This window comes from Segatella baroniae DSM 16972 = JCM 13447, from assembly GCF_000426585.1.
GTDB lineage: Bacteria > Bacteroidota > Bacteroidia > Bacteroidales > Bacteroidaceae > Prevotella > Prevotella baroniae.
Map to the genome: position 1 here is coordinate 57326 of NZ_AUFQ01000008.1, position 80861 is coordinate 138186.

The 80861-nt window shown below is 52.4% G+C and carries 63 protein-coding genes, 1 other RNA gene and 1 pseudogene (1 of these 65 cut by a window edge); 22 read left to right on the forward strand and 43 right to left on the reverse strand.

Annotated elements, in window-relative coordinates; genetic code table 11:
* Positions 1-1113: the 3' portion of a C1 family peptidase gene (locus K334_RS0107370; RefSeq protein ID WP_025880033.1), read on the forward strand. Its footprint begins 288 nt before the window's first position; the window shows 1113 of its 1401 coding nt (coding positions 289-1401); the start codon falls outside the window, past its left edge; its stop codon occupies positions 1111-1113.
* Here the strand turns inward: K334_RS0107370 and K334_RS0107375 are convergent.
* The gene (locus K334_RS0107375) at positions 1076-2656 is read right to left on the reverse strand and encodes a ComEC/Rec2 family competence protein (RefSeq protein WP_051218692.1); all 1581 of its coding nucleotides are present in this window, start codon (positions 2654-2656) and stop codon (positions 1076-1078) included. The genes K334_RS0107370 and K334_RS0107375 overlap by 38 nt on opposite strands.
* A 162-nt stretch (positions 2657-2818) precedes the next feature.
* On the opposite strand from K334_RS0107375, the gene K334_RS0107380 reads away from it, so the two are divergent.
* Positions 2819-3214, forward strand: a complete 396-nt coding sequence (locus tag K334_RS0107380) for an FMN-binding protein (protein WP_021590127.1) — start codon at positions 2819-2821, stop codon at positions 3212-3214.
* A 123-nt stretch (positions 3215-3337) separates the two neighbouring features.
* On the opposite strand, the gene nadB is transcribed toward K334_RS0107380, so the two are convergent.
* Positions 3338-4927: an L-aspartate oxidase gene (gene nadB / locus K334_RS0107385; RefSeq protein ID WP_027444755.1), complete on the reverse strand. Its 1590-nt coding sequence runs from the start codon at positions 4925-4927 to the stop codon at positions 3338-3340.
* 93 nt (positions 4928-5020) lie between these two features.
* Here nadB and K334_RS0107390 point away from each other — a divergent pair, with 93 nt between their 5' ends.
* Both K334_RS0107390 and dacB read left to right on the forward strand, forming a co-directional pair.
* Positions 5021-5431 carry a hypothetical protein gene (locus K334_RS0107390; protein ID WP_025880035.1) on the forward strand — a complete coding sequence of 137 codons (411 nt, stop codon included), beginning with the start codon at positions 5021-5023 and terminating at the stop codon, positions 5429-5431.
* Complete coding sequence (gene dacB, locus K334_RS0107395; protein ID WP_373277766.1) at positions 5412-6698, forward strand: D-alanyl-D-alanine carboxypeptidase/D-alanyl-D-alanine endopeptidase; 1287 nt, start codon at positions 5412-5414, stop codon at positions 6696-6698. The genes K334_RS0107390 and dacB overlap by 20 nt, the downstream gene beginning before the upstream one ends.
* 192 nt (positions 6699-6890) lie before the next feature.
* Here the strand turns inward: dacB and sov are convergent, their stop codons facing one another.
* Together sov and ruvA are read right to left on the reverse strand one after the other, a co-directional pair.
* Positions 6891-14360 carry a T9SS outer membrane translocon Sov/SprA gene (gene sov / locus K334_RS0107405; protein WP_036890120.1) on the reverse strand — a complete coding sequence of 2490 codons (7470 nt, stop codon included), beginning with the start codon at positions 14358-14360 and terminating at the stop codon, positions 6891-6893.
* Positions 14361-14366: 6 nt separating this feature from the next.
* A complete protein-coding gene (ruvA, locus tag K334_RS0107410) occupies positions 14367-14987 on the reverse strand; it encodes a Holliday junction branch migration protein RuvA (RefSeq protein WP_027444758.1) in 621 nt (206 codons plus the stop codon).
* A gap of 234 nt (positions 14988-15221) precedes the next feature.
* On the opposite strand from ruvA, the gene K334_RS0107415 reads away from it, so the two are divergent.
* Both K334_RS0107415 and K334_RS0107420 read left to right on the forward strand, forming a co-directional pair.
* Positions 15222-16475 carry an ATP-binding protein gene (locus tag K334_RS0107415; protein ID WP_025880037.1) on the forward strand — a complete coding sequence of 418 codons (1254 nt, stop codon included), beginning with the start codon at positions 15222-15224 and terminating at the stop codon, positions 16473-16475.
* A 213-nt stretch (positions 16476-16688) separates the two neighbouring features.
* Positions 16689-17588, forward strand: a complete 900-nt coding sequence (locus K334_RS0107420) for a diaminopimelate dehydrogenase (RefSeq protein WP_027444759.1) — start codon at positions 16689-16691, stop codon at positions 17586-17588.
* 96 nt (positions 17589-17684) lie between these two features.
* On the opposite strand, the gene K334_RS0107425 is transcribed toward K334_RS0107420, so the two are convergent.
* Positions 17685-18857, reverse strand: coding sequence for an MraY family glycosyltransferase (locus tag K334_RS0107425; protein ID WP_021589991.1), 1173 nt, complete (start codon positions 18855-18857; stop codon positions 17685-17687).
* A 122-nt stretch (positions 18858-18979) separates the two neighbouring features.
* Here K334_RS0107425 and K334_RS0107430 point away from each other — a divergent pair, with 122 nt between their 5' ends.
* From K334_RS0107430 to K334_RS0107450, 5 genes are all read left to right on the forward strand, one after another.
* Complete coding sequence (locus tag K334_RS0107430; RefSeq protein WP_154655572.1) at positions 18980-20479, forward strand: hypothetical protein; 1500 nt, start codon at positions 18980-18982, stop codon at positions 20477-20479.
* A 28-nt stretch (positions 20480-20507) separates the two neighbouring features.
* Complete coding sequence (locus K334_RS0107435) at positions 20508-21179, forward strand: outer membrane beta-barrel protein (protein ID WP_154655573.1); 672 nt, start codon at positions 20508-20510, stop codon at positions 21177-21179.
* 95 nt (positions 21180-21274) lie between these two features.
* A complete protein-coding gene (locus tag K334_RS0107440; protein ID WP_025880046.1) occupies positions 21275-22843 on the forward strand; it encodes a capsule assembly Wzi family protein in 1569 nt (522 codons plus the stop codon).
* Between the two features lie 5 nt (positions 22844-22848).
* The gene (locus tag K334_RS13680) at positions 22849-23283 is read left to right on the forward strand and encodes a lipocalin-like domain-containing protein (protein ID WP_025880047.1); all 435 of its coding nucleotides are present in this window, start codon (positions 22849-22851) and stop codon (positions 23281-23283) included.
* Between the two features lies 1 nt (position 23284).
* On the forward strand, positions 23285-24040 hold the full coding sequence (locus K334_RS0107450; RefSeq protein ID WP_025880049.1) for a glycosyltransferase family 2 protein: 756 nt from the start codon (positions 23285-23287) through the stop codon (positions 24038-24040).
* Between the two features lie 26 nt (positions 24041-24066).
* On the opposite strand, the gene K334_RS0107455 is transcribed toward K334_RS0107450, so the two are convergent.
* The 9 genes from K334_RS0107455 to K334_RS0107495 all read right to left on the reverse strand — a co-directional run bounded on the left by K334_RS0107455 (position 24067) and on the right by K334_RS0107495 (position 35289).
* Positions 24067-25296 (reverse strand): glycosyltransferase, encoded by a 1230-nt coding sequence (locus K334_RS0107455; RefSeq protein ID WP_025880051.1) that lies wholly within the window; start codon positions 25294-25296, stop codon positions 24067-24069.
* Positions 25297-26088 (reverse strand): polysaccharide deacetylase family protein, encoded by a 792-nt coding sequence (locus tag K334_RS0107460; RefSeq protein ID WP_081658057.1) that lies wholly within the window; start codon positions 26086-26088, stop codon positions 25297-25299.
* Positions 26081-27217: a glycosyltransferase gene (locus K334_RS0107465; RefSeq protein ID WP_027444764.1), complete on the reverse strand. Its 1137-nt coding sequence runs from the start codon at positions 27215-27217 to the stop codon at positions 26081-26083. The genes K334_RS0107460 and K334_RS0107465 overlap by 8 nt, the downstream gene beginning before the upstream one ends.
* A gap of 76 nt (positions 27218-27293) precedes the next feature.
* Entirely contained in the window at positions 27294-28460 is a 1167-nt protein-coding gene (locus tag K334_RS0107470; protein ID WP_036890123.1) for an O-antigen ligase family protein, read from the reverse strand.
* Complete coding sequence (locus tag K334_RS0107475) at positions 28457-29752, reverse strand: oligosaccharide flippase family protein (RefSeq protein WP_027444765.1); 1296 nt, start codon at positions 29750-29752, stop codon at positions 28457-28459. The genes K334_RS0107470 and K334_RS0107475 overlap by 4 nt, the downstream gene beginning before the upstream one ends.
* Positions 29752-30807: a chain-length determining protein gene (locus K334_RS0107480; RefSeq protein WP_027444766.1), complete on the reverse strand. Its 1056-nt coding sequence runs from the start codon at positions 30805-30807 to the stop codon at positions 29752-29754. Before K334_RS0107480 ends, K334_RS0107475 begins: the two co-directional genes overlap by 1 nt.
* 66 nt (positions 30808-30873) lie before the next feature.
* A complete protein-coding gene (locus K334_RS0107485) occupies positions 30874-31998 on the reverse strand; it encodes an AAA family ATPase (protein WP_025880058.1) in 1125 nt (374 codons plus the stop codon).
* Between the two features lie 120 nt (positions 31999-32118).
* Positions 32119-34638 carry an SLBB domain-containing protein gene (locus K334_RS0107490; protein ID WP_027444767.1) on the reverse strand — a complete coding sequence of 840 codons (2520 nt, stop codon included), beginning with the start codon at positions 34636-34638 and terminating at the stop codon, positions 32119-32121.
* Positions 34639-34659: 21 nt separating this feature from the next.
* On the reverse strand, positions 34660-35289 hold the full coding sequence (locus K334_RS0107495) for a sugar transferase (protein WP_025880060.1): 630 nt from the start codon (positions 35287-35289) through the stop codon (positions 34660-34662).
* A gap of 251 nt (positions 35290-35540) precedes the next feature.
* Here K334_RS0107495 and K334_RS0107500 point away from each other — a divergent pair, with 251 nt between their 5' ends.
* The gene (locus tag K334_RS0107500) at positions 35541-35972 is read left to right on the forward strand and encodes an Hsp20/alpha crystallin family protein (RefSeq protein WP_238318908.1); all 432 of its coding nucleotides are present in this window, start codon (positions 35541-35543) and stop codon (positions 35970-35972) included.
* Between the two features lie 1073 nt (positions 35973-37045).
* Here the strand turns inward: K334_RS0107500 and K334_RS0107510 are convergent.
* From K334_RS0107510 to K334_RS0107525, 4 genes are read right to left on the reverse strand one after another with little or no spacing between them, the layout of a single operon-like run.
* The gene (locus K334_RS0107510) at positions 37046-37732 is read right to left on the reverse strand and encodes a peptidylprolyl isomerase (RefSeq protein WP_021590704.1); all 687 of its coding nucleotides are present in this window, start codon (positions 37730-37732) and stop codon (positions 37046-37048) included.
* 9 nt (positions 37733-37741) lie between these two features.
* Entirely contained in the window at positions 37742-38884 is a 1143-nt protein-coding gene (locus K334_RS0107515; protein ID WP_027444768.1) for a cytochrome d ubiquinol oxidase subunit II, read from the reverse strand.
* The gene (locus tag K334_RS0107520; protein ID WP_025880070.1) at positions 38881-40431 is read right to left on the reverse strand and encodes a cytochrome ubiquinol oxidase subunit I; all 1551 of its coding nucleotides are present in this window, start codon (positions 40429-40431) and stop codon (positions 38881-38883) included. Before K334_RS0107520 ends, K334_RS0107515 begins: the two co-directional genes overlap by 4 nt.
* 15 nt (positions 40432-40446) lie before the next feature.
* Positions 40447-40671, reverse strand: a complete 225-nt coding sequence (locus K334_RS0107525) for a DUF4492 domain-containing protein (protein WP_021590733.1) — start codon at positions 40669-40671, stop codon at positions 40447-40449.
* 190 nt (positions 40672-40861) lie between these two features.
* On the opposite strand from K334_RS0107525, the gene K334_RS0107530 reads away from it, so the two are divergent.
* The 7 genes from K334_RS0107530 (at position 40862) to K334_RS0107560 (ending at position 49969) form a co-directional block, all read left to right on the forward strand.
* A complete protein-coding gene (locus K334_RS0107530; RefSeq protein WP_025880074.1) occupies positions 40862-41734 on the forward strand; it encodes a DUF8429 coiled-coil domain-containing protein in 873 nt (290 codons plus the stop codon).
* Between the two features lie 126 nt (positions 41735-41860).
* A complete protein-coding gene (locus K334_RS0107535; protein ID WP_027444769.1) occupies positions 41861-43345 on the forward strand; it encodes a TolC family protein in 1485 nt (494 codons plus the stop codon).
* A gap of 8 nt (positions 43346-43353) precedes the next feature.
* Positions 43354-44343, forward strand: coding sequence for an HlyD family secretion protein (locus K334_RS0107540; protein WP_021590715.1), 990 nt, complete (start codon positions 43354-43356; stop codon positions 44341-44343).
* Between the two features lie 34 nt (positions 44344-44377).
* Positions 44378-45541, forward strand: coding sequence for an ABC transporter permease (locus K334_RS0107545; protein ID WP_027444770.1), 1164 nt, complete (start codon positions 44378-44380; stop codon positions 45539-45541).
* A gap of 46 nt (positions 45542-45587) precedes the next feature.
* Complete coding sequence (locus K334_RS0107550; protein ID WP_027444771.1) at positions 45588-46865, forward strand: ABC transporter permease; 1278 nt, start codon at positions 45588-45590, stop codon at positions 46863-46865.
* 89 nt (positions 46866-46954) lie between these two features.
* Positions 46955-48625 carry a M6 family metalloprotease domain-containing protein gene (locus K334_RS0107555; RefSeq protein ID WP_025880076.1) on the forward strand — a complete coding sequence of 557 codons (1671 nt, stop codon included), beginning with the start codon at positions 46955-46957 and terminating at the stop codon, positions 48623-48625.
* 639 nt (positions 48626-49264) lie between these two features.
* Positions 49265-49969: a peroxiredoxin gene (locus K334_RS0107560; protein WP_027444772.1), complete on the forward strand. Its 705-nt coding sequence runs from the start codon at positions 49265-49267 to the stop codon at positions 49967-49969.
* 76 nt (positions 49970-50045) lie between these two features.
* On the opposite strand, the pseudogene K334_RS15490 reads toward K334_RS0107560, so the two are convergent.
* The 9 genes and pseudogenes from K334_RS15490 to K334_RS13685 form a co-directional block, all read right to left on the reverse strand.
* Positions 50046-50196, reverse strand: a pseudogene (locus K334_RS15490) (IS1380 family transposase); the annotation flags it as partial.
* Positions 50197-50299: 103 nt separating this feature from the next.
* Complete coding sequence (locus K334_RS0107565) at positions 50300-51406, reverse strand: Mrp/NBP35 family ATP-binding protein (protein WP_025880078.1); 1107 nt, start codon at positions 51404-51406, stop codon at positions 50300-50302.
* Between the two features lie 76 nt (positions 51407-51482).
* Complete coding sequence (trmB, locus tag K334_RS0107570; RefSeq protein WP_025880079.1) at positions 51483-52253, reverse strand: tRNA (guanosine(46)-N7)-methyltransferase TrmB; 771 nt, start codon at positions 52251-52253, stop codon at positions 51483-51485.
* Positions 52254-52360: 107 nt separating this feature from the next.
* On the reverse strand, positions 52361-53377 hold the full coding sequence (locus tag K334_RS0107575) for a branched-chain amino acid aminotransferase (RefSeq protein WP_021590730.1): 1017 nt from the start codon (positions 53375-53377) through the stop codon (positions 52361-52363).
* A 119-nt stretch (positions 53378-53496) separates the two neighbouring features.
* Positions 53497-53697, reverse strand: a complete 201-nt coding sequence (gene xseB / locus K334_RS0107580; protein ID WP_021590707.1) for an exodeoxyribonuclease VII small subunit — start codon at positions 53695-53697, stop codon at positions 53497-53499.
* Between the two features lie 5 nt (positions 53698-53702).
* Positions 53703-54998, reverse strand: coding sequence for an exodeoxyribonuclease VII large subunit (gene xseA / locus K334_RS0107585; protein ID WP_027444773.1), 1296 nt, complete (start codon positions 54996-54998; stop codon positions 53703-53705).
* Between the two features lies 1 nt (position 54999).
* On the reverse strand, positions 55000-56406 hold the full coding sequence (locus K334_RS0107590; protein ID WP_027444774.1) for a S8 family serine peptidase: 1407 nt from the start codon (positions 56404-56406) through the stop codon (positions 55000-55002).
* Positions 56407-56463: 57 nt separating this feature from the next.
* A complete protein-coding gene (locus K334_RS0107595) occupies positions 56464-56958 on the reverse strand; it encodes a DUF6169 family protein (RefSeq protein WP_025880080.1) in 495 nt (164 codons plus the stop codon).
* Positions 56955-57101 (reverse strand): hypothetical protein, encoded by a 147-nt coding sequence (locus tag K334_RS13685; RefSeq protein WP_021590703.1) that lies wholly within the window; start codon positions 57099-57101, stop codon positions 56955-56957. The genes K334_RS0107595 and K334_RS13685 overlap by 4 nt, the downstream gene beginning before the upstream one ends.
* Positions 57102-57477: 376 nt before the next feature.
* Between K334_RS13685 and ssrA the strand changes: the two genes are divergently transcribed.
* Positions 57478-57877: a transfer-messenger RNA gene (ssrA, locus tag K334_RS14450) on the forward strand.
* 160 nt (positions 57878-58037) lie between these two features.
* Here ssrA and K334_RS13690 read toward each other — a convergent pair.
* The 15 genes from K334_RS13690 to K334_RS0107675 all read right to left on the reverse strand — a co-directional run bounded on the left by K334_RS13690 (position 58038) and on the right by K334_RS0107675 (position 77956).
* The gene (locus K334_RS13690; RefSeq protein ID WP_025880081.1) at positions 58038-59192 is read right to left on the reverse strand and encodes a TlpA family protein disulfide reductase; all 1155 of its coding nucleotides are present in this window, start codon (positions 59190-59192) and stop codon (positions 58038-58040) included.
* Positions 59193-59225: 33 nt separating this feature from the next.
* Positions 59226-60794: a RagB/SusD family nutrient uptake outer membrane protein gene (locus K334_RS0107610; protein ID WP_027444775.1), complete on the reverse strand. Its 1569-nt coding sequence runs from the start codon at positions 60792-60794 to the stop codon at positions 59226-59228.
* Positions 60795-60806: 12 nt separating this feature from the next.
* Positions 60807-64259 (reverse strand): SusC/RagA family TonB-linked outer membrane protein, encoded by a 3453-nt coding sequence (locus K334_RS0107615; protein ID WP_025880083.1) that lies wholly within the window; start codon positions 64257-64259, stop codon positions 60807-60809.
* 130 nt (positions 64260-64389) lie between these two features.
* Positions 64390-65421 (reverse strand): FecR family protein, encoded by a 1032-nt coding sequence (locus tag K334_RS14205; protein WP_051218695.1) that lies wholly within the window; start codon positions 65419-65421, stop codon positions 64390-64392.
* Positions 65422-65465: 44 nt separating this feature from the next.
* Positions 65466-65981 (reverse strand): RNA polymerase sigma factor, encoded by a 516-nt coding sequence (locus tag K334_RS0107625; protein ID WP_025880087.1) that lies wholly within the window; start codon positions 65979-65981, stop codon positions 65466-65468.
* A 145-nt stretch (positions 65982-66126) separates the two neighbouring features.
* The gene (locus tag K334_RS0107630; protein WP_025880090.1) at positions 66127-67224 is read right to left on the reverse strand and encodes a DegT/DnrJ/EryC1/StrS family aminotransferase; all 1098 of its coding nucleotides are present in this window, start codon (positions 67222-67224) and stop codon (positions 66127-66129) included.
* Positions 67221-68159: a GNAT family N-acetyltransferase gene (locus tag K334_RS0107635; RefSeq protein ID WP_025880092.1), complete on the reverse strand. Its 939-nt coding sequence runs from the start codon at positions 68157-68159 to the stop codon at positions 67221-67223. The genes K334_RS0107630 and K334_RS0107635 overlap by 4 nt, the downstream gene beginning before the upstream one ends.
* Positions 68147-68560: a sugar 3,4-ketoisomerase gene (locus K334_RS0107640; RefSeq protein WP_021590736.1), complete on the reverse strand. Its 414-nt coding sequence runs from the start codon at positions 68558-68560 to the stop codon at positions 68147-68149. Before K334_RS0107640 ends, K334_RS0107635 begins: the two co-directional genes overlap by 13 nt.
* 21 nt (positions 68561-68581) lie before the next feature.
* Complete coding sequence (gene purT / locus K334_RS0107645) at positions 68582-69745, reverse strand: formate-dependent phosphoribosylglycinamide formyltransferase (RefSeq protein ID WP_025880093.1); 1164 nt, start codon at positions 69743-69745, stop codon at positions 68582-68584.
* A gap of 28 nt (positions 69746-69773) precedes the next feature.
* Positions 69774-70922, reverse strand: coding sequence for a dTDP-glucose 4,6-dehydratase (rfbB, locus tag K334_RS0107650; RefSeq protein ID WP_025880095.1), 1149 nt, complete (start codon positions 70920-70922; stop codon positions 69774-69776).
* Between the two features lie 45 nt (positions 70923-70967).
* Positions 70968-71468 carry a metallophosphoesterase family protein gene (locus K334_RS0107655; protein WP_025880096.1) on the reverse strand — a complete coding sequence of 167 codons (501 nt, stop codon included), beginning with the start codon at positions 71466-71468 and terminating at the stop codon, positions 70968-70970.
* Positions 71465-72100: a cytidylate kinase-like family protein gene (locus tag K334_RS0107660; protein ID WP_025880097.1), complete on the reverse strand. Its 636-nt coding sequence runs from the start codon at positions 72098-72100 to the stop codon at positions 71465-71467. Before K334_RS0107660 ends, K334_RS0107655 begins: the two co-directional genes overlap by 4 nt.
* Positions 72097-73464: an MATE family efflux transporter gene (locus K334_RS0107665; protein WP_025880098.1), complete on the reverse strand. Its 1368-nt coding sequence runs from the start codon at positions 73462-73464 to the stop codon at positions 72097-72099. The genes K334_RS0107660 and K334_RS0107665 overlap by 4 nt, the downstream gene beginning before the upstream one ends.
* A gap of 554 nt (positions 73465-74018) precedes the next feature.
* Complete coding sequence (locus K334_RS0107670; protein ID WP_154655574.1) at positions 74019-76067, reverse strand: TonB-dependent receptor; 2049 nt, start codon at positions 76065-76067, stop codon at positions 74019-74021.
* 206 nt (positions 76068-76273) lie between these two features.
* The gene (locus tag K334_RS0107675) at positions 76274-77956 is read right to left on the reverse strand and encodes a LuxR C-terminal-related transcriptional regulator (protein WP_027444777.1); all 1683 of its coding nucleotides are present in this window, start codon (positions 77954-77956) and stop codon (positions 76274-76276) included.
* 193 nt (positions 77957-78149) lie between these two features.
* On the opposite strand from K334_RS0107675, the gene K334_RS0107680 reads away from it, so the two are divergent.
* Both K334_RS0107680 and K334_RS0107685 read left to right on the forward strand, forming a co-directional pair.
* The gene (locus K334_RS0107680) at positions 78150-79175 is read left to right on the forward strand and encodes an NAD-dependent epimerase/dehydratase family protein (protein ID WP_025880100.1); all 1026 of its coding nucleotides are present in this window, start codon (positions 78150-78152) and stop codon (positions 79173-79175) included.
* 91 nt (positions 79176-79266) lie between these two features.
* Positions 79267-80358 carry a metallophosphoesterase gene (locus tag K334_RS0107685; protein WP_027444778.1) on the forward strand — a complete coding sequence of 364 codons (1092 nt, stop codon included), beginning with the start codon at positions 79267-79269 and terminating at the stop codon, positions 80356-80358.
* A 134-nt stretch (positions 80359-80492) separates the two neighbouring features.
* On the opposite strand, the gene K334_RS15165 is transcribed toward K334_RS0107685, so the two are convergent.
* On the reverse strand, positions 80493-80861 hold a 369-nt coding region (locus K334_RS15165; protein WP_211225441.1), incomplete at its 5' end, for a hypothetical protein.

Below are 80861 nucleotides of genomic sequence, written 5' to 3' on the forward strand. Positions count from 1 at the left end.
AACGTGCTGCGCAGCAACTTCGCGCTGGCCCACAAGGATGGGCGGAAGGTGGAGTTCTCGCATGCCTATCTCTTCTTCTGGGACCAGCTGGAGAAGTCCAATCTCATGCTCCAGGGCGTCATCGACTGCGCCGACAAGCCGCTGGACGACCCACGGGTGCAGTTCTTCTTCCGCCATCCTGTGTCCGACGGGGGCACCTTCTGCGGTGTCGCCGACCTGGCAGACAAGTATGGATTGGTGCCGATGAGCGTCATGCCCGAAAGCTATTCGGCCAACAACACGTCGCGCATGGGCCGTCTCATCTCGTCGAAGCTGCGCGAGTATGGGCTGGAGCTGCGCAAGATGGTGGCCGACAAGAAGAAGCCCGCGGCCATCAACCGGCGCAAGACCGAAATGCTGGGCGTCATCTATCGCATGTTGAGCCTGACACTGGGCGAGCCTGTGAAGGAATTTACCTATACGTTCCGCGACGCCAAGGGCAATCCTGTGGGCGAAACACGCCGTTTCACACCGAAGGAGTTCTACGACGTCACGGTCGGCCATGCCCTCAACGGCAGTTTCATCATGGTGATGAACGACCCGCGGCGGCCTTATTACAAGACTTACGAAGTGGATTTCGACCGCCATGTCTATGACGGTCACAACTGGAAGTACCTCAATCTGCCGATGGAAGAGGTCGCCAAGCTGGCCATCGCCGCGCTCAAGGACGGGCGGAAGCTCTACAGCAGCTACGACGCGGGCAAGCAGTTCGACCGCAAGAGCGGCTATTCCACGCTCGACAACTACGACTACGCCACGCTCTTCGGTACGTCTTTCGGCATGACGAAGGCCGAGCGCATCGCCACGTTCGACAGCGGGTCGACGCACGCAATGACGCTTTCGGCAGTCGATTTGGACAGCGCCGGCAAGCCTGTCAAGTGGATGGTGGAGAACAGTTGGGGTGCCGACAGCGGCCATAAGGGCTGCGTCATCATGACCAACGACTGGTTCAATGAATACATGTTCCGCCTGGTGGTCGACAAGAAGTACGTCGGCGAGAAGCTGTTGCGCGACTATGACCAAAAGCCGGTGATGGTCATGCCCGAAGATCCGCTGTTCGGAGTCGACGATTGAGCCATCGTTGACGCCATTGCCATGCGCCTGCCGTTAGCAGGGCAATCAACAAGTAGCATAGCCACACGCCGCGGCTGCCGAGATGGACATGGTCTATCGACGCGCCGGGGAGTGTGGCTGTTTTCTGTACGCCCAGCACCAGGAGCGTGGCCAGGCCGCCGACAAGTCGCAGCAGTAGGCTGTGGAGGAACGGAAAGGGCGTGGTGGCAAACACGGCGACGGCTCCATAGAGGATGAGCGTGGTCAATGGAATGACGAAGAGGTTGGCCGGCAGGAAGTAAACGGACAGCCGTCCGAAGTAGTGGAGCACGAGGGGAGCGGTCATGAGCTGCGCGGCCAGCGACGTGGCCATGAGGTCTGTGAGCCATCTCAAGGGCCGATGGCGCGTTTGAAGCGTGCGGCTGATGGGGCCGAAGTAGATAAAAATGCCCGCCACGGCCATGAACGACAGCTGGAATCCCACGTCCCACAGGCTCAAGGGGTGGACGACGAGCATGATGATGGCCGTCAGCGACAGCGTGTTCATGCTCATCTTGGCGCGGTGGAGTGGCGCGATGAGCCCGTAGACGGTGATCATGGTGGCCGAACGCACCACCGACGGCGGCAGGCCGACCATCATGGCATAGGCCCAGATGGCCGTGAGACAGAACAGGTTGCCCACGAGATTGCCCCGGAAGAGGGCCAGCAACATGAAATAGATGATGGAAAGGTGCAGTCCGGAGAGTGCCAGGACGTGAGAAACGCCCGTCTTTGAAAAGTCGTCGCGGGTCTGCCGGCTGAGCATGGACTTGTCGCCGAGCGTCATGGCCAGCAGGAGCGACCGCTCTTCGTCGCCCATCTGCGACCGGCGGAAGTCCTTGGCCAGCCGTTCCCGCAAGCCGAGCGCCCACAGTCGGGCCTTTTCGAGGCGGCCGATGTGCAGCGGAAAGACGGCCGTGTGGTATTTCCAATAGGGTATGAACGTCTCGCCTTCGTAACCATGCACCTGCATCCAGCGTCGATAGTCGAAGTGTGGGGTGTCGGCCGTCGTGTCGGGAAGTTTGATTTCGGCTTCCGCCACGAGTCCGTTGCCGATGGTCAGCAGGCTGTCGTGCCTGTCGTCGTGGCGCAGGATGGCCGCCCTGACCTTCATGGGACTCCGCAGCGGCGCGCCTTCCAAGGCCGTGACGAGCAGGTCGCAGCGCATGGTCTTGCCGTGAACTTGCGGTTGGCTGGCGATGACCGCTTGATAGTGGACGCTGCCCGTGGGCAACGGGCGGGCGGTTCGGGCGTGGTGGAAGGTGATGAGCAGTGCGCCCGACAGCGCGGTTGCCGTCAGGATGGCCGTGCTCTGCCACTTGCCACGACAGAAGAATGCAGCCAGGAGGTTGCCGCCGCAGAGCAGAAGAAGCGTGGAGAGGGGGAGTTGGAGGTGTTCGCCGGCCGCAATCCCGCCTGCCAGCACGACGGCGATGCGCAGCAGCGGGTTCAGTTGCAGATGGTTTTGGATGTTCAACGAAGGGTTCATGCTTTTCCGGTCGATGGCCAATGGTTTTTTCAACATACAAAAATAATGCTTTTTCTCTAAAAGTAGTGAAAAACCAAAACGCGATTGGGTCGAATGTAGAGAAAAACGGTAATTTTGCACCTATATTTAATAAGGTGTTTCTCTGGAATGGCCTTCTTCCATGAGAGGGAAATCAATCATTTAAACAACAACAAACTTATGAACAAGAGAACGATAGGTATGGTTTCGGGCGCGGCTTTGGCTGTGACGCTGTTCGCAAGCGCTGCCGTCAACAGCGAACCGATTACGAGAAGCAGCGATACGACGGTCGTCAATACGACTGAAATCAGCAAGACCGTGCGCGGTTTCAAAGGCGCCACGCCGGTGGAGATTTACATCAAGAAGAATAAAATCGTGAAAGTGGAGGCTCTTCCCAACCGGGAGACGCCGCAATACTTTGCCAAGGCCAAGGTGCTTTTGAAGCAATTCGAGGGCAAGACGGTCAAGAAAGCTGCTCAGATGGAGGTCGACGGCGTGAGTGGAGCCACCTATTCGTCCCGGGCTTTGATCAAGAATGTGCAGCAAGGGCTGAACTATTACAAGAGCAAGAAGTGACCGACGGCCCTTGGGGCACGGTCGTGGGGCGCAAAGGCTGCCCGATATGACGCGTAGGCGGGAACTCTCATGGAGTTCCCGCCTACGCATTATGGGATGACGGTCGGTGAAGGCCGCTGTCGTTCAGGCCTTGTCGTAGGCGTGGACGGGGTAGTCGGTCGTGTAGTGCAGCCCCCGGCACTCCTTACGCTCGATGGCCTGGCGCGTGATGAGATAGCCCACGTTGATCATGTTGCGCAGTTCGCAGATGTCCTTGCCGGCCTTCACGCGCTTGAACAGGGCCTCGGTCTCCTCGTAAAGCAGGTCGAGCCGGTCCCAGGCACGCTTCAGGCGCAGGTCGCTGCGCACGATTCCCACGTAGTTGCTCATGATTTCGCCCACCTCTTTGACGCTCTGCGTGATGAGAACGTGCTCCTCGTTGGTGAGCGTCCCTTCGTCGTTCCAGGCCGGAACGGCGTCGTTGAAGTCGTAGTTGTCCACCTTGGCGAGCGAATGCGCGGCCGCCGTGTCGGCATAGACCACCGCTTCGATGAGCGAGTTGCTGGCCAATCGGTTGCCGCCGTGCAGTCCCGTGCAGGCACATTCGCCCAAGGCATAGAGCCGACGAATGCTGCTTTGGCCGTTGAGGTCTACCTGAATGCCGCCGCACATGTAGTGGGCCGCGGGCCTGACGGGTATGTATTCGCGGGTGATGTCAATGCCGATGGAAAGGCATTTGTGGTAGATGTTGGGAAAATGGCGGCGCGTCTCCTCCGCATCCTTGTGCGTGACGTCGAGATATACGTGGTCGATGCCGTGTATTTTCATTTCGTTGTCGATGGCGCGGGCCACGATGTCGCGCGGCGCCAGCGACAGACGCTCGTCGTATTTCTCCATGAAGCTCTCGCCGGAGGGCAGCCGCAGAATGCCGCCGTAGCCCCGCATGGCCTCGGTGATGAGGAAGGCGGGGTGCGTTTCGCCCGCGTGGAAGAGGGCGGTGGGGTGGAACTGTACGAACTCCATGTCCTTCACGGTGCCTTTCGCCCGATAGACCATGGCCTCTCCGTCGCCCGTGGCGATGACGGGGTTGGTCGTCGTCTGGTAGACGGCGCCGCAACCGCCCGTACACATCACCGTGACCTTCGACAGATAGGTGTCCACCTTCTGTGTCTCGGGGTTGAGAACGTAGGCCCCGTAGCACGCGATGTCGGGCGTGCGGCGCGTCACTTCCGCGCCAAGGTGGTGCTGGGTGATGATTTCGACGGCGAAATGATTCTCCCGTATCTCGATGGCGGGGGTGCTTCTGACGGCTTCCATCAGTCCGCGCTGTATCTCCGCGCCTGTGTCGTCGGCGTGATGGAGAATGCGGAAGGCCGAGTGGCCGCCCTCACGGTGCAGGTCGAACGCGCCGTCTTGCCCACGGTCGAAGTTCACTCCCCAGCCGGTGAGCTCGCCAATCTGGGCCGGCGCCCGCCTCACCACTTGCTCCACGGCCTGCGGGTCGCTGATGAAGTCGCCCGCAATCATGGTGTCTTGAATGTGTTTGGCGAAGTCGTCCAGCTCCAGATTGGTGACGGAGGCTATGCCGCCCTGGGCAAACGACGTGTTCGCCTCTTCGAGCGAAGTCTTGCAAAGTATGCAGATGCGCCCTTTGTGCGCCCTCGCTATCTTCAGCGCGTAGCTCATTCCGGCCACGCCTGCGCCGATAATGAGGAAATCATACTTGAAAGTCATGTTTCAATTGTTTATTCGTGCTGCAAAAATAGCAATTTATTGTTAAAGCAGTTCGTAAGCTGTTTCTTTTTTGTAATTTTGCGCTTGAAAATTATGAATAGAACTTTTCATCGGCATTTGTCCATCGCCGGAGTCTGCGGAATCATCGTTTTCTCGATACTCGCTTTCTTTTTGTTCTGGTCGAAGTCCCCTGTTGTGGGGCTTGTGTTGGTCTTGGTCGTCGTATTGATGACCGAGCGCATGCTTCATACCTCCTATATCTTCACGCAAGAGCACGGCGAGCAGTTGCTCGTCATCGACAGGGGAAGGCTGGCCAGACGGCAGGTCGTCCGTCTGTCGGAGGTCGTGAAGGTGACGCCCATGAAGCGTTTGGGAGGCCTGAGCCGATTCGTGATGGTCGTGTATGGCTCCGACCGCATGGTGGCGGTCGAGCCCGAGAACGAGGACGCGTTCTGCAAGGAGTTGATGAAGAGGCTGAAAGCGTATGATGAAACGAACGAATAGCTGGCCCGTGGCGGCCAAATATCTTTTTCCCTTGTTGTTCCTACTCCTGACGGCACCTGTTTTCGCGCAGGTGAAGGAAGCGGTGGCCGACGGCGACGACGACGGCGAGGCCGACTCCACGCTGCTCGTGGGGCTGGCCGGCGACACGATTGCGCGCCCCTGGCCGCAGAGTGTGCAGCACAGGCTCGGCCGCCTGCTCACCAGCGACATGTTTCAGACGTCGCAGGTGGGGCTGATGGTCTACGACCTGGACGCCGATTCCGTCATCTTCCGCCACAACGAGCGGCAGCTGATGCGGCCGGCCAGCACGATGAAGGTCGTCACGGCCATCACGGCCATCGACCGCTTGGGGGGCGACTATCAGTTCAAGACCGAACTGTGCTATACCGGCAAGGTGGAAGGACGCACGCTCCGGGGCGACCTCTACTGCGTGGGCGGCTTCGATCCGCGCTTCAACAACGACGACATGAACGCCTTTGTGGAGGCCATCAAGAAGATGGGTGTGGACACGATTCACGGCCGCATCGTGGCCGACAAGAGCATGAAGGACGACAAACGCTATGGGGAAGGTTGGTGTTGGGACGACGACAACTGGACGCTTTCACCCCTTTTGGTGGGCAAGAAGGACCAGTTTGTCAGCCGTTTCCTGCAAGCTTTGGTCAGAGCCGACGTCGTGATGGAGGTGACGACCACCGACGGGCGCAAGCCTTCGGACGCCTATTGCATCGTGACCCGCTTCCATACGATGGACCAGGTCTTGATGCGCATGCTCAAGGAGAGCGACAATCTCTACGCCGAATCCATGTTCTATCAGCTGGCGGCCAGCACGGGCAACCGTCCGGCCTCGGCGACGAGCGCGCGGACGGTCATCAAGCGGCTGATCGCCAAGGTCGGGTTGGACGCTTCGCGCTACAAGATAGCCGACGGTTCGGGCCTTTCCTTATATAATTATGTGTCTCCCGAACTCGAAGTGAAGCTGCTGCGCTACGCCTATCGCAACGACAACGTCTACCATCACCTGCTCCAGGCCCTGCCCATAGCGGGCCAGGACGGGACGCTGCGGAAGCGGATGAAGGGCGTGTTCACCAACGGCAACGTGAAGGCGAAGACCGGAACGGTGACCGGTGTCAGCAGTCTGGCCGGCTATTGCACGGCCTCCAACGGCCACAGGCTCTGCTTCGCCATCATCAACCAGGGCCTCATGCACGTCGGCAACGGCCGTGCGTTCCAAGACAAGGTGTGCACGGTGTTGTGCGAACCCAACTGACGTTTTCCAAAAGCTTTGTTACTGTTTTGCAAAAGGACAGCTTTCGCCCGGCGAAAGCTGTCCTTTTGGCGTGTGAAAGCTTAGCTTTTGCGACGCGAAAGGGCAGCGGTCGGAACGTGAAAGGGCAGCGGCTGGAAAATGCGGCTGCGCCGTTGGGGGATGGAAGGGTGGTTGTGGCGCGGAACGCGGCTTTCATTTCGTGAGCGAGAACTTCAGGCTGAGGCCGAAGTCGTGCGTGGTTGTGGGATAGCTGTTGGCCGACAGGAGCGGCGTGTTGGTCTGCCGGTCGTAATAGAAGTTGAGCGTGAGCATGCGGCTCAGCGTGTAGTCGGCCGAGAGGCTCATCTTCAGGGCCGTGTTGCCGCCGCCGGCTGCCGTCACGGTCGAGGCGATGTCGCGCGTCAGGGCGGCCTGTCGGCGAAAACTCAGGTCGAGTCTGACGTTCAGGTCGTGGTTCACGCCCCGGGTGGCGGTGCCTGCGCCCGTCTTGCGCCCTCCGTTGCGCTCCGCCGGCGCGTTGTTCACGCGGCTTCTGCGGGGCTTTCCGACGGTTCTCCCGAAGAGTTTGAAGTCGTTTATCTTGTAGGCCATGCCCAAAACCCAGTCCTTGCTCAACGCCTCGTTGAGCTGAACGCTCGTCATGTTCAGGCTCAATACGCGCGTGGTGCGGTACTCCAACTTGGCCGTCAGGTTGTTCTGGAACGTCATGTCGACCCCCAGCAGCGGGCTGAAGGCCTCGTTGATGCTCACCATCGCTATGTTGTACATGCTGTGGGGCGTCAGCGTGTTGTCGGTGTTGGTGACGAATCCCAGCCCGTTCATGTACTCCTGGAAGGTGGAATAGCTGCTGTAGGCTCCCACGGCATAGATACTCTTGTAGGAATGGTTGATGTTGAAGCTCTTGAAGACGTCGCGGAACCACGGCAGCGTGCCCAGTCCGCCGTAGCGAATCGACCAGTTGGGCAGCAGGCGGGTGAGTTTTGGAAACACGTCGAGCGAGTTTCCGCCCGTGTAGGCGGCCAGGAAAGCCGGTATGAGCACGTCGGAGCTGTACTTGTCGACGGGAGTTGCGGCTGCGTCATACCTGCCGCCACCCGGCATGGGGGCGTCTTTGTAGCGGGCTTCGACACGTTGGCGGAACCCTTCCAGCGAGTTGCAGAACCGCTCGAAGCTCGCGCTGTGGTAGCCGCCGGTGGCGTCGCCCATGCCTTCGAGCGCGCTGCGCAGCGACAGGGTGGTCATGGTGAACGTGCCGTTCTCGGTCTTCGGCATGCCGTCGTACATGTATTGTATGCCCTTGCCGCGGGTGGTGGCGCGCGTCGCGTGCAAGTCGATCCTGAAGTTGTCGAAGGGCTCGAGCGTGGCCCTTATCTGCAAGTCCTCCGAAGCGTTGGTCGTGGCCGGCGTCGCCACCGAGTCGTTGCGCAACAGCCATCCCCGCTCGCTGGCACGGTCGACATACGAGTCGCCCGTCAGCCCGAAGGCGAAGTCCAGTCCGGGCGCGAAGGCCCCCGTGCCACGCGTCTGTCCGAAGGCGTCGCCGACCTTCGGCATGAATCCCGGCAGCGACATGGAGTACTGGTTGCGGTAGGATACGGTCACGTTGCGCAGCATCATGAGGAAGCGGGCGGTCCCCTGGGCCAGCTTGTACCACTTCCGGTTCTCCAACGGCTCCTTGGCCGCCACGCTGACCTTCACCTTCAAGGCCGAGTCCACCTTGCTTTTCAATACGATTGTGTTGTTGTCGGACGTCTTGAAGCGCAGCCGCAGCGTCTTGCCGTCCTGTGTCTTGCCCGTCACAATCAGCCTTTTCGAGTTCTTGCCGTGGGTCAGCTTGATGGTGGAATCGGGCATGAGCGTCACTTCCTGTTCAAAGTTTTTTTTCCTCTTGTCGAGCAACCTCTTCTGTTGTTCGGCCTTTCGCTGCTCCGCGGTCTGCGGTCTGGTGTTGCCCCTGCGGCCTCCCGGGGCGGCACCGGCCCTGCCGTCGTTCCGTGACGGACGCTTGGCGTTGGCCGCCTTGAGGAACGGGATGTGGTTGTAGAGGGTCGTCATGTTGAACGTTCCGTTGACGGACATCGTGCGGTTGTTCACGATTGTGTTGCCCAGCGAGGTGCCGTCTTCCAGTTCGCTGCCCCTCAGCCAGTTGTAGGTGGCCGTGTAGTTGCCGGTGGCCGTCACCCAGTCGAAGACCGGCAGCAGGTTGATGGGCGCGTTGTAGGACAGCGAGAACGACTGGTTGTAGTCGAGTGGCGTCCCCAAGTGGCGTATCGACTGCCACACGGAGTCCTTCCAGGCCGAGTAACGGTCGGGATAGAGGTCCTTGTTGACGGGCGTGTAGGGTTCTTCTATCTGCGCGTGGGTGACGCTCTGGAAGTTCATGTGCAGGTTGTTGGTCAAGTCCCAGCGCAGCGTGAAGTCGCGGTTCCACAGAAACTGCTGACTGAAGCTCAACGGCAGTCGGCCTCCTTCGGCGGCTTCCATGTCCCGTTCCTGCAGTTCGTAGTAGTTTCGAATCATCTCCGTGTTGAAACCCACCGACTGCGGCAGCCAGTTGAAGCCGAACTTCTTCAGCAATTCGAGCCATTTCGACTTGCTTTTCATCTGGCTGAACGGCTGCCAAGCCTTGTAGACGGGGCTCCAGTTGTAGTTCATCGCGCCGCGCCAGTTGGTTTCATTCTCGTAGATGGTGGTCTGACCGGTGGTGTGTGAGCGGGCATGGCTGTAGCTGAAGGCGAAGTTGTTGGGGTCGTAGGGCATGGGATGACGCTTCGTCTGAATGCCGACGCGGGCATTCGAGATGGAGAAGTTCGACGTAGTGGCGCGCGTGACGGCAATGCTCTCGATCGAGTCGCGCTCCTTTCGCGAGGCCGCGGCGTCGAGGGCGTCCTTCAACCGCATGTCCGTGTCGAGCGGATTGTACTTCGGTCGCATCGTGTCCTTGTTGTAACTGTAGTACAGCGGGATGGTCACGTGCGCCTTGTCGGGGAAGAACTTGCCGAGTTCCACGCTCGTCGTCACGCTGTATTGGTTGCGGTCGTCGGTCGAACGCTCCATGACACCCTGCTCCAAGCCGCCGAATCCCTGCGACACATGCCTGCCCTGAACGTTGACGGTGCCCAGGTCGGAGAGCTGCACGTGCAGGTTTCCCTGGGCCGCCCAGCCTCCGTTGTTGTCATATTCCTTGAGTCTCAGCTCGTTCACCCACACCTCTCCGCTCTTGTTTTCGGCCGACTTGTTCCTCACTCCGATGACCATGGTCTTCACTTCGCCCAAGGTGGGGTTGCCCTTGATGGCCATTCGGTTGGCCGGATGGTCGGGGTCGTACTGATGAAACTCCCTGGTGTAGGCCCCTTCGCCCGTGGCGCGCGCCTTGTTGCGCTCCTTTTTCAGGGTGGTCAACAAGCGGAGAGGCAGGTCGATGCGGTTCTCCATCGGCCAGACGATGGCCCGTTGCGTCGTCGAACGGCGGTCGTAGCGGCCCGGCGGGGTCAGTTGCAGCGGCACTTCGTACTCGTAATAGTTGTTCTTGTAGTCGCTTCCGAGACGTATGAAGACCGCCAGCTGGCCGTTTTGCAGGTCTGTCACGTTCTGCTGGAGGGCGTTGGCATGGACGAACATCTCCAGACGGCGGTATTGGCGCATGTCCATCGTCGCGTTCTTGTACACCGCCTTCGACTCGCCGCTCGACAGATTGACGGCTACGAGGTCAAGCGCCTGTTCGTTGCTCACCACCTGCGGCTGCGAAGGGTCCTGGACGCGGTCTATGCCGGGCGGAACGACATAGTTGACGGGCTGCTTCTCGCCGTTCTCCTCTATGTTGACGGCGCTGACGGTCAGCGTTCCCGTGTTGGCGGAGTTGTCCAGCTGCTGCTCGTAGAGCCGCCAGTCGCTGCGCACGAGGTCGAGACTGCCGAAGCGGAGCACGATGGGGTGCTTGAAACCGGTGAGGTACATGCGCATGAAGCGTATCGACGTGAAGTCGGAAATGGTCCCGAAGCGTCGCTCGAACTCCTTCACGGGAATGCGGAACTGGTACCAGTTCACGGTCTCCTTGTTGCCGTTGCGCAGCGGCGCGGTGTATTCGCGCTTGTCGACGATGAAGTTTCGTCCCACCTCCAGGTCGTTCGGGCGGATGGAAACATGGTATTCGAAGTATTTCTCATACTCGTTGAGCGTGTAGTCCTGGTTGATGTCCTCCACGTCGGGTGTGGTCTTGTAGGACGTGTCGTAGCGTTCGTTGCGCTGTCCGCTGTCCGGCGAGTTGCCCTGGGGGTTGTTGATGTATTTGTATCGGCGCAGGATGTCGGCCTGCATCTCGTCGTAATCCGTTCCACGGAAGTAGTGGTAGTTGTCGTTCGCGGGGTCGTTGGAGATGGAGTCCAGCACGGCGGGGCTCACTCTGCCCCTTATGGCGTTGAGGAAAGGCTGGTAGGAGGCGAAGGAACGCTCCTGTTCGTCGGTCAGACCATTGAAACCGACGTCCTGAAGCTGGCGTGCGCCCGACGTGGTGGCGAAGGCATAGGTCGTGGTCGCTTGGTTCGGAATGCGTCCCCACTGCGTTGTCGTGAAGGCGGAGCTGCCGTCTACCGGCATGCCGCTCTCATAGAACTTCTTCCCGTCGGGCAGAATGTCCTCGCTCACCTCACCCAAGTCGATGTAGAAGTCGCCCCCATGCTCGGCCGCGTTGGGCTGACGGCGCGAATAAAGGAACGGGTCGAGCAGCCAAAACTCGATGTATTCCACGTTGGCCGTCTCGAAATCGCTCATGTCGAGCTTGCGCATCATGCCGCCCCAGTGGCGTTCGGGGCGGTTGAGCGTGCCGTCTTGGTTCAGGTCGGGATTGAAGTTGTAGGGCCCACGCTCGGCGGGATAGTAGGCAAGGTTGAGGATGTTGAGCGTGTTGGCGGTGCTTCCGCCGTTGTAGGCGTTGTAGTCGCGGTTGGGATAAAGCTCCCGCATGTAGACCTCGCGCACATAGTGGTTGCTCAACTGGTCGAGGTCGCTGCGGATGTGGCCCGGCGTGAGCGAACTGCCGCGGCGCGTGAAGAGCGGATCGATGTAGTACCAGGCCAGCAGACTGCGGTTGTAGCCGCCCGAAAGCGTCGTCTTGTCGCTGTGTTCGGTGAACCGTGACGGCACGCTCGATATGAACCACGACGACGGCATGGACACGTCTACCGCCGTCTTGGAGCCTTCGAAGTCGTCCAGATAGGAGGCGTTGTCCTGCGTTCCACGGCTTTGGCCGGCGATGAGTTGGGCAAATTCGCCCGTGAAAGATATGCGGGAAGGCTGCGTCAGATGCAGGAACGGCAGCTTGTCGAGCATGTTTGTGAGCCACTGACTCTCCGCTTTCCAGTTGACATTGACGCCCCACAGCGTGTTGTTGAGGGGCTCTGCGCCCATGGCGACCTTGTTGATGATGGCCTGTTCCTGCAAGTGTTGGAGCGTGCCGCTGAGCTGGAAGTTCTTGGAAAAGTCGTATTGCCAGTTCATTCCCAGCATGGTCTTGCGCATCTGGCTGTAGTTCGTGTTGCTCTCCAGCGACACGTTGACGGGTGTTCCCGCGTCGAGAATGCTGCGATTGAGTATCGTCACTTCGCCGGCGTTGTAGTCCACGGTGTAGTCGGAGCCTTCGGTGAGGCGCACACCGCCTGCCGTGACGACGACGGAGCCTTGCGGCACGTTGAACGCCCCCAAGGAAATGACGTTGGTGCGCGACCCTCTGAACTGGCCCGAGAGCACGAACTTGTCCTTTTCGGCTATCTGGCGGGCGATGGTCCGGGTGGAGTCGTAGAGTTCGGTGAAGGCATATTTGGCGGCCACGTCGGCCTGAACGCCGTTCGCTTTGAGGTAGCGGAGCAGATACTGACCGAAAGGTTCGGCCACGGGGAGGAACACCCGGCCGTTGCTGACGGTGTAGCCCTCTACGAAATCATAGTAGCCGTTGGGTCGCGCGTTGCCGTTGTTGTCGAGACGGTCGGCTCCCAGCACCTTGATCAGTGTCCGGCTCTTCACCTGAGGCTCGGGAATGTAGTTGAGATAGACGCCCGTCGTGTCGCTCTGGTACTTCACGTCGAGCCTGAACCGGTCCTTCTCCACCGTGTCGCTGAGCCTGTAGACGTTCTTCATCATCAGCCGCCAGTTGCCCTGCGTGGGGTTGTTGCTGGTGTTCTTCAACGCCTTGACGAGCAGCGACTGGCCGACGTCGGTCTTGTCGGTGGCAAATTCGCCCACCTGATAGGTCTTGCCGCCATACGTGTACTCGTAGGCCACGGCCAGAATCTGGTCGGGTTGCAGGGCAGTCCGGAGCGAAATGTAGCCCAAGGCCGTGTTGACGGTGTAGGATTCGGGGGACAGCCGCACGGCATTGGCCACCTTCTCGTAGTCCTGTCCGCCCACGAGTCCCATCCCATCGAGCTGTGTCGAGACCTGGTCGATGTCGCGGACGGCCGCGTTGGCATTGAGCGTGGCGTACTCGGTGTTGGCCTGGTTGGACGGAACGGGCAGCCCCAGCGTCGTCCAGAGCGGGCTTTTGACCAGCCTGTTCTCACCCAAATCGGCCAGTGCCACGATGTTTCGAGTGTCGCTGGTGGAGCCCGTCTTGTTGGTGACCCACACCTCGATGCGGTTGATGGTGACGCCCGTCATGACGTGCGGCAGCCTTTTCATGCCCTCGTCGTAGCGTTCGCGGAAATGATGGCTGAGGAAGAAGTGGGTGTTCTCCTCATAGTCGGCCGCGCCGATGTCGAAGGGCGTCAGCTGAACGCCACCCTTTGAGCCCACGCTCTTGCTGGCGCTCTTCTTCTGCGAGGCCACCAGTTGCAGCTTCAACTTGCCGAACTGCATGTCGGTGCGCACGCCGAAGAGCGAGTTGGCGCCCATGATGAGCGACGAATTGCTGGGGAACGACACGTTGCCAAGCTCCACCAGCTTGACGATCTCATCCTCCTTGCCGTCGTATTTCAGCTTCAGGTTCTGCGTGTCGAAGTCGAATGTGGCGTCGGTGTTGTAGTTCAGGTTCATGTTCACCTTGTCGCCCACCTTGCCATTGACGGCCAGATTGATTTTCTCGTCGAAGTCCAGTGCCGTCGTCTTGCGGTTGCGGATGTTCAGCGATGGGTTTTCAATGTTCTTGACGGTGCCCCCCAGCTTGAGTTCGGCTGTGCCCTGCGTCCTGATGCGCACGCCGCCGGGGCCGAAAATCTTCTCGGCCGGCCCCAGGTTGAAGCGCATGTCGCTGAAATCGAACTTCTCTTTGCCTTTCTTCTGATGGATTTCGTCGTTCTTGGAGCGGAAAAACACGTCGCGACGGCGGCGGTCCAGCCACTTCATATATTCGTCGAGCGTCATCATGACGGGTGCGCCGAGCCACGTGCCGCCCATCTTCCGGCCTATCACATAGCGTTGCAGGCTGTCGTTGTAGGTCACTTCATAATGCAGGTTGTCAGGCTGCCGCAGGTCGAGGCTGCTCGAATCGAGGTCGGCGTAGGTGATGGGAGTGGTTCGTTGCACCCGCCATCGCGGCTTGCCGGTCGTCAGGGAGTCGGTTGTTGGTTGTCGGTTGTCTTGATGGTGGTGTAGAAAAGGCACGGCAAGGGCATAGCTTGCGGCGAATGTCGCAAGCAGTATGAAGCCCAATAGCAGTTTCCTTCTCGGCATCCTGACCTATTTTATCCGTTTCAAAGCCTCCTTCACGACCATTTCCACGGCCATGTCGGGTTGCTCGTTCAATATCGCTGTCACGACTTTGGCAGCCGGAGCGGGCGAGAATCCCAGCATGGTGAGGGCGCCGACGGCCTCGTCCTTGACGGCCGTGTTGACCATCTGGGCGTCGCCACGCTGCGCGCCCACGTGCAGTTCGTCGGCAATGCCGCTGGCCATGATTTTGTCTTTCAGGTCGACGATGACGCGTTGGGCCGTCTTCAGGCCGATTCCCTTGACGCTCTTGATCATCCGTTCGTCGCCGTTGGCAATGGCGTTGCAAAGTTCGGCGGGCGTCATGGACGAGAGCATCATGCGCGCCGTGTTGGCGCCGACGCCCGACACGGTGATGAGCATGCGGTAGAGTTCGCGCTCCTGCCTGCTCTGAAAGCCGAAGAGCGTGAAGCTGTCGTCGCGTCCGCCCGTCACCAGCGATTCATGCACAAAGATTTTCACCTCACGTCGGCCCTGGATGGCACTGTAGGTGGTCAATGAAATGTTGAGCGCGTAGCCCACGCCCGCAGCTTCGACGACAGCAACGGCGGGGGTGAGGTCGGTGAGCTCGCCCTTGATGTATTCAATCATAAGTGTCTGTTTGTTGTATATATACAAACCGATAACGCCTTGTGATGGGCAAATATTATGTAGAATACGGAGAAATGTCAGGAAAAGCCAGTTGAATTCTGCACGTTTGAAGGCTCTCGGGTTTTAAAAAAGTGCCCCGGATGGCACTTTTTTAAAACCACAAGTGTTGTTATTAAAACAAAAGCCGTATCTTTGTCATTGAAAAAAGCGTCCCTTGGGGCGGAAATTTAAAATATGAGAACAGTTATTCCCAGAGACATCTATTTGAACCAGCTCATTGACGGGCGAGAAAATGGCTTTATCAAGGTAATCACAGGTATGCGGAGATGCGGCAAGTCCACACTTCTACAAGTGCTTTTCCGTGATTATTTGCTGAAACAGAACATACCGGCAGACCACATCATCTCCATTGCTTTGGATGACCGCATCAATCAAAAGCTAAGAAATCCTGATGTTTTATTGGCACATATCCGCCTGCAAATCAAGGATAACCTGTTGTATTTCATACTTATGGACGAAATACAGATGGTAGATGAATTCATGGATGTGCTGAATAGTTTGTTGCATATTGAAAATGTAGATGTATATGTAACAGGTAGCAATTCCCATTTCCTTTCAAATGATATCGTAACAGAGTTTCGGGATAGGAGCGATGAGATACACATGTACCCATTCTCTTTCTCAGAATATCATGCAGCCATAGGCGGAGATAAACAGGTGGCATGGAAAGACTATTATACATACGGCGGGCTACCTCACATTTTGACTTTGGTAGGTGACAAGAAGAAAAGCGACTATCTTTATAATGTGTATCGCAAAACCTATTTGACGGACATAAAAGAACGGCATGAGATTAAAGAACATGAGTTTGGGGAGTTGGTAAAGATGCTGTCTTCTTTTATAGGTTCATCCTGCAATCCAAACAAATTGACCAATACCTTTAAGAGTAAAGAGAATGTTGATTTGTCCTATCCCACAGTAGCAAAGTACATTTCCTATTTGAAAGACTCTTTTCTGATAGAAGAAGCTGAGAGGTATGATATCAAGGGACGTAAGTATATAGGTTCCTTGTCCAAATATTATTTTTGTGATTTGGGAGTAAGAAATTCCATTTTGAATTTCCGTCAACAAGAAGAAAATCATATTATGGAGAATGTTCTCTATAATGAGTTGCGAATAAGAGGTTATAATGTAGATGTTGGTGTTGTAGATGTTAAAAGAAAAATTGAAGGGAAAAGCGTTCGCCAGCAATATGAGGTTGATTTTGTGGTGAATGAGGGAAGCAACAGATACTATATCCAGTCTGCCTTTGCCATACCTGACATGGAGAAAGAACGGCAAGAAAAGACTTCTTTCTCGCTTATCAATGATTCTTTCAAGAAAATTATTGTTGTAAAAGATGACATTAAGCCTAAGCGTGACGAGCAAGGAATTGTAACCGTAGGTTTGCTGGATTTTCTGTTGAATAAAGATAGCTTGACACTATAGCTTATGGAACTGGAGTATTGTTCTTGAGCAGTTCATTGATGCGCTCGATGATGTATCTGGAATACTTTCTTATTCCGAACCGGTGTGCTACTATCCGGCACATTCAGTAAAAATATAGCTAAAAAAGAAAGCATACTGCTGGTCAATTCGTCAAATTACACTACTTTTGCCGTTGTGAAAGAGTGAAGTTATTAACAGCAAAACATATTAATTATGAAGAAAATCAGAGCAGCCGTCGTAGGTTACGGCAACATCGGTCATTACACCGTGGAGGCGCTTGAGGCCGCCCCCGATTTCGAGATAGCAGGCATTGTGCGCCGCCAGGGCGACAAGGACAAGCCGGCCGAACTGGCACCTTATGCCGTCGTGGACGACATCATCAAGCTTTCCGACGTGGATGTGGCCGTTCTGGCCGCGCCGACACGGGCATGTCCCGCGTATGCGGAGAAGATAGTGGCCCTCGGTATCAACACCGTCGACAGCTTCGACATCCATACCGACATTCTCAACTACCGCGCCAAGCAGATGGAAAACTGCAAGAAGGCCGGCAAGGTGAGCGTGATTTCAGCCGGATGGGACCCCGGTTCGGACTCCATCGTGCGCGTATTGATGCAGAGTCTGGCCCCCAAGGGACTCACCTACACCAACTTCGGTCCGGGCATGAGCATGGGGCACAGCGTCTGTGTGCGCGGCAAGAAAGGCGTGAAGAACGCCCTTTCGGTCACCATTCCGTTGGGTGAAGGCATTCATCGCCGCATGGTCTACGTGGAATTGGAGGATGGCGCCACGCTGGAGCAGGTGACCGCCGAAGTCAAGGCTGACCCCTATTTCGCACACGATGAGACGCACGTGTTTGCGGTAAGCTCCGTCGACGAGGTCAGAGACATGGGACATGGCGTCAACTTGGTGCGCAAGGGCGTGAGCGGGAAGACCCAGAACCAGCATTTCGAGTTCAACATGAGTATCAACAACCCCGCGCTGACGGCACAAGTACTGGCCAATGTGGCCCGTGCTTCGATGCGTCTGGCCCCGGGGTGCTACACCATGCCCGAGATTCCGGTCATCGACATGCTGCCCGGAACCCGCGAGGAAGTCGTGGCCACGCTGGTGTGAGCGGGGTGTCGGGCTGCGGGGGCGTCGGGACGAAAGGCTGTCCGGCTGTCATTCTTTCCGACGGTCTCTGTGCCCACGAAAACAAGGCGAAGGGATTTATTCGAAAGGCTTCCGACCATTTAGTTTGATGTACCGGTCGATCAAGAGATGGATGGCGATATAGACGAAGATGTCTACGATCGCCATTATCGTGATGTTGCAGCTGGTGGCGAGATAAGTCGTCATGTTGAGCGCGATGAAGCCCAGCTGCATGAAGATGATGAGGATGAGCGTCTGGTGCTGCGTCATGCCCGTGCGCATGATCTTGTGCTGGACGTGATTCTTGTCCGCATGGAACAAGGGGCGGCCGTTTCGCAGGCGAACCAGGAAGACACGGATCACATCGAAGCAAGGAACGACGAGCAACGAATATGTCAACATCCTGTTTTCGTTGTAAAACGGCGGCACATCGGCGTTGTTCATGGAAAACTTGACGAACAGGAAGGCCAGCACATAGCCCAGCGTCAGACTGCCCGAGTCGCCCATGAAGATTTTCTTCTTGTGCCTTTCGCTCAGGAAAAGATTGAAATAGAGATAGGCGACGAGCACCCCCATGAGCCCCGAAATCATGATGCAGTAAATCCAAAGCTCCTCGCGGATGAAGCAGAACAGATAGCCGCTCAGCGCGATGAGCGTGAGACAGGCTGCCAATCCGTCGATTCCGTCAATCAAGTTGAAAGCATTGACAATCAGAACGATGACGAAAATCGTCAGCAGACTGCCCGCCATGGGCGACAACTGATGAATGCCGGCCAGTCCGTAGAGGTCGTTGAGGTAGAGACCGCTGAGGGGCAGCAAGGCCGCAGCCAAGATCTGGACAGGAAACTTCATCTTGGCGTTGAGCCCAATCATGTCGTCGACGACGCCAATGGCGTAGACAATGACGGTTCCCACCATGACCGAATACGTCCAAAGGCTCACCCGCAGCGGAGCTGTACCTTCCATATAGTGGAGCGCAAGGATGCAAAACATGAAGGCAAGGAGCATGCTGGGCAGGAAGGCTATGCCGCCGAGGCGGGGTATCGCGTGCCGATGCACCTTGCGGGCGTTGGGCAAATCATATAGCTTGTGAGTCCTGCAGAAGTTCAAGATGGCAGGAATGAAAAAGAATCCACAGCAGAGACTGAGGAGAAAAGAAGCTGTTACGGACAATATATATATCGTGTTGTCAACCATGAATATATCGATTGGAAAGCGCGGAACATCGATGGACAATGTCCAACGCGTCAAATCCTTTTATAAAAGAACTGACAAGACGGCCGTTTTATTATAAAAATGTGAGGATTTGTTTTGTTTGTCTTCTGAAAAGGCTTATCTTTGTCAAGTCTTTTGTTAATGATAAATCACCAAAGATGAGACGAAAACACGTATGGTTGGCTTGTGTTCTGGCTTTTCTGCCACTGACATCAAATGCCCAAATAGACTCCATAGCCATTGCTAAGGACGTGGACGGGAATCCAATTAAATTGGCTTCAATCGACTTGAAGCACACTTGTTACTCACTATCGGTGTCTCCCGACGGCAAGACCGTGGCCGTGAAACTGCGCAAGCGTGAGAAAGACGCCTGGACGAACGATGGCCAAATCTGCCTGGTGGACAGGGTTTCAGGTGCCACCAACTGGATCATGCCGATGAAATTCAGCAGGACTGAAGCCTTGATGCGCCTCTCCAACGCGCCGGAAGGAAAGGCGATGATGGACAACATGAAGCTGACGTCGCAGGGATTGCTCGTGCAGGACAATGGAAAACTAAAGCTCATGGCCGACGCCACGACCGAAAAATGGAATACCAAGCTTCTACCTCTTTATATAGACGAGGCCAAGGACGTAATCGTCGGCTATCGGTCGGCCACGGCCGCCAAGCTGCGGGGCGTCAGTCTGTCCACGGGACAGGAACTGTGGGTCAGCAACGTGAAGCACGAACTGAACTGGGGATGGAAGGACATGCAGGTGGTGGGAGACTCGCTGCTGATGGTGGCGGCCGACGACATGAACTTCGTCAACATCACGACGGGCAACTTGCACCGCTACGACGCCGCCACGGGCAAGGTGGACGTGGGCAGCGTGCTGCTGCAGAGCCTCGGCGCTGTGGCCATGGGTGTGGCGACGGGCATGGCCATGGGGGTATATACTTATTATGTGCCCTATGTTAACTCCAATGTAACGTCGCACACGTGCTCCAACATAGCCACTGACGGCACCTGCTATTATTTTGCTGACAAGGCCGGTGTGAGCTGTTATGACGCCCAGGCGCAGCAGGTGTGGACGACGCCGTTCGACAACAAGGACGGTTCTTACAGCCAACTGACGGTGAAGGATGGCAAACTACATCTGCTCAGCTATGGCGTTGGGCTGAAGGGAGGCGTGATGATGAAGAAATGCGGCAAGCCCTTTGCCGCCGTACTCAATGCCGCCGACGGGCAGTTGCTTTCGAAGGACATGCTGGAACCATGGGACAAGAAGATTTATGGACACCCCATCTCGATTCCATACAGCAAGATCTACACTTTCCGAGGCGAGGACAAGAAGCTCACGCCATTGCAATTCGGCCCCGGCCGCGGCTATGTTGTCACCGACAAGAAGAGCATCCTGGTGGTCAACGACAAGCTGCAGGTGGAAGAAACCTTCCCCTCTGCCAACCGCTACGACGTCTACCAGCACCATGGAAAATACGCCTTTGTGGGTACAGACTCGAAAAATGGCTTCGACTTCTGGATTGTCGACGACGAGGGAAATGCCAAGCTCAATTTCACCGAGCCTGTCCAGGCGGCCGATCTGCAGGGCGACACGCTCTATCTGCTGTCGGGTACAAGACTGTTGTGGATGAAGATGGGAGACAACGTTGGCAGATGAACCGATTATTAACAAACAAAAGGTAATTATGCGTACTCTTTTCCTTGCAATCGCGTTGCTGGCTGGAGTGTCAACGACGCAGGCACAAGTGTTTCAACATGCACAGGAAGAAAAAAGATCAAGTCATTCCTACATCAGTGACGCCAGCGAAATGGTCGCGCCGGGCGTGAAACCCTACGTGAAGGCGGGTGTTGTTTCGGCCGATTATGTGGGCAAGAACACTGGTGGAATCAAGGGGCTGTGGCGTCTGATGGCCGAGGCTGGGCTTCAGATACCGTTCAAGACGCGTTGCTTCAGTTTGCAGATGGGGCTGCGTTACATTCAGAAAGGCGCGAGAGGGCCATGGAAGGATGATACGAAGGATATGGCGGACATCCATCAGAATTTATTGGAAGTCCCTCTTCTCGTCACCATGTTCATGCCGACGGACAAGAAAGGTGGCATGAAAGTGGGCATGGGATGTTTCGCCTCGTATGGTGTCGGGGGCAAAGTGGTTCATGGCGTACATGAATACGACACCTATGGCTTTCCAGGGTTCGACATGCGCCGCTTCGATATAGGCCCGATGTTGGAGTTGGGGTATGAGACTCGCCATCTTTCGGTGACGTTTGGCGCGGAGACGGGAGCATTCGACGTGCATGAGAAGATGGGCGATGCCCATGCTCGTGCGTTCTACCTGACGGCCGGTTACATATTCTGAACGCTTGTGCGAGCCTGCTTTATAATAACGCGAGCCTACTTTATAATAAAAGGAGGCGTGTGTCGTTATCATCATATCACCATGCTGATGATGACATGAATTTCAAGCAATTTGTTTACTTTGCTGCCCTGTGCGCATGGCCGCTTGTCGGTCATGCGCAATATGCGTGGCAGGAAGGTGCTGAAACAGGTAGACTGAATCTCTCGAAGGATATCCAATACAGGGTGGAGGCACAGGCTTCCGTGGCCAAAGGTACCACGCCGTTGTGGCTGAACGCCAACCGGCATGGACTGAGTTCGCTGAAATCGGACAACGGTTATCTGCGAGCGAGCGTGGAGCGTGCCTTGCGGAATGATTCCACGCGCCGCTGGGCGCTGGGCTACGGGTTGGATGTCGTGGCCCCGATGCGCTACACCAGCAAGGCCGTCGTGCAACAGGCGTTTGTGGAAGCACGATGGTTGCATGGCGTGTTGACGGTGGGCAGCAAGGAATTTCCCATGGGACTGAAGAACAACCGGCTGAGCAGTGGCTCGCAGACGCTGGGAATCAATGCACGACCGGTGCCCCAGGCGCGCCTTGCTTTGCCCGAGTATTGGGTGTTGCCCTTCGCCCACGACTGGTTGCGGTTGAAGGGGCATGTCGCCTTCGGCAAGATGACGGACGGCAACTGGCAGCGTGATTTCGTGTCGAAAACGGAAAGACATACAGACAACGTGCTCTATCACAGCAAGGCCGGCTATTTGATGATAGGCAATCCCGACCGTTTCTTTCCTTTTTCCGTCGAACTCGGACTGGAAATGGCCACCACCTTCGGCGGCACCATCTACCGACCGGAGGCGGATGGCACAACAACAGTGTTGCGGGGAGGCAGAGGATTGAAGGACTTCTGGCATGCAGTGGTGCCGGGTGGGGCTGACGTAGAGGAGACAACATACCAGAATGCGGCGGGCAACCAGCTGGGTTCTTGGCTTATGCGCGTCAACTATGACACCGACAGATGGGGCGTGAGCCTTTATGCCGACAAGTTTTTCGAGGACCATTCTGGCATGTTTCTCTTGGATTATGACGGCTATGGTACGGGTGACGAATGGAACGTGCGGAAGAAGCGCCGCTATTTCGTCTATGACCTGAAGGACATCATGCTGGGCGCGGAGGTGAGATTGAAAGATTGCCGGTGGATTGACAACGTTGTGGTAGAGTATATTTATACCCAATATCAGAGCGGGCCTGTCTACCATGACCACACGAAAAGCTTCAGTGAGCATATCGGTGGACGTGACAATTATTACAACCATAACATCTATATGGGTTGGCAGCATTGGGGACAGGCCATTGGCAATCCACTCTATACGGCTCCTTTATATAATAAGGATGGAAGAATCGTTTTTCAAAACAACAGGTTCACGGCTTGTCATCTGGGCTTGAGCGGTTATCCGACGGAGCAGGTGGACTATCGTTTGTTGGCAACCTATCAGTCAGGTTTGGGCACCTATGACGATCCTTTCACAGAAACGCGGCGGAATGTGAGTGTCATGTTGGAAGTGACGTGCCATCTGAATAAAGGTTGGAGGATTACAAGCGCTTGCGGAATGGATATGGGAGGATTGTTGGGGCATAACTATGGCGGTCGGTTGACCATCGTCAAGACAGGTTTTTTAAAGTAGACGGAATGAAAGGACTGCTTACACATATTGTTGGAACATTTTTGTTGTTATCCACTTTGGCTTCCTGCAACTTGGAGCATGAAGACAATGGCGATTTGGACGGCTATTGGCATGTGGTGCGTATCGACACGCTTGCAACAGGAGGAAGCTGTTATAAAAGTAATGAACGGATGTATTGGGCAGTCCAAGGAAGGCTGTTGAATTTGACAGGAGGCAACTTGTCCGTTTTCCTTTATTTTAGACATGAAGGCGATGGATTGTCAGTTTACAGCCCTGCACTTGACGACCGCCTTCAAGGAGATCCTGTCCTGACGGATGAAAAGGCCTTGGAGGACTATGGGATAGCAGGGTTGGGAGAGACTTTTACAATCGAACACTTGTCGAAAAAAAAGCTGACGTTGAAAGGGAGTCTGTTTCGTGTGGCTCTAAAAAAGCAATAGTATGAAGGTTTCTATTATAACAGTAGCCCATAATAGTGCCCGAACAATCTCCGATACAATATGCTCTGTGCTGGCTCAAACCCATCAGAATATTGAATATATCATAGTGGATGGCCAGTCTGCCGATGGTACGATGGAGATTGTCCAGGGGTTTGAAGTCCGGTTTGGCGGTCGTTTGAAGTATATTTCCGAACCGGACGGCGGTATTTACGATGCCATGAACAAGGGGATAGCCATGGCCACGGGGGATGTTGTGGGCATGTTGAATTCGGATGATTACTTTACAAGCAATGACGTGATAGCCAAGGTCGTGGCAAAATTTCAGCGAGATGACATTGAGGCGGTTTTCGGCGATGTCCATTTCATCGATGACAGCCAACCGAATAAGGTGGTTCGCTATTACTCTTCCAAGGCTTTTCGTCCCTTTTGGTTGAGATTTGGATTCATGCCGGCTCATCCGTCGTTATATTTGCGAAAGCAAATCTACGACCGTATGGGAGGATATAGGCTTGACTATCAGATAGCGGCCGATTATGAGATGATGGTCCGTTTGTTTATTGTGAACAAAATTAAAGGAGTATATCTGCCCATGGATTTCGTAACCATGAGACTTGGTGGCATAAGCACTAAGAACATTAGAAGCAGGATGGTGTTGATACGCGAAGATGTACGGGCATGTCATGAGAATGGAGTCTACACCAATGTGGCAATGATTTGTACGAAGTTCATCTACAAAATATTTGGGTTCAGATTATAAATCAAGTTCTTGTCGAATGCAGTGACTTAACGTTGTGGCTTCCTTTGTTTCAAAATATTTTTATATAGCGTCATATAGTCGGCGAATCGTGTTTTTTGTTCGAAAAGTGTTATGATTCTTTCTCGACAAGTTTTTCGATATCTCTCTCTTCCATTGGCACATATCTCGGAGATACGCTTGCTTGCAGCGTCCACATTGCCTTGGTCTACTACAAAGCCAGTTTCGGAATCGATGCTTTCGGGGCTTCCACCAGTTCGATAGGTTACCACAGGGATTCCGCAAGCCATTGCTTCGAGGTTGGTTGTAGGGAAATTGTCTTCCCATGTAGGATTGAAATATACGTTTGCAGCTGAATATAGCTCTATCAGTTCTTCTTGGTTTTGGGTGCGTTGTAGTCCTATGATGTTTTTTGGAAGATTCTTTATATCTTTCTTATTTAGCCCAACAAGTATAATGGAATAGTCATCAGGCAAGATAGTTCGGAGTTTCAGAAAGTCAGGTAGTCCTTTTCTGTACCAGTTGGAGGCTACTCCAATTACAATTTTGTTTTCTTGAGGGATGTGATATCGTTGTTTGATGATGGCACGTTTGGTTGGTTTGAACATCTGACAATCTATCCCATTATATAGTTGCACGATGGAATTATCTTTGAAAAATGAGCATTTCAAGTCATTTTCCAGCCATTTGCTGACAGGAACCAGTGTAAGGTTGTCCAGAGAGAGAAACGACAGTTTTTTATGTTCAAAGTTCTTGTATGACTGGTTTGCCATAATGCTGCGAGGGTATGTTGATTTCCATGCACAGTGATGGCAATGCTCTTCCCATTTCCGACATCCTGCAAACATGTAGTGAGCACAATGTCCCGTATAGGACCAGCAGTCGTGCAGGGTCCATATTACCGGAATGCCGCTTTCTTTAAGAAAGCGAAATAGTATGGGGTAGTTGAGGTAGTAGCCGTGGATATTGTGAAGATGGATAATATCGGGGTGTATTTGTGTGATATAGCGAATGAGTTTACGTGTTGCTCCTTTCGACATCAGTCCATGATTGTCGAGTATTCTGGTTCCCAATCCGTGTACAGCTTCGTCCCAACGGCTTCCAATATGGTATAATTGAGAGGCACTCGGATTCATCCATCGTCCGTATGCTATATGACTTTCCCATCCTTCCTGTATGGCTAACAGCCCTATGCCTTCGGCTATTTTGCCGTGTGAGCCCCAGTTGGCGGTGATATTGATTTGAAGGAGCTTTGTCATTTAGTAGTTTTTGTTGCAACTAAGAAAATATCTTACATGTGCTATAGGCCAGTAAGGTTCGAAATGTCGCCGGTTGATTACTTTCCCATCGAATGAGAAGTAATGTTTATAGTCAGACTGTGAGAAAACGAAAGGATATGTCCGAAGGGCTATTTGAATAGACCGTTGGTTAGCCTGCGAGAGTTTGCCGTATGGGAAAGCAAAGTAGTTGCAGGGCCGCTCAAGGTGTTGCTCTATAACTTTTTTGCAATCTACAATCTGGTATGTTAGTTTCTCTTCATCTTCAGAGTTAATCATAAAGTGATCCATGGTGTGCGCGCCAATAATGTGTCCGCGGTCGGCAAGGGACTTAAGGTGTTCCCATCCCATTGGTTGTTTATTTTGAGAGAAAACGACTTCTTGGTTGAAATGGTCAATATATTCCTTGTCTCCATCGACATAATTGGGATTTACGAAGAACAAGGCGTTTACACCAAACTCTTCCAACACAGGTGCAAAATAATCGTAACATTCCATGAAGCCATCGTCGAAGGTAAAGGCGACCAATGCTTCTTTAGTCTGTCTGTGGTTGGAAATCATGTTTACGGCGTCTTCAATGTTGATGAAGCGCACCTGACGGCTGAGCTGTTTCAATTGTAGACGGAAGCAGTCTGTTTTCTTTTCGTCTGACAGTTTGTGCCCGTTAAGAATGTGAATGCCTGGCGCAGGCTTGCTCCATAGGCCAAGGATGTCGAGCACGCAGTGTCGCAAAGCATTTCTTATGCCCATGTAGATTGCGTTATTTTTATGCATTTGTCTTGTGAAAGTCGAGAATATGGTGAAGAATGTCTAACTGATAGTGTATATTCCATTTGCGATCAACCTCGTCAAAAGCGTTTTGTCGAGTTTGGTTGCGCTGTTCCTGAGTAGCTTCTGTCCATTTCAAGATGGTTTTTTGAAGGTCTTCAATGTTGTTTTCTTCAAAGAAATCGCCAGTTATGCCAGGTTTGATGGCTTCGAACTCGGGCATTTGGTTGGGTAGATTGCCATGGGTAATAACTGGACATCCAAAGGTGAGAGAGTGTATGGCGGTAAGTCCCACATTGCCTGGTGACACGCAAGCGTGAGCGTTGTAGAATAGCTCGCCAATTGTGTTGTCGTCGTAGCATGGACCGAAGAGCCAACATTGGGCATCGAGCGAAAAGGAACGAATGGTTTCAGGAAGTTTCATGTCATCTATTTCCTCTCCCACAAACACTACGTTGATGATAGTCCCGCTGTCTCGCAGCCGTGCCACGGCTTTAAGAAGGAGATCAAGGCGTTTTCTTTTTTGTAATCGACCACAGTAGATTAGCGTTGGATGATTATTACCAAAATGGCGTGAATAAATATCTGTGACTTTAAGATGTTGTCGTATTTGCAATTCTTTGTCACTATCGAGAGAATTGGCAATACATGTCATTTTGTTTCTATCAAAGCCTTCTTTAACCATGAGTTGGATGGCATACTCGTTATATAGTAGTAAATAGTCGAACATGGAGTAGAAGGCTTTCTTGAGCCAGCGTCTTGTACGGGTTTCTTTGCCATACCATCCATGAGTCCATGCGATGGTACGTTTGCGTTTTATTTTGGATAGAATGAGTATGCTCCATGTAGATAGGCAATAGGGCTCTCCGTCTAAAATATAGGTGTTGTAAGGTTTAGAAATAAGTTTGGTAGAGCCCACTTGTCGATAGAAATTGCCATAGAAAACATTGTGCAGTGTTCCTTTAAATCCCTGGAGCGCTGTATAATTGAAGGCTTTCACGGGAGTACTACCTTGGTCGCCGAGATAGAAGTCGCAACCAAAATGAGTGGCCATGGCATTATATATAGGCCAACGATAGGCTGCGCCAAGATTAAAAATACAACAAATTTTGGGGTGAAGAGAGGCTGTCGTCATGTGTATGATAGATGGAGTATTCGTTTGAAGATGATGAAGAGGATGGGAATGTCGAACATGAGATAGTGATTGGAACTTAATTGGAAAGCTGATGGTTACCGAAAGGCTGTCTTTGAGAGATGGCGAGGGAAATCCCTAACAGCAACCAGACAAAAAAGCACTTGACACCAGGTCCGAATGGTGGACGTGCCTCAAAGAGAGCGTTGATGATAAAAGCCATGAAAATGATATAGGCGATTGTCGTTATTGGATGAATTGGTCTTGATTTCAAAAGCGTTTTGAAGATGTAATAGAGAAATATAAGCACAATTGTCAGCCCCCAGACTCCATATTGCGTCAACATATTGAGTGGCATGCAATCCACATAATAGTCTCCGGAACCCAGCCATGGATGTTGAGGAATCCTCTGCAAGGCGATGGTAAACAAGATAAGTCTGTTGGAACTGAGCGAATTCATGTCGGTGGCGTCTCTTCCGCCAAGGATTATCCCTTTCATAATAAGCTCATAAGCGTTGGAACTGATGGCCAGATAGCCTATGAACAATACCGAAAGGACGATGATCCAGAGCTTCAGCTTATTGTTGTTGGAGTGGAATATATAATAATATATAATGTAGCATGCACTGAGTAAAGTGGCGCGGGAACGATTCATGGCCATGACGACGAAGATAATGAGTACGATTAGCCAGCTCCCCCAGCGTAAAAGCTTGTTGGAGGGGGTGATGAAGATGAGAGAAAGGTATCCACAGCAGAGCAGAATCTGTGCGATGGAGTTCTTTTCACCATAAGCGTAGGTGTTGGAAGTGATGTCTGCGTTTTGTAGAAAGTTGAGGTAGATGACCACGGAGAGGCCTAATCCGCCGATAAGCATGATGAAAGCAATCGCTTGCATGATGCGTTGGCTGCCGTGATGGAGCCAAAAACTGTAGGAAACCATCGTCATCATGAGTGAGATGGCTATATTGTAGAGGTCTTCATTCAGGTATTGTCGGCCGGTGAATATCTGGCATGTAAAGCAATATAAGCCAAAAACAAATGTAAAGAGATAGAAAGGCAGCAACTTGTTGCTCAGATATGTCTGTGGCGCAGTGAAACACATATACCCGAAAGGCAATACCCAAATCAGTTTAAAGATTTGGTCATAGCCCGATTCCAGCAAAGAAGGAGTCTGCGATATGAGGCTTCCCATAATAGCCAGAAGGAAGGTTGATATGGCAATGTATCTGTTTACTGCGTGTTTCATGACTTGTGATGAATCATGATTCTATAGAAACCATATAATAGGAGAAAGAAAATGCCGGTGCAAATCAGCGTGCTGGTGGCATAGTCCTTTGCCGCATCAATACCCTGGTGTTGGTGAATGAGATAATAGCCTAAGGCTACTGTCAACACATCACGCATGCAACGGATGGCGAAAAGGCTCCATGTGCGTCCTTGGGCAATGAGTTCTGATGTGAGCACATTGGAGCAGCAAGTGAATATGGAAGCAAAGACAAATATCCGAATGACTGGCCCAAGTTGATGGAATGTGGGGCCATAGAAAGAGGTAATCCATGAAGAAAGCAGATACACGGCCAAAAATGGGATGAGCGTGCAGACTAAATTGATGGCCAGCATCATGTTTATCTCATGTCCTTGCCTTTTGGGGTCATGGACACTTGCGCTCAAATGGGATAGCATGACGTTGTAGAGCATGGCTGGAATCATCAAGGCGACGGAAAACCAAAGCTCGGCAGCAGTGAACAGACCGACTTCTCCCAAGGATGAAAGCTTGGTGATAATCAGGAATCCCAGCCATCTACCCAAGGCAAAAGTCAGTTCCTGCAAGGCCACAGGGATGGAAAACCGTGTGATTTCCCATGTGAATGGCCGTTTTTCTTGCAGGGACAAGTCGTTTTGAGCATTACTTATGGCAATGGAACAGAGCCCTACGCAGAGTATTTGCGCGACAGACAGGGCTGCCAGAGAGCCTTTCAGGCCGAAAAAGTAAGTAAGTATGGCAGAGGAAAACAATAGAAAAATTCCCACCCATATATTGATGATGGCTATGGACTTGAATCTTCCAAACCCACTGATGACACCAAATTGTGTCGTGCTGATGGCTCGAAAGACGATGATGGCACTTAACCATCGGAATGCCGAAGCCAATGTCGGTTCGTTAAGATACATGGATAAGGGCTGTGCCAAGATGAAAAGTGCCGCTGCAAGGGCAACGCTGATTGTCGTGGTGATGGAAATGGTCGCCTTGACGATACTCCGCAGATACTTGGGATTGTCCGTTTTGTATTGCGCAATGAACTTTGTAGAGGTATAGCCTAAGCCAAGTGTCGCAAAAGCTGCAAACTGAAACATGGTTGTCTTGATAAAACCATACTCCCCATACAGGTCTTTGCCCAACAAACGCGCAATGATGATACCGGCTAATAGTAGCAGTCCGTAGCCACTGCCATTGCCCACAACAGCCCAAAAGGAGTCTTTGAAGAACGTGTTCCCCTTGATGTTGTATCCCATATCGCCGAGCCAGTTTCTTTTCATCAGTCCTTGTCTGGTGTCAGTAATGCGAAAAAGAGGTCACGGCTGATATATACTGTAGTGGCAATCCAGCTCAATAGAAGCATGATGGCTACGAATATCATCCGTTTGGGGCCTGCGGGCTTGGTGGGAACCGTTGCTGATTTGATGACAGTAAAGGCCGGGGTCTTTTCGAGCACCTTTGCACGGGCAGCTTGCAGTTGACTGTTCATGGCACTGTAGGCATTGAACTTCAGCTGCATCTCGTTTTCCAAATCGTCTTTCTTCGAACTGTAGCTTTCCAATACGATGTCGGTATTGGCGTCCGCGTAGCTTCCGTAGACTTGGCGTGCCCGCTCATAGCCTGCTTTTGCTTCAGCCGTCAACTTCTTGTAGTAGTCAACGTCACGCTGGGCCTTGCTCGTTCTGTATCGCGTGATGAACAGTTGCAGCTGACTTCTCACGGAGTCGGCCATCGTTGCGGACACCAAAGGATCCTGGTCGGTCACAGCTATGGAAATCATACCAGTCTTCAAGTCAATCTGACATGTGATGTTACCTTCTATCTTTGACAGTATGTCTGTTTCCGCCTTTGTCAATCTGAAAGGGTTTATCTGAAGACTGTTCCGCGTCTTCTCACGACTCGTGAACAGTCTTGTTATCCATGAGATTGGCAATAAAAGCGGATTATTCTTCTGATACAGTCTCATGTATTGGTAATAAGTCGTGTCGATTTTGTTGTCAATGGTTTTTATCCGGCAATTGACTAAGTTGAGGATAAAGTCATTCGACTTCAGCAGTTGCGGATAGATGTCGGGTGAGATGGCGTCGCCGGTAGCCGCGCTGCCAAGATTGAATCCTAACGACGACGTAATGTTCGAAATGCTGTTCTGGCCTGCCGACATGTTGTTGATTTCAGGTGCCAGGACAACCTCGCAAGCGTAATATCTTGGAACGGGTAAGATGAGAAGACAAGCCACAACAAAGGTAATGGCCGAAACGGAAAGAAACAGTTTCCTTTTGTGTTTGATACGTTTCAGTACTGTCAGTATATATACTTGATCGTTTTTGATTTCCATTGTATATTCTTTTTGCCTGTTTTATGTCATGGAGTTGTTTGGCTCTTTCCAATCGTTGGTTTACGGTTAGAAGTCTCTCATCCATAATTTAAAGATAGGGTCGACGAAGCGCAAGATGTTGTCCTTGTCTTTTTCGATAATATCATGCTCACTCAGACTGCGCTTGTTTTTTGTAAGCGTATTGGGGTTGCCCAGATTGTATTGGCTGCGCACTTCCAAAGAAGACAGCTTGGTTTCGCCTGCGGCTATTGCACGGAGAAGCTCTATCTGTGAAGCCGTCAGGCGGTTGATGTCGGATTGGAACATAGGAGTATTGATGTTGAGTACTTGCTTTACGCCATAATGGAAGTCATCGGCTGTGACTTCGTCAATCGTTTTGTTCCAAATGAAGAAGCAAAGTTGCTGTAGATACCAGGAATGACATTCAACGATGTCGCATATCTCCGAAGCATATCTTTCTGAAATCTTCTTGTTTGTCTTGCAAAAACCGTCAAGAATGAATGGAATCCAGTTCTCTTTGCTGATTTTATCGAGAAAAACAACCTGCCCGAAACGATAAAAAGGATTGTTTGAATTGTTGAATATGTCCATCATCATGTGGCGTTTGCTTCCATATAGGCAATAGGTCGTGGCTTCCTGTTGCTGCCACATGGAGCGCATCTTCCCTTCCATGTTTTTGTATTCCGGAAGATTGGCAAGTTGTTGGAACTCATCTATGCAAACGATGATGTGGACACCTTTTTGCCTTGCCAAGGTTTCCGGAAGCTGAAGAATCGTGAGTTTGTCTTTTTCTTCAGGTTTGAATTTGACATCAAAAGCCATAAAGTCATTGACCTGGTCCTTGATAACCAACTGGGGGACGACTCCGTTGAGGAACTGTTTTGCATCTTTTGCCCATTTTTCAAACTTGGATGACGCGCATTCAATGACCTTGCTTGCAAAAGTTCGATAGAACTCCGCTTCAGAACCAATGCTGAATGCGTCGATGAAGCATACTTTGATATCATCTCTTTCTGCCGTAAGTTCTTCCATCGCCCTTTTGACCAGAGAAGATTTGCCCCATCGACGAGGCGATATCACCATGACATTGATATGCGAAGTGAGCAGCTGTTTCAGTAAAGCCCGGTCTTCGTTGCGGTCGATGAAGTTCTCTTTGGTTGCGAGTGTTCCAAACTGAAAAGGTGATTCCATATTCATTTTTTTGCTGTAAAGATACAAAAGATTACCTAAAGGTAAGTTACTTAAAGGTAATTTTTTGATGGCGGGGTGAGGGCGGCATGCCGGCCATTGCGTGTGGGTGGCGCTTTTTCGCTATTTGACCAGATTCGCTATCGTGGCAATCATGGCGGCAATGCCGGCGACACTGGAGCCGATTCCGAGCCATTGCCCCAGTGTGTTGCCATTGGGCTTGGGCTTGCTCGGCACGACGATTTCGCAACCGGGCTGTATCTTGGTGCTGTGACTTACGCGGGCAACAGTCCCGTTCATATATATAATGAAGGTGCGGCTCTTCTTGGCGCGGTTGCCCCAGCCCCCTGCCTGGTTGATGTACCAGTCCGGACGCTTTCCCTTGGTGTAGGTGACGGTGTTGGGATACATCACGTCGCCGCTGATCTTGACCGTTCCCGTGTATTCGGGGATGATGATGCGGTCGCCTTCGCGCAGCACCACATCGTAGTCGCTGCCCGGGTGAGCCATGGCCTTGTCGAGTTCAATGCCTACGGGGTAGGAAGCTGACAGTTGGAGCATGGCCGCGTTGAGGCTGTCTTTCTGTCCTACCTGCGCCTCCAGCATGCGGGTGACGGCTTGGATGCGTCCCTGCTCGTCGGGAGAAGTCCGCCGGATGAGGCGGGCACCCTTTACATAGGCCATGTCGGTGACGCCGCCGGCCTTGCGGATGGCGTCGCTCAGCCGCTCGTTCTTAGCTGACAGCGTGTAGACGCCGGCAAACATGGCCTGTCCTTCTATTGTTATGTTGCGTTGGGCGGAGTAGCCGGGACTGCGGCGCACGTATACTTCGTCGAACGGCATGAGCTTGAAGCCCGGTTCGCCGTCGATGACAAAGCCGTCTTTCAGGCTGAACGAGTAGGTCTTGGCAATGATGCTGTCGTTCTTGAGGGCCTTGGGATTGCTGACCCGGCGGGCCACGTCCACTTTGATGGTGGATGCGGTCTCTTTCAGTCCGCCGGCTTGGAGCACGATGTCTTCTATCGTCTCGTCGTCGGCATAGCGGTATATGCCCGGATAATGCACCTCACCGTGAATCGTGATGGTCCTTTCCTGCATCATGTCGCTGCGTGTCGGGATGAAGAGAACATCGTTCTCACGCAGCGGAATGTCGGCCACCGTGCCCTTGAGAATGCCGTCGATGTCAAGAGGAATGACCCTCAGCGTGCGGTCTTCCTTCATGCGGTGCATCACGGCATGGGCCGTAAAGGCCTCCTCGGTGACACCCTCCGCGTGTTCGATGAGCGAGCGCACGGTGTTGATGCGGTTGTCGATGTTGTAGAGTCCGGGGCGGAACACGGCTCCCTTGATTTCCACCGTGTTCCTGTAGCGTGGCAGAATGGAGTCTACACTTACGGAGTCGCCGTCGGCCACGCGGAAATTTCCGAAGTCGAACTCGTCCACGTTGAACACGGAATACTCCCGTCCGTTCTTCCGGTTCACCCGAATGCTCTTCCGATAGGCGTCGCCCGTGAAGCCGCCGGCATACTTCAGCAGCGAGCCGAGGCTTTCGCTCTTCTTCATCTCGTAGAACATGGGGCGTTTCACCTTGCCTTCTATCTTCACCAGGCTGTCGTATGGGCCTATGATGACGACGTCGCCGTCAGCCAGCCGGACGTTGCCGGTCATCTTCCCGTTCAGGATGTAGTCGTAGATGTCGACCACCGTCACGAGTCGGTTGCTGCGATATACCTTTATATTGCGCAGTGTTCCCAGGTCGTTGGTGCCCCCGGCCATGTAGAGGGCTTGGAAAACGGTGGAGAAAGCCGACAGCGTATAGGTGCCGGGCGTCCTCACTTCACCCATCACATTGATGGTGATGGTCTTGGTCTGGCCCACGGTCAGCCTCACCTTGCTGCTGCTGTAGCGGGCGCCGAGGGTGGAGCGCAGCCGGGCGTTGGCCTGCGCCACGGTCAGCCCGCTCACCTGAACGGGGCCGAATCCTTCGATGGTGACGTCGCCGTCGGGCGACACCGTGGCGTCGATTGTCTTCTGCGAAGCGCCGTAGATGTCGATGATCACTGCGTCGCCCGGCCCCAGACGGTAGTTCCGCGGGGTGGCGATATTCATGTTGGGCTCGAAGCTGAGCTGCTTGTTGTTGAAGATGTCACGGCCGAAGACCTTGTTTTTCTGGTTGCGTTCGGCCAGCAGTTGCTTCAGCAGTAGGGTGGAGTCGGCGGGCAATATGCCCACGAGTTCGCTCTCCATGTCGGCCTGTCGCTTCGTCAAATCGTCTTGCCGCGTCGTCATGTCAGCCGGTATGGACGTGATTTGCATGTCGACGGCGTTCTGTCGGGCATTCTGCCGTTGCGAATCTCCGTTGTTTTGACGCAACCGGTTGCCGGTCTTGTCGCCGGTTCCGTCGGCCAGCATTCCCAGGCCTTTGTTCTTTTGCAGTCGTTCGTAGCGTTTCTTCACCCTCCTGATTTGGTTGATGTCCACGCCGCTCTGCATCAGTTTGGTTACAATCTGCGCCTGCGACTTGCCCACGGCGTGTTCGCGCATGATGGTCGTCATGACCTGGTCGTCGGTCATGGCCGTCTGGGCGTGCAGCGACAGAGCGGGCAGGAGGGATATGGCGAGTATGAGAAATGCTTTTTTCATATAATGTAGAGTTGTTTGCTGTCAGATTTTCTTTCCTTGAATGAGTGTTGCCACCGTCTTGACCAGGATTTTCAGGTCGAGCCACAGGCTGCGCCGCCGTAGATAGGCCAAGTCCATCTCCATGCGGCGTATCATCTTTTCCAGGCTGTCGGTGTAGCCGTTGTAGAGCGAGGCCTCCGAGGTGACGCCGGGGCGCATCCGGTAGATTTCCCGGTAGCGTTCGTCCACGGCCAGGATTTGACGAATGAAATGCTGCCGTTCGGGGCGCGGGCCCACAAACGACATGTCGCCCTTGAGCACGTTCCACAGTTGGGGCAACTCGTCGAGGTGATGGCTGCGCAGGAACTGCTCCAGGCGGGTGGAATTGCTGCCGTCGCACGTTGCCACCAGTTGCGGGCCGTCCTCTTCTATCTCGCTGCTCATGGTGCGAAACTTGATGATTGTGAATGTCCGCCCATGATAGCCGACGCGCTGTTGGCGGAAAAGCACGGGGCCGTTGCGCTGCACTTTCAGGAGCAGCGTGATGAGGATGAACGCCGGAAGCAGCGCCACCAGTCCCACGGCGGCCAGCAGGATGTCCGTCATACGCTTGGCAGCCAGTTGCATCCGGCCCATTCCGTCGCTTGTATGGGTTGCATTCTTCGTGTTCATTCGCAATCTTTAAACCTTGAGGCTATATATATAACTCAAACTGCGGTTGTTTGTTGTAAAGGTACTAACTTTTCCTTGCAATTGCGCCCGACAAGCTTTGTAAACCATATAATCGTGCCATTCTGTCGTGGATTTTGACAGAATGGCATGCAAAACGGGCCTGGTATGTATGTTGTCTCTTGAAGATTGCAGCGCAATGGAAGCGTTGAGACAAGATAAAATCAAACTAACAAACCCATAAACAGGAGGTAATGATTATGACACCGGTAATGTACACGAACGATTGGATTTCGAGAGCGTTCAATGATTTCTTCAAGAATGACTACATGCCACGGGCCAATGCCACGGCACCGGCCATCAACGTGAAGGAGACGCCGCAGGCCTATGTCGTCGAGCTGGCCGCTCCCGGCACCCGGAAGGAGGACTTCATGGTGAACATCAACGACGAGGGCAATCTCTCCGTCAAGCTGGAGCGCAAGGACGACGAGCAGGAGAGCGGCAAGCAATACCACTATCTGCGCCGTGAGTTCAGCTATACGAAATACGAACAGACCCTCATTCTGCCCGACGATGTGGACAAGGAGAAGATTGCGGCCAAGGTGGAGCACGGCGTGTTGACCATCCATCTGCCGAAGTTGGACGAGCGGAAGGTGAAAGTGCAGCGCACAATCGCTGTCGAGTAGGCGATGGGCGGCTTGTAGGTCGAAAGGTACAGAAATCCAAGGCCGGTGAACAACCTCATGGTTGCTTGCCGGCTTTTGTTTTTGTCAGCCTCGGCAAGCTCGTTTGGTCGTTTTTTCCGTGAAAGGACGGCCTTTCCATGTCCTTCACCCTTCGTGTGGGGCGGTCGTCGCGGGGTGCGTGGCGCGTCATTTCGGTCTGATGGTGGGCGGGGAACTGTGCTTCGGCTGCGTGGAAGTGGGCAAACGGCTTGGCGGAAGCTGCCTTTTTAGCGTGCGAAAGCAAGAGTGTAAAGTAAACTGTGTCAGGTCGGTTCATAGGGGCATAGCCATGGTGCACTATGCACTACCGCCTTGGCGGTTGGTCTTTTTGCAGGGTAGGGTTGCGAGCGCAGCGAGCTACCCTGCCTAAGTTTTGGTGATGGGGAGCTAGGCCGAAGGTCTTGGTCTTTTTACGAACCATCGCTTTTTGCGGGAAAGCTTATTTTCAATCAATACACATGCCATCATATCGCCCTTGTCACATATATCCCGCATGCTTCAAAAACAATTGACAATTCCGGCGACTCGCTCTTTGCACCCGACAGCAATCACCACAAACGTAAAAAGACCAAGACCTTCGGCCTAGATGTCTCTGTCACTGGCCAGATAGGGTAGCTCGCTGCGCTCGCAACCCTACCCTGCAAAAAGACCAACCGCCAAGGCGGTAGTGCGCAGTGCACCATGGCTATGCCCCTATGAACCGACCTGACACAGTTTACTTTACACGCTCCGCGAAAGCTGTCCTTTGGAAAAATGAAAGCAGCCCTTTTGAAAAACAACGGCAGCCCTTTTGGAAAGTGAAAGCAGCCTTTTGGGAAAGCAACGGCAGCCTTTTTGGAAAGTGAAAGCAGCCCTTTTGAAAAACAACAGCAGCCTTTTTAGCGTGTAAAAAGGCTGCTGTTGCATTTCATAGGTGTGTCATTCGCATTCCCCAACTCCACGTTTCACGTTCCGGGAGGATGGTTTTGCAAGTCAACGGTTGGACGATGGCGGCGGGCAAGGCCGCGGATCGGGCCACGAAGGCGGCCGGCCGGTCATTTGACGACCACCGCCCGCAAGATGCGGACGTCCTGCAAGGGGCGGTCGTGGGCGTCGGTCTCCACATTCTGGATGGCCTGGACGACGTCCATGCCCTCCACCACCTCGCCGAACACCGTGTATTGGCCGTCGAGATGGGGCGTGCCGCCCTTCTTGTAGTAGGCTTCGCGCAAGGCGGGTGGTATCGTCACCTTGCCCTTGGTGGCCTTGTCGAGCCGGGCCTGCACCTGGTCGAGCATGTCTTCGTTGAACCGTCGGCCGTAGACGATGTAGAACTGGCTGGCCGAAGAGCGATGTTCGGGGTTGACGTCGTCCGACTCCCGGGCTGCGGCCACGGCTCCCCGATGGTGATACAGGGCCGGGTAGCGAATCTCGGCAGGCAGCGTATAGTCGGGCGAATAGTCGCCGGCCGGTGCTCCGGGCTGCGCGTGGCGCGAGGTGGAGTCGCCCGTCTGGATCATGAAACTGCTGATGACGCGATGGAAAAGATTGCCGTCGTAATAGCCTTCCCTGACCAATTTGAGGAAATTGTCACGATGGAGGGGCGTCTCGTTGTGCAGGACGATGCGGACATTGCCCATCGACGTCTCCAAGACCACTTCATGGCGCAAGGTGTCGAGCACCTGCGCCATGCCGTGGAAAGGCGACAATAGCGTTGCCAGAAGTAGGATGAGATGTTTCATTTGCGTCGTTCAATAAACGTCGTCGGTGTCGATTTCCTCGCGCGTCAGCTTCTTCTTGTCCATCGACCACCACACGTAGGCGATGTAGGCCACGACGAACGGCACGAGCAACGACACGTAGAACATCGTCTGAAGGGTGAACATGCTGCTCGAACTGTTGAGGATGGTCAGGCTGCTCTGCAGCTCTGCCGTCGAAGGATAGTAGGCGGTGTTGTTCCATCCCACGTTGAGGAGCAGCGACAGCACCACGACGACCACGCCAATGCCGGCCGGCCAGATTCCCCGCACGTAGCTTTCGCACAGATACGAGCGGATGACGCCATAGAGAAGCAGCACGACGCCCACGACGAAGAGGACCGTGAGATACCACATCTCGATGAAATTGTCGAGATATTTGAATGGGTGCATGTAGATGTGGCCCGTCGCCGGGTCGTAGGCGAAGCCGTCCTTGAAGAGCGTGCGGATGAAGAACGCAAGGAACAACACCAGGAACGGCACCACATTGTAGAGCAGATGGCGGCGGCAACGCTGGCGAAGGGTGTCGTCGTCCACATTGTTGATGATGTAGAGAATACCCAATATGCGCGCCAGGAAGAAGACGGCAAAGCCGAAGACGAGGTTCCAGGGGTCGAGTAGGGCGTCGAGACCGTGGCTGGCGTTGGCCCAATGGCTGATGACGGGCTGGAAACCGTCGGTGATGTTCATCTTGTCGACCACGAAGTTGCTACCGTCGAAGAAGGTGGCGACGGCCCCGCCGAGCAACAGCGGGCCTACGATGCCGTTGATGACGAGCAGCCACTGGAACGTGCGCGTGCCCAGAATGTTGCCCAACTTGTTCTGGAACTCATAGCTGACGGCCTGCATCACGAACGTGAACAGGATGATCATCCACAGCCAATAGGCTCCGCCGAAGCTGGTGCTGTAGAACAAGGGGAACGAAGCGAAGAAGGCTCCGCCGAACGTTACGAGCGTGGTGAACGTGAGTTCCCACTTGCGTCCCGTGGAATTGACCACGAGTCGGCGTTCCTCGGGCGTGTTGCCCAGACTGAAGACCAAGGAGTTGGCGCCCTGAACGAAGAGCAGGAAGACCAGCAGCGCGCCCAAGACGCTGACGATGAGCCACCAATAGTGTTGCAAAAACAGGTATGTCATGCTTGAGGGGCCTCCATCCCCTTACGAATTTGCTTGAACAAGATGTTGATTTCCACGACCAGCATTGTGGTGAACAGGGCCAGGAAGATGAAGAAAGTGAGGATGACGCTGGATGAACCGATGTCGCTGACAGCCGCCCAGGTGGGCAACATGTCCTGAATGGTCCATGGCTGGCGCCCCAGCTCGGCCACGATCCAGCCCGACTCGCTGCAGATGTAGCCCAGCGGAACCAATACGATGGCCGTGATGAACAGCCAACGCCACTTGGGGTCTGCGATGTTGCGCCGCCAGGACACGTGGCCCACGACGAGGAAGAACAGGATGAAGAGCACGCCCAGCCCCACCATGACGCGGAAGGCCCAGAAGTTGATGGGGATGTTGGGCACCACTTGGTCGGCATTCTTCACGTAACCATAGCCGAAATACTGGATGTTGTCGGCCACGGCCTGGCGCACTTTCGGGCTCTTGTCGCCGCCGCGATACTGCTGCAAGGCCTTGATGGCCGTCTGCCCGCGGGCTATCTTCTCCTTCAAGGAGGGCTGTTTCTGCCCGGAATGGTCGGTGTAGCCTTTGATGATGTCGTTCACGCCGGGCACATAACCATGGAAATCACGCGTGGCGAGGAACGACAACGCGTAGGGAACGCCCACCTTGAACGACGGTTCCTGCTCGTTGGCGTAGTCCGCCTGGCCGAATGGACTGACCCAGGCCACTGCCGTGAGGCTCTGGTCGTGCCCTCCGTTGTAGAGTGCTTCCATGGCTGCGAGCTTCATGGGCTGCGTCTTGGCCACGGTATAGGCCGACTCGTCACCGGTCAGGGCCGTGAGCAGCGAGGCCACCAGGCCTACGATGGACGCGATCTTGATACTTTCGACCGCCAACTTGTGCTCCCGGTTCTTCAAGAGATACCAGCAGCTGACGCCCACCGTGAACAAAGCACCGATGATCCAGGCCGAAGTGACCGTGTGGGTGAACTTGCTGACGGCGAAGGGAGACAGCGCCACGTCGACGAAAGAGGTCATCTCGAAGCGCATCGTGTCGGGATTGAACGTCTGTCCGATGGGATATTGCATCCAAGCATTGGCCACAAGAATCCACCAGGCCGAGATGGTTGCGCCCAGACCGGTGAGCCATGTGGAAGCCAGATGGAAGCCCGGAGACACTTTTTTCCAGCCGAAGAACATGACGGCGACGAACGTCGACTCCATGAAGAAGGCCACAATGCCCTCTATGGCCAGCGGAGCGCCGAAGATGTCGCCCACAAACCAGGAGTAGTTGCTCCAGTTGGTGCCGAACTCAAACTCAAGGATGATACCCGTGGCGACGCCCATGGCGAAGTTGATTCCGAAGAGAGTCTGCCAGAATTTGGCCGCGTCTTTCCAGAAACGCTTCTTCGTGCGATAGTAACAGGTCTCTACAATTCCCATGATAACCGCCAGACCAAGCGTCAGCGGTACGAACAGCCAATGATAAATCGCCGTCAGCGCAAACTGCGCCCTCGACCAATCAATGGTTGCTGTAGTGATGTCTAACAATAGATTTGACATAGATATAAAGATGAATTAATGATTGGTACGCTGTATCAGCTCCTTTCCAACAAACTCGGCCTCGTGTCCGGAGCGGCTGTTTTGCTTGAGATAATCGGGAAAGAAGAAAACTTTCAGGATGGCAAACATAATGAACAATTTGATGATGATGATGGTCCAGAGGGTCTTGCCCAATGTCATTTGCCGGAATCCGTCGTAGTATAAATGGTAAACTTTATGGAAAAAGCCACGCCGTATCATATCTGCTGTAAATGGGTTAGTATCGAATAAGGGCGTAAAATTATAAAAAATATCCCATTGTTGTCCTATTTTTCCCTAAAAATGTCAATTTTTAATATAATAAAGGTTTGCCTTTTGCATTTTCTTTGGTAGTTGGGAGAAAAGCTATATTTTTGCAATGAGCAATCATTTAAAGTTTTTTTACTTCGTCATGAATAAGAAAATTCTTATCCCGATTATCATCATTGGTCTATTGTTGATAGGCGGTATCGTTTATTTAAGCATGGATTTGAATAAACAAAAGCAGGAAAATCAGGCTATGCAGGAGTTGGCTGAACTCGACAAGAAAGAGATGGAAAACGAATATCAGCAGTTTGCCAACCAATATAGCGAAATGAAAGCGCAGATCACCAATGATTCCATCATTGCACAGCTTACCGCCGAGCAGGAGAAGACACAGCGTTTGCTCGACGAACTGCGCAATGTGAAGAGCAGCGACGCCCGTGAAATCGCCCGACTGAAGAAGGAACTGGCCACGGTGAGGGCCGTCTTGCGCAGTTATGTGCTTGAGATAGATTCGCTGAACCGCCTCAACCAGAACCTCACGGCCGAGAACACGCGCGTCAAAGGCCAGTATGAGGAGGCCACCCGACAGATCGAAGGCCTGAACACGGAGAAGGCTTCGCTGAGTGAAAAGGTGGCCATCGCCGCCCAACTCGACGCCATCGGCATAACCTTGCAGGCCAAGGACAAGCGTGGAAAGGACACCAGGAAGCTGAACAAGTGCAAAGCCTTGCAGGTGAACTTCAGCATTGCGAAGAATGTTACGGCCGTCAACGGCACGAAAACGATATATGTGAGGATCATGTCGCCGTCGGGCAACCTGCTCGGAAGCGGCGAGTCGTTCGGCTATGAGAACCGTACGATTCAATGTTCGATGAAGAAAATCGTTGAATATGGCGGTCAGGAAACGCCGGTCACCATGTTCTGGCAGGTGAACCAGGCCCTCGAAGAAGGCACCTACAACGTCAGTGTCTTCGCCGACGGCAACATGATCGGTTCCAGAAGCTTCACTTTCAACTGAGCGCACTCGGCTTCCGACGTTCACCAATCGCACCGGCTGCCCACCGGCCAAGTGCTTCCACATATATAAATAAGTGTATATTATCAGTTTTCATTTTATACAAAGCACGTTATCCAGCTAAATAGAATGAGGAAAATCATAACATTGTTCATGCTTGCAGGTTGCGTTCTGCCGCTGGAAGCACAGCGGGTGCTCGACCTTGACAGCTGTAGGGCGTTGGCGCTGCGCAACAACAAGCAACTGAAAGTGACCCGCTTCAAGCAGGAAGCGGCCAGAAATGTCCGCAAGGCCGCGAAAACGAAGTTCTTGCCGAAAGTCGACGCCTTGGGAACTTACCAATACTACAGCAAGGAAATCTCACTGCTCGACAACGACAGCAAGAATGCGCTGAACCATTTCGGCACGAATCTCGGCGCAGCCACGGGCAACAGCCTCACCTCCCTCATCACGGGGCTGGCCCAACAAGGGGTCATCACGCCGGCCATGGCCCAGCAGTTGGGCGGCATGGTCAAGCAGATTGGCGCTCCGATAGAGCAGGCCGGCAACCAACTGGGCCGGAACATCACTGAAAAGTTGCGCACCAACACCCACAATATCTTTGCGGGGGGCTTCATGTTGCGCCAACCTGTGTACATGGGAGGGGCCATCATGGCGGCCAACAGGATAGCCGCCATCAACGAAAGCCTGTCCGAGAACGGCTCCGACTTTGTGCGTCAGGCCACGCTCTACAGCATTGACCAGACCTATTGGCTGGTCGTCTCGCTGCGGGAGAAGGAGAAGCTGGCCATCAGCTACCACAAGTTGGTGTCGAAACTGGCCGAAGATGTCAGGAAAATGATCAAGCAAGGCGTGGCCACACGGGCCGACGGGCTGAAAGTGGATGTCAAGGTGAACGAAGCCGAGATGCAGATAACGCAGGTGGAAGACGGCTTGGCACTGTCAAAAATGCTGCTTTGCCAACTCTGCGGTTTGCCGCTGGATGAGGAAATCACGCTCGCGGACGAGAACAAAGACCTCGCCCTGGCCCTGGAGGGCGCGGAGTTGCCAAACGAAAGCAACGCTGACAACCGGCCGGAACTGCGCATGTTGCAGAACGCCGTGGACATCAGCAAGGAGACGACCAAGCTCATCAGAGCCGCATTCCTGCCCCAGGTCATGCTGACGGGCGGTTATTTCATCTCGAATCCCAACGTGTTGAATGGTTTTGAACGCAAGTTCTCGGGCCTGTGGAACGTCGGTCTCATGGTGCGGGTGCCTGTTTGGAACTGGTTTGAAGGCTCCTACAAGGTCAGAGCTTCCAAGTTGGTTACCAACATGGCTGAAATGGAACTCAGCGACGCCCGCGAGAAGATTGATTTGCAGGTCGCCCAGAGTCGGTTTAAGGTGAAGGAAGCCCAAAAGAGGCTTGCCATGGCCAACAAGAACATCACGAGCGCCGAAGAAAACCTGCGTTGCGCGAACGTCGGTTTCCGTGAGGGCGTCATGCAGACGACCGACGTCATGGCCGCGCAAACGGCCTGGCAAATGGCACAAAGCCAGAAGATTGACGCCGAAGCAGACTATAAGCTCGCGCTCGTCAACTTGGAAAAATCATTGGGAACACTTAATTAATAAGCATCATGTCAGCAAAATCACAACACAACAATATTCTTTTAGCTATCATAGGCTTTGCCGCCGTCGTCATCATCGTGGCCGTCATCGGCTTCCTCACTTTGGAACGAGGCGACGATACGATACAAGGTGAGGTCGAAGTGTCAGAATACAGGGTGGCAAGCAAACTGCCGGGACGCGTCGTCGAGCTGCGCGTCAAGGAGGGAGACTTCGTTCATGCGGGCGACACGCTGGTCATCATGGAGGTTCCCGAGGTGGATGCGCAGAAGAAAGTAGTCCAAGCCACCGGCGAAGCAGCCAAGGCCATACAGGACTTGACCGACGCCGGTGCGCGCAAGGAGCAGATTCAAGGAGCCTACGAACTGTACCAACAGGCGATGGCCGCTTCTGAAATAGCCCGCAAAACCTATCAACGAATGCAGAACTTGTACGACGAAGGCGTCATCAGTGGGCAGAAACGCGACGAAGCTTTCGCCGCTTTCAAGGCCACCGAAGCCCAGGTCAAGGCTGCAAAGAGCCAATACGACATGGCACGCAATGGCGCCCGGGAGCAGGAGAAGCGTGTCGTGGCCAGCAACGCCAAGGCCGCCAAGAGTGCCGTCGAGGTCGTCAGCTCGCTTCTGAAGGAAACCGTTCAGGTGGCACAGGTCGACGGCGAGGTCAGCGAAATCTATCCGAAAGTGGGCGAACTGGTCGGACTTGGCTCGCCCATCATGAGCATTTCGGTCATGAAAGACATGTGGGGAACCTTCAACATCCGTGAAGACCATCTCGAAGGCTTCAAGATGGGCCAGACCATAACGGCCTTCGTCCCCGCATTCAACAAGGAACTGAAAATGAAAATCTATTATATCAAGGACGAAGGGTCGTATGCCGTGTGGAAAGCGACCAAGTCCAACGGGCAGTACGACCTGAAGACATTCGAGGTGAAGGCCCGTCCCGTGACGCCGTTTGAAGGACTCCGTCCAGGCATGTCGCTCATCATCAAGAACAAATAGCCCCTTCGGCTTCCGGTCAAGTTGAAGCTTTGCCATGCTTAGAAGACTTTATCATATCGCACGTCGTGAATGTGGCATCATGTGGAAGAACCCCATCTATGGCTTCTGCATGGTGATATTCCCGCTCATCGTCATCCTTTTCTTCACCTCGCTGATGAAGGAAGGCGTGCCGACCGACATGCCTGTGGGCGTTGTCGACGAGGACAACACGTCGACGACACGCGCCTTGATCCACAAGCTCGACGCTTTTCAGACCACAAAGGTCGTCGCACACTTTGAGAATGTCAATCAGGCACGCCAGGCCATCCAACGAAACGAGGTCTATGCCTTCCTTTATATTCCCAAAGGAACCACCCGCGGCCTGATGAACGGCTCACGACCCAAGATTTCCTTCTACTACAGCAACGTCACATTGGCGGCCGGTTCCATGCTGTTTCGCGACCTGAAGACGATATCCACGTTGGGTTCGGCGTCTGTCGGCATGAAGAAACTGTCGGCAGTGGGCAAGACTTCGGAGGAAATCAAGACCTTCCTGCAGCCCATCGCCATCGACCTGCACATGATCGGCAACCCTTGGGCAAGCTACAACATCTACCTCAGTACGATCATGGTGCCCGGCGTATTGATGATTTTCGTATTCCTCATCACGCCATACTCCCTGGGAACCGAGCTAAAGTTCAAGCGTTCGCGCCAGTTGATGACCATGGCTGCCAACCAAACATGGGTCGCCGTCGTCGGCAAACTGATTCCGCAGTTCCTCATTTTCATTACGATTTTCCTGGGATTCGAGCTTTATATCTATTACGGATTGGGCTTTCCTCACCCCGGCGGCATTGTTCCCATTCTGCTGTTGGCCCTTCTTTCGGTGCTTTCCGCACAGGCCTTTGGCGTCTTTGTCTTTGGTCTCATGCCCTCGTTGCGCATGTCCATGAGCGTATGTTCCCTGTGGGCGATGGTCAGTTTCTCCGCCTGCGGCGCCACATTCCCCGTCTTTGCCATGGACAGCATGATTGAATCCATCGCCCAACTCTTTCCCCTGCGCCACCATTACATGATCTATCAGATTTGCATTCTGAACGACTTCCCGCTCAGCGACGCATGGTTCAACTTCATGGCATTGGGCATTTTCATCGCCCTGCCGGCATTTGTATTGCACAATATCAAGCGGGCCATGCTGCTCTATGTCTACATTCCCTGAACAAAAGGGCTGCAACACTCCGTCAACCCCCATAACCGACAAGACATTGGATAAAGATTCATTATTATACAAGATTGCGAATGGCCTGAAAGACATGTGCTACATCTGGGCCAAAGAGATGCGTTCCACCGTCACCGACGAGGGAGTGCTCATCTTCTTCATCCTCGTGCCCCTTGCCTATCCACTCCTTTATTCGTGGATATACAACAATGAAGTGGTCAGAGATGTACCTGTGGCCATCGTAGACCAAAGCCGCAGCCACACCAGTCGGGCTTTCATCCGCGCTTTCGACGCGTCTCCAGACACCAAGGCAGCCTATTATTGTACAAGCACGGATGAGGCCAGGGAACTCGTCGGCAAGCAGGTCGTGCACGGTTGTCTGGTCTTTCCAAAGGACTTTGAGCACAGATTGTTCCGTGGCGAACAAGCCCATGTGAGCGTGTTCTGCGACATGAGCCTCATGCTTACCTACAAAGCCATCTATCAAACGGCGTTGACCGTGTCGCAAGACATCAACGCACGCATCCAAATCGCTGGGTCGCGCAATGTCACAAACCGCGACGACGAGGTTACAACCAAGCCGCTCGACTTCGACGAAGTGCCCATATTCAACACCACAGGAGGCTACGGCAACGCCATCATCCCCGGCGTGCTCATGCTCATTTTGCAGCAAACTCTTCTCCTCGGAATCGGACTTGCGGCCGGCACTGCGCGCGAAAACAACCGCTATCAGGACCTTGTGCCCATCAGCAAACACTATGTCGGTATCTTCCGTATCGTGCTGGGCAAGGCTCTTTGCTACTTCATGGTCTATCTGGTCATGGGCACCTATCTGGCGTTGGCTGTCCCGCGCATGTTCGGTTTCACGTCCATGCTCACGGCCGCCAACCTCTTCGGGCTGCTGATTCCCTATGTTCTGTCGTGTACATTCTTCGGAATGGCCCTGTCATGTATCGTCCGCTACCGTGAAAACGTCATGCTATTGGTCGTATTCACCTCTGTTCCTTTGCTTTTCATGACCGGCATTTCATGGCCTCAATCCAACATTCCGGGGGTATGGCAAGGCCTTTCCTGGCTCTTCCCCTCCACCTTCGGCGTGCGTGGTTTCCTACGTCTGAGCAGCATGGGAGCCAACCTTTCCGACATCCTGCCCGAATATCAGGCTCTTTGGTTACAGGTGGTAGCCTACTTCTTCCTTACCTGTGCCGTTTATCGCAGCCAGCTCAAGCAGACCCGCACCCATGCCACGAACCGCATCGACATGATCAAGCAGAAGGCCAAGGAAGCCAAACGGCGAAAAGCTGTTAACACGACAAAAATCTAAAAACGCTTGGGTATCAATAGAGAAAAGCCCCGCTAAACTTAAAAGCAAATGATTATTAAGTTCCTTTGATCTTGTTAAATAAAATAAGAATGAAAATAAAGAAGAAAACGATACTACACCTCCTCACCATCGCGACATTGCTCGTTATCCAATTACCAGCCTCCGCACAAGATGAGATATTGGGTCGGCCAGGCAAATGCGCTTTTAACGAGGTAAACGCTCAACGTACCACACGCGCCATTATCCCCTACAATCCCGTACATATCCCCACGAACTTAGGACCAAGCAAAGTAGTAACTATACCTGTGTTTCTTGCCGAGTTTCAAGACGTAAAGTTCAGTGTGCACCAGCTCAACCAGGCCTTCGAACAATATTTCAACGGCGAAACATTAGTAAATCTTGGAAACGGTAACGACAGGAACTTTGGTAGCGTGAGGAAATACTTCCACGACATCAGTAACGGAGATTTCAACGTCAAATTTAAAATCTATGGTCCAGTCACGCTGTCTAAGGAAATGAAATATTATGGTGGAACCAACATCAGCGATGGTGGCGATGGTTCTCACCGCGAAGAACTTGTCAACGAAGCGGTGAATTTAGCGCAAAGTATGGTATCCACGAGCGATGCTCAGACTTTCGACGCCAATAATGATGGCTACATTGACTGCGTCTATGTCATCTACGCGGGCATGGGAAAGAACTTCAATGCCCCTATCGAGGAATATCCACAAGCCGCGAACACGGTATGGGCTTGCACTTCTGTTACCAATGGAACGCTCGCTGGAAAGCAGATAGGCTGGTATAGCATCGCCGGCGAACTCATTCCGGGGAAAGTGAAGAATACAAACGACTGGTACATTCAAAGCATCGGTGTTACCTGTCATGAGTTGTCGCATGCCATGGGACTACCCGACATCTATCCTCCTACTTCCTCTGCCGGATATAAGAAGCATAACCAGAACATGGAATACTGGGATCTCATGGATGGTGGCGAATACGTCAATAACGGTTGGCACCCCACACCATACACCGCTTGGGAAAAGCATCAACTCGGATGGAGCGTGGACATACGTAAACTCACCACCTCACAAACCATAACTATGGATAAGACAATACTTGACCAAGGCCCCGCCTACAAAATTGAAAATCCGAACAATCCATACGAATATTTTATCATCGAGAATATTAAAAAGACACCCGACACATGGTATCAGAAGGCTCCCAACTCTGGACTTCTCATCTATCACGTGTTCTTTAACAACGACAACACGGAGACTTTCGCATGGGTTAACGCCACTCCCGGCAAACCCAACATGGCCGTAGTGCCCGCCGATGGAACTTGTTTCTCCTACGACTTATTGTCGACACTCACTCATCTCAACCAGAAAGAGCGTAGGGAATACTACCGCACGCAACTGGCTGGCGATCCTTTCCCCGGAACTGCACAAACAAACAAGCTCGACGATACGTCCAACCTACCCAACTTCTATTGGTATACACAGGGAGCCATAGCTGACAAAGCTCTCTACAACAGCCAATACTATAAAACCAATGTGGCTCTCAAACATATCACGGAACACAATGGCACTGTCACCTTCGAGTTTATAGGTGATGTTGCCACAGGCATCGATCATCTTACTAACAAACAGACGACCTACTCTCCCATCTACACTCTCAACGGGCACCATGTAGGTACTGATGCCACATCATTGCCCAAAGGCATATACATCAAGAACCATAAGAAGTTCGTTGTAAAATAAAGATATATATAAGTATCCGCTAAAACCACTTTTAACGGAAGCAAAAAATAAGGCGCAGGCCGTGTTTTTATAACACAGCCTGCGCCAAATATTTCATCATCCACGGTTGACGAGCGTTTTTCGTTAATCCCAGATTCCGCGATAGAAAACATCTTATCTTTGCATTTTATAATTTCTTGAAAAAGATTTTATGAAACTGTAATGACTATGATAAATACGTTTTTTATTTTTTCAACTCGATACTTCTTTTGTACGACAGCATAACAGATGTCCTTTCTCGAGATTGATCATGTAGAGTAAATGGCCGACTCTGCCTCTTTCTCGCTCAACACCCTCCGTTAGGATAAGAGATGTGGTACAGGATCACCTTGGACTGATGAATGATACCCTCTCCCAACTTCAACTTCTGAATCATGGTGTTCAGCATGGGTTAGGTCACACCGCAAACCTCCGCCGCCTTGACAAAATGCCGGTATTTTTCAAGCGCCACAATGTATTCCAACTGTTGCAGGGTTATAGTTATAGATTCTATTGATACAAGGATAGAAAATATCAATGTAATCTATAGCGATTAATCATGTATCTTTGTATCGTAAAAAATCAATAAGTAAAATGTTTCATCCATAAAAAATTAGAACAATGGAAAATCAAGTAAATGCAATGCCGAGAATCGGCGATTTAGCACCTGAATTTCAGGCAACTACAACACAAGGTGAGATCAATTTTCCCAATGACTTCAGTGGGAAATGGAAAATCTTGTTCAGCCACCCTGCAGACTTTACACCGGTTTGCACATCGGAGTTCATGACTTTTGCCTCCATGCAAGAGGAGTTTGACAGGCTCAACTGCCAGCTGGTCGGTCTTTCTGTTGACGGGCTGCACAGCCACATCGCCTGGCTCCGCATCATTCACGATAAGATTGAGTGGAAGGGCTTTAAGAATTTGGAAGTGAAATTTCCGTTGATTGTCGACATCACCATGGATGTGGCCAACCTGTATGGTATGATTCAGCCGGGCGAAGCCAGCACTGCAGCCGTGCGTGCGGTGTTCTTCATCGATCCCAGCAACAAGATCCGCACCATCATGTACTATCCGCTCTCTCTCGGACGTAACTTCGATGAAATCAAGCGTGTGCTTATCGGGCTTCAGACTGTTGATAACTTTGGGGTGGCACTTCCTGCCGACTGGCGCCCGGGTGATGAAGTCATCGTTCCGCCAGCAGGTTCGTGCGGTGTCGCCAAATCACGTATGGCAGGCGAAGACAAGGATATGCACTGCTACGACTGGTTCTTCTGCACTAAGAAAATCTCCAAAGAACAAGTAGAAGAGAAACTTGGCAAGTAATTGTCAGTAAAACATTTTTTCAAGGAAAACGGAAGCGCATGTGCTTCCGTTTTTTATTTGTAGTAAGTGCTATTTAAAGTTTGAACATATTGTCGGTCCTTTCAAAATATACACCAATGACAATGGTTCTATAACGCAGCGTAGATAGTGTTTTTTTGCGTTTTTTATTGCAGAATAAATAGACGGAACAACGACATTAAATTGTAGACTATCATCGAAAAAATCAAATCCCATCCACAATTGACAAGCGCTTTTCCATTAATTCTACGTTTCAGTCACGACTTACGAACGTTTTAGAATCTTGCAAATGGACCGAGTCAATAGAAATGACTACTTGATAGTCACGTCGACTATCTTCGTCGGGGCCTTTTCTTTATTACGGCGGTTAACAAATGTCACTACCGACTGCGCCAGACTCAAGAACGCCTGACCGGTAACGGTATCTACCTTCGTAGCTGCCGGCTCACCACTATCACCGCTTTCGCAGATGCTCTGCACAATCGGAATCTGCGCCAACAGCGGCACATTCAGCTCTTCTGCCAGTTTTTTACCTCCGTCTCGACCAAAGATATAATACTTGTTTTCGGGCAATTCGGCCGGCGTAAAGTAGGCCATGTTCTCTACCAACCCCAGGATGGGCACGTCCACCTTGTCATTCTGATACATGTCGATACCCTTGCGGGCGTCGGCCAAGGCCACCTTCTGCGGCGTGCTCACGATGACGGCACCCGTGATGGCCAGCGTCTGCAACAACGTAAGGTGGATGTCGCTCGTTCCCGGCGGCGTGTCGAGGATGAAATAGTCCAGTTCGCCCCAGTCGGCGTCGGCTATCAGCTGCTTCAGGGCCGACGTTGCCATGCCACCACGCCACAAAGTCGCCGTGTCGGGATTGACGAAGAAACCGATACTCAGCAGCTTCACGCCATATTTCTCTATCGGCTCGATGAGTTGTCGGCCGTCTTTCTCTATGCCGTAGGGCCGCTCGTCCTCCACACCGAACATCTTCGGCATGGACGGGCCGAAGATGTCCGTGTCGAGCAGGCCCACTTTGTAGCCCAACTTCGCCAGCGCAATGGCCAGGTTGGCCGACACCGTACTCTTGCCGACGCCCCCCTTGCCCGAACTCACCGCAATGATGTTCTTCACGTCGGGCAGCAGTTTACCCACTTCCGGGCGCGGCTTCGACTTGTATTCCAGTTCTATCTCCACCTCTATGTCCTTGTCCACATGATAGTGGATGGCCGCTTCGGCCGCCTTGACGGTCGACTTGAGGAACGGGTCGGTCTCGCGCGGAAACAGCAAGACAATCCTCACCTTCATGCCGTCAATGCTCGGCGTGTCGGCCAGCATGTCGCTCTCGATCAGATTCTTCTTCGTTCCGGGATAGACCACCGTCGCCAAGGCGTCGGTTATCAGTTTTGGATATAATGTCTTCATATTTTCTGATGATTATAAATAATGTATATAGATGTCTCAAAGGGCATTTTCCAAATCAAGCCCCAGTCACCGGCGGCTACTTCGCCGTGTCCCGGCTGCTTCGCTTGGGCCGATGATAGCTGCGGTAGTCGTCAACCGGAATCTCCACGTCGGGTTCCTGCAACTCACCGGCGCGCGGCAGGCGGAACTTTTGATACTTGATGTTCAGTCCCCGCTCTATCCACATGCGCTCATAATAGGTCTGGATGGACAGTATCTTGCGCGTTTCGGCGTCAATTCCCTCGGTGTGGTAAAGGTCTTCCGTGCGGAAGAGCACCGGCAGACGGTTCAAGTCGGTCATCAACCGCGTGTAGGTGAAGAGGAAGTTGGAGTCCGTCTTCACGTGGACAATGCCGCCGTCCACCAAGAACTTGCGATAACGGTTCATGAAAAAGGTGGACGTGAGCCGCTTGTGGGCGTTCTTCATCTGCGGATCGGAGAAGGTGAGCCACAGTTCCTGCACCTCGTCGGTGTCGAAGAAGCGGTCTATGATCTCAATGCTCGTGCGCAGGAAAGCCACGTTCTGCTGTCCTTCCTCCAGCGCCTTCTTGGCCCCCGTCCACATGCGGGCGCCCTTGATGTCCACGCCGATGAAGTTCATCTCGGGATAGAGTCTGGCCAGTTCCACCGTATATTCGCCCTTGCCGCACCCCAGTTCCAGCACGATGGGATGGTTGTTCCCGAAATATTGCTCGTGCCAGTGCCCCTTCATGTCGAACGGAACGTTGTCGATGACGGAGAACGGATATTGAAACACATTCTCGAAAGTCTCCATTTCGGCAAACTTTGCCAGCTTTCCTTTTCCCATATAACGCTTTGATTTTAGGCTACAAAGGTAGCGATAAAATTGGAAAGGCACAAATAAAGCCCGCCGATAGCTTACCGACGGGCTGTAAATGGATGTTGATTACAAGTCTATTCTATCACGACGGTAGTCCAGCCGTGCTTGTCTTCGATGGTGCCATACTGTATTCCACGCAGCGTCTCGTAGAGTTTGGTCGACCACGGGCCGGGCTTTTCGCCGAAATGATACACCTTTCCCGTGTCGAGGTCGTCCAGCTGGGAGATGGGCGAGATGACGGCAGCCGTGCCGCAGGCCCCCGCTTCCTCGAATGTTCCAAGCTCCTCTTCGGGTATCGGACGGCGTTCCACCTTCAGTCCGAGGTCTTCCGCTATCTGCATCAGGCTCTTGTTGGTGATGGAAGGCAGGATGGAAGTGCTCTTCGGGGTCACGTATGTATTGTTCTTGATACCGAAGAAGTTGGCTGCTCCGCACTCATCCACGTACTTCTTTTCCTTCGAGTCCAGGTAGAACTCACTGCTGTAGCCCTTCTCGGCCACAACGGTGTGGGGCTTCATGGAGGCCGCGTAGTTGCCACCCACCTTGTAAGTGCCGGTTCCAAGCGGTGCGGCACGGTCGTAATCGCGGATGATGGCGTACTTGTTGCAGGCAAAACCACCCTTGAAATAGGGGCCTACGGGCGTGACGAAGATGAGGAAGCAATATTCCTTGGCGGGATGAACACCCACTTGCGCGCTCGTTCCGATGAGCAGCGGGCGTATATAGAGCGTGGCGCCGCTCTCGTAAGTGGGCACATACTCTTGGTTGAGCCGCACCACTTTCTTGACCATTTCGGTGAAAAGGTCGGTCGGCACCTCGGGCATGACGATACCGCGGCAGGTGCTTTGCAGGCGGGCCGCGTTCTCATCGACACGGAATATGCGCACCTTGCCGTCGGGACAGCGATATGCTTTCAGCCCTTCGAAAGCCTCCTGGCCGTAATGCAGACAGGTCGCGGCCATGTGCAACTTCAGATACTCGTCGGAACATACTTCGATTTCGCCCCACTTGCCGTCCTTGTAATAGCAGCGAACATTGTAATCGGTCGACATATAACCGAATGACAGACTAGCCCAATCCAGATTTTTCATAACACTACAGTTTATTAGTTCTACGTTTACTCCACGCAAAAGTACGAATAATAAAGGTCATTCGCAACCTTTTGCACAGCTAATTCGTTTCAATGCAGGGCTTCCGCCGTGCTTTCGGCTCACGTCCGGTTGCCGTCGAGAATCTTCTTGACCTCCTGGTCGGCCTTGGTCAGCCTGTCCCGACACAGCTTGAGCAGCTTCTGCGCCTTCTTGAGCCGGTCGCCCATGACGTCGATGTCAAGCTCGTTGTTCTCCATTTGCTCCACAATGCGCTCCAACTCCCTCACGGCGTCTTCGTATTTGATTTCTTCCTTTGCCATATTCCTTATTTGATGATTGATTTCACACTACCTTTTTCCAGTCTCGTCACGATTTCGTCGCCCTTGCTCAGCTGCCCGGCGTCTCTCACCACGCTGCCCTTGCAGGTCGTAATGCTGTAGCCGCGCTTGAGCAAAAGGGCGGGGTCGAGGGCCACGGCCCGCTGTTGCAGCAGCCGCAGCCGATATTCCTCACGCTCCAACCGACGCGCCGCAGCCGGGCGCAACCGCCTCTCCAGCAGTTCAAGCCGGTGTCCGTCCTGTGCCAATCGGGTGCCCACGGCCGTGGTCATGGCCTGGAACAGCCTGTGCAACTTGGCTTCCTGGCGTTCCCGAAACAGTGAGAAGACGATGGGCAACTTCTCTCCCAGCCGCTGCAGTCGCAAGCGCTCCACCTCCATGCGGCGGTCGACGGCCGCGACAAGTCGCTCCTGTGCCTCCGTCACCCGCCCATAGACAGCCGACAGATGGTCGACGAGCAAGGCCGCGGCGGCCGTCGGCGTCTTCACGCTGCGGAACGCCACCAGGTCGAGAACGCTCTGGTCGCGCTCATGCCCTATGCCCGTGATGACAGGAAGTGGGAAGTTGGCCACGTTCTCGGCCAGTTCCAGCGTATCGAAACCACTCAAATCGCTCGTCGCGCCGCCCCCCCGGATGATGACCACGACGTCGAACTCGTCCGCACGGAGGTTGATTTCATTCAGCGCGCGGATGACGCTGGCACTGACGGCCTCGCCCTGCATCGTGGCAGGAAACAAGGAAGGAGCGAACCACAAGCCGTCTTCGTTGGCGGACAGCTGGTGGCAGAAGTCGCCATAACCGGCCGCGTTGGCACTCGAAATGACGGCCACGCGCTGCGCAAACATCGGCAACGAGAGTTCTTTCTGTAACTCGAACACGCCTTCGGCTTTGAGTTGGCGGATGATTTCCTGCCGGCGGCGGGCCATGTCGCCCATGGTGAACTCGGGGTTGATGTCGTTCACGATCCACGAGAAGCCGTAAGCCTCGTGAAAATCGGCCGTCACCTTCAGCAACACCTTCATCCCGGGCCGCATCGGCCGGCCGGTGACGCGCTCGAAGTGCTGCCTCACGAACATCCACGTGTTCTTCCAACACTTGGCCGAGGCCTTGGCGACGGGCGTGTTGCCGTATTCGTCCTTCTCGACGAGTTCCATATAGCAGTGGCCGCGCACCTCGCGCAGCTCCGACAGTTCGGCTTCCACCCAATACGCGTCGGGCATGGTCAGCGCAATCGACTGTCTCACCAGGCTGTTCAGCTCATAGAGCGTCAGACTTTGCTTCATGTCAGTTGTTTTGTTTCTTGCCCAATGAATAAGCCTTCCAGAAGTCTGGCAGGCCATAACCGAACACATTGTCGGGATGGGCCGCGTTGTTGCCGCTCCGCCGCACCAGTTCGATGATTTCGCGGGCCGTCTTTTCGGGTAATGCCTGCCACAGACAGGCTGCCAGTCCCGCGATGAGCGGGGCCGAAAACGACGTTCCTATATCGTTGACGATGGTTCCCCGTCCCGAAACGATGGCTGTGGGACTGCCATAGGCCACCACGTCGGGCTTCACGCGGCCGTCGGCCGTGGGGCCCACCGAACTGAAAGCTGCGTTCAATCCGTTGGGACTGACGGCCCCAACGGTCAGTATGTCGTCGGCATCGGCAGGCACGTTGATCTTCTTCCAGGTACCCATGCCGTCGTTGCCGGCACTGTTCACCAGCACGATTCCTTTGCCGGCCAGCAGCGAAGCCATGCGGGAGATGAGTGCCTTGTGCCCCGTGAGGTCGGCATAGCGGTAACTTGTCGCCGCGTCGTCATAGGCATGATAGCCCAATGACGAATTGATGACGTCCACACCGGCCGAGTCGGCAAACTCAACCGCTTCGCTCCAGAAGTCTTCTTCCGACAGACTTTCGGTCTGCTGGGCCTCACAGCGCAGCAGCATGTAGGAGGCCTGGGGGGCCGATCCCACGTAAACGTCGGGCTGGTCGACGGCCATCACCGACAGCACCTTGGTGCCGTGCTCCATCTCCTGAAAGATGTTGGTCGACCGGGGCACCACGAAGTCGTGCAGTCCGACGAGCTTCAGCCCGTGGAAGGCCGGTATCCTGTCCACATTCATGAAGCCGGCGTCGAGCACGGCGATAACCATGCCCCGGCCACGATAGCCCGCGTCGTGCAGCCGAATGCCGTTCAAGCTGCCTATCTGGTCGCGCGTAATGCCGTAAGGATGGTGTTGAAGGGTGTCCCAAGCCTGAAATTCCTTGCGGAAAGAGGCTCTGACGGACGATTCATACTGCTTGGGCGAGGAGAAGACGAGCTTCACCTCGGTGACGAACGGCAGCTTCTCCACCCGCGCCATCAGTGCCGGTCTGTCGCATCTGACGAGCAACGAGTTGTTCCATTTGCTCTTTCCGACCACCGAAACGCCCTTGGTGGCCACGGCGTCGATATACTTTTGGGAAACGGGGAGGTCGGTGGAGTCGACGGCGATGCGTTGGCGCCGACGCCGTTCCAGCGCGCGCGGCGACAGAAAGGCCTCGGGATGGTCTGTCGAAAAGCCTGTTTCGGCCTTGTCGCGCAGCACGACTCTGTACAGAAAGCACTTGCCGCCGGGGAATGCCGACAGGTGGGAATGCTCTCCTTGGGCCGAAACCATGAGGACGGAAAGGCTGAAAACAAAAGAAAGCAACAGCTTGTTCATTCGGGAAGGCTACTTTTATAAATAGCAGAAAAGGTCAGAAGCATTCTATCTATAGCCCTATTCTGGTTTGTCTTTGAGGGTGTTCACCACTTGGTTGAACACTTCCACAATCTCATGAAGCTTGGGATTTGTCAGCTGTACGATAATGGCCGCAAAGTTTTCGATACCGTCTGCTTCCATTTGCACTGTGTCAAAATAGTAAAGATGTCTGTTGGCGTATTCTCTAAACCACCTGACAAACAGCCTATTGCGTGACGCTTGTTTCCCATCTCCTGTTTCACATAAATACAGAAGTATCTCCGGATTTGCCTTGAAGAAATCTTCTATAATGCAGAAAATGGTTTCTCGCAACTTGGAATCATTGGGAGAAGGGGTGTGATTCTCATTTGCGATAATCAATTGGTAAGCGTCTGTCTCCCAAATGGTGTCGTCATCCATGAAACCAATCTTGTAAATGGCTCCATACTTCGTGCGAAAATAATAATAATCAGCCACATTCCAAACAGAATATGGCGCATTGAGATTGATTGCGGAAATATCAAGGGGATTCATAATGCGCTTTTCAGTTCCGCTCCACGCTTACGCATATCGGCAAACTCCCTTTGAGCTTGTTCCTCAAATCTTTTCTTTCGCTCTATTGCACGCCTGAAACCAGCAATGAGTTCGTCTCTTGTTTTTTCCTTGAAGCTAATCATATATCATTCTACCTGTTGATACTGCAAATATAGTTCTTCGTATTGAGATTTGCAAGGGAATAAAAGAAAAAGCACCAAATGAAAGCTCAAATGGTGCTTTAGGCCCATTGTCTCACCGACAAATGCCCATGGTGGCTTGCCGTCGCTGCCCTTTTGCCTTGTAAAAGCATAGCGGTCACCGGCTCAAAGGGCTGCTTTTGCAAGCTGGAAGCTGTGCTTTTGCAACGCCATTGGCCAACTTTTGGAAGCGAACGGACAAATAATGGCGAAAATGTTTGGGCAAGACAAAAAGAAACCGTACATTTGCGGCGTCATCTCTGCTTGGGGATGACGGGAAGGCAGGCGTCGGCATGACGGCCTGCGGCCATCTTCACTTGGGGTTGACATGGATTTGACGGCGAGATGAAATGGTATGTAAGCATGCGGAGCCTCGTTGGCTATCTCCTTAAACGAAGTGAACAAAAGATTAATTGGCGAAAACAATTACGCTCTCGCTGCCTAATCGAAGCATAGTAGATTACTGGCTTTATCGCGTCACCAGGTGATGCGACGAGACATCGCTCCAAGGATGTTGTTCCGAATCTGAGGATTCAGCGGTGCAGGTAAATCGGAAATAGCGTGAGTATGCCTCGCTGCTCTCGTGAAAGTTTAGAGGATAAGGCTTCAGTTGGTGGTCTGGGTCTTGCTGAAGCTCGACAATGAAGGCCGGAATAAGCATGTAGAAAGCATATGGTTTCCTTGTGCGGACGTGGGTTCGAATCCCACCAGCTCCACATTATTTAGTACTCTGAACAAGAGATTGCAAGAAATTAAATACTGAAAAGAGAATGGTTTAAGCCGTGGCTCAGGCAGAATTTCTTGGAGAAACAAAGTAAACCCCAAAAGTTAGACAAAAGCTTTTGGGGTTTTACTTTTAAGTGATTTTTCAAATATCGGTCAGTGTGACATCAGTTGGTCTATATACTCGTAAAACTTTGGATCTTCACCAACGATGATACGGTCGATTTTTCCCTCCGAATCGATGATTACTTTGGTGGGATAGCCTGATATGGCGTATTTGACATCCACTGCTGTCTGATCCGTATTGCGGACTTGCAGCCAAGGCAGGGCGTGTTTGCTGACAGCTTCTTTCCATTGTTTTTCGGTATCATGGCAGTCGATACCAACAATTTCCATCTTATCTTTATGCTTGTTGTAGCACGTCTTCATGTCGGGAAATCCCTTGATACACCATCCGCACCAGCTTCCCCAAAAGTCAAGAATGACATATTTGCCCCTTAAGGAGTTAAGAGAGAAAGGTTGCCCATTGAGATCGTCAAGAGTAAAATCTGGGGCAGGTACGCCTTTGGTGAGTCTTTTGGCAACTTCCTCTTTTTGTTTTCTCTTTTCATACGATTCTTTGACTGACATATAAATCCCTTTCAAGCGGCCTTCTTTTACAGTTTGAGCGATTAGTGGGTCGATTTTAAAGAAAGTTTCAATATCAAGTTCGTTTAGAAGAAGGATTGCAGCCTCGCTGGTCGGATGTGTCCGGATATAGTTCATGATAGCTGTATTCTTCTTTTGTGTCATAGCTTTTTGTGTAACCTCAACATACGACTTAAGGGAATCTTGACTGACACCTTGCTTATGCATCGTTTGATAATTTTTGACCATCTGTTGATAGTCCTTCCGGAAAAGAGTTTGGGCGACAGCCTCTCCATATATCTTGTAAAACGAAGAGCCCGATATGCGATAATCTGTGGATATTCCACTGATTTCAAGTTCTTCTCCCGGCATTCCGACAACACGAATATTCAATGGCATAGTGCTGGTTTGGGCATCTTCGGACTTGCGGTTCCCATAGATGAAGAGATTTGTCACTTCACTTAGCGGCATATTTATAATAGCCACCCCCTTGACGGGTAGTGTTTTGAGAGGTACTCCCCATCGCTTGTCGATATTGTTCATGGGATAGACCATGATTGTATCTGTGATGTCGGATAGCGCGATTTTGATACGGATGTCTGATGTTTTTGCATTGATTGAAATTGTGCTTAACCACATGAAAGCTGTCAATAGCCAAGCCATCTTTATTTTTATCGTTTCCATAAAATATAATTATTATTTATCATCTTTTGTTTTTTATTTTGCCGATATCGGATCAAATATTTCCGTATTCTCAGAAATGCCCCATTGCGGATTGTATTTCAAGATAGCATTGTCAATAGGGAGTGATTGAAAATACGGATCCGAGATAGGTTTGCTATAGGTTTTGGTGCCACATCGATGCACGATGGTCGCTTTGCTCCAAGGTTTACCGTTATCAAAGGCATAGCGCTTGAGGTCTAATGTGCGCTGGAATGTGGCCATTGGTTGTTCGCGACGACGCTCTGCAAGGATTTCATAAAGCAACTGGTCTTGATTAAGTGCAGCTCCATTTGGTAAATCGCTTATCCCCCCTGTTCCAAAGTCATATCTATATTTACGCAACAAATTCAAATCGGCAAGAGCTGTTTTAAGGTTTCCGTTGCGTGCTTCAGCTTCAGCTTTCATCAAAATAAGTAATGGATAAGTGAGGGCTTCGGTTGTATTGAGGTTCTTGTCACGAAAATAGACAAGCCGAACACCATCATCATGCTTTACGGTTCCGACAGTTGTTGAATAGCCAGGATAGTTGAGGGCAAACAATTTCCATCTTAAGTCGTGGGCTTTGTCGAATAATGCTTGCCAATCAGCCGAAGGATAAAATCTGCTCGAAGAATAGCTGTAAGGAGCATATCTGAAAAGCAGATTTTCCTTATTGCGTGTCTTGGCAAAGTCGTTGTCAGGTCCCCGAAAACTCATTGCAGTCTCTGGCGACACGCCAGGGTCTACGCTGACGGGTGTTGTCGCCTCATAATGAAAATCATGGAAGTTATATAACATGTTCTCCACGTTTTTCCGATCATTTAAGGCTAGTTCCCAAGCTTTTTGACAGTCAGCTTGCATATTTTGCCAATCTCTCATGTACATGTAGTATTCGGCACGTAAACCATAGGCACATGTTCGATTGATGCGGCTTGGATTGCCGACATTTAACGGACAATTCTCACATGCGTAATCCAAATCCTCTTTCACTTGTTTAAAGATTTCTTCGGTTGTCGATAAATCTCCATTAGGAGTGGTTGGATCGCCTGAGGTCCGACATGGTATCACTTTCGTGGCATTCGTTCCATTTGGATCATACATGGGACCATAAGTGAGAGCAAGATTCATGTACAGCCATGCTCTGCCAGCTTTAGCCTCGGCGATAACACCTCTGGCATATTCCGACTCTTTGTCAATCTTGGAAATTCCATCTATGACATTATTGAAATATCCGATAGCTCGATAGCTATAGGTCCATGTGAAAGGAGTCACCGTCAGACGCATAATTGGCGAATAAAAGATATATGCGGCAAGGATGTCTAAATTAGGGAATGTGGCTGTGTACTGGTAATTAAGCTGATTTTCGCTGATTTCGAGATTGTCACCCATAGCCGCATAAAAACAACCATTATTATTGTCATACATGAAATATTGTAGGGTGAGTTCATTGTTCAGCAGATTCTCAAATTGTGATATCTCTGTCGGTATCATCTTACCTACAGGTTTGACATCTAAATAGTCGCTACAAGCGGACATGAGAATCCCACTTAATGCTACAATGATTAAATTGCATATTCTTTTCATATCAGTAAGATTTTAGAAACTAAAGGAAAGACCAATATAAAACTCTGGATTCATCGGAAGCACCGTATAGCCGGCATTGGAAGAAGCTCCCATTCTACCGGTCATATTGTTTTCATAGGTTTCAGGATCGATGTCGCAATCAGAAGCAGTAATTCTAAACAGATTGCGTGCCTGCAGATATATGCGCGCATCTGATATTCCTATGTGGTAAATAAGATCAGAAGGAAAGTTATATGTCAATGTGATGTCTCTAAGCTTCACATAACTTGCATTCCCAATATTCACATCACAGAACGGGAAATAAAAAGTATCCATGCTCCAGCTCTTCAGTACCGGATAGATAGTATGATTCTCATCTCCCGGTTTTTGCCATCTCTCTGGGAAATGTCTATTCAGATAGTTTGCGCCATGAAATACGTCTTTGCGATATTTGTGTCCAAACTTGCCAATGAACATGAAAGAAAGGTTGAAATTGCGATATGCAAAGTTATTTGTAAGAGACATCTCTGCCTTTGGAACCGTCGTTCCGAGGTAATGGATATCATCAACAGTCACCGCTGAAGCCAATTTTTTGGATCCGTCTGGTGCGTAAACCATTGATTCTCCCTTATTGTTCAATCCGGCAAACTGATACCCGAACAGGCTGTACATGGGATATCCCTCGGCATGAATAGGATTCGTCCAGGCCCAAGCAGTAGGATAAAGTCGGGAGACATTATATTTTTTTACTTTGCTGTGATTAAATGAGATATTGTAAACCACATTCCATTTCAAGTATTTATTACTGATGGGTGTTCCGTGGATGGATAGTTCGTAACCGTTATTATCAATGGCACCGACGTTCTTGTTCATCTTCAAAGCGCCGGTAGTAGGGTCGGTTGCATCGTTAGCTAGCAAGTCCGTACTTTTTTTCAGATAATAGTCGAAAGTAATTCCTAATCGATTATCAAGTAAATCCAAGTCGAATCCTACATTCGTCGTTGCCGTTTTCTCCCACCGGAGCTGATTGTTAGGAAACGACGCAATACCATATGATATACCTTCTGTATCACTGCTATAGTTTCCTGTAGATAAAATCAAGTCTGGGCCTTCTGTTAATGAAATGTTTCCATTGATTCCATAAGAAGCGCGGAGATTCATTCTGTTAATCCAAGGGATATTAAAGAAAGCCTCGTTCTTAATCTTCCATGTGCCTCCGACAGACCAAATAGGTTTATGCCGATATTTGGGGTCAGTCCCGAAAAAGTTAGTAAGGTCTTCACGGACACTTCCACTGACCAGATAACGGTTATCATATTCGTACGAACCATTGAAATACCAGGATACGAAACGACGGTCTGCATACCCATAAGAACCATAATTCACATAATAAGCTATTGGTATCACGGGATAAATCATATCCTGCGTGTAACTGTTGCCCTTGAAATCTTTAATATTGATAGGTGTATACGTACCGGCTATTTGATTGTATCCCAGTCGCGTTTCGTACTGGTTATTGTCACTGGTGATTCTTCTGATTTCATTGCCGGCCAGCGCATTGACATGATGTTTGCCAAAATCGTGTGTATAGTTGATTTGTGTGCGAAGTGTCCAGTTCTCATTCGTATAGCGCGTTTCATTAATCATGTCACCATTGGGCACATAATGATGGGATGGCGTATTAATGGATGTACTGTTGTTATAGGATAACCGCATCATGTAGCAGTCCTCTTCATAGATGCTCTTTTCGATAATATTGCAGCGAGACCAGTTTCCTCCGACTTCAGCCGAAAGTCCGCTTGCAATGTTAAACTTCAGAAAACTACTGAACTGCATAGTAAATTTTTGGGTTGTATTGTAACTGTCGTAGGCTTCCTGAATGGGGTTGTAATCGGTATTCTTTAATCCGCTATATTTCTTGTACAGTTCATCTACAGCATAGCTCGTAGAGTGGAGTTTGGTCAAATTGCCGTTCTCGTCTACCACTCTCTCATAAGGGCGGAAGAATTGGGTCATTCCGGTAACAAGATCCCAGTTTGCTATCGGTGACCGAGAACGTGAATAATTGATACCTGTAGTAAATCCGATTTTTAGGAATTTGTATGGATTCCACTCATTCTTAAGATTAATCAGTATCCGATTGTCATGTGTATTGATAAATGAAGAACGGTTGTTCATGTAATTCAAAGCCAGATTATAGCGGTTTATTTCATTTCCACCACTGAGTCGGAGATTATGTGTCTGTGTAAAAGCAGTACGGAACATATTTTTTTCAACATCCTTCAGTCCATTGATCTGGCGCAGTTCGTTGATTTGTCTGTTGAACTCTTCATCATTCATCAGTCCTGCTCTCCGCATCGTGAGCATTTTGATGACTGGACTCTGGTAAACCGATTTGTTCGCGAGAGAATATGTCGTACTCGTTGGTAAAAGGTCATAAAGTGCCAATTCGGCGTCTATGAAATCAGAAGTAGACACCTGCTGTAGATAGTCTAGATTGGGTTTGGTCTCAAAGCGGAATGATCCTTTGTAGTTGAGCATAGCCTTCCCGCGCTTGTCCAATTTGGTTGTGACAACAATAACACCGTTGGCAGCGCGCGAACCATAGATGGAAGCCGCAACACCATCTTTTAGCACGGTGATGTTCTCAATATTATCAGGGTTGAGATCGTTTAACAAAAGTTCGGTCGGATAGCCGTCGACAACAATCAGCGGATTGGATTCGGCAATAAGGGTGGAAATGCCTCGAATTGAAATATTACCGTTTTTGTCAAGCACCACACCTGCTATTTGTCCCTCTATGATATTCTTTAAATTGGCGTTAAGTTTTGAGTCTAGTTGCTGGGAAGTCATTGTCCCAAAGGCACCTGTAGCCCGCTCGCGTGAAATTGTCTGATAACCGGTTACGATAACGTCACTAAACGTGTTTAATTCATCATGAAGAATAATGATATTCTTTGATGAGGGCGCTTTGCGTTCAAGCGTTTTCTTTCCGATATACGAGAACGATAACGTTTGGTCAGGTGCCACTCCTGACAGCATGTAATTGCCATTAGCATCGGTAACAGTGGCGTTCGAGGAGCCTACAACCATCACTGTGACGCCGACGAGCGGTTCTCCGTCGGCGTCAAGAACTTTTCCGCTGACGGTGTTGAGCTGTTTGGATGAAGGCGTTTGATTGGTCTTACGAATCTGGATAAATTCGTTGTTCACAGAAAAAATGAAAGGCAGTCCATTGAGAATAGCCTTGACGGCATCAGGAGCAGTTGTTCCTTTGATAGTTGTCGTAATAATATACTTACTCACTTCATCATAGGAATAATTAATCTTGTAGTACTCCGATTGCACTTCAACCTGGCGTAAAGCCGCAGGAAGGGGAATTTTGTTAAGTGTCAGTGAGATTTTCTTTCCTTGTGCATTTGTTTTCATGGCTACTAGAGATAGGAGTAAACTCAAGATAACCATGAGGAATTGGGTCTTTCTCATAACTTATACATTTTGCATGGTTGATATTTGTAAAAGGCAGTTCCATCGGGAACATATTATATAAGTAATACTGAGAAAAAAGAAAACAGGTACAATATAAAGAATAAAATCAGTATTTTCGATTATTTCTCTATCTGATGACTACAGTTCCATGTTCCTGTTCGATATGTACCACCCCCAACTCATTCATATTTTTAATAACTTCTTTCAAACTGTCTTTCCGTTTTGCAACAAAGTGCAGGCGTATTTTCATTTCCTCTGGGTCATCAAACATGATATTGACATTGTACCATCTACCTAATTCTTGCATAATCTCAAATAGAGACTGGTTGTCGAAATAAAAGAAGCCATTGCATCTTTGGATGTATGAATAAGTGTCAACTTCTGTTACTGTTAAACTTCCATTGCGCTTCCAGCGTGCCATTTCACCAGGTTTGATAGTTCGAGACTCTTTCCCGACATCTATTGTTACACTCCCGTCAATCAGTACTAAGTTCGCATTTTCAGCAGAGTAAGCACGCAGATTGAACGTTGTACCATGTACGATTGTCGTAAAAAAGTTGGTTCTCACTTCAAACTGGCGTCGGCGTTCTTTAGCGATTTCAAAATAGGCTTCACCTTGTAATGTCACGATTCGTTTGTTTTTCGGGAATGTCTTTGGAAAAATGAGCTTACTGTCTGCGTTCATCCACACTTTCGTTCCATCCGGAAGAATAGCTTGGCTATCTTTCCCTCGTGGGGTAATCAATGTCAACATTTGGGCAGAGCTCTCGGTTGCGGATTGCCGGAACGACACGACAGGATTCTTGATGATTCTTTTATCGCCATTACCTACATCCAATATCACATCCTTTGCCGTCGGAGTTGCGCTAAATACGACCGGAGTTGTTTGTTTGGGTGCATGTGTCAGAAAGAAAAATGCCAGCAAGACTGCCGCAGAGGCTGCTATTCCCAAAAGAGAGCGCCACACGATCGTATTCCGAAACATCTTCTGGTTTGCACCCGTATCAATTTCTATATCCTGACAAAGGCGTTCCCACTCAGATGCAACATCAGGCATTGGCGCGTATTCACGTAGCACTGCACTTCGAAGCTCCAGTATTTCCTGACCTATTTGTTCAGTACGCTCCGTCTTATCCATATCTTCAGTAGGCTCTACCATATCTTTATTCCTTTATATATAACAGACTTTTTGGTTTTCAGGTATTATTTTTTAGTGTTTTTAGCATTGCATACTTTTCTCAATCGTGCGAAAGCCCTTGTCAGTATTTTACTCACACCATCTACAGAGATTCCCAGAAGAGCGGCTATTTCTTTGTATGACCGGTCGTTAAAATATTTTTCATACAATACGTAGCGCGTTCGACTTGACATTTTCTTAATTTCTGTCTGTATGAGTTGAATCCGCTGTTCTTTCTCTTGCCAGTCTTCGTCATCTATTTCACAGAAGAGCAAAGGATATTCCTTTGACATTTTACGGATATGGTCCTTTTGTCTCAGATGGTCAATACACTTGTTTCTCACGCTCGAATATAAATAAGAATCAATCTTCTTCCTATCTATTTTCGAGTGCCTGTTCCATACTGCAGCAAACACTTCGCTTACAATATCTCTGCATTCGTCCCCATCCTTTAGATAATCGAATGCGAAATAATAAAGCTGCTTATATTTCTCAACAAATAGCGTTTTAAAATCTCTCTCATGGAGGATATTAAGCATCATATATTTTGGCGTAGCTTTATCGTATTATATTTGAGGGCGAGAACTCATCGATAGCTGGTAATGTTTCCATGTATCCGCTTCCTAATCGTCATAGGGGTGCCTACAGGTTCTTTTTTCTGTTTTCAATGAAATATAAGCTGTTTATCTAAAAGCGGTTGAGGGCTTCGACGATGTATTCCACCTCATTGTCGGTCAGCGTCGGGTTGCAGGGAATGCTGAGTTCGGTGCGTGCCAGTTTCTCGGTGATGGGGAAGGGCAGCTTGTTCCAGCCTTTGTAGCAGCGTTGGCGATGGGGCGCGACGGGGTAGTGGAGGGCCGTTCCGACGCCGTTGTCGTGCAAGTGCTGTTGCAGGGCGTCGCGGCGGTCGCAGAAGACGGGGAAGATGTGATGCACATTGTCGGCTATCGGGTCGAATGAAAGTGAGATGGCGGGATTGTTGAGGTTGGCGACGATGTAGTCGGCAATGGCTTTTCGGCGTTGGTTCTCTTGGTCAAGATATTTCAATTTCACGCCCAGCACGGCGGCTTGAAGCTCGTCGATGCGGCTGTTGCGGCCCTTGCGCGCATGGAAATGTTTGCGTTCCGAACCGTAATTGCCCAGCGAGCGGACTGTTGCGCCCAACTCGTCGTCGTCCGTGGTCACGGCTCCCGCGTCGCCCAAGGCCCCCAAGTTCTTCGTCGGATAGAAGCTGTGGCCGGCCGCATGGCCCAGATGACCGGTCTTCCGTTGGTCGTAGGTGCAGCCGGCGGCCTGCGCGTTGTCTTCAATCAGCAGCAGATGATGGCGCCGGCAGGCCTCGGCGATGGCTTTGTTCATGGCACATCGTCCGTAGAGATGCACCAGCAGGACGGCCCGGGTCTTGCTTGTGACGGCCCGATTCATGAGATAGTCGTCCAGTTGGAGTGAGGAATAATACGGTTCCACCAGCACGGGCTTCAGCCCGTTCTCGGTGATGGCGAGGATGGAAGCTATGTAGGTGTTGGCCGGCACAATCACTTCGTCGCCTTCCTTCAGCCGTCCCATCTCCTTGTAGGCCCGGAAGATGAGCGTCAACGCGTCGAGTCCGTTGCCGCAACCGATGCAATGGCGGGTGCCGATGTAGCCGGCATAGGCCGTCTCGAAGGCTTTTGTGGCCTCACCTTGCAGATACCGTCCGCCGGCGATGACCCGATTGGCTGCTTCCTGAATCTCTTCCAGGTGCAGTTCGGTGATTTTCTTCAGTGCAAGATAGTCTATTTTCATAAGTTCCATTCGTACCAATCCCAGCATAAACCACGTGCGCCGTAGCCTTCTTTCTGGAAGATGAGCTTCTCGTTCAAGTACAATCCCCGGTTCTCCGTGGAGCGACCGAAGTCGAAATAGCGGCATTCGGCAAGTTGCTCGGGGATGATTTGACTGTATATTTTGTCGATGGCACCCCATTGTTTGCCCTTTTCGTTGGCCGAACTGTACTGCGCGTGTGCCACCTGCGGTGTGAGATAGAGCACCACGCCGCCCAGCAATTTGTCGTCGGCCGTGGCCGTATAGAGTTTGATATGGTCGGGGAATCGGCTGTGGAGCAGGTTGATTTCGGCCAAATCATGCACCGGCAGCACGCCATACTTGCCGCGGAGATTCTCCGTCAGAATGTCCCAAAAGCCCGCGAAGTCGTTCGTTTGCCGCACGACAACGCCCTGTTCATCGGCCCGACCGACCGCTCTGCGGCGTATGCGCTGCCACCGCTGTTCACTTCCATGGGTGATGACCGAGCCGAAGTCGCGGGCGGCGAGGCGTGCCCGACAGGTTCTGAAGATGGCATAGAGGTCTTCTTCGGCCGCCATTCGGTGATAAATCCAGGGTATGCACTTGTAGACCACCTTCTCAAAACCTTGCGCCCGCAGCCAGGCGTTCAGTTCTTCAAAGAGCCTGACGGTGTTGGCGGCCGTGGCCTGGGCGTCCATGACGAGTCCGCCGTAGGTCAATCCCGCGTGTGACAGCAAGGTGTTGCCTTCCCGATTGGCGGGCAGGAGCGCGCAAGGGCGGCCCTTGAGGTAGAAGAGAAGAGAGAAGTCGGCGAACCGCTGTCGGTGGTATTCCATGTAGTTGCGGTCGAAGAGGAACGTACCGTTCTTCGACCGGGCCACGAAAAGGTTCCAGTCGTCCCGCAACTCGGCTGTATATTTCCTTATTTCGAACATTTCAGGTAAGTCAGAAACGCTTCATAATCCCGTATGTAGTCTTCCTCCTCAAACTCGTCGGAGGCCAGCGACAGGCAGACGGCGCCGCTGGAGAAGTCTTCCAACGTGCGCCATATCCCTGTGTTGATGAGCAATGCCTGGTAGGGATGGTTCATGTGGTAGGTCCGACGCTCCTTGCCGTTGTCCAGAACGACGTCGAAGCTGCCGCTCACGGCTATCACCACCGAGCGGCAATGCCTGTGGGCGTGACCTCCTCGGCTCTCTCCCGCAGGTACGTCGTAGGTCCAATACACTCTCTTGATTTCAAAAGGAATGTGTCGCAGCTGCTCCGCCACCGTCAGATTGCCCCGCGGGTCGGTGATCCGGGGCAACGTGATGATTTCTCCCAATGGGCTTGTCATGAGTTGAAAATGCGATTTTGATTAATCGGGAATGATGGTTTCGGCCACGCGCTTGGCTTTGTCGCGCAGCAGGTCGATGTCGTCGCCCACCTCGCCGTAGCACAACACCACGCCCATGCGGCGGCCCACGTGCTGTACGGGCTTGCCGAATACGCGCACGCGGGTGCGGTCTTCCTTCAGAGCCTCTGTGAGTCGGTAGTCCGGTTCATGGTCGGCTTCCTCCTTGGCCAGCACCACGGCGCTGCAACCACAGTGCTCCAGGTGGATGGCGGGGATGGGCCAGCCCATGGCGGCACGCAGATGAAGTTCGAACTCGCTCAGGTTGGTGGTGTGACCGAGTGTCACCATGCCCGTGTCGTGGGGCCTTGGACTGAGTTCGGAGAAGATGACTTCCCCCTGTTTGGTCATGAAGAACTCCACACCCCATAAGCCGTAGCCCGTCAATGCCTTCGTTACTTCGGCGGCCATGTGCTGCGCTTGTTTCAACGCGTCGTCCGAAATGCGATACGGTTGCCAGCTTTCGCGGTAGTCGCCGCCCTTCTGTATGTGGCCGATGGGTGGGCAGAAGAGCGTCGGGCCATCCTTCTGGGTGACCGTGAGCAGCGTAAATTCGGAATCAAAGTCGATGAACTCCTCGATAATCACTTCCTTCACGTCGCCGCGGCCTTCCTCCATGGCCTCGTGGAAGGCCGCCTCCAGTTCGTCGTCGTTGTGTACGTAGCTCTGTCCGTGGCCGCTCGAACTCATCAGGGGCTTCACCACACAGGGGAAACCGATGGCGTCTGCCGCCGTCTTGAACTCGTCGAAGGTCTTCGCGTAGTAGTATTTGGCGGTGCGCAAGCCCAGTTCCCGCGAGGCCAAATCACGGATGGCGCGGCGATTCATGGTGTAGTTGACGGCCCGTGCCGAAGGAACCACCTGGATACCTTGCAGCTCGAAGTCGAACAAACGCTCGGTACGGATGGCCTCTATCTCGGGAACGATGATATCGGGGCGGTGCTTCCTGACCGCAGCCGTGAGCGCGTCGCCGTCGAGCATGCTGAAAATCTCATGCTCGTCGGCCACCTGCATGGCCGGCGCGTTGTCGTATTTGTCGCACGCCACCACGTAGAGACCGGCCCGTTTGGCGGCTATCGTAAACTCCTTGCCCAGTTCCCCCGAGCCCAGTAACATGATTTTCTTCATTTTTCCTTGTTTGTAGTCCTGCTGTTCGTTATCTGTTGCCATACATCTGGGCGTAATATTTCTGATATTCGCCACTCGTCACCTCTCTGATCCAGTCCTGGTGGTCGAGATTCCACTTGATGGTCTTCACGATACCGTCGGCAAACCTCGTTTCAGGAGCCCAGCCCAGTTCGTCCTTTATCTTCGTGGGGTCGATGGCATAGCGCATGTCGTGGCCCAGCCGGTCGGCCACATAGGTGATGAGGTCGTCGTTGATCCAACTGATGTCGATGTCTCCGTTGGCGTCCTTCACCTGTTTTTTCAGGACGCGTCGCAAGCTCTTGTCGGCCTGCATCATGTCGTGGACGGTCTTGATGGTGAGCTTCACGATGTCGATGTTGGTCATTTCGTTGTGTCCTCCCACATTATATACCTCGCCCTCGCGGCCCTCGCGCACCACCAGGTCTATGGCCTTGCAGTGGTCTTCCACGTAGAGCCAGTCGCGCACGTTGAGTCCCTGTCCGTAGACGGGCAGCGGTTTGCCCTCCAGGATGTTGTTGATGATGAGCGGAATGAGCTTCTCGGGGAAGTGGTAAGGCCCGTAGTTGTTGGAGCAACGGGTGATGGTGACGGGCATGTGGTAGGTGTCGTGATAGGCCATGACAAAGAGGTCGGCGCTCGTCTTGCTGGCACTGTAGGGACTGTGCGGGCACAGCGGTGTCCGTTCGGTGAAGAACCCCTCCGCCCCCAGGCTGCCGTAGACTTCGTCAGTGGACACCTGGTGGTAGCGTTTGCCCGCTTTCCAGACGGGATAGCCCTGTGCGTCCTTGCCGGTGACCCACGCCTGGCGGGCCGCGTCGAGCAAATTCTGCGTGCCCAGGATGTTGACACTCAGGAAAAGCTGCGGGTCTTCAATGCTGCGGTCTACATGGCTCTCGGCCGCAAAGTTGACAACATAGTCTATGTCGTGCTTGGCAAAGAGGCTGTCGACCAGCTTCCGGTCGCGGATGTCGCCTTTCACGAAGACGCAACGCTCGCCGTCGATGTCCTCCTTGATGGTTCCCAAGTTGCCGGCGTAGGTCAGCGCGTCGAGAACAACCACCCGGATGTCCTCATTCCGATACTTTCCGTGCAACAGATACTTGATGAAATTGGCGCCGATGAAACCGGCGGCACCCGTTACCAAATAGGTCTTCATATATAATAATGTGGGTTTGAAGTTTATAATGGTGAAAGATTCAGTTTAATTCCGGCTCCCCAGGGTGATGACTTCGCAGTCGGCGAACTTGCTGCCGTCGATGGTGAGCCTCACGAGGGTGCGCTCCCGGTGCCAGCCTTGCAGTCCCGCCGCTCCCGGGTTGATGTGCAGCAGGTTCAACCGCTTGTCGGGCATGATCTTGAGGATGTGCGAATGCCCCGAAACGAACAGGTCGGGCGGCGAGGCGAACAGCCTGTTGATGACGGAGCGGTCGTACTTGCCCGGATAGCCGCCGATGTGTTTCATCATCACGTCCACGTCCTCACACTTGAATCGCAGCACTTCGGGATAGCGTGCGCGCAGGTCGTAGCCGTCGCAGTTGCCATAGACGGCGCGGAACGTGGGCCGCATGACCTCGAACCGGTCGGCCAGTTCCGCCGAACCGATGTCGCCCGCGTGCCAAATCTCGTCGCAACCGTCCAGATAGGTGACGTATTTGTCATCCCAATAGGCGTGCGTGTCGCTGATGATACCTATCTTCTTCATTTGTCGAGGGGTGTTTGGAAGCGGCGGCGAACGAAGTCTTCGACCATTGCCACCGTGCCTTCCAGCCCCAACAGGCTGGAGTTGACGCAGAGGTCGTAGCTCGATGCGTGCCCCCATTTCTTGCCCGTGTAGTAGTTGTAGTAGGCCGCACGGCTCTCTTCCTTGTCTTCTATGAATTTGCGGGCAGCCTCCTCGCTCAACCGCAGGCGCTCGCCGACACGCCGCAGCCTATCCTTCAGGTCGGCGGTGATGAAGATGTTGACCACGTTCCGGTAGTCGCGCAGGATGTAATCGGCCGTTCTGCCCACGAAAACGCAGTCTGACCGTTCGGCCGTCTTGCGTATGGCGTCGCTCTGAAACTGGTAAAGACTCTCCTGGGAGAAGTCGTTTCGGTAGAAATTGTTCTCTCCCAAGAGCGGCACATGCACGTGGAAGAGCGAGCGCAGGAATCCTTTCCGCTCGTCGTTCTGCTCGAAGAACCTTTCACAGAAGCCGCTTTCCTTGGCTGCCAGATTCAGAATCTCCTTGTCGTAGAAAGCAAAGCCCAGATTCCGGGCCAGCTCCTTGGCTATCAGCAGGCCGCCACTGCCAATCTGTCGGCCGATGTTGATGATGTGTGTCTCGTTGTTCATGGGCGCGAAGGGTTGTATGTTTGGTTGAACTTTCTCATGTATATCGTCATGATGGTGGCCGCCACGACGGCCGCCGTCAGGTCGGAGGCGGGTAGGGCGTACCATACGCCGTTGACACCCCAGAGCTCCGGCAGGATGGCCAGGAGCGGAAGGAGGAACAACAGCTGGCGCGAGAGGCTCAGGAATATGCTTATTTTCACCTTGCCGATACATTGGAAGAAGTTGGTGATGACCATCTGGGCGCCTATTACGGGGAACATGACCATGTTGATGCGGATGGCCGGGATGGCAAGGGCGATGAGTTCGGCGTCGCCGGTGAACATACGGGCGAAATAGTAGGGCAGGAACATGGCCACGAGCCAGCCTATCGTCATGATGACGGTGGCGTAGACAATGCTGAGTTTCAGCACTTGCAGCATGCGGTCGATGTGCTGCGCGCCGTAGTTGTAGCCGGCGATGGGCTGCATTCCCTGGTTGATACCCATCACAAACATGATGAATACCGTGGCAATGCCGTTGCTGATGCCGTAGGCTCCCACCGCCATGTCGCCGCCATACTTCACGAATTGGTTATTCATGAAGATGACAATGATGCAGGCGCACACGTTCATGAGGAAGGGAGAGATACCGATTCCGACGATGTTTTTCACCAGATTGGCCTTCAACCGATAGATTCCGCGCTTCAGATGGAGCAGCTCCTGCTGGTTGTTGAACAGCTTCAACTGCCACAGGAGGGCCAGAAACTGCGAGATGATGGTGGCGAAGGCGGCGCCGCGAATGCCCCAGTGCCACCACCAGATGAACACCACGTCGAGCAGGATGTTGCACGCCACGGTGAACATGGTGGCGTACATGGCCTGGCGGGGCTTGCTGGCCGCGCGCAACACGGCGTTCATGCCGAAGTACATGTGCGTGAAGACGTTGCCCAGAAGGATGATTTGCATGAAGTCGCGGGCGTATGGCAGCGTCTGGTCGCTGGCGCCGAAGAACCGGAGGATGGGATCGAGAAACACGAGACACGTGAATCCCAGCGCAAGACCTACGATGAGATTGAGCGTCACGGTGTTGCCCAGAATGTTTTCGGCCGTGGCGTAGTCCTTCTGGCCCAGCTTCACGGAGATGGCCGTCGAGGCCCCAATGCCCACGGCGGCCCCGAACGCGCCCGAAAGGTTCATGAATGGGAAGGTGATGGCCAGTCCCGAGATGGCCATGGGGCCTACCACCTGTCCGATGAACACCCGGTCGATGATGTTGTAGAGCGACGAAGCCGTCATGGCGATGATGGCCGGCATGGCATATTGCCTCAACAACGGGCCTATGGGCTTGGTGCCCAGTTCGAGTGTCGCTTGCTTGTTGTTGTCCATAATCTTGTCTTTTGCTGCGGCGGGTGGGCTGCGTGGCGGTGTCGGCAAGCCTTTGCAAGTGCAGTTGCCAACCATTCATCCCACAACCTCACACCCCCACAACCTATTTACAAAGGTAGTACAAACAGGTCAAACCACAAAGAAAACGAAAAAGAAATGCCGCATGACGGCCGTAGAAGGCCCTGTCAGAAGGCATGGAATCCGTTTGGTCGCCGCATCGCCGACCTTTCATCGTGCAAAAGCTGCCCTCTCGGAAAGCAAAAGCAGCCCTTTCAGCTTGCAAAAGCTGCCTTTTCGGAAAGCAAAAGCAGCGCGTTCAGCGTGTAAAAGCGGCCCTTTCAGCCTGTGAACGCGCTGCTTTTGCAAGCTGAAAAGGCTGCTGTTGTCTCCTCATCGCTGTGCTTTGACCGACCGAAAGCTGTCCTTTTCTCATATGAAAAGGCAGCTTTTGCGTTCTGAAAAGGCAGCTTTTGCGTTCTGAAAGGGCGGCTTTTGCAAAGTGGCTCCAAAGTCTCAATGCTTTCTTTGACAATGCCGCTCGCGTGGGCGTGGCCTTATAGGTTCAAGATTCCCTCTTCGGTGTCGCTGTTATGGGTGCGCTTGTCCCTCGCGTGATAGGCTTTGCCAAACTCGAAGTGGTAGTTCAGCCGGATGAGAAACAGGTTGCCGGATTCTTTGGCATAGGTCCAAGCGTTGTAGGGTGCGATGGCGGACAGGCGTTGCCGGCCCGTGTGGTAATTGTTGACAAAGGGAAATAGGATTCCGGCACCCAGCTGAAGTCGCTTGTGGCTCCATGTGGCCATGAGGACGGTTATGTTCTCTCCTTTGAAAACGGTCTCTCCTTTCAGATAGTCGCTGCTCTTTCGCAATTGTCCCATCAAGGCGAAGCGTTTGTATTGCATCATGAACTGTGCGTTGTAATAAACGTTTCTGTACGTATGGCTGTATGTCCGGCCCCTGCTCCAATAGCTGTTGAGGCCACATTCAAGGCTTAAAGTCGCGAAATTCTTCAGCCCGAACAGGTCAAGACCACGCAATACGACGGTCGGGGCTATGTTCAGGACTTGATAGGAACGCTGGTTGGCCTGCATGACAATCAGTCGGTTGCCTTCCACGGACAGCTCTTCCATGATGGGATGGTGGTGAAAACTGTAGTTTGCGGCCAGCATGGCTATGAATTTTCCTACGTTATAGGAGTAGTTGAAGTTGTTGTTGTACACGCTATAGGTCTTCAGGCCGGGATTGCCACGGCTGATTTGCAGGGTGTCGATGGCCTGTTCTACGGCGGTGAGCGCCGAGAGTGCCGGCAGTTGCGGGTCGGCGGAGAAACGATAGCTGAGATAACCGTTCCTATGAGGTGCCATAGACAGTTGAAGGGTGGGCGTGAATGTCGTGTAGGTGTGGCCCTCTCCGTTCTCCTTGAACCACGAACGGGTGGCACCGGTGCCGAGAACATAGTTCAGATTGCCCCATTTCCCCTTTATCTCGGCAAAGGCCGACGTGCGTGATTGCTGCATGGCCGACGTGACGGGGCTGGCTCCCGTGTACTCGTTCCGGTCGTACATCTGGTAATGGCGCAGGCCCACGCTCAGCACGAAGGGCTTGAATGACTTGTCATAGATGACCTCGCCTATCATGCTTTGCTTGCGTCCTTCCACGTCGGTGGCGATGTCGGCCAGCTGCCGGCCGCTCATGTTGTGTTCCGTATACCGACGATGGCGGGTTGAATTGATGAGCGTTCCGGTCAGATTGAGCGTTAGCGTCTGTCCATGCGGCAAGATATGTTGGAAGTATAAGTCGAGAGAAGGCGAATGGTTGCTGAAGTCCAATGCGGTATGCGCGGTCGTCTGATGGTCGAAAATACCCGTCTCGTTCTGGTGGGGAGACCGCTTGTAGTAATTGCGCAAGACCGCGTTGAACGTATAACCGTTGGGTTTTGTATAGTTGTAGGATAAGTCTACGACATGGTCATGCCAGCTGTAATGGTCGTCCATGCCCCTTTGCTCACGGTGTATCCGTGTCGTTTCGAGGAAAAACTCTTCTGTTTTATCGGTGTGGATGTGGTGGATGTCGCGGTAGTTGACGGCATAATTGATTCCCCATTGTGAATGACCAACGTTGTATTTGGCCGTCAGGGTGTTCTCGCCGAACGGGACAATGGGCGAATTGGTGGTCTGGGCATTGAACAATCCCCCTGCTTTACGGTTGCGGACGATGATGTCTATCACGCCTCCGAGGCTTTCGTCGCCGTATCGTTTCCCCGGATTCTCAATCAATTCTATACGTATGATGTCCTTGGGAAGCAGTGCCGTCACTTCCGTCTGTGTGGCTTTGATTCCATTGATGCGCATTTGGACGGCTCCTCCGTTGACGGTCAGGCTCTTGGTCATAGGCTCTACCTGCACATGAGGTATCGCCATGCGGAACATCAGCTCATAAGGGTCATAGGCATTGCGCCGTGCCTCGCTTGTCGGCACGAGCAACGTGCGGTCTGCTTTGTGGATGATGGTTTGTGCATTGACGGTGACTTCGCGTAATGTTACAGTCGTGTCGTTCTGGCTTTGTGCCTGTGTCACAGACGAAATGGCAACAAGCAAAAGCATTGTCGCTGGTCTTGAAACGTGTTTCATATACTTTGTTATTTGATGGTTTTCATCTTTTTCGTTGTTGCAAAATTAGCGTGAGCATGCGTCTTACAACGACTAAACCATCAAATAAAAAGTCTTAATACTGCTGTTGTAACTTGTTGATAATCAGAAATCAGGACAACGAGAAATCTAAATCGGCCTGTGAAAAATCTTAATGAGGGCTAAATGGAATTGACAAACTCCACAATATCCTGACCTTCCGCCATCCCCAGCTTCTTTCGGATGGCGGTCTTGCGCACATAGATGGTGGCGTTTGTCTGTTGGGTGATGACCCCTATCTCCTTGGTGGAGAAGCCTGCGCAGAGCAAACAGCATATCTGTGTTTCCTTTTCGGTGAGAATGTCGCCGAAGTTTGTTGTCAGGCGGGAGTGGAAACGATGATAGAGTTGGTCGATGATGGGGTAGAGGTCCGTCCAGACAATCAGGTCTTCGGCCGGAATCTCTCCACCGCCAATGGCGGAAATGCGTTTCAGCAAAGCCTGGTTCTGGTTGGTGGGCGTGCCGGCAACCAATCGGATGATACCCATTTGCTGCAAGAGAATCTTCTTGAAGAAAGCGTTTTCGTGATTGGTGTCGGCCATATCAGATGGCATTCCGTCCTCCTCATGCTTTGCCGTTTGCGCTTCACGTAGCATTTGCTTCAAGGTCTCGATGCTTTCTTCAGCTTCTGCCAGTCGCAGATACTTTCTTCTGTAGAGCCAGTAGGCGGCAATGCCGCCGCCGAAGAGCAGGAACAGGAGCGCAATGATGGTCAAAGCCAGATGCAGTTTGGCCTGATGCAGGGAATAGTTGGCGGCTTGCAGGCGGTTGCGCATTTCCAAACGGCGCATGGAAGTGTTCTCTTTGTCGCGCATTGCGGCCGTGACGGAATCGCAATAGCGGTTGAATCGGAGTGAGGAAACTTTTCGGCCATCGCTGAAATTGATGATGTTGCGCAGTTGTTCTATGTTGGCGCGGCGATTGAGATTGCCTTTTCCCTGCGCGTCCAGTTCGCGTTCGTTCTTCTCCGCAGCCTCCAGGCAGAGTCGGGCAGAGTCTAATTGGCGCAGGTTGATGTAGTTGTTGGCCATGCTCGCTCTGATAGCGGAGGCTCTGTTGTAGCGGGTGTCGAGCTTGCAGAGTTGCTGTAGTAGGGTGTTGGACTTGCCGTATTCCCCTTTTTCCGCCAGTGCGGCGGAATAATTGCGCATGCGTTCCGCCGCAATGTCTTCCTGTTGTGACAACCGTGCCAGCCTGATACTTTCTTCAAAATAGTGATCGGCTTGCGAATCGTTGAGCAAAGAGAGGCTGACCGCCAAGACATAAAGCAGTTCGCCACGCACGGCCTTGTCGATGGAAGACCGCTGGGCGAGTGCGTCGCGAATCGTTTTCACGGTGTTCTTGAAGTCGTTGTTGCGATAGAGAATATCTATTTTTTGTCCTACCAGCGCAATCCATTTTGCGTCATCGTGCTTTTGGCGGGCCGCTCTTATTCCGTCTTCCAATTCGCGCAGGGCTTCCGCGTCCTTGCCCGTCCATCGCAGGTAGGAAGCCTTGAGCAGATAACTGTCAAGAAGCTTTGCCGTGTCGTTGTTCCGGCGGTAATAGTCGACGGCATTGGGGATGAGACTGTCCTCTTCAAGCGACATACCCAATAGCTGGTGGGCCATGGCATGGTTCCAAGTGTAGTGCATCACCCCAGCTTCGCTCATCTGACCTACGGATTGCAGTTGGTCGAGTAGCTTCAGGGCGCTGTCGGGTTGGGTATGGAGGAGTGGGTCTGTGGCCATCAGTTTGTCGGTTTCATGGCGTGTCGTACACGCTCCCAACAAGGTCAGAACCAAGCAAAATAACAAGTGTCTCATGCTTCTTTCATGTTTGTTGTTTACAAAAATACACTATTTTGCCTAATTCTTTCACGCTTTCCATGAAAAAGTGCGTTGTAGAGAGTAGGGCGTGAATGTGTGTTTTTCACCTTCGGACATTACATTTCGTGCGCAGTTGCGCGTGTCATTCGGAATAAATGCGTACTTTTGGTGGCGAATGAAAAGGGAAATCATGAAGAAGAAAGCTTTGCTGGTTGGTGGGACAGGCACAATCAGCTCTGCCGTCACCGCGCTGTTGGCGACGAGTCCCGATTGGGAACTGACCGTGTTGAACCGAGGGTTGAGGCCGGTCGTGCTGCCGGAAGGCGTGAAGGTCATCACGGCGGACGTCGGAAAGGACGACGTAGGCAGGCTGATAGGCGGTGAGATGTATGATGTCGTGGCGGATTTCATCGCCTTCGAGCCTGAACACGTGGCGCGCGATTTTCGTTTCTTTGGCAAATCCACCCGTCAATACATATTTGTCAGTTCGGCTTCGGCTTACGCAAAACCCATGGCAAGCCATGTCCTTACGGAGGAAACCGCCTTGGGCAATCCCTATTGGGCCTACTCGCAGTGGAAGGAAGCATGCGAAACGCTGCTCCATCGCCTTGAGCGGGAAGAGGGATTCCTTGTGACGATCGTGCGCCCAAGCCACACCTACGGCGACCGCTCCGTGCCCGTGGCCATCCACGGCAGCCGCGGCAGTTGGGAGGTCGTCAGGCGGATGATGGCTGGGAAGCCTGTCGTGGTGCACGGCGACGGCTCTTCGCTCTGGACGCTCACGCACAACACAGACTTTGCACGTGCCTTCGTCGGCCTGATGGGCAACGCGGAGGCGCTGGGAGAGACGGTGCAAGTCACGGGCGACGAGCAACTCACTTGGAACGAGATTTACCAAACGATTGCCGACAGCGTGGGAGTGGCGTTCAAGCCCTGCTATGTTTCGAGCCACACCTTGTCCGCGAGCCGACAATATGACCTTCGGGGAAGTCTCTTGGGCGACAAGGCGGCGACCGTGGTCTTCGACAATGCAAGGCTCAAGCGTCTTGTGCCGGGCTTCAAGAGTGAGGTGAGCTTCAAGGAAGGCTGCCGGCGGGCGGTTGACAACATCCTCCGGCATGAAGAATTGCAGCTCGCCGACCCGGAGTTCGATGTTTGGTGTGACGGCGTCGTGGCGCTTGAGGGTGAGATGGCGCGACGCATGGCCCGGCTTTGACCGGGTAGGGCCGGTCGGGAAGGCCGTGTCTTGCCGCTTTTTGTTGAACGTGCTTGAAGTGTTCCGTTCTTTTTAAATGTAATTTTATCGTATGAATATCTTTTGGACTATCATTTTTCTGCTGCTCCCTTTTGCGGGGTGCGGCTTCGTCGCATGGCATGTATGGCTGATGTTGCCCTTTTCCAACTTGTATAAAGGTGTCGTGTTGGCAGTCATGTTGCTGTCTTTCCTTTGCATGTTCTTTAATTTTCTGGTCGGCCTCGACCGTTTGCCGACGCCGGTGGCAACCGCCTGTTACGAGGTGGGCTATTCGTCCATCTTCGTTTTGCTCTATTTGGTGTTGATATTTCTGCTGATCGACGTTTTCAGATGGGTGGGATGGTTCCCCGCGTCCTGGTTTTATGCCAGCCAGAAAGGCAGTGCGCTTGTGTTTCTGACGGTGTGCGGCATTTTTCTCGGTGCCAACCTGCACTATTATAATAAGGTGAAAATGCCGTTGGAGTTGAAGTCGGACAAGCCGTTGCAGCGTCCTGTCAAGTTTGTCATGCTGAGCGACCTGCATCTGGGCTACCATAATACGCGGGCCGACTTGGCCAAATGGGTGGAATTGATCAATGCCGAGCAGCCCGATGCGATATTGATTGGTGGCGACATTGTCGATTTCAGCGTGGTGCCGTTGCTCAAGGTCGACATGGCTGCGGAGTTCCGCAAGTTGCATGCGCCTGTCTATGCCTGCTTGGGCAATCATGATTATTATGCGGGAGAGCCCAATAGCGAAAAGTTCTACAAGGATGCGGGAATCGTTTTGTTGCGTGATTCTGTGGCGGAGTTGGCGAACGGCGTTGTCATCGTCGGCCGCGACGACCGTACCAACAAGCGGCGGAAATCTGTTGCGCAGCTCATGGAGTCCGTCGACAGGTCGAAGTATGTGATTCTGCTTGACCATCAGCCCTATCATTTAGAAGAAGCGGAGCGCGGTGGCGTGGATTTTCAGTTTAGCGGACATACCCATTATGGACAGGTGTGGCCCATTAGCTGGATTGAAGACATGATTTATGAAGACGCCTACGGTCCGTTGACGAAAGGCCGGACGCAATATTATGTGTCCAGTGGTATCGGTATTTGGGGTGGGAAGTTCCGTATCGGAACGCAGTCGGAGTATGTTGTGGCTACAGTCCGGTAGCGTTTGCCTGTCAACGCGTTGCGGCCGGTTCGCAAAAGCAGCCCTTTGAGGCGATGAAAGCAGCCCTTTGAGCCGGCAAAAGGACTGCTTTCATCGCCTCAAAGGGCTGCAATTGCAAGCATTTTGTGGGCCTTTTAAAACGAAGAAAGTAGGCGAAATGCTTGATATATGTCAATAACGGGGCGATAAAAGCATGAAAATTGAAAAATAATTGCAGAAATATTTGGAAGTAATGGGCAAATGATATAACTTTGCAAACGCTTTCGCTTAAAAACGAACAGCGACCGAGGAAGCGTTCTTTGAATGGATTTACATAAACAGATAAGTAGTACAGGAAGCAGGCGCGGGCTGGGCGCATCGGGAGTTTTGAACTCCCGCATCGTCGTCGGCCGCGCTTGGGTAGAATAGACGACCCGTCGATTGTATAGACAAGGTTTCCCAGGCTTCAGATGAAGGAACAGGCGTTCTGGACAGACAGACATCCGGGCTTCGGCCGCGGTCTT

Excerpts from the sequence above, each read along its gene's own strand:
- xseB (WP_021590707.1), bottom strand. The coding sequence starts at position 53,697 with ATGGCAAAGGAAGAAATCAAATACGAAGACGCCGTGAGGGAGTTGGAG.
- K334_RS0107530 (WP_025880074.1), top strand. The coding sequence starts at position 40,862 with ATGAATAAGAAAATTCTTATCCCGATTATCATCATTGGTCTATTGTTG.
- K334_RS0107685 (WP_027444778.1), top strand. The coding sequence starts at position 79,267 with ATGAATATCTTTTGGACTATCATTTTTCTGCTGCTCCCTTTTGCGGGG.
- K334_RS0107575 (WP_021590730.1), bottom strand. The coding sequence starts at position 53,377 with ATGAAAAATCTGGATTGGGCTAGTCTGTCATTCGGTTATATGTCGACC.
- K334_RS0107500 (WP_238318908.1), top strand. The coding sequence starts at position 35,541 with ATGATTATGACACCGGTAATGTACACGAACGATTGGATTTCGAGAGCG.
- K334_RS0107415 (WP_025880037.1), top strand. The coding sequence starts at position 15,222 with ATGAGAACAGTTATTCCCAGAGACATCTATTTGAACCAGCTCATTGAC.
- K334_RS0107450 (WP_025880049.1), top strand. The coding sequence starts at position 23,285 with ATGAAGGTTTCTATTATAACAGTAGCCCATAATAGTGCCCGAACAATC.
- K334_RS0107465 (WP_027444764.1), bottom strand. The coding sequence starts at position 27,217 with ATGACGACAGCCTCTCTTCACCCCAAAATTTGTTGTATTTTTAATCTT.
- K334_RS0107640 (WP_021590736.1), bottom strand. The coding sequence starts at position 68,560 with ATGACAAGCCCATTGGGAGAAATCATCACGTTGCCCCGGATCACCGAC.
- K334_RS0107545 (WP_027444770.1), top strand. The coding sequence starts at position 44,378 with ATGCTTAGAAGACTTTATCATATCGCACGTCGTGAATGTGGCATCATG.
- K334_RS0107540 (WP_021590715.1), top strand. The coding sequence starts at position 43,354 with ATGTCAGCAAAATCACAACACAACAATATTCTTTTAGCTATCATAGGC.
- purT (WP_025880093.1), bottom strand. The coding sequence starts at position 69,745 with ATGAAGAAAATCATGTTACTGGGCTCGGGGGAACTGGGCAAGGAGTTT.
- K334_RS0107680 (WP_025880100.1), top strand. The coding sequence starts at position 78,150 with ATGAAGAAGAAAGCTTTGCTGGTTGGTGGGACAGGCACAATCAGCTCT.
- K334_RS0107655 (WP_025880096.1), bottom strand. The coding sequence starts at position 71,468 with ATGAAGAAGATAGGTATCATCAGCGACACGCACGCCTATTGGGATGAC.
- K334_RS0107515 (WP_027444768.1), bottom strand. The coding sequence starts at position 38,884 with ATGACATACCTGTTTTTGCAACACTATTGGTGGCTCATCGTCAGCGTC.
- nadB (WP_027444755.1), bottom strand. The coding sequence starts at position 4,927 with ATGACTTTCAAGTATGATTTCCTCATTATCGGCGCAGGCGTGGCCGGA.
- K334_RS0107430 (WP_154655572.1), top strand. The coding sequence starts at position 18,980 with ATGAGACGAAAACACGTATGGTTGGCTTGTGTTCTGGCTTTTCTGCCA.
- K334_RS0107440 (WP_025880046.1), top strand. The coding sequence starts at position 21,275 with ATGAATTTCAAGCAATTTGTTTACTTTGCTGCCCTGTGCGCATGGCCG.
- K334_RS13680 (WP_025880047.1), top strand. The coding sequence starts at position 22,849 with ATGAAAGGACTGCTTACACATATTGTTGGAACATTTTTGTTGTTATCC.
- K334_RS0107670 (WP_154655574.1), bottom strand. The coding sequence starts at position 76,067 with ATGCTTTTGCTTGTTGCCATTTCGTCTGTGACACAGGCACAAAGCCAG.
- K334_RS0107495 (WP_025880060.1), bottom strand. The coding sequence starts at position 35,289 with ATGAACACGAAGAATGCAACCCATACAAGCGACGGAATGGGCCGGATG.
- K334_RS0107480 (WP_027444766.1), bottom strand. The coding sequence starts at position 30,807 with ATGGAAATCAAAAACGATCAAGTATATATACTGACAGTACTGAAACGT.
- K334_RS0107470 (WP_036890123.1), bottom strand. The coding sequence starts at position 28,460 with ATGAAACACGCAGTAAACAGATACATTGCCATATCAACCTTCCTTCTG.
- K334_RS0107435 (WP_154655573.1), top strand. The coding sequence starts at position 20,508 with ATGCGTACTCTTTTCCTTGCAATCGCGTTGCTGGCTGGAGTGTCAACG.
- K334_RS0107375 (WP_051218692.1), bottom strand. The coding sequence starts at position 2,656 with ATGTTGAAAAAACCATTGGCCATCGACCGGAAAAGCATGAACCCTTCG.
- K334_RS0107630 (WP_025880090.1), bottom strand. The coding sequence starts at position 67,224 with ATGAAAATAGACTATCTTGCACTGAAGAAAATCACCGAACTGCACCTG.
- K334_RS14205 (WP_051218695.1), bottom strand. The coding sequence starts at position 65,421 with ATGGTAGAGCCTACTGAAGATATGGATAAGACGGAGCGTACTGAACAA.
- K334_RS0107590 (WP_027444774.1), bottom strand. The coding sequence starts at position 56,406 with ATGAACAAGCTGTTGCTTTCTTTTGTTTTCAGCCTTTCCGTCCTCATG.
- K334_RS0107390 (WP_025880035.1), top strand. The coding sequence starts at position 5,021 with ATGAATAGAACTTTTCATCGGCATTTGTCCATCGCCGGAGTCTGCGGA.
- dacB (WP_373277766.1), top strand. The coding sequence starts at position 5,412 with ATGATGAAACGAACGAATAGCTGGCCCGTGGCGGCCAAATATCTTTTT.
- K334_RS0107610 (WP_027444775.1), bottom strand. The coding sequence starts at position 60,794 with ATGAAAAGAATATGCAATTTAATCATTGTAGCATTAAGTGGGATTCTC.
- xseA (WP_027444773.1), bottom strand. The coding sequence starts at position 54,998 with ATGAAGCAAAGTCTGACGCTCTATGAGCTGAACAGCCTGGTGAGACAG.
- rfbB (WP_025880095.1), bottom strand. The coding sequence starts at position 70,922 with ATGAAGACCTATTTGGTAACGGGTGCCGCCGGTTTCATCGGCGCCAAT.
- K334_RS0107520 (WP_025880070.1), bottom strand. The coding sequence starts at position 40,431 with ATGTCAAATCTATTGTTAGACATCACTACAGCAACCATTGATTGGTCG.
- ruvA (WP_027444758.1), bottom strand. The coding sequence starts at position 14,987 with ATGATTGAATACATCAAGGGCGAGCTCACCGACCTCACCCCCGCCGTT.
- K334_RS0107665 (WP_025880098.1), bottom strand. The coding sequence starts at position 73,464 with ATGGACAACAACAAGCAAGCGACACTCGAACTGGGCACCAAGCCCATA.
- K334_RS0107525 (WP_021590733.1), bottom strand. The coding sequence starts at position 40,671 with ATGATACGGCGTGGCTTTTTCCATAAAGTTTACCATTTATACTACGAC.
- K334_RS0107455 (WP_025880051.1), bottom strand. The coding sequence starts at position 25,296 with ATGACAAAGCTCCTTCAAATCAATATCACCGCCAACTGGGGCTCACAC.
- trmB (WP_025880079.1), bottom strand. The coding sequence starts at position 52,253 with ATGGGAAAAGGAAAGCTGGCAAAGTTTGCCGAAATGGAGACTTTCGAG.
- K334_RS13690 (WP_025880081.1), bottom strand. The coding sequence starts at position 59,192 with ATGGAAACGATAAAAATAAAGATGGCTTGGCTATTGACAGCTTTCATG.
- K334_RS0107660 (WP_025880097.1), bottom strand. The coding sequence starts at position 72,100 with ATGAACAACGAGACACACATCATCAACATCGGCCGACAGATTGGCAGT.
- K334_RS0107555 (WP_025880076.1), top strand. The coding sequence starts at position 46,955 with ATGAAAATAAAGAAGAAAACGATACTACACCTCCTCACCATCGCGACA.
- K334_RS0107625 (WP_025880087.1), bottom strand. The coding sequence starts at position 65,981 with ATGATGCTTAATATCCTCCATGAGAGAGATTTTAAAACGCTATTTGTT.
- K334_RS0107675 (WP_027444777.1), bottom strand. The coding sequence starts at position 77,956 with ATGAGACACTTGTTATTTTGCTTGGTTCTGACCTTGTTGGGAGCGTGT.
- K334_RS0107420 (WP_027444759.1), top strand. The coding sequence starts at position 16,689 with ATGAAGAAAATCAGAGCAGCCGTCGTAGGTTACGGCAACATCGGTCAT.
- K334_RS0107535 (WP_027444769.1), top strand. The coding sequence starts at position 41,861 with ATGAGGAAAATCATAACATTGTTCATGCTTGCAGGTTGCGTTCTGCCG.
- K334_RS0107565 (WP_025880078.1), bottom strand. The coding sequence starts at position 51,406 with ATGAAGACATTATATCCAAAACTGATAACCGACGCCTTGGCGACGGTG.
- K334_RS0107475 (WP_027444765.1), bottom strand. The coding sequence starts at position 29,752 with ATGAAAAGAAACTGGCTCGGCGATATGGGATACAACATCAAGGGGAAC.
- K334_RS0107615 (WP_025880083.1), bottom strand. The coding sequence starts at position 64,259 with ATGAGAAAGACCCAATTCCTCATGGTTATCTTGAGTTTACTCCTATCT.
- K334_RS0107380 (WP_021590127.1), top strand. The coding sequence starts at position 2,819 with ATGAACAAGAGAACGATAGGTATGGTTTCGGGCGCGGCTTTGGCTGTG.
- K334_RS0107460 (WP_081658057.1), bottom strand. The coding sequence starts at position 26,088 with ATGCATAAAAATAACGCAATCTACATGGGCATAAGAAATGCTTTGCGA.
- K334_RS0107560 (WP_027444772.1), top strand. The coding sequence starts at position 49,265 with ATGGAAAATCAAGTAAATGCAATGCCGAGAATCGGCGATTTAGCACCT.
- K334_RS0107595 (WP_025880080.1), bottom strand. The coding sequence starts at position 56,958 with ATGAATCCCCTTGATATTTCCGCAATCAATCTCAATGCGCCATATTCT.
- sov (WP_036890120.1), bottom strand. The coding sequence starts at position 14,360 with ATGCCGAGAAGGAAACTGCTATTGGGCTTCATACTGCTTGCGACATTC.
- K334_RS0107490 (WP_027444767.1), bottom strand. The coding sequence starts at position 34,638 with ATGAAAAAAGCATTTCTCATACTCGCCATATCCCTCCTGCCCGCTCTG.
- K334_RS0107510 (WP_021590704.1), bottom strand. The coding sequence starts at position 37,732 with ATGAAACATCTCATCCTACTTCTGGCAACGCTATTGTCGCCTTTCCAC.
- K334_RS0107635 (WP_025880092.1), bottom strand. The coding sequence starts at position 68,159 with ATGTTCGAAATAAGGAAATATACAGCCGAGTTGCGGGACGACTGGAAC.
- K334_RS0107485 (WP_025880058.1), bottom strand. The coding sequence starts at position 31,998 with ATGGAATCACCTTTTCAGTTTGGAACACTCGCAACCAAAGAGAACTTC.
- K334_RS13685 (WP_021590703.1), bottom strand. The coding sequence starts at position 57,101 with ATGATTAGCTTCAAGGAAAAAACAAGAGACGAACTCATTGCTGGTTTC.